The sequence below is a fragment of the Ihubacter massiliensis genome, from assembly GCF_024125305.1.
GTDB classification, from domain to species: Bacteria; Bacillota; Clostridia; order Peptostreptococcales; family Anaerovoracaceae; genus Hominibacterium; species Hominibacterium faecale.
Map to the genome: position 1 here is coordinate 1,671,692 of NZ_JAMXVH010000001.1, position 115,343 is coordinate 1,787,034.

General features: G+C 48.0%; 109 protein-coding genes and 1 riboswitch (2 of these 110 running past the window's edge). Of the genes, 22 read left to right on the top strand and 87 right to left on the bottom strand.

The window, feature by feature from the left end; genetic code table 11:
• The 12 genes from NIA71_RS07640 to NIA71_RS07695 all read right to left on the bottom strand — a co-directional run.
• Window positions 1–88: the 5' end (the start) of an ABC transporter permease gene (locus NIA71_RS07640; RefSeq protein WP_253020093.1), read on the bottom strand. The gene continues 2,405 nt to the left of window position 1, outside the view; 88 of the gene's 2,493 nt are visible here — the first part of the coding sequence; the start codon lies at window positions 86–88; the stop codon falls past the left edge of the window.
• Window positions 82–762 carry an ABC transporter ATP-binding protein gene (locus NIA71_RS07645; protein WP_148397254.1) on the bottom strand — a complete coding sequence of 227 codons (681 nt, stop codon included), beginning with the start codon at window positions 760–762 and terminating at the stop codon, window positions 82–84. Before NIA71_RS07645 ends, NIA71_RS07640 begins: the two co-directional genes overlap by 7 nt.
• 107 nt (window positions 763–869) lie before the next feature.
• The gene (locus NIA71_RS07650; protein ID WP_253020094.1) at window positions 870–1,787 is read right to left on the bottom strand and encodes a sensor histidine kinase; all 918 of its coding nucleotides are present in this window, start codon (window positions 1,785–1,787) and stop codon (window positions 870–872) included.
• The gene (locus NIA71_RS07655; protein WP_336246094.1) at window positions 1,784–2,467 is read right to left on the bottom strand and encodes a response regulator transcription factor; all 684 of its coding nucleotides are present in this window, start codon (window positions 2,465–2,467) and stop codon (window positions 1,784–1,786) included. Before NIA71_RS07655 ends, NIA71_RS07650 begins: the two co-directional genes overlap by 4 nt.
• Before the next feature lie 370 nt (window positions 2,468–2,837).
• Window positions 2,838–3,749 (bottom strand): Rpn family recombination-promoting nuclease/putative transposase, encoded by a 912-nt coding sequence (locus NIA71_RS07660; RefSeq protein WP_253020095.1) that lies wholly within the window; start codon window positions 3,747–3,749, stop codon window positions 2,838–2,840.
• A gap of 467 nt (window positions 3,750–4,216) precedes the next feature.
• Window positions 4,217–4,783, bottom strand: coding sequence for a DUF305 domain-containing protein (locus tag NIA71_RS07665; protein ID WP_253020096.1), 567 nt, complete (start codon window positions 4,781–4,783; stop codon window positions 4,217–4,219).
• A gap of 93 nt (window positions 4,784–4,876) precedes the next feature.
• The gene (locus NIA71_RS07670) at window positions 4,877–6,304 is read right to left on the bottom strand and encodes an amidohydrolase (RefSeq protein ID WP_253020097.1); all 1,428 of its coding nucleotides are present in this window, start codon (window positions 6,302–6,304) and stop codon (window positions 4,877–4,879) included.
• An 81-nt stretch (window positions 6,305–6,385) separates the two neighbouring features.
• Window positions 6,386–7,318 (bottom strand): cyclase family protein, encoded by a 933-nt coding sequence (locus NIA71_RS07675; RefSeq protein WP_253020098.1) that lies wholly within the window; start codon window positions 7,316–7,318, stop codon window positions 6,386–6,388.
• Between the two features lie 69 nt (window positions 7,319–7,387).
• Window positions 7,388–7,984 carry a DUF1097 family protein gene (locus NIA71_RS07680; protein ID WP_253020099.1) on the bottom strand — a complete coding sequence of 199 codons (597 nt, stop codon included), beginning with the start codon at window positions 7,982–7,984 and terminating at the stop codon, window positions 7,388–7,390.
• A 40-nt stretch (window positions 7,985–8,024) separates the two neighbouring features.
• The gene (locus tag NIA71_RS07685) at window positions 8,025–8,861 is read right to left on the bottom strand and encodes an SDR family oxidoreductase (RefSeq protein WP_253020100.1); all 837 of its coding nucleotides are present in this window, start codon (window positions 8,859–8,861) and stop codon (window positions 8,025–8,027) included.
• Between the two features lie 361 nt (window positions 8,862–9,222).
• A complete protein-coding gene (locus NIA71_RS07690; protein ID WP_253020101.1) occupies window positions 9,223–9,648 on the bottom strand; it encodes a hypothetical protein in 426 nt (141 codons plus the stop codon).
• Window positions 9,649–9,658: 10 nt separating this feature from the next.
• Entirely contained in the window at window positions 9,659–10,714 is a 1,056-nt protein-coding gene (locus tag NIA71_RS07695) for a sigma 54-interacting transcriptional regulator (protein WP_253020102.1), read from the bottom strand.
• A gap of 215 nt (window positions 10,715–10,929) precedes the next feature.
• Between NIA71_RS07695 and NIA71_RS07700 the strand changes: the two genes are divergently transcribed.
• Window positions 10,930–11,850, top strand: coding sequence for a LysR family transcriptional regulator (locus NIA71_RS07700; RefSeq protein WP_148397245.1), 921 nt, complete (start codon window positions 10,930–10,932; stop codon window positions 11,848–11,850).
• Window positions 11,851–11,883: 33 nt separating this feature from the next.
• On the opposite strand, the gene NIA71_RS07705 is transcribed toward NIA71_RS07700, so the two are convergent.
• From NIA71_RS07705 to NIA71_RS07750, 10 genes are all read right to left on the bottom strand, one after another.
• The gene (locus NIA71_RS07705) at window positions 11,884–12,900 is read right to left on the bottom strand and encodes a cation diffusion facilitator family transporter (RefSeq protein WP_253020103.1); all 1,017 of its coding nucleotides are present in this window, start codon (window positions 12,898–12,900) and stop codon (window positions 11,884–11,886) included.
• A gap of 170 nt (window positions 12,901–13,070) precedes the next feature.
• Window positions 13,071–16,895, bottom strand: coding sequence for a PAS domain-containing protein (locus NIA71_RS07710; RefSeq protein WP_148397243.1), 3,825 nt, complete (start codon window positions 16,893–16,895; stop codon window positions 13,071–13,073).
• A 479-nt stretch (window positions 16,896–17,374) separates the two neighbouring features.
• A complete protein-coding gene (locus NIA71_RS07715; protein WP_148397242.1) occupies window positions 17,375–17,959 on the bottom strand; it encodes a methylated-DNA--[protein]-cysteine S-methyltransferase in 585 nt (194 codons plus the stop codon).
• Between the two features lie 55 nt (window positions 17,960–18,014).
• A complete protein-coding gene (locus NIA71_RS07720; RefSeq protein WP_253020104.1) occupies window positions 18,015–19,511 on the bottom strand; it encodes a DNA-3-methyladenine glycosylase 2 family protein in 1,497 nt (498 codons plus the stop codon).
• Between the two features lie 80 nt (window positions 19,512–19,591).
• On the bottom strand, window positions 19,592–20,860 hold the full coding sequence (locus tag NIA71_RS07725; RefSeq protein ID WP_253020105.1) for an MFS transporter: 1,269 nt from the start codon (window positions 20,858–20,860) through the stop codon (window positions 19,592–19,594).
• Window positions 20,861–20,871: 11 nt separating this feature from the next.
• Window positions 20,872–22,002 carry a P1 family peptidase gene (locus NIA71_RS07730; protein ID WP_148397239.1) on the bottom strand — a complete coding sequence of 377 codons (1,131 nt, stop codon included), beginning with the start codon at window positions 22,000–22,002 and terminating at the stop codon, window positions 20,872–20,874.
• A 13-nt stretch (window positions 22,003–22,015) separates the two neighbouring features.
• Complete coding sequence (locus tag NIA71_RS07735; protein WP_253020106.1) at window positions 22,016–23,452, bottom strand: MFS transporter; 1,437 nt, start codon at window positions 23,450–23,452, stop codon at window positions 22,016–22,018.
• A 240-nt stretch (window positions 23,453–23,692) separates the two neighbouring features.
• Entirely contained in the window at window positions 23,693–25,090 is a 1,398-nt protein-coding gene (locus tag NIA71_RS07740) for a sigma-54 interaction domain-containing protein (protein ID WP_148397237.1), read from the bottom strand.
• Between the two features lie 279 nt (window positions 25,091–25,369).
• On the bottom strand, window positions 25,370–27,010 hold the full coding sequence (locus NIA71_RS07745) for an amidohydrolase (protein WP_148397236.1): 1,641 nt from the start codon (window positions 27,008–27,010) through the stop codon (window positions 25,370–25,372).
• A 16-nt stretch (window positions 27,011–27,026) separates the two neighbouring features.
• Window positions 27,027–28,466 carry an MFS transporter gene (locus NIA71_RS07750; protein WP_148397235.1) on the bottom strand — a complete coding sequence of 480 codons (1,440 nt, stop codon included), beginning with the start codon at window positions 28,464–28,466 and terminating at the stop codon, window positions 27,027–27,029.
• Window positions 28,467–28,790: 324 nt separating this feature from the next.
• Between NIA71_RS07750 and NIA71_RS07755 the strand changes: the two genes are divergently transcribed.
• The 4 genes from NIA71_RS07755 (at window position 28,791) to cyaB (ending at window position 33,654) form a co-directional block, all read left to right on the top strand.
• Window positions 28,791–29,255, top strand: a complete 465-nt coding sequence (locus NIA71_RS07755) for a MarR family winged helix-turn-helix transcriptional regulator (protein WP_253020107.1) — start codon at window positions 28,791–28,793, stop codon at window positions 29,253–29,255.
• The gene (locus tag NIA71_RS07760) at window positions 29,252–30,997 is read left to right on the top strand and encodes an ABC transporter ATP-binding protein (RefSeq protein WP_253020108.1); all 1,746 of its coding nucleotides are present in this window, start codon (window positions 29,252–29,254) and stop codon (window positions 30,995–30,997) included. The genes NIA71_RS07755 and NIA71_RS07760 overlap by 4 nt, the downstream gene beginning before the upstream one ends.
• Complete coding sequence (locus NIA71_RS07765) at window positions 30,981–32,828, top strand: ABC transporter ATP-binding protein (RefSeq protein WP_253020109.1); 1,848 nt, start codon at window positions 30,981–30,983, stop codon at window positions 32,826–32,828. Before NIA71_RS07760 ends, NIA71_RS07765 begins: the two co-directional genes overlap by 17 nt.
• 253 nt (window positions 32,829–33,081) lie before the next feature.
• Window positions 33,082–33,654 carry a class IV adenylate cyclase gene (cyaB, locus tag NIA71_RS07770; protein WP_253020110.1) on the top strand — a complete coding sequence of 191 codons (573 nt, stop codon included), beginning with the start codon at window positions 33,082–33,084 and terminating at the stop codon, window positions 33,652–33,654.
• On the opposite strand, the gene NIA71_RS07775 is transcribed toward cyaB, so the two are convergent.
• Both NIA71_RS07775 and NIA71_RS07780 read right to left on the bottom strand, forming a co-directional pair.
• The gene (locus NIA71_RS07775) at window positions 33,618–34,250 is read right to left on the bottom strand and encodes an HAD-IB family phosphatase (protein WP_253020111.1); all 633 of its coding nucleotides are present in this window, start codon (window positions 34,248–34,250) and stop codon (window positions 33,618–33,620) included. The genes cyaB and NIA71_RS07775 overlap by 37 nt on opposite strands.
• Window positions 34,251–34,365: 115 nt before the next feature.
• Entirely contained in the window at window positions 34,366–35,631 is a 1,266-nt protein-coding gene (locus NIA71_RS07780) for an MFS transporter (RefSeq protein WP_148397229.1), read from the bottom strand.
• Window positions 35,632–35,926: 295 nt separating this feature from the next.
• Between NIA71_RS07780 and NIA71_RS07785 the strand changes: the two genes are divergently transcribed.
• Window positions 35,927–36,544 carry a TetR/AcrR family transcriptional regulator gene (locus NIA71_RS07785; protein WP_253020112.1) on the top strand — a complete coding sequence of 206 codons (618 nt, stop codon included), beginning with the start codon at window positions 35,927–35,929 and terminating at the stop codon, window positions 36,542–36,544.
• A gap of 287 nt (window positions 36,545–36,831) precedes the next feature.
• Here NIA71_RS07785 and NIA71_RS07790 read toward each other — a convergent pair whose 3' ends face one another.
• The 9 genes from NIA71_RS07790 to NIA71_RS07830 form a co-directional block, all read right to left on the bottom strand.
• The gene (locus NIA71_RS07790; protein WP_148397227.1) at window positions 36,832–38,508 is read right to left on the bottom strand and encodes an APC family permease; all 1,677 of its coding nucleotides are present in this window, start codon (window positions 38,506–38,508) and stop codon (window positions 36,832–36,834) included.
• Between the two features lie 15 nt (window positions 38,509–38,523).
• Window positions 38,524–39,594: an NAD/NADP-dependent octopine/nopaline dehydrogenase family protein gene (locus NIA71_RS07795; protein ID WP_148397226.1), complete on the bottom strand. Its 1,071-nt coding sequence runs from the start codon at window positions 39,592–39,594 to the stop codon at window positions 38,524–38,526.
• A gap of 15 nt (window positions 39,595–39,609) precedes the next feature.
• On the bottom strand, window positions 39,610–40,728 hold the full coding sequence (locus NIA71_RS07800; RefSeq protein ID WP_148397225.1) for an alanine dehydrogenase: 1,119 nt from the start codon (window positions 40,726–40,728) through the stop codon (window positions 39,610–39,612).
• A gap of 235 nt (window positions 40,729–40,963) precedes the next feature.
• On the bottom strand, window positions 40,964–43,027 hold the full coding sequence (locus NIA71_RS07805) for a helix-turn-helix domain-containing protein (RefSeq protein WP_253020113.1): 2,064 nt from the start codon (window positions 43,025–43,027) through the stop codon (window positions 40,964–40,966).
• A gap of 186 nt (window positions 43,028–43,213) precedes the next feature.
• The gene (locus NIA71_RS07810) at window positions 43,214–43,921 is read right to left on the bottom strand and encodes an Ig-like domain-containing protein (protein ID WP_253020114.1); all 708 of its coding nucleotides are present in this window, start codon (window positions 43,919–43,921) and stop codon (window positions 43,214–43,216) included.
• Between the two features lie 730 nt (window positions 43,922–44,651).
• On the bottom strand, window positions 44,652–45,779 hold the full coding sequence (locus tag NIA71_RS07815; protein WP_148397222.1) for a hypothetical protein: 1,128 nt from the start codon (window positions 45,777–45,779) through the stop codon (window positions 44,652–44,654).
• Between the two features lie 70 nt (window positions 45,780–45,849).
• Entirely contained in the window at window positions 45,850–46,971 is a 1,122-nt protein-coding gene (locus NIA71_RS07820) for an alanine dehydrogenase (RefSeq protein ID WP_253020115.1), read from the bottom strand.
• A 194-nt stretch (window positions 46,972–47,165) separates the two neighbouring features.
• Window positions 47,166–48,563 (bottom strand): sigma-54 interaction domain-containing protein, encoded by a 1,398-nt coding sequence (locus NIA71_RS07825; protein WP_253020116.1) that lies wholly within the window; start codon window positions 48,561–48,563, stop codon window positions 47,166–47,168.
• 171 nt (window positions 48,564–48,734) lie between these two features.
• Window positions 48,735–49,286: a helix-turn-helix domain-containing protein gene (locus tag NIA71_RS07830; RefSeq protein WP_253020117.1), complete on the bottom strand. Its 552-nt coding sequence runs from the start codon at window positions 49,284–49,286 to the stop codon at window positions 48,735–48,737.
• A gap of 170 nt (window positions 49,287–49,456) precedes the next feature.
• Here NIA71_RS07830 and NIA71_RS07835 point away from each other — a divergent pair, with 170 nt between their 5' ends.
• Window positions 49,457–49,945: a small multi-drug export protein gene (locus NIA71_RS07835; protein WP_253020118.1), complete on the top strand. Its 489-nt coding sequence runs from the start codon at window positions 49,457–49,459 to the stop codon at window positions 49,943–49,945.
• Between the two features lie 741 nt (window positions 49,946–50,686).
• Window positions 50,687–51,355 (top strand): class I SAM-dependent methyltransferase, encoded by a 669-nt coding sequence (locus tag NIA71_RS07840; protein WP_148397219.1) that lies wholly within the window; start codon window positions 50,687–50,689, stop codon window positions 51,353–51,355.
• A gap of 116 nt (window positions 51,356–51,471) precedes the next feature.
• Here the strand turns inward: NIA71_RS07840 and NIA71_RS07845 are convergent, their stop codons facing one another.
• From NIA71_RS07845 to NIA71_RS07860, 4 genes are all read right to left on the bottom strand, one after another.
• A complete protein-coding gene (locus NIA71_RS07845) occupies window positions 51,472–53,034 on the bottom strand; it encodes a DUF4153 domain-containing protein (RefSeq protein WP_253021289.1) in 1,563 nt (520 codons plus the stop codon).
• Window positions 53,035–53,087: 53 nt separating this feature from the next.
• Window positions 53,088–53,294: a helix-turn-helix domain-containing protein gene (locus NIA71_RS07850; protein WP_148397217.1), complete on the bottom strand. Its 207-nt coding sequence runs from the start codon at window positions 53,292–53,294 to the stop codon at window positions 53,088–53,090.
• Between the two features lie 15 nt (window positions 53,295–53,309).
• Entirely contained in the window at window positions 53,310–53,762 is a 453-nt protein-coding gene (locus NIA71_RS07855; protein WP_148397216.1) for a DUF2975 domain-containing protein, read from the bottom strand.
• Window positions 53,763–54,120: 358 nt separating this feature from the next.
• Complete coding sequence (locus NIA71_RS07860; RefSeq protein WP_148397215.1) at window positions 54,121–54,312, bottom strand: hypothetical protein; 192 nt, start codon at window positions 54,310–54,312, stop codon at window positions 54,121–54,123.
• Between the two features lie 149 nt (window positions 54,313–54,461).
• On the opposite strand from NIA71_RS07860, the gene NIA71_RS07865 reads away from it, so the two are divergent.
• The 4 genes from NIA71_RS07865 to NIA71_RS07880 all read left to right on the top strand — a co-directional run bounded on the left by NIA71_RS07865 (window position 54,462) and on the right by NIA71_RS07880 (window position 59,550).
• Window positions 54,462–55,190 (top strand): response regulator transcription factor, encoded by a 729-nt coding sequence (locus tag NIA71_RS07865; RefSeq protein WP_148397214.1) that lies wholly within the window; start codon window positions 54,462–54,464, stop codon window positions 55,188–55,190.
• Window positions 55,187–56,413 (top strand): sensor histidine kinase, encoded by a 1,227-nt coding sequence (locus NIA71_RS07870; protein WP_253020119.1) that lies wholly within the window; start codon window positions 55,187–55,189, stop codon window positions 56,411–56,413. The genes NIA71_RS07865 and NIA71_RS07870 overlap by 4 nt, the downstream gene beginning before the upstream one ends.
• Before the next feature lie 66 nt (window positions 56,414–56,479).
• Window positions 56,480–57,163, top strand: coding sequence for an ABC transporter ATP-binding protein (locus NIA71_RS07875; protein ID WP_253020120.1), 684 nt, complete (start codon window positions 56,480–56,482; stop codon window positions 57,161–57,163).
• Complete coding sequence (locus NIA71_RS07880) at window positions 57,160–59,550, top strand: ABC transporter permease (RefSeq protein WP_332108560.1); 2,391 nt, start codon at window positions 57,160–57,162, stop codon at window positions 59,548–59,550. Before NIA71_RS07875 ends, NIA71_RS07880 begins: the two co-directional genes overlap by 4 nt.
• A 69-nt stretch (window positions 59,551–59,619) precedes the next feature.
• Here the strand turns inward: NIA71_RS07880 and NIA71_RS07885 are convergent, their stop codons facing one another.
• From NIA71_RS07885 to NIA71_RS07910, 6 genes are read right to left on the bottom strand one after another with little or no spacing between them, the layout of a single operon-like run.
• Window positions 59,620–60,036: an acyl-CoA thioesterase gene (locus tag NIA71_RS07885; protein WP_253020121.1), complete on the bottom strand. Its 417-nt coding sequence runs from the start codon at window positions 60,034–60,036 to the stop codon at window positions 59,620–59,622.
• 46 nt (window positions 60,037–60,082) lie between these two features.
• Complete coding sequence (whiA, locus tag NIA71_RS07890) at window positions 60,083–61,024, bottom strand: DNA-binding protein WhiA (RefSeq protein WP_253020122.1); 942 nt, start codon at window positions 61,022–61,024, stop codon at window positions 60,083–60,085.
• Between the two features lie 15 nt (window positions 61,025–61,039).
• Complete coding sequence (gene rapZ / locus NIA71_RS07895; RefSeq protein WP_253020123.1) at window positions 61,040–61,888, bottom strand: RNase adapter RapZ; 849 nt, start codon at window positions 61,886–61,888, stop codon at window positions 61,040–61,042.
• The gene (locus NIA71_RS07900; protein WP_148397208.1) at window positions 61,885–62,619 is read right to left on the bottom strand and encodes a PHP domain-containing protein; all 735 of its coding nucleotides are present in this window, start codon (window positions 62,617–62,619) and stop codon (window positions 61,885–61,887) included. The genes rapZ and NIA71_RS07900 overlap by 4 nt, the downstream gene beginning before the upstream one ends.
• Window positions 62,609–63,466, bottom strand: a complete 858-nt coding sequence (gene murB, locus NIA71_RS07905; protein ID WP_290446052.1) for a UDP-N-acetylmuramate dehydrogenase — start codon at window positions 63,464–63,466, stop codon at window positions 62,609–62,611. The genes NIA71_RS07900 and murB overlap by 11 nt, the downstream gene beginning before the upstream one ends.
• A gap of 31 nt (window positions 63,467–63,497) precedes the next feature.
• Window positions 63,498–64,763 carry an AI-2E family transporter gene (locus tag NIA71_RS07910; RefSeq protein ID WP_148397207.1) on the bottom strand — a complete coding sequence of 422 codons (1,266 nt, stop codon included), beginning with the start codon at window positions 64,761–64,763 and terminating at the stop codon, window positions 63,498–63,500.
• 271 nt (window positions 64,764–65,034) lie between these two features.
• Between NIA71_RS07910 and NIA71_RS07915 the strand changes: the two genes are divergently transcribed.
• Window positions 65,035–66,303 carry an argininosuccinate synthase gene (locus NIA71_RS07915; protein ID WP_148397206.1) on the top strand — a complete coding sequence of 423 codons (1,269 nt, stop codon included), beginning with the start codon at window positions 65,035–65,037 and terminating at the stop codon, window positions 66,301–66,303.
• Entirely contained in the window at window positions 66,254–67,621 is a 1,368-nt protein-coding gene (gene argH / locus NIA71_RS07920; RefSeq protein WP_253020125.1) for an argininosuccinate lyase, read from the top strand. Before NIA71_RS07915 ends, argH begins: the two co-directional genes overlap by 50 nt.
• Window positions 67,622–68,288: 667 nt before the next feature.
• Here argH and NIA71_RS07925 read toward each other — a convergent pair.
• From NIA71_RS07925 to NIA71_RS07955, 7 genes are all read right to left on the bottom strand, one after another.
• Window positions 68,289–69,011: an amino acid ABC transporter ATP-binding protein gene (locus NIA71_RS07925; RefSeq protein WP_253020126.1), complete on the bottom strand. Its 723-nt coding sequence runs from the start codon at window positions 69,009–69,011 to the stop codon at window positions 68,289–68,291.
• Window positions 68,998–69,672, bottom strand: coding sequence for an amino acid ABC transporter permease (locus NIA71_RS07930; RefSeq protein ID WP_253020127.1), 675 nt, complete (start codon window positions 69,670–69,672; stop codon window positions 68,998–69,000). The genes NIA71_RS07925 and NIA71_RS07930 overlap by 14 nt, the downstream gene beginning before the upstream one ends.
• 74 nt (window positions 69,673–69,746) lie before the next feature.
• Window positions 69,747–70,532 carry a basic amino acid ABC transporter substrate-binding protein gene (locus NIA71_RS07935; RefSeq protein WP_148397202.1) on the bottom strand — a complete coding sequence of 262 codons (786 nt, stop codon included), beginning with the start codon at window positions 70,530–70,532 and terminating at the stop codon, window positions 69,747–69,749.
• Between the two features lie 474 nt (window positions 70,533–71,006).
• Window positions 71,007–71,387 carry a fluoride efflux transporter CrcB gene (crcB, locus tag NIA71_RS07940; RefSeq protein WP_253020128.1) on the bottom strand — a complete coding sequence of 127 codons (381 nt, stop codon included), beginning with the start codon at window positions 71,385–71,387 and terminating at the stop codon, window positions 71,007–71,009.
• A gap of 35 nt (window positions 71,388–71,422) precedes the next feature.
• A riboswitch (Fluoride riboswitch) is annotated at window positions 71,423–71,496 on the bottom strand.
• Between the two features lie 372 nt (window positions 71,497–71,868).
• Complete coding sequence (locus NIA71_RS07945) at window positions 71,869–73,176, bottom strand: aspartate aminotransferase family protein (RefSeq protein WP_253020129.1); 1,308 nt, start codon at window positions 73,174–73,176, stop codon at window positions 71,869–71,871.
• Between the two features lie 17 nt (window positions 73,177–73,193).
• Window positions 73,194–75,164, bottom strand: a complete 1,971-nt coding sequence (locus NIA71_RS07950) for a hydantoinase/oxoprolinase family protein (RefSeq protein WP_253020130.1) — start codon at window positions 75,162–75,164, stop codon at window positions 73,194–73,196.
• 19 nt (window positions 75,165–75,183) lie between these two features.
• Complete coding sequence (locus NIA71_RS07955) at window positions 75,184–76,947, bottom strand: cobalamin B12-binding domain-containing protein (protein WP_253020131.1); 1,764 nt, start codon at window positions 76,945–76,947, stop codon at window positions 75,184–75,186.
• A gap of 350 nt (window positions 76,948–77,297) precedes the next feature.
• Here NIA71_RS07955 and NIA71_RS07960 point away from each other — a divergent pair, with 350 nt between their 5' ends.
• Complete coding sequence (locus NIA71_RS07960) at window positions 77,298–79,400, top strand: sigma 54-interacting transcriptional regulator (RefSeq protein ID WP_148397198.1); 2,103 nt, start codon at window positions 77,298–77,300, stop codon at window positions 79,398–79,400.
• Between the two features lie 78 nt (window positions 79,401–79,478).
• Here NIA71_RS07960 and NIA71_RS07965 read toward each other — a convergent pair whose 3' ends face one another.
• From NIA71_RS07965 to NIA71_RS08005, 9 genes are all read right to left on the bottom strand, one after another.
• Window positions 79,479–80,801 carry an aspartate aminotransferase family protein gene (locus NIA71_RS07965; RefSeq protein WP_253020132.1) on the bottom strand — a complete coding sequence of 441 codons (1,323 nt, stop codon included), beginning with the start codon at window positions 80,799–80,801 and terminating at the stop codon, window positions 79,479–79,481.
• Window positions 80,802–80,978: 177 nt separating this feature from the next.
• The gene (locus NIA71_RS07970) at window positions 80,979–82,574 is read right to left on the bottom strand and encodes a sodium:solute symporter family protein (protein ID WP_148397196.1); all 1,596 of its coding nucleotides are present in this window, start codon (window positions 82,572–82,574) and stop codon (window positions 80,979–80,981) included.
• 260 nt (window positions 82,575–82,834) lie between these two features.
• Window positions 82,835–83,218, bottom strand: a complete 384-nt coding sequence (locus NIA71_RS07975) for a hypothetical protein (RefSeq protein WP_253020133.1) — start codon at window positions 83,216–83,218, stop codon at window positions 82,835–82,837.
• Window positions 83,154–83,348, bottom strand: a complete 195-nt coding sequence (locus tag NIA71_RS07980) for a hypothetical protein (RefSeq protein ID WP_253020134.1) — start codon at window positions 83,346–83,348, stop codon at window positions 83,154–83,156. The genes NIA71_RS07975 and NIA71_RS07980 overlap by 65 nt, the downstream gene beginning before the upstream one ends.
• Before the next feature lie 122 nt (window positions 83,349–83,470).
• Complete coding sequence (locus NIA71_RS07985; RefSeq protein ID WP_253020135.1) at window positions 83,471–84,868, bottom strand: aldehyde dehydrogenase family protein; 1,398 nt, start codon at window positions 84,866–84,868, stop codon at window positions 83,471–83,473.
• Window positions 84,869–84,925: 57 nt separating this feature from the next.
• Complete coding sequence (locus NIA71_RS07990) at window positions 84,926–86,647, bottom strand: acetolactate synthase catalytic subunit (RefSeq protein ID WP_253020136.1); 1,722 nt, start codon at window positions 86,645–86,647, stop codon at window positions 84,926–84,928.
• A gap of 384 nt (window positions 86,648–87,031) precedes the next feature.
• Complete coding sequence (locus tag NIA71_RS07995) at window positions 87,032–87,580, bottom strand: flavodoxin family protein (protein WP_148397191.1); 549 nt, start codon at window positions 87,578–87,580, stop codon at window positions 87,032–87,034.
• Window positions 87,581–87,631: 51 nt separating this feature from the next.
• Complete coding sequence (locus NIA71_RS08000; RefSeq protein WP_253020137.1) at window positions 87,632–89,005, bottom strand: MATE family efflux transporter; 1,374 nt, start codon at window positions 89,003–89,005, stop codon at window positions 87,632–87,634.
• A 511-nt stretch (window positions 89,006–89,516) separates the two neighbouring features.
• Window positions 89,517–89,930, bottom strand: a complete 414-nt coding sequence (locus tag NIA71_RS08005; protein ID WP_253020138.1) for a glycosyl hydrolase family 18 protein — start codon at window positions 89,928–89,930, stop codon at window positions 89,517–89,519.
• Between the two features lie 81 nt (window positions 89,931–90,011).
• Here NIA71_RS08005 and NIA71_RS08010 point away from each other — a divergent pair, with 81 nt between their 5' ends.
• Window positions 90,012–90,266, top strand: a complete 255-nt coding sequence (locus tag NIA71_RS08010; protein WP_253020139.1) for a hypothetical protein — start codon at window positions 90,012–90,014, stop codon at window positions 90,264–90,266.
• Between the two features lie 7 nt (window positions 90,267–90,273).
• Here NIA71_RS08010 and NIA71_RS08015 read toward each other — a convergent pair whose 3' ends face one another.
• Window positions 90,274–90,489: a helix-turn-helix domain-containing protein gene (locus NIA71_RS08015; RefSeq protein WP_253020140.1), complete on the bottom strand. Its 216-nt coding sequence runs from the start codon at window positions 90,487–90,489 to the stop codon at window positions 90,274–90,276.
• A gap of 158 nt (window positions 90,490–90,647) precedes the next feature.
• On the opposite strand from NIA71_RS08015, the gene NIA71_RS08020 reads away from it, so the two are divergent.
• The 6 genes from NIA71_RS08020 to NIA71_RS08045 all read left to right on the top strand — a co-directional run bounded on the left by NIA71_RS08020 (window position 90,648) and on the right by NIA71_RS08045 (window position 93,368).
• A complete protein-coding gene (locus NIA71_RS08020) occupies window positions 90,648–90,992 on the top strand; it encodes a hypothetical protein (protein WP_253020141.1) in 345 nt (114 codons plus the stop codon).
• A 23-nt stretch (window positions 90,993–91,015) separates the two neighbouring features.
• A complete protein-coding gene (locus tag NIA71_RS08025; protein WP_148399215.1) occupies window positions 91,016–91,207 on the top strand; it encodes a hypothetical protein in 192 nt (63 codons plus the stop codon).
• 116 nt (window positions 91,208–91,323) lie between these two features.
• The gene (locus NIA71_RS08030; protein WP_253020142.1) at window positions 91,324–91,773 is read left to right on the top strand and encodes a hypothetical protein; all 450 of its coding nucleotides are present in this window, start codon (window positions 91,324–91,326) and stop codon (window positions 91,771–91,773) included.
• A 375-nt stretch (window positions 91,774–92,148) separates the two neighbouring features.
• Window positions 92,149–92,316, top strand: a complete 168-nt coding sequence (locus NIA71_RS08035) for a hypothetical protein (RefSeq protein WP_253020143.1) — start codon at window positions 92,149–92,151, stop codon at window positions 92,314–92,316.
• Window positions 92,317–92,329: 13 nt separating this feature from the next.
• Complete coding sequence (locus tag NIA71_RS08040; RefSeq protein ID WP_253020144.1) at window positions 92,330–92,755, top strand: ribbon-helix-helix protein, CopG family; 426 nt, start codon at window positions 92,330–92,332, stop codon at window positions 92,753–92,755.
• A complete protein-coding gene (locus tag NIA71_RS08045) occupies window positions 92,742–93,368 on the top strand; it encodes an AP2 domain-containing protein (RefSeq protein ID WP_148399212.1) in 627 nt (208 codons plus the stop codon). Before NIA71_RS08040 ends, NIA71_RS08045 begins: the two co-directional genes overlap by 14 nt.
• 176 nt (window positions 93,369–93,544) lie before the next feature.
• On the opposite strand, the gene NIA71_RS08050 is transcribed toward NIA71_RS08045, so the two are convergent.
• The 27 genes from NIA71_RS08050 to NIA71_RS08175 all read right to left on the bottom strand — a co-directional run.
• Entirely contained in the window at window positions 93,545–93,841 is a 297-nt protein-coding gene (locus NIA71_RS08050; protein WP_148399211.1) for a hypothetical protein, read from the bottom strand.
• Between the two features lie 4 nt (window positions 93,842–93,845).
• Complete coding sequence (locus tag NIA71_RS08055; protein WP_148399210.1) at window positions 93,846–94,094, bottom strand: phage holin; 249 nt, start codon at window positions 94,092–94,094, stop codon at window positions 93,846–93,848.
• Window positions 94,095–94,108: 14 nt separating this feature from the next.
• Window positions 94,109–95,089, bottom strand: coding sequence for an N-acetylmuramoyl-L-alanine amidase (locus tag NIA71_RS08060; RefSeq protein WP_253020145.1), 981 nt, complete (start codon window positions 95,087–95,089; stop codon window positions 94,109–94,111).
• A gap of 55 nt (window positions 95,090–95,144) precedes the next feature.
• Window positions 95,145–95,555 (bottom strand): hypothetical protein, encoded by a 411-nt coding sequence (locus tag NIA71_RS08065; protein WP_253020146.1) that lies wholly within the window; start codon window positions 95,553–95,555, stop codon window positions 95,145–95,147.
• 22 nt (window positions 95,556–95,577) lie between these two features.
• Window positions 95,578–95,952, bottom strand: coding sequence for a hypothetical protein (locus NIA71_RS08070; protein WP_253019336.1), 375 nt, complete (start codon window positions 95,950–95,952; stop codon window positions 95,578–95,580).
• The gene (locus NIA71_RS08075; protein ID WP_253020147.1) at window positions 95,949–96,419 is read right to left on the bottom strand and encodes a hypothetical protein; all 471 of its coding nucleotides are present in this window, start codon (window positions 96,417–96,419) and stop codon (window positions 95,949–95,951) included. Before NIA71_RS08075 ends, NIA71_RS08070 begins: the two co-directional genes overlap by 4 nt.
• Before the next feature lie 53 nt (window positions 96,420–96,472).
• On the bottom strand, window positions 96,473–97,111 hold the full coding sequence (locus NIA71_RS08080) for a collagen-like triple helix repeat-containing protein (protein ID WP_253020148.1): 639 nt from the start codon (window positions 97,109–97,111) through the stop codon (window positions 96,473–96,475).
• Between the two features lie 13 nt (window positions 97,112–97,124).
• Window positions 97,125–97,667, bottom strand: a complete 543-nt coding sequence (locus NIA71_RS19910; protein ID WP_269478866.1) for a hypothetical protein — start codon at window positions 97,665–97,667, stop codon at window positions 97,125–97,127.
• Window positions 97,654–99,729, bottom strand: coding sequence for a phage tail spike protein (locus tag NIA71_RS08090; protein WP_253020149.1), 2,076 nt, complete (start codon window positions 99,727–99,729; stop codon window positions 97,654–97,656). Before NIA71_RS08090 ends, NIA71_RS19910 begins: the two co-directional genes overlap by 14 nt.
• Complete coding sequence (locus tag NIA71_RS08095; RefSeq protein WP_253020150.1) at window positions 99,730–100,437, bottom strand: mtfA protein; 708 nt, start codon at window positions 100,435–100,437, stop codon at window positions 99,730–99,732. It abuts the gene before it with no gap.
• On the bottom strand, window positions 100,434–105,206 hold the full coding sequence (locus NIA71_RS08100; RefSeq protein ID WP_253020151.1) for a phage tail tape measure protein: 4,773 nt from the start codon (window positions 105,204–105,206) through the stop codon (window positions 100,434–100,436). The genes NIA71_RS08095 and NIA71_RS08100 overlap by 4 nt, the downstream gene beginning before the upstream one ends.
• Before the next feature lie 64 nt (window positions 105,207–105,270).
• On the bottom strand, window positions 105,271–105,399 hold the full coding sequence (locus tag NIA71_RS08105) for a Com family DNA-binding transcriptional regulator (RefSeq protein WP_269478293.1): 129 nt from the start codon (window positions 105,397–105,399) through the stop codon (window positions 105,271–105,273).
• A complete protein-coding gene (locus NIA71_RS08110) occupies window positions 105,393–105,977 on the bottom strand; it encodes a bacteriophage Gp15 family protein (protein WP_253020153.1) in 585 nt (194 codons plus the stop codon). The genes NIA71_RS08105 and NIA71_RS08110 overlap by 7 nt, the downstream gene beginning before the upstream one ends.
• Window positions 105,974–106,324, bottom strand: a complete 351-nt coding sequence (locus tag NIA71_RS08115; RefSeq protein WP_148399085.1) for a DUF6673 family protein — start codon at window positions 106,322–106,324, stop codon at window positions 105,974–105,976. Before NIA71_RS08115 ends, NIA71_RS08110 begins: the two co-directional genes overlap by 4 nt.
• Before the next feature lie 11 nt (window positions 106,325–106,335).
• A complete protein-coding gene (locus NIA71_RS08120) occupies window positions 106,336–106,848 on the bottom strand; it encodes a hypothetical protein (RefSeq protein ID WP_148399086.1) in 513 nt (170 codons plus the stop codon).
• A 15-nt stretch (window positions 106,849–106,863) separates the two neighbouring features.
• Window positions 106,864–107,292, bottom strand: a complete 429-nt coding sequence (locus NIA71_RS08125) for a chloramphenicol resistance protein (protein WP_253020154.1) — start codon at window positions 107,290–107,292, stop codon at window positions 106,864–106,866.
• Entirely contained in the window at window positions 107,289–107,624 is a 336-nt protein-coding gene (locus NIA71_RS08130; protein ID WP_253020155.1) for a minor capsid protein, read from the bottom strand. Before NIA71_RS08130 ends, NIA71_RS08125 begins: the two co-directional genes overlap by 4 nt.
• Window positions 107,621–108,034: a DUF6751 family protein gene (locus tag NIA71_RS08135; RefSeq protein ID WP_148399089.1), complete on the bottom strand. Its 414-nt coding sequence runs from the start codon at window positions 108,032–108,034 to the stop codon at window positions 107,621–107,623. The genes NIA71_RS08130 and NIA71_RS08135 overlap by 4 nt, the downstream gene beginning before the upstream one ends.
• A complete protein-coding gene (locus NIA71_RS08140) occupies window positions 108,031–108,378 on the bottom strand; it encodes a hypothetical protein (protein ID WP_148399090.1) in 348 nt (115 codons plus the stop codon). Before NIA71_RS08140 ends, NIA71_RS08135 begins: the two co-directional genes overlap by 4 nt.
• A gap of 5 nt (window positions 108,379–108,383) precedes the next feature.
• A complete protein-coding gene (locus tag NIA71_RS19915) occupies window positions 108,384–108,515 on the bottom strand; it encodes a hypothetical protein (RefSeq protein WP_269478858.1) in 132 nt (43 codons plus the stop codon).
• 2 nt (window positions 108,516–108,517) lie between these two features.
• On the bottom strand, window positions 108,518–109,576 hold the full coding sequence (locus tag NIA71_RS08145) for a major capsid protein (RefSeq protein ID WP_253020156.1): 1,059 nt from the start codon (window positions 109,574–109,576) through the stop codon (window positions 108,518–108,520).
• Window positions 109,577–109,586: 10 nt separating this feature from the next.
• Entirely contained in the window at window positions 109,587–110,177 is a 591-nt protein-coding gene (locus NIA71_RS08150) for a phage scaffolding protein (protein ID WP_253020157.1), read from the bottom strand.
• A 132-nt stretch (window positions 110,178–110,309) separates the two neighbouring features.
• Entirely contained in the window at window positions 110,310–110,654 is a 345-nt protein-coding gene (locus tag NIA71_RS08155) for a hypothetical protein (RefSeq protein ID WP_148399093.1), read from the bottom strand.
• Between the two features lie 74 nt (window positions 110,655–110,728).
• Window positions 110,729–110,965: a hypothetical protein gene (locus tag NIA71_RS08160; protein WP_148399094.1), complete on the bottom strand. Its 237-nt coding sequence runs from the start codon at window positions 110,963–110,965 to the stop codon at window positions 110,729–110,731.
• Window positions 110,962–112,590, bottom strand: coding sequence for a phage minor capsid protein (locus tag NIA71_RS08165; protein ID WP_148399095.1), 1,629 nt, complete (start codon window positions 112,588–112,590; stop codon window positions 110,962–110,964). The genes NIA71_RS08160 and NIA71_RS08165 overlap by 4 nt, the downstream gene beginning before the upstream one ends.
• Before the next feature lie 5 nt (window positions 112,591–112,595).
• Window positions 112,596–114,017, bottom strand: coding sequence for a phage portal protein (locus tag NIA71_RS08170; RefSeq protein ID WP_253020158.1), 1,422 nt, complete (start codon window positions 114,015–114,017; stop codon window positions 112,596–112,598).
• Window positions 113,996–115,343, bottom strand: partial view of a PBSX family phage terminase large subunit gene (locus NIA71_RS08175; RefSeq protein ID WP_253020159.1) — the 3' portion only. 296 nt of this gene lie beyond the right edge of the window; the window shows 1,348 of its 1,644 coding nt (coding positions 297–1,644); its start codon lies beyond the right edge, outside the window; the stop codon is at window positions 113,996–113,998. The genes NIA71_RS08170 and NIA71_RS08175 overlap by 22 nt, the downstream gene beginning before the upstream one ends.

The following is a 115,343-nucleotide window of genomic DNA, read 5'->3' on the forward strand; positions in this document are numbered from 1 at the left end:
TTATGGTGAGTATATTTCTTTTTTTGTTGGCCTTATAGGTTGTTTTTGCAATTTGGAAAATGACCTTCTGATTATCTACCTTTACCATGAGGACTCACCTCCGACGATTCGGCCGTCCTCAATGCGGATGATCCTTCCCGCCATTTGCGCGATTTCCGGGTCATGGGTAATCATGATCACCGTCTGATGGTATTTTTCGCTGGTCACTTTAATCAGACCTAAAACATCCAGACTGGTCCTGCTGTCCAGATTTCCGGTCGGTTCATCTGCCAGAATGATTGCCGGTTTGGCCGCCAGAGCTCTGGCCAGCGCTACCCGCTGCTGCTGCCCTCCCGATAATTGGCCGGGCATGGCATATTTCTTTTCTGACAGCCCCAGCAGATTGATGATACTTTCCACGTACTGTTTATCGGGCGCCAGTCCATCCAGCTGGATGGGCAGCACAATGTTTTCGTAGACATTCATCAGGGGCAGCAGATTATAGTTCTGAAAGACAAAGCCGATTTTCCTGCGCCGGAAAATGGTCCGTTCATCCTTCCCCATTTTTTCCAAATGCTTGCCGTCTACTGTGACGGTCCCGCCGGTGGGGTCATCCAGGCCTCCCAGCATATGGAGCAGCGTGGATTTGCCGCTGCCGGAGCTGCCGACTACAGCTACAAATTCACCCTTGGAGACAGTGAGAGAAACTCCGTCCAGGGCTTTGACCGTAGCTTCTCCAAGGGAATAGTATTTCTTCAGGTCTATTGTTTTTAATATTTCCATTCCAAATCTTCCTTTCGTCTTTTGGCCTTACTTTACCAAAAGATTCTGTCTCAAATCTGTCCCAAATCTGACAGCTTTGACAGATTTAGAAATTGGGAGGACTGCATCTATGTTTTGTGATAAGGAAGGAAGATGTAAAAGGTAGTCCCTTCCCCGAGAGCCGACTGGACCTTCATGTAGCCGTTCTGTTTTTCCACGATTTCCCGCGCAAGATAAAGGCCGATTCCCAGTCCCTGTTCTTTTGCCACCCGGGGCGAACGATAAAAGCGTTGAAAGATGGCTCCCTGTTCCTTTTCTTCGATGCCGATCCCCTGATCGGCCACCTTGATGCAAAAAAAGCTGTCATAAAACTCTGTCGCTACTTTTATGACAGACCCTTCCGGCGAGTATTTCACACCGTTATCCAGCACATTGACCAGCGCCTCTCTGGTCCATTTCAAATCAAACCAGCCATACTTCCCACATTCTTCGATTTCCAAAACAATATGCTTTTTTAAAGCTGATAGTTCAATGGATTGGCATGCCTGTCCAATCAGCTGGTCGATGGAGTTTCTTTCTACTTCCGCTGAAATCATCTCCGTCTCAAGATAGGATGATCGTACCAGCTCTTTCATGAAAAAATTCAGCTTTTCAGATTGCTGTTGGATCTGTTCTGCCATTTTTTTATTGTCATCGGTACCACAGTTTTCTTTCAGGATCCCCGCATAAAGCATGATGTTGGTAAGAGGCGTCCTCACTTGATGGGAAATATCCGATAGCAGCCCTTTCACCAGGTTTTTGTCCCGCTGGGCATCTTCACAGTTCATTTTTGTGATCACGATCAGTTGATTGAGTTTCTCTGTGATCGCTGAGTCCAGCGATTCATCGCAGGCAGCCTCCTGCTCTGTGCCTGAAATGGCCAGATCCAATCTCCGAAGAATTTGATGCAGCGCTTTTTTCCATTGGTTCCGATCCCTCCATAGGAAAAGCACAAGGATAACCAGAATCCCAATCACCAATAGTAAGACAGCCGGCAGGGCGCTCATGACGGATTCTCCCATAGGTACCCTTTTCCATAGATGGTTTTGATGTGGATTGGTTTTGAGGATTGTTCCTCCAGCTTGTCCCGCAGCCTGCCGATCCCTACGGACAATGCGTTGTCTTCCACATATTCCGTTCCTTCCGGCCATACCCATTCCAGCAGCCGTTCTCTCGTAATAATATGTCCTTCGTTAAAAACCAGCAAATACAAAATCCGCTGCTCCGTTCTGCTCAGCTCCACTCGCGCTCCGTCTTTATAAAAATCCATGGTTGAAAAGATAAAGCGGAAGGCTCCCTTCCGATATTCGCTTTCCTGCTCATCGACGGTCCGCCGCAGCAGCGCCCGGATCCTGGCTCTTAAAATCATGGTGCTGAACGGCTTTGTGATGTAGTCGTCGGCGCCGGACTCCAGTCCTCTGACAATATCCAGCTCCATGTCCCTTGCTGTCAGCAGAAGAATGGGCACTTTGCTGGTTCTCCGAATTTCCTGGCACAATTGAAAACCGCTCCCGTCGGGCAGGTTCACGTCCAGGATCAGCAGATCGAAGGCGCGTTCTTTTAAATTTTCTTTCGCTTCCTCCACACTCTTGCAGCAAGTAAATTTCAGGTCATCGCCCTTCAGCGATATTTGAATTCCCGCCGCCAAATCCGTATCGTCTTCTAAGATCATGATATGCTTCATCATCGTCTCCTATTTTTTGTCGATCCTATAATTTTCTAGTTCAATTATAGCGGAGTTTTTTTAGAAAGACAACGCGCCAATGGAAACCGGCCTGGCGAGCCTTGGACCGCCCTCCTTGCGACAGCTCCAAATTTAAAAAACGCGTGCATGACGGAATCAAAGATTCCTATGCACACATGTCGCTGACAAGCAGCGACGCTTCGCAAGGTACGTTCTTTGATATTTCCTGCATAATAAAAAAAGCAACCAGCTTCGGCGGCTTTGCCTTACTGCTTGCTTAAAAGTGGGTACTTTTAAACTTTGTATTCTTCCTCCTCATGGAGGAAGCTTGCTCTGCCTGAATGATGCCGGTCCCACCCGGCGGCAGATTTGGTCAGCCTTCTAGCCAGGCTTCGACCGTTTCCAGAGATAGCTTTGTCATCCTGGCAATTTGCTGTCTTTCCATGCCGCTGGCAGCCAGATTCCGTACCAGCTCTTTCTGTCCTTCTTCCTTTCCTTGTGAGATCCCTTGCGAAATCCCTTGTGAACGCCCCTGGGCGATTCCTTCCTTCTGTCCATCCTCAAACGCCTGAGCCAGGCCTTTCTTAAACTGTACTTCACGGCAGTGCTGCTGTAAGCGGAATTTGTCTCTCGCAATCGCCTGCTCACGGACGATTTCGTCAGCCGTAGCCTTTCGCAATAGTTTTTCCGTCATGGCAATCTCCTTTCCTCCCTGACTTCGCAGATCCTCCAGATACTCCCGGCAAGACGCGTCTCCCGCGCAGCGCAGGTATTCCAGATAACGCTCCAGCTTCGTCAGCTCGCCCGCCGTTTTCTTCCGGCCGGGGTTGACTTTGGGCAGCTCCAGATAATGCAGTTCCACCAGCTCCGTCAACACAAAGTTTTCCCGCTCTTCTTTGAAAAGAAACTTGCTGGCATACTGGTCCGTCTGCGGAAACAGGCAAAAATCCACGATAAAGATACTGATGGTTTTCTTTATCTTAACATACTCTTCGCCCGATTCCAATGCCTGGGTGATCATTCCGCCATGATAATAAACGTTGCGGTGAATGAAGTCCGCATCGTAGAGAAGATGAATTTCCAGATCCAGAACTTCACCCTGCTCCGTTTCCGCTTTAATGTCCAGGATGGATTCTTTTTGCGTCTCGTTTTCCCGAACATTGAAGGGATTCTTGTAGATGATTCCCGTAATGGGATTGTCTTTCCGGTCCAGGATGAGATTGAGCACGGCGATCAGCGCCTGTTTGCATTCCTCATCTTCCCGGCCATAGACGGCTTTGAACAAAAGATCGTTTTTTAAATTGAGTGCGATATGTAAGCCCCCTTTCTTAATTGGTATATTTTTACTTTAACATATTTTACATATTTTGTCAATTCACAAATGTAATATATTTCCACTTTTTGCAAACAAAAAGCGGATAACCTCCTGGCTGGGAAAGGAAGGGCTTATTGAAAAGGCGCCGGATACCAGAAAACTGCTTCAAACCGGCAAAGCATCACATCGCGAAAAATCCATGAGACGCCGGATTGCGGGCAACCGCTTCAAGTCCACAAGGGACCAAATTGCGGAAAGCTTTTGGAAAAAACGGCATCATTTTCGCAAAGTTGTAGGTCTGCAGGGTCTGTTTCTGGCAGAAAGCGGCAGTGCAGATCTTTCAAAACGATCATTGCCCATATTTCCTGCGCACCATCAAAAAGGCCCCATAGGTGGATACGGGGCCTTTTGTTAAAACATTTCTTATTGTCCGCAGTCTAGTTTAGTTTCTGCAAAAGCTCCCTCATCTGCTGAATGCCTTCCTCCTGAGAAACAATAATCGCAGTCAGAATCGGCTTTAGCTGGGGGCATATATCAAAGTCAAGGGCATTTCTCGACATCCGCACAGCTCCCATATGGTGGGGAATCATTTCCCGCAGAAAATCGCAGTTGATGCAGTTGTCTGCTCCGGTATTGATCATTTCTGAAAACATCACTTGTATGATGGTGTTCACCTTGCACTGGTATCGGTTTAATTCCGTTCTGCCATTGATCTGTCTGCCGCAGGAACATGCGATGTCCCGCATATCTTCGATACTCTCCGTCTGGCTTGAAATAATCCCTCTGGCAATCTCTTTCAGTTCTTCATTGTCCGTATATCTGAGAATATTTCTCGACATGGCAATGGCGGCCTGATGATGGGGAATCATCTGCGCGATGAAATTCTCCGATATGCTGTCCGCAGGCCTGACGCCGCTCATGCCCAGCATCATATCAATTAAAATTCCTTCATATGCGCACAGATACATTTCGGCAGCACAGCTCAGCCCTGTTTGTTTATTCATAATGAAACCCTCCTCAGCTTACTATATGCCCGTTTGGGGTCAAAGGTGAGAAGGGCGTTTACCTGGGCTTTCTTTCATGAGAGACCCGTTTTTCTATTTTTCCACCGGATATTTTCCCATCGTTTCTTTGTTCAATTCCAAAGGCGGGCATAGATCATCCGGCAGCTGGCATTCATAATCCTGACCGCCTTTTCGCTCCTTAAATTCCTCCTTGGCCTTTTGGATGAGCTGAGGATCAGACAGCAGGTCAACCGCTGTGCAGGTCAGCAGTTCGACCGCTTTGTCCATGCACTTGATGCCCATGGAGTTGTTGGCGCAATAGGCCACGCCCCAGTTATGCCACCCGATGTTCTCCGGCGCCAGAGTGATCCAGGCCACTGCATACGGCGCATTCCAACTGTACTCGGATGTATCGCAAACGATAGAATATCCGCCGCCAAATGGCTGAATGTCTGTGGCAAGGCCAGTTTCTGAGATGCCGAAATTCTTTTGGATTTCTTTTGCCTGACGCTGTTCCTCTTCTGTAAAGTCCGGCGGTCCAATCTCCTGAAAATTTTTATGCATGACTTCCGCCAGGGTTTTGTTTCGCAGCTTATGATTGGTAAAAGTTATCAGTTCGCTCCTCACTTCTGTCTCTGTAGCCATAGCAGCGCCTTTTGCGCAGTTGGTAATTCGCCGCAGCCCTTCCTTGGCGTCCGCCACCGTTTCATACCGCCCCACATACCAAATCGATGCCCGGTCCGGTACTACGCTGGCAAATTCAGGACCTGTATCTGAAAAGGTATAGTTAAAAGTATTGGCGCCGTCCGGCGGGTTGCCGGGATAAGTATGCTCCCGTAAATATTCACTTGCCGTTCCCATAATCATCGCCGCATCAAGCGCGCTTCTGCCGTGCCACGGCGAATTTCCATGACTGGTCTTACCTTTAAAATGGAATTTGACGTTGAAATATGCCAGACAGCTGTCATAATCAGCCCGGTTACTGGACCAGGGATGCCAATCCAAAATTACATCCATCCCTTTCAAGGCTCCTGCTTTTCCTAAAAAAGGCTTTCCCACGCACATTTCCTCTGCCGGAGCGCCGATCACTTTAATCGTGCCGCTGATCGTTTCCTCCTCCAGCAAATAGCGCAGTGCAACCGCTGTCTTCAGCGCTGCCGTTCCCAGCAAATTGTGTCCGCAGCCTTGGCCAGGGGCACCTTCTGTAATAGGATTTTTGCTGGTTGAGCAGCACGATTGGGACAATCCCGGCAGTGAGTCATATTCACAGTTGATGCCAATCACTGGCTTTCCCGTTCCATAAGAATAGGTTGCCAGGAACGCAGTCGGCATCCCGCCTGTGCCTTCTTCCACTGTAAAGCCCTCCGCTCTGAGTTTGTCTTTGATCAATCCGCTGCAATGAAATTCCTGCATGGAAAGCTCCGGATGATTCCATATATCGTCCGCTATTTTCAAGTATTCTTCAGCATGAGCGCCGGCCCATGCTTTGAGCTGCTGTTTCATTACTAGACTATTCATCATTCCACCTCATTTCTCTGTTGCAATTTGTTAAAAATAGAGCCTGCCGGGCAGGCTCTATCTGATCAATACTAATTGGAAGCTTTATTTAAATGGAATCGCAAAAGGTGTAATCGGCGCTGCCGTAGCTCCCTGCAGCCCGAGTACATTGAGGAAGAAGCCGCATTCGTAAACTTTGTCTCTTGATAACTCATTCAGATTCAGAACCTCAATGATGGGAACACCTACTTCTGAGAAAAGATAGGAATGTACCGGGAAGTAGTTCTGGTCATTTTCCGGTGATGGCAGCTGTTCCAGGGCGATATTGTCCGCACCGATGATCATTGCTCCTTCGCCTGCCAGGTATTCGGCCGCATCTACTGTAATGCCCGGTTCCCAAGCTTCATATTTTGCGCAGTCCGGCCATACATTCTGTCTGCCTGTACGGATCATAACCGTATCTCCCTTGCTGATGGAGACGTTCTGTGCTTTCAGGACTTCCTTGATTTCATCCGCTGTAATACCGTATTCATCCGGCAGCACATCTACGCCTTTATATGCGGCAACATCGATCATGACAGCCTTGGAAATGATCAGAGGGAATTTGTCTACGCCGCAGACGGTCCAGCCTCTCGCACCCAGGTACTCTTCTTCTTTATATCCGTTCCAAATTGTACCATTGTAGCCAAAGTGGCTTAACGCGTCGATATGTGTTCCGCAGTGCGTATACATTAGAACCGTATCTCCGGAGTAAGCATTTAGCTGCTTGGCTTCCTCAGTGGCAACCAGCTGATCTTTAATCCGTGTTCCGTTGGGCGTATGGGTCATCCAAATCTGATAATGAACGTCTCCCGCCGCCTTCCATGACGGCATTCCCATAAACCAGTCGTTACAGAGGCTGTAAGTTTTTCTGGGATCGATGGACCTCAAAACATCTTCTCTGCTAACGTCCGTAAGTAAATTCAATCTGCCGATTTCATCGGTTTCACCCCATGGGCTTTTTGCACATTTCAGGTCTCTTGGTTTAAAATTACACATCTTGCTTCTCCTCTCTTTTTCACGATCAATGTATACGATAACGGTTCATATGTTTTAATAGTTGCCAGATCAGCTGCTCTGCTGATCTTCCTCTTTCTGGTCCGCCGGCACCTTTTTAGGAAAGGTCAGGGTCACATTGAGCCAGCCCAGCACCCAGCCAAAATAGCACATGGCAACGGTCCACAGCCAGGATAAGATGATCACCCAGTAGATGTTGTCCAGCGGGCCCACCTGGGGATAACAGCCTGTGCCGTATACTCCCAGAAACAGGCTGAATCCGTTGAAGGTAGCCAGCGTTCCTTCGACCCACGGCTTCCATTTGTTCATGGTAAAGATCAGACCCGGAAGCCAGATCGGCGTTGTCAGAAACATTCCCCAGAAGTTCTGTTCCTGCATCCATACTGGTAAAAATCCTTCCACGACAGCCGCGCAGATGCACCATCCGACTCCCATGGCCGCTCCGAAAGGAATCGACGGAAAAATCAGCTTTGCAGTGGCTGGAGTTGCTCCCAGTACAAAATACTCCGCCCATACAATAAAGGAGATCCATAAGGAAAAATTGTAGGTGCCGAGAAACGATCCGAACGGCAGCGATATCATTACAGTAATGCCCACCGCCCACATCATCGGAATTCGTTCTACCGTCTTTACAGAGTTTTCACTCATTGGGATATCCTCCTTCCTGTCCTCACAACCGGCATCGTCTTTAAATCATGTAATACTCGCCGGTTGCGCGAACGGTGATATCGGAGATGGATACGCCCAAAGGCTGATTGATGCAGTAGATCATGGAATCAACAAGAATATCCGCGCTCAGTACAAAGTATTTCATGCTTTCCGGGTCGCTGTATTCCGATTCCTTGCCTTCGTTAATGCTCTGTTCAATTGCGAAATAATCATCCAAGCTGCTCTCTACCAGAATCCCTTCGATCGCTTTCGGATTTACCACCTGCCCAGTCAGTCCAGTGGGTCGGCATCCGGTCGGCCGTACCGTTGTAACGTTGATCTTGCCTTTGCTTTCCAGTCTGAGAGCATCTGCCAGGAAACCGTTGCCATTCTTCGTCATACCGTATACGGCCGCTCCTCTGGACGGCCAGTTTCCATAAATGGAGTCCAGATTGATAATATGTCCGTGACCCTGCTTGATCATTTGATCATATACTGCACAGATTCCGAACAGAGTTCCTTTTGTGTTGGTGTCAATACATCTTTCCCATTTTTCAATGGCTTTATGGTGATCCTCAAAGAATGCCAGCGGCATAATACCTGCGTTATTTACAAGGACATCTACCGCGCCATAGGTTTTGACTGCAAAATCGATCATGTGTTCAACCTGTTTTCTGTCGCTGACATCAGTAACGACATACTCGGCGGACTGGCCTTTTGCCTTGATTCCGTCCACGATTTCTTTCAGTTTTTCTTCTCTTCTTGCCGCACAGACAACCTTTGCTCCCATTTCCGCTGTTTTCTGCGCAAGCGATCTGCCAAATCCATCGGACGCGCCTGTGATAACGATTACTTTACCATCCACATAATTCTTCATTAAAGTTACCTCCTGGTTAAATTCACATCGAACAAAAACTGTTTTCCTATTACCTCCTTTCATCGTTTCTGGCATAATTTTGAATGTTCAAATAATTTCAAGTACTCATACTTAACGCAACTGCTGTGCCAAACGATTCCTGTTTCTCTGGCCGAAAACGCTTAAAGCGCTCAATTTCAATAAAAAACAGGGATCATCTTTTTTCGATGTCCCTGTCTCTTTTTGATTTGTCCAGCCGTTTAAATTGGAACGGACTGAAATAAGTCATTTGCAACTTAAAAAGGCTTATCCTTCCGTTTTCAATATCTATGAGGCTTTTTAAGTCTAAATCAACTTAACATTGCCTTTACCTGCCAAAGAACTATTTGCAGCAGTATTTTTTGATCAGCCGATAAGCCTTTGATTGGCTGACGCCCAGCTCGGCCGCCACTTTATAACTGCTGCGATATTTCTCATAAAGTTCTTTGATGACCTTACCTTCCACAACTTCCAAATAGCTTTGCAGTTCATGGAACTTATCGTTTTTGTTGGAATTAAGCAGTTGATCGTAATCGATGGCTTCAAAGTCCATCGCTGCCTGCCCATCCATATGGAGGACTCCATCTTTGGACGTGAGGACAGCCCGCTCGATGTAGTTTTCCAGTTCCCGCATATTTCCCGGCCATTCATAGTTCATAACCGCGTGCATAAATTCTTTCGTACATTCCACCGACCGGTTATACTTCCAGGAAAATTTTTTAATAAAATACGCGACAGCGGCGTCAATATCCTCCTCTCGATCTTTCAACGGCGGGATTTCAATTGGTATCACGTTGAGCCGGTAAAAAAGATCGGCCCGGAACGCACCCTCTTTTACCAGGGGCCATTAAATCACGGTTGGTCGCTGCGATGATCCTTACATTTACTTCTTTTGGCACCATGGAACCGATGCGCATGATCTGCTTGTCCTGGATGACTTTCAACAGCTTGACCTGTAAGAGAAGCGGCAGTTCGCCGATTTCATCAAGGAGCAGCGTTCCGCCGTCCGCTGATTCGATCAGCCCTTCCTTTCCGTTGGCGCTGGCCCCTGTGAAGGCTCCGGCAGCGTAGCCGAAAAGCTCGGACTCCAACAGATTGTCCGGTATGGCGCCGCAATTTATTTCCACCATCGGCCTTTTGGATCTGCGGCTGATATTATGGATGTACTTGGCCAGAACGCCTTTCCCCACTCCTGACGGGCCAGTGATCAGGATGGTGGCATCCGTGTCCTTGATTTGTTCAGCGACGATTTTAATGCGTTTCATCGGTTCGCTCTCCATAATGACGTCATCGGAAAAAGCCTGGATTTCCTCTTTTCCCTTTTTCTTTTTCTTGTCCACATAGGCATACAGCCCTTCTATGTCTTCTGCCCGCCGGGCATTGGAAAGCAGCATTTCAGGCTTTCCATCTTTATCAGTTATGGGCACTCCGGTAACAATAATGTATTCCCCGTGCTTGCCAATCTGCAAAACGGAAATGGGCCGGTTTTCTTCTTTCACCAGCCTTAAAACAGAGGGACGAAAGATGCCTTGCGCTTCCAGCTCGCTCACATTTCTTCCCACCACTTCTTCCGCAGCGGCGCCTACTGTATGTTCAAAGGCTTTATTCACTGCCAGCATCTTTCCATCGGCATCGGCCAGACAAATGCTGTCGGGGGAATAAAAAAAGACGTTGACCAGCCTGGATGAAATGCGAACCAGTTCGTCAACGATCTCCAATACCCCCTCCTCGCCGCTTGGGTTTTCCAAATCAAATTCATAGTTAAACCCGACCCGATCCAAGATTTCCGTAAATTCCTGGATCCGATCAACCAGCTTTGTCCCCATGTCTTTCATGTTCCGCCTCCATAATGCAATTCCATTCAAACAGCAAAATATTCATATATGCCCTCATTATAATCTGCTGTTTGCAGTTTATCCATTACAGGAATTCGAATAGAACATTCAAAGATTTGGGATCTTGCATCGGATCCTGTTGCTATTGATCCGCTTCTTTTTTTGTGGCACAATAGAAAAAAGTTGTTTTAATGGGTATATCGAGGTGAACCCTTATGAAAAAACGTCTGAATTTGGAATATTTGAACACATTTTTGATCGCTGCTGAGACGGGAAAATTAAATGCGACCGCAGAGCTTACTTATCGTTCCCATTCTGCGGTGAGCACACAAATAAAAAAGTTGGAAGAGCAGATCGACGCGCCTTTATTTATCCGCAGCAAGAACACATTGATTCTAACCAAGGCCGGTGAAACCCTTGTCGATTACGCACAGCGCATCTTGGCGCTCAATGATGCTGCTTTCAATTCTATGTCCGATTCGGATTGGGGCGGTGACATGACGCTGGCCATTCCTACCGATTATTCGCGCCTGTTTCTACAATCCTTTTATCCCAAGATACAAGAAAAGCTTCCTCATTTTAATTTTTCTACTGTGTTTTCCAGGAGCAGGGAAATCCGAAAAAAAGTTGATGAAGGGAAGATTCAATTTGCCATTGCAGCCATGGAGCCGGAATATGGCGAAGAGGTGCTTCTTTGGGAAGAAGGGCTCTATTGGGTCTGCAGCAAACAGTTTGAGCATGAACCCGACGCACCAATCCCCATCGCACTGTTTTCCGATGATTGCATCATCAACAACCACTCTCTTTATTGCCTGAAAAAAACCAGACTTGATTTTCAAATACGATTTACAAGCACTGTCATGGACAATATTGCCGATTGCGTCCGGTCCGGACTTGCCGTTTCACTCCTGCCAGAGTCGATGATGACGGATGAATTTCAAGTTCTTTCTCCAGAGTTTTTGCCCTGCGCCTTTACCTTAAAGATGGGATGTATTTGGCAGGAAAAAGCCGATACCAACATTGTCAACACCCTGATCGAATCCATTAAAGCACAGGTTAAGCAGCCGGATTTTATGAACAGCCTGAAAATCCTGTCAACCGGCCGCAGCAACGGGAAAAGCCCCCTAGCTCCGTAGGTCGTCTTTCGGTACATGCATATGTTTCTGCTGTCACTCTTTTTTCTCCAGCCTTCTGGCCTTCTTGTCCTGCTGCTTCCGCTCACGTTCGTTGACATAGTCAATTTTATCCTGCCGCCTGGCAGCCTGCATTTTCAGCACATTTTCCTCCCTGGCCTTTTCCACATCCGGAATCAGCTCAACAAAGATGCTATCAAATTCTTTGGACAGTTCCTCTGTAATCTGTTTGTGGGCCTCCTTTAATTTGGAAACGCTGATCCAATCCTCGTCTAAGACGATATAGACCTCCGCCCAGATCTTTCTTCCAGTCTTGATAATATCGAGAAAGTTAATGTAGTATCCATATTCTTTCAGATGTGCCTCGCAGGTTTCCTTTACTTTATTAACAATGTCCTCTTCCGGTGCAAAGAGCACCAAACTTTTCAAGGAATCAAGGATCATGATCACCGGCTCTTTCAACAGAATCAGCGCCAGAAGAATGGCAATACCCGGATCCACATAAGGCCCTATGATAGACAGAGGTGTATGGTCCAGCACCAGCTTGATGAGGAAGGCGGCTCCAACTCCCAAGGTACTAAGGGCATCCAGCTTCCAGATATAGATTTCCGCCTTAATGGACGGGGACGAATATTTTTTATTGATGCGGCTCAGTATTATGTACATAGCCACACATGCCGCAGAAACCACCAGTTCAAAAATGGCGATGATCGTTGCGTTGACTTCGTTTCCTCCATCGAGAACGAGGTGAACACTGTCGATAATCAGGATGATGTCCACACCCATCAGCAAGGCATACTTAATAATAACAAACAAAGATTCTACTTGGGAAAACCCGTAGGGCCTTTTTTCTGTAACAGGCTTGTACAGCAGCGGCACTAATACCATAAAGGGGCCAATCATGATTAAATCCGCGATATCAAAAACACAATCCATTAAGATTGCATTGGAACCTGTTATGACTGCGAAAAAAATCTCCGCCAGCAGAAATGCAGCGCTTCCTGCAAAGGATAAATTTAGAATCTTTTTTTCCAACTTTAAATTCGTTTCCACGATTTCTACCTCCTAGTGCATGGCCGCATCGACGCTGGAGGAAAACGCGGGAAAGAAATTTTCCCAAACGTCAGTGAAACAATACACTAATAATAAGGTACCACTATCGGAGGAAACTATGTTGCTGTTTTCAGGTGGTTATTTTGCGGATAGAAAGGAATCCCCTGCGGTCAAATATCTTTTGTACGATCTTCGATACACTCCTGCAGCACCTCAAGCAGCTTCTCTATTTCGATCGGCTTGGAAAGATGTCCGTTCATGCCGCTTTCCAAAGACTTTTTGGAATCCTCGTCAAAGGCGTTGGCAGACAGGGCAATGACGGGAATGGTTCTGGCGTCGGGCCTGCCCGAGGTACGGATACGCCGGGTGGCTTCCAGACCGTCCATCACGGGCATACGGATATCCATGAGGATTGCGTCAAATCGGCCCGGCGCTCCATCACGGAACTGGTGAAGGGCTTGCTGCCCGTCGGCTGCACATTCTACAGTGAATCCGTTCATTTCCAGGAGCGTCTGGGCAATCTCCCGGTTGAGCTCATTATCTTCTGCCAGCAGAATGCGCCGGCCGTGGAAATCCCTCCCCAAAGCCGCTTCTTTTATTGCGGGTTTTGGAACCACCTCAGAAACATAATCAAAGGTTAAGGTGAAGAAAAACTCCGAACCTTTTCCCATCTCGCTTTGAACTTCCAGAACGCCTCCCATCATCTGGACCAATCGGTAGGCAATGGACAGCCCCAGTCCCGTGCCGCCCCGGCGAGAAGCCGTGCTGGCTTCCGCCTGTTCGAAAGGATTGAAAATACGAGATAAGACTGCAGGATCGATTCCGATACCGGAATCTCTGACGGAAAAGCGCAGGACGTTCTTGGGCTCGGTCTCCAGCTCCTCCACGCGTACGGACACGCTTCCTTGATCTGTGAACTTAACAGCGTTTCCGATGATATTCACCAAAATCTGGTTGAGCCGCAGGCTGTCTCCCCGAAGCAGTCGATTCTCAACTCGGTTGTCTTTCACGCACAGGGTAATTCCTTTTTCCAAAGCTTGAGCATGAAACAGAGATTCCAGACTGCCCAGCATTTTTGCAAGATTCAGCGTACCCAGGCTCAACTCCAGTTTTCCGCTCTCAATGCGGGACATATCCAGAATATCATTGACCAGGTTTAAAAGATATACGTTGGACGACTCGATCTTTTCCAGGCAATCCAGCAGTTTATCAGGTTCGTTGACAACGCTCTTAGCGATGGTGGTCATGCCGCTGATGGCATTCATCGGTGTGCGTATCTCATGGGACATCCGGGAAAGAAAATCTGTCTTGGCCCTGCTTACTGCATCTGCTTTCGATTTCATAATAAAGGATGGAACAATTTTCACCAACGACTTAAGAAGCTCCCGGTGCGCCTTCGTCCATGTAAATCCTTCCCGATCCACTTCAAAACTCATGGAGCCCGCATACTCGCCGTAATCCCAAATGCCGGCATGGAGGCAGGAGGCGATTTGGGAAATGCCTTCCCGTACATTGTGGTCGGCAAGGCCGTCCTCATCGTACATATTTGAGCAAATATCAAAGTCTTCGTCAGAAACGTAGAAGTCTTCGCCCAGCTGCAGGTCGCTGCGCCGTCTTGCCCATTGATAGGAAAAACGATATGTTAAGTACGCTCGATTGGCTTCGATGATGGAAACTCGATCAAAGCTGCAAGTCTTGCCGATTCGCGCCAGCAGCAGACTGACCGCGTCATCCAGATTTTTCGCTTTTCCCAAAAAATCCAAAGCAAACGACGCCAAATCCTCGCCCGCATAGGCGGAATCAGGCTCGATATCGTTGACGTTGTATTCATCGGTGTATAGCTGTGTCAGCAGCATGCCCGCTTCATGGGAGGTGTCTAAATAGCAAGCCGCCTGCCCCTTTCCATGTTCCTTGACGTACCTGAGCGTACTTTCGGCGCATCGATAAAGGGCGTTGTACTCCCCTGTCACCTGGGTACTGCACATGCCGATGCTGACAGAAACGCGGATATTCCGCTCCGTGTTTGCCAGAATGTTTTGAACAAGCCCGGCGATTCGCGGGCCGATGACAGCAGCGCCGGCCTTATCGCAGCCTTTGAGCAGCAGCATGAATTCATCGCCGCCCAATCGAATCTGGATGTCGTCCGTTCCCGTCTCAGTCAGCAGCAGATCGGCCACTTCTTGAAGAATGACATCTGCAAAGGTATTGCCCTCTTTTTGATTGATGCTTTCAAAGTCGTCCATATCCAGCAGCATCAGTATGCCGTGTTCGTCTGCCGGCCGATTGTTGAGATACTGCTGAACTAGCTGAACTCCTGCTTCCTTGTTGAAAAGGCCGGTCAGACGATCCCGCGATCTGGCTTCATCCAGCTCTTGTTCCATCTCCTTTTGACGGGTGATATCCTCCACAATACCGATGACCAGCTGAGGCGCGCCGCTCTCACTGCTGCGGACGACGGAAAGTGTTTCACGGCACCAGAAAGCCCCGTTCCATCCCCGAAATTCACAGGAAGCGGTGCGCTCTCCCCGGTGAATGCGCTCATACATTTCATAGAATGCGGGGCGGGATTTTTCGTCCACTGCCTCCAGGGCAAAGCTCCCGGGCATATCCGTGTATCGGTTCCGGCAGTGGTAAATGGCGCAGGTTCTCTCCGGCATCGTGCAGATACCGGTCTGTGGATAATAATAAAACTCGCAGGTCGTCGTATGCTCCAAGGCCAAATGAAGGATTTGGTTGCTGACCTCCACTTGTTCGGCCAGAAGCTCGCTTCGCTGTTCTACCAGCTTCCATTCGTTGATGTCCATGAACACGCTCTGAAACACCTGTTCACCGTCTGTGTCTAAAATAATTTCGGCTCTGCCGATGATCCAGCAAGGGGTGCCGTCCTTTTGGATCAACCGGTATTCGAAGGGGTTCATATCGCCCGGATTTTGAAGCCTTCCAATTTCCGCCAATATGCGTGTCCGATCTTCCTCTGCAATCAGGCTGGGAAGATCCCAGTCTTGTTTTGCCCAGAACTCCTCCGGCGTATAGCCAAAGATACGAATTGCCTCCAGGTTGGCATTTTTGAATGTCACTCCGCGATCGTTCACACGATATTGTACAATACCGGTGAGCACGGATTGAAACAGACGGTCATAACGGGCAGCCTGCTTTTCCAGCCGCTCCCGCGCTTCAACCTCAGCCGAAATATCCCGGATAACGCTGATGCAGATTTCCCGCCCGTCCTCGGACAAGTCTTTTTTCCCCACATCATTGACCCAGATATAGCTGCCGTCCTTTTTCAGCATTCGGTACTGAATTTCATAGGGCTTTCCCTCCTGGAACGCCTCATCGACTTGGGCATCGACCTGCGCCCGATCCGCAGGATGCATGCAGTTAATAACCAGTCCATCGATCGCGTCCACAAATTCGTCGTAAGTATATCCCAAATAGTCAAGCATATAGTTGTTCACATAATAAAGTGGAAATCCCGGCTCCAAGTAGCCGCCCATCATGCCGCCGGGGATATTCTGGCCCAGGATATCCAAAGATTTTACACCCATATTGTGTTCCATCTCACGCTGGCCCAGGGGATTTGTCGGAAACATATCCTTTTCATCCTTTCCGCTTCCCGGTGCCAGGCCATTGATAGAGACAATCCGCCATTTTCCGTCCCCATCCTCAATACAAACGGTATATGCTGTAAGGCGGATAGTCCCGGCTCCTTTTGACGGCGGATAGACTGATGCTGTAAGCCGTACTGCTGCGCAGCCATCTGTAATCAAAGTTTCCTCAATATGCTCATATTCAACTCGGCAGGACTCCGGCGCTGATGCAAACTCTGCGCACAGTGCCTGTTCCGCCTGTACACGCCCATCGATCAGTTCTGATTTTCCCATGGCTCCCCATTGTACACTCTCTGTCAAACAGGCAAGGGTGTCGTCCACGTCCCGCCGCACCAGATAGGCGTCGAAAAATGTACGTGTTATTTGGGCCGCGTTGCTATTCTGCATCTTCTGCACCTCTTTCCATTATTCCCGCCTGGCGGGGGAGCCGCTGATCCGCTTTACTGGGCGGTGGTTATTGTCGTTTTGCCCACTTGAGCAGCTTTTATTATAGTTTATCAAAAGAGGCGGGAAATTCCAAGGTGTTTCTAGTTTTTATACAGTTTGGATGTTTTTCCCATGTGTGGAGGTAGGCTGCTGCTTTGCCTTCTAACCGCTACCGCCACTGATTCCGGGAAACCTCAAGGCGGCCTGCGGAAAATTTCTGTAAAAACCGGCATTTTTTTCGCAAAGTTGTGAGGTCGCGGGGCCTGATCCCAGAAGCTCGCGGCCCGGGCGGCCTCCTGCCAAATTTGAGTGGCCTCTATCGTTGAAAACTGCGTAAATTCTCGCTTCATTTTTCGATTTTTTCCCGAGCAGTTGCCTGGAACTAGCGTCGGGAACTGACACCAGATAACTAGAACCGAGAACTGGCGCTGGCCGCACTGCTACAGCGCAGTCCCCTTCTTAGGCACAAAAAATCCGCTCACATCCACGCCTTCCAATTTCAATAGCTCGATTTTTTTATCGATCCCTCCGGCGTACCCAGTAAAGCTTCCATTGGTGCCCACAACCCTGTGGCATGGAATGATGATCGAAATGGGATTATGGCCTACTGCTCCTCCCACAGCCTGAGCAGACATGGTTTTCTTTCCTGTGCGCTGCGCCACTTTTTTAGCGATTTCGCCGTAGGTTGTCGTCTGGCCGCTGGGGATTTCACAGAGGATCTGCCACACCATTTGCCGGAACTCGCTTCCTGCGGGAGCGAGTGAAAGCTCTTCAATTTCCGGCGTTTCCCCATCAAAATACCGGTCCAGCCAGTCCGCAGCTTTTTTCAAGATTTCCTGGATCTGTGGATTCTGCCCCTCGCTGGCGGAAATAAAGCCTTCGGCTTTTGCTCTGGCCGTAGCTTTGGCATCTCCCATATCCTCAAAATACTTCTGCCCTTCCAGCCAAAGCCCGGCGATCCCCCTTTCATCCGCTGCGATAACGATTTCCCCCAGCGGCGACCTATACTCTGTCGTGTAATACATACAATCCTCCTATGTAAATTATCGTTCAAAATAACGGTTGGAATCCAAAGGAGCTTCATCTCTGGCATCCGTGATTACATTTTTCATTATCTTCCAGACTGTTCCACAGCCCCATCACAGCATAACTCCTCCAAGGACTCCATTCCGCCGACATGGCTGCGATTTCCTTTTTCGTATATCCTTCCATCGCTTCTTTCACACCTGCGTCTGTTTCCAAAAAGGCATCCGGATACCCCAGCGCCCGCATGGCGATATAATTGGCGGTCCAGGGTCCGAGACCCCGAATCTCCATGAGACGTTTCCTCACTTGATCCGGATCGGCCATAAAACCCCACTCGATTTCATGTTTCACAAAGATTGACGCGATTTCTTCAATCGCTCTGGCTCTGGAAGCGATGATGCCCAATGGCCCCAGCTGGTCTTCAATGGGCTTTGCCAAACTGGCCATATCCGTTGGAGCTGGAAAAACATACTCCAATCCGCCGATCCCGGTTTCAATCTTTTTTCCGAAGGCGGCAGCAACCCTTTTCGCGAGAGTCCGCGCCGCCTTGACTGTGATCTGCTGTCCCAAAACCGCCCGCAGGCACAGCTCGAATTCATCCATGCAGCCGGGCAGCCTGGTCCCTGGCAAGAAAGCATGCTCCTTTACCTGATTCAGTCCTTTTAGTCGCTCATAGATGACATTGGGATCGCAGTCAAGGTCAAAGAGCATCTTCACCCGGGATAAAACCTGCGATAATACAGGCAGCAGGCTTTCGCTCAGGGTAACGGCAAGAACGCTCTTTTTTTCCACATGCTCAACGCAGATCCAGCCATATAAAGGGCGGCCATCCTTGTCCGTTTGCCGGACAGTCCGATAATATTTCTGATCTTTGACCACTTCCACGCCGTCGATGGCCCTTTCTCCGAGGAAACGCAGGATCCTCTCCCACTGGTATGGAGCCCGGTACCCCAGCCCCACCTTGATTTGCCCGCCGGTGCAGGCAGCGGAATTCTGCTTTTTCCTCAGAGCGGTTGGCGATAATTTGTACTTGTTTCGAAAGGCATCGTTGAGCCGTCTCACGCTTCCAAAGCCGGAAGCCATCGCCGCATCCAGCACAGACAAATCGGTTTCAGTGAGCAGTTTTTTCGCCAAAAGCAAGCGGCAGGTCTGAAGGTATTCGACGGGTGTAACATGATAAGCTTCTTTGAACAGCCTTCTCAAATGCCTGTCCGAACAGCCGAGCACAGCAGACAGCTCCCTGACCCCGATCCCCCTGCTGCAATTTTCCTCTATGTATTTAGCGGCGCAAACGGCCGTTTCGTTCAGATTGGCGCAGGAATGATCCGGAGCAAGCTCCGGCCTGCAGACCAGACACGGCCTGTACCCGGCCTGCTCCGCTTCCGCCGCTGTTTTGAAAAAGGTACAGTTTTCAAACTTGGGCATTTTGCCATGGCAAACGGGCCGGCAGTAAATTCCGGTGGATGAAACTGCGACAAAAAACTGTCCGTCAAATCTGGCGTCCTGCGATTTGAACGCTTCATATAATGCTTTTTTCGAATTGATATCCATATCATCACCTCTGTGATTTATTGTAAACGATTGCCGGTCTTATGTCTCGCCATTTTCGGACATGAATACACCGGGCCGCATTACCGTTTCACAAAGGCTATGAAAAAAGCTCCGCCAAAGGAAATGACTGCCATCAGCAGGATGCAGGACATGAGTCCCCAGCTGTCCATGACAAACCCAAGGGCGGCTCCTGCAAAGGATGCTCCCATGTAAGACCAGCCGTTGATAATGCCTACACCCGTGCCGCCAAGCCTGGTTCCAAGGATATCTCCCGGCAGATTAAAAAGCGGCGCCTGAACCCCCTGGATAAAGCCGCCCGCAAGGAACAACAGCAGCGCAAGAAGAACGGTGCCGCCCGGCAGATCAAGAAGCGCGTGTCCCCAGAAATAAATCGCCAGAAGGCTACCGCCGCTGATCACAAACCCCATTAAGATGGTCTGCCACCGGCTGCCCTTGAATACTGTGTCAGATAGGTACCCAAGCCCTATGGAAAAGAGCGCTCCGCCCCAATGCATGGAAGAAGCGATGATCGTAGCCAGCACGAGGGCGATTCCAAACCCTCCGTTATCAGCGTCCGCAGTGAGGATTTTGATGATCCAGTTGACCAGGCCCCATCGAACAAACTGGCTGCACACGGCAGACAGGGAAACTAGGATGATCAGTGAGTTCTTTAAAACAGCAGCATAATCTTTCCAGGTTACTGGTTCTTTTAAAAGATCCTCTTCCCACTCCACGGTAAAACCGTACTGCTGGGGCGTGTCCTTTACATATAGGAAGAAAACCACCGTCCATAGAATTAACAGGGCTGCCGGAAGAAGGAAAGCCGCCCGCCAGCTCAGGTAGGATATGGCAAATCCGGCGACCGGATAAATAATGATGCCCCCAAGAAATGCGAAGGCATCAAAAAACCCCATGAAAAGTCCCCACCTTTTTTTCGGTATCCACCGAAACAGTATGCTGCACCCGGGAGACCAGCCCATGGCCAGGGATACGGCGTTGATCGCCCATAAAATGGAAAAGGCGGTCATATTGGAGGAAAGGCCAAAGCCGATGTTGGCGCAGGAGGCTCCTATGGCCCCTATGAACATGAGCATCTTTGGGCTGTATCGATCCCCAAGATATCCGGAAACAAATTGTCCCAAGCCAAAACCAAGGGTAAAAATCGTGAACAGTACCCCGAACTGCGCATTGTTCAGGCTGAAGCTCTGCTGTATTTCGCTGGCAGCAACGCCCAGATTGTTATTGCACGTAAAATAAAAGGTGTACAGGGTTATCATGACGAAGAACACCCTGAGCTGTACAGGGTGAAATTCGTTATCCTTTAAAGTTCGCGATTTTTTTGAAAGCATCTTCTTCTCCTTTAGGGCCTGTCAAATATTATTTCATATTTTTTCAGGATCGCTTTTATCTGATCGTGAGGGATGCCGTAAGATTTGTTGCGATTGCGCCCTTCCATGGTTTCCGCCGCCACCATGGCATTTAAAATCGCCTCCTCAACGGCCTGGGCCACGGCTCTGTAAAAAGGATCAATCTGTTCATCGGAAAGCATCTCCACCTTTACGGTATCCTTGCTGAAAGCTCCGGGGTTTGCAGTGGAAAAGGCCAGGAAGATATCCCCCGATCCGTTCTGGCACCCTGCGCCGAGGCTTCCGATCCCCAGGGGAACTCTTTTGCAAAGCTTGGAAAGCTGCCAAGGCATCAGAGGACCATCGGTGGCAGCTATGACAATGATCGAGCCATCTCCCGGTTTGGGACCAAGGCCCGGTAGTTCCTGTTCAAAGCCTTTTATCTCTTTTCCAAAGGGGATTCCCTTGATGCGAAGCTCTTCTCTCGTTCCGTGATTGGCCTGAACCAATACGCCCACCTTGTACACTCTGCCCGGGATATCTGTTATCACACGGGAAGCTGTTCCTGTGCCGCCTTTAAAGCCATGACACCGCATTCCTGTTCCGCCGCCTACATTGCCTTCCTCGATCGCTCCGCCGCGGGCATTTTCAATTGCTGCAAGGGCATGCTCTTCTTTCACCTTAAAGCCGTTAATATTGTTCAGCACGCCGTCAAAAGTTTCTCCCACAACTGGGTAAAAAAAACCAAATCCCGGTACTTCTTCTCCATCATACCACAATGGGAAGAAATAATCATTCTTAATCATCCATTTGGAAGCCGCTTCACGCACGATCCCAACGCTGTGGGTATTGGTGATCATAATGGGACCGTGGAGGAAGCCGGAATCGTCTACCCAGTGGGTCCCGGTCAGCTCGCCGTTTCCGTTGAGATCGTGTCTTCCTGCGAATACTGCGCTCCTCTGCTTTCCTCTGGGAAGTATGGCCGTTACCCCGGTCCTGGCAAAATCCGAATCATAAGTTGTATCTTCTGTGGATTCGCCGCTGATAATGGTCGTGTAGCCCACCTCCACTCCGGCGACATCCGTAATCGCGTTGTTTTCACCGCATATCCCATCAAAGGGTATTCCTAAATCTCTTGCTCTCATTGTTCTTCCTCCTTTAAAAAATATCTTCAAAGCCTTCTGTTGAGTATTCTTCACCTTTTTTCTTGCGTTCCAGCGCCGCAAGCAGTTTGCGATGCTTGATACGGTTGATCGGGAAGCGAATCATAAGGATCAGCCCGATCAGCAGGATCACAGCCGGGACAGCCGTCATCAGCGTGTTGATGCCGATGAGGACCTTGCCGGACTGCACTTCTACAGCCGCGTCATATCCTATGATCGTAAGTCCCGCGCCTGCCATCCAGCCGCCGATGGCGTACCCAACTTTCTGACAGAGGGTAAAGAGTCCCACGATTCCGCCGCTTTTGTTCTCGCCGTGCTGAAACTCTACAACTTCCACGCAGTCATATGCTAAGGAATATCCTATGACCCAGAAGCACACATTGGCAAAGGCGAAAATTACCTGGTATCCCACCAGAACGGCGAAGGACGAAATCTGAACAACTGCGAATATCAGCGCAAAGGCGATCATCAGCGCCCACATCAATATAAAGGTGGTCTTTTTGCTGAGCTTGTTGGCAATGAGATTGAGCACAGGCAGCACTGCATAATTCAAAACTGCCGCAATGGTCCAGAACAATGCCTGCATAGCCGAATCCAGGGTCAGGTTATTTGCCATAAGATATACAAAGCCCGTGGCCTTTACTGCAAAGAAGGTATTGTAAACCAGCGCCATAAGACAGATGATCCGTACTGATTTTGTTTTCAGCAAAAGCTTATAGCTGGCATAAACATTTTTGATCGCTTCCCCCAGACCTCTCCGGTTTTCAGGAAGTTCTTCTTTAATTTGGGTTTTTTCCACACCTTTTGTCATAAACCAGCATAAAAATGCCGCAAGCGTTCCAATCAGCCCCATGAACAAAGCCGCATAAAACCAGGTTGTCTTCTCGCTTATGCCCATACCCGCTGTAATGGACTGGATAAATTGGGGTCCTGCCGTAGCGAGCCAAACTCCGAAATAGAGAAAAAAGCCGCAGATTGTCTTCATGTTATTTCTTTCGTTTGTATCCGTTACAATTTCAGCTCCGAAAGAATTGAAGGGGATGCTGTAACAGGTATAGGATGTCCAGAACAGCAGTGTTGCAACTAAATAATAAGGGAACTTCAACCATTCCGGCAGTTCAAACGGCGCAAAGAGCAGCAGCATGCAGAGCAGCACCGGTATTGCCGCTCCTAGAATAAAGGGCCTTCTCTTGCCTCTTCCTCCACGGAGGTTATCCGAAATATACCCGACTGCCGGGTCGGTAATCCCATCCCAGATAACGGCGATAAACAGAATCGTCCCTGCAACAGCCGGATTGAGTCCCGCCATATCCGTCATAAATAGCAGCAAATAGTAATTGATAAAGTTATAAGGTATCCCATCTTGTATTTGCCCTACGGCATACGAAAAATAGGTTTTGAATTTTAATAAGCGCGATCTTGAACCTTCCATGATCCACTCCTCCTTTACGAATCCTGCGATAACCATCGTTTGCAAACTACCAATATCATACGCAAGGTCCATGCCAATCTTCCGATGTCTGAAAAGATTGAAATTTCAGCATCTATTTTATACAGCAAAAATCAGGTGTCAGAAAAAAAGACACCTGATTCTCGCTTTCTATATGTTTCTAATTCTTTTTGAGGTTTTGGCCAGGTGTATTATTTTCTTACACTGCAAGAAAATAGCACACTACTCTAATCCATATTTGTTGATTTTATGGTAGAGATTGCCCCGCGTAATTCCAAGCTGGGCGGCCGCTTTACTTTTATTCCCCTCAAAAAACGCTAACGTCCTCTTAATTGCCTCTCTTTCCGCTTCATCTCTTATGGCCTGAAGGGTCTTTCCTTCGGTGCTCTGCGAGGACTTTATGATCTCAAGGAACAGCTCGTCAAACTCCTTAACCGTAATTTTGTTGTTGACCGACATGGCAAACCCTCGCTCCAGCAGGTTAAATAGTTCCCTGATATTGCCCGGCCAGCTGTAGGCATAGAACAATTCGAAAACAGTCTCGTCCAGCTCCTTCTTGTATCCGGCCTGTCTGTTAAGCCTCTCCAGATGCTCCCTTACTAGCAGCCGGATATCTTCTTTGTGCTCTCTCAGGGGCGGAGACTCAATCTTGATCACATTCAAACGATAGTATAGATCCTCCCGAAAAGCTCTATCGGCTACCATTGCTTTCAGGTCCTTGTTGGTGGCTGCGATCACCCGCACATCCACCGAAACTTTCGCTCCGCCTATGCGGTCCACTTCGCCTTCCTGCAGCACCCGCAGAAGTTTTGGCTGGGCATGGTAAGGGAGCTGATCAATTTCATCCAGAAAGAGAGTTCCCTTGTCTGCCATTTCAAAGAAACCCTTGCTGCCTTCCTTTCGAGCCCCGGTAAAGCTTCCCGGTTCATATCCGAACAGCTCGGATTCGATGAGGGATTCGGGGATCGCGGCACAGTTCACTTCGATCAGTGGTCCGTTGGCCCGCCTGGATAAATGATGGATGGAGTTTGCGATCAGTTCTTTTCCGGTTCCCGTCTCGCCTCGAATCAGAACTTGTGAATCGGAATAGGCGGCTCTGCGTATCTCCTGTTTTAATTCCATCATCCTGGCGCTCTGCCCTATGATCGTATCGATGTTGTATCTTGTTTCTTTCTTCTCAAGGGATTTATTCATCAGCGCCAATAGATTTTCCTGCAGGTTCAATCCGCCGCCTGTCGATGCCTGCTCCGTGCTTTTGATAAACCCCTCCCAATCCTGTGAAGTAAGAAGGTCGTAATCTATGGCCCCGATCAGGTTCCCATCTCTGATCAGAGGCTTGATCCTGGCCATATTCGGCAGCCCGGATGCCATGTAAAATACGATTTCTTCATCCCCGTCTTCTTTCAATGCGCTAGTTATTTTTGTCATCGGGTGAATGGACATAATGTCTGTTCCGATATAATCCGTATCATCCGAAAAAGCGCCGAAACGTTTCAGCCGCTCCTTCATATCCGGGGACAAATATTGGGTACGTCCCTTTTTATCGATCACAACCAATCCCTGTATATGATCCAGAATCAACAGGCAATCTTCAAGTGTAAGGTTTTGTTTTTTATCCATATTCCTGCCGCCTCATGTATAGCTGCTCTTTTCTCTAACGATTATATCTATAGTATATCATATTTGGCGCATTTTTCATAAAAAGGGGCTTGCGGGCGGGAGTATCTGCTTGGGGTTTTGGTTAGAATTCGTCCCCTGGATGCATTAAAAAATTGCACTAATTCTTCAAAAATCGCAGAACTAGTGCAATCGCAGCTGCCGAAAGGCCCTTTGAGGCCTTTCCTTTTTTTCGTAGACGTAGATCGGCTTATTGAATGTTACTTCTTAAAGGCCGTCCGCCTATCCTTCGTAAATCACCTTGCCTTCCGAGATGGTCTGGCACACTTTCACCTTATAGATATCATCCACCGGCTGGTCAAAGAGGTTCTTCTCGAGAATGACCATATCCGCGCATTTGCCTTCTTCAATGGAGCCTGCAATGTCGTCCAGCCGGCAGGCATAGGCGTTGCCCATGGTAAAGGCCCTCACCAAATCCGCAACAGACACCCGCTCTTCCGGTGCCAAAACCCAATCCATATCCGAAGAATCCTCATCCAGCCCTACTCTCGTAACGCCGATCTGGATGCCGCGCAGCGGTGCCGGTATGGGCGTCACGTTATAATCGCTGGCAGCGCCAAGGCGGATTCCCGCATCCATCAGGCTCTTCATGGGATATTCCCGATACGCCCGTTCTCCCAGATAAGGAACCTCGATGTCCTCGAAGAATCCTCTATATTTAAAGTGCCAGTAAGGGTTGGTCACCGCCGTAACGTTAAGCGCTGCAAGGCGTCTGTAATCCGCCGCATCCACCACCTGCAGGTGTGTCATGACCGGCCGCCGCTCCCGTTTTGGATTATCCTGTTCTATACCTTCCAGAACATCCAGGACCATGGCCGCAGCCGCGTCCCCGATCACATGGAAATGAAGATCCAGACCTAAGGCGTCTGCCTTTTTGCAGAACTCCGCCAGCACATCATAGTCCCAAATGGGATCGCCCCGATATTCCTCTTCGCCAGTGTACGGCTCTTTCAAATACCCGGTCTTTCCTTCGATGACTCCATCGGCCATGATTTTCATCTGATTGAGCTGGAACATATGGGAATCGGCCGCCGCGCTGGTCTTTTCATAGAGATCGATATGTTTATAGGGATCGTTCTCAAAGCTGCGGTATGCGCCTCTCATCTTGCAGATCAGCTCACCGTCTTTGCTCATTTCCAGCAGAGCCGGAATGCTGTTCTCGTCCAAATCCAAAATCGGATCCAGCATGGAAGTGATTCCGTATTGGGCCAAATGCTTCTGCACCCAAGTAATGGCTTGCTTATAGTTTTCTTTTGAAAATACCGGTTTGATCGGATCCACCAGAGCGATGGCCGCGAATTCCCTCAGAGTTCCTTTGGGCGTTCCGTCCGCTTCTCGTTCAATGATATTACCGGCCGGAACCTGGGTATCCTTGTCGATTCCGCACACTTCCATAGCCTTGGTATTGACCCACAGGGAATGCTTGTCGTGGGACCACATCATCATCGGCTTGTCGCTGCAAATTTCATCCAGCAGTTTGCGGGACGGCCCTGTCTTTTCGAACATGGGGTTTTCCCAGCCCGCGCCTTCATATACCGGAAGGTCCGGATGGTCCTCCACAAACTTCCGGATTGCCGCCAGATAATCGTCCGCGCATTCCCCGCCGAACAAGCTTACTTTGAACACCGCATCGATGGATGCCCAGGTCACATGAGCATGGGCCTCGATAAAACCGGGGAGCACCATTTTCCCCTCCAGGTCGACCACCTTTTCGGCCTTTATGGACTGGGCCTCTTCATTGCTGCCGACAAAGGTGAACTGATTGCCCTTGATGGCGACAGCCTGCGCCCAGCTGTCCTTCTCATCCACGGTATAAATCATTCCGTTCTTGAATAAAACATCCTGTACATCATTCTTTGACATCTTTTCACCCCGTTCCTTATCTGTATTTTTTATTTAAAACGTTGGCGAAACCTTCGGTATTGTATTCTTTGCCCGCACGTTTATTCTCCAGCTGAGTGTACATCTTCTTGTAAACATCCTGTTTCAGAGGATAGAAGAAGATTACAACACCGCTCAGCACGAAAGCGATTCCCGATACCAGACAGAACATCATCTGAATGGCGTTAAGTACGTTCTCTGGGTTGGCTGCTCCCAGGGTTTCGTCGTAGCCGACGTTGGCCAGCACTGCGCCGATGGCAGCGGCCGCGATGGCGTATCCGGCCTTCTGGCACAGAAGATATACGGAAGTCATGGTTCCTTCTCTTCTCTTTCCGCACTGGAATTCGTCCACTTCGATGGAATCGTACATGATCGGCATGTTCATGGACCAGTATGCGGAAGAACCGATTACATAACAGGTAGCCAGAAGGCATGCGATTCCAATGGAATTGACTTCAACAAAATTGAAAATGATCATGGCGATTCCCGATGCGATGACCAGAACGCAGTACAGCTTGGTCTTATCGATCCGTTCCACCAGTTTCATCAAAATGGCGATAACGATAATTCCGCCGAAGGAAATGATCATGGTGCACATACTCATCTGCATTTCGCTGAGGGCCACTACATAGAGGAAGAAGTAGGCCATCGTTGTCAGGAACAGGCAGTAGCCGATACGGAAAAACAGAGAGGACAGTGTCATCAGCAAGTAAGGCTTTACTTTCAGCACTTCAATATAGTCCTTGAAGAATCCGCTCTTTTCTTCTTCCTCCGCTGTTTCAAACTTGAGCTCGATGCCCTTGGTGGACAGGAATACGATAATCAGGGTCAACACGCACAGCGCGCCTTCGATCCATGCCGTATAATGCCACGCATTGTAGTCGGAGAATCCATATCCCTTGAAAAAGGACACGAACATGGTGGGGGCAACGGTGGAGAAGAAAACGCCCACGTACTGAATAATCTGGGACAACATTCTGATTTTGGTCCGTTCCTCGTTGTCCATGGTCATGGATGCGCCGATGGAATAGTAAGGAATGCAGAAACAGGAATAGGACATCCAGAACAGCAGGGTCATGATCAGGAAATAGATATTGGCCGTTCCGGTACTAAAGCTTTCTATTCTTGTGAATAACAGTAAATAAGAAACAAAAATAGGTATGATTGCGATCAGCAAGAAAGTCCTCTTTTTTCCAAATCTGGTCACCTTTGCCCGGTCGGCCAGGTTCCCGATGATCGGGTCCATAATCATATTCCATACAACGCCGATGGTGATGATGCTTCCGGCCCATACCGGACTCACCCCTGCGAAGTCTGTCAGGAAGAAGAGCAGGAACGCAGCAATAAAGTCATATGCCAGCGTATCCGTCGCGCCTCCCACACTATAGCCGATTTTCTTTCCAAAGGATACTTTTGGAGCGTTTTGTAATTTTTCCATTAAGACACCTCCCAATAATGAACTGTTAAGAAATATTTCATATTCAACTAGTCATACTCATTTTATATAATCTTGCAACTTATTGAAATCATTCACTTGTTATATTTCGTATTTTTCTGACTATTCTCTCTTCTTTTCTCCATATCTTGACCATGTATTATGATGCATTATCGCAACTAAGACCTATTTTTGCGTAAGCTGAAAGGAGAGTACGGAAGTTTCAACTCAAATTTGAAAAATGTTTTCTGTTGTTGACAATAATACGATTTCGTATTATAATTTAGTAATCCGAAATCGTATTATAACAAAAGAGAGGTATGTACTATGAATAATATACGGGAAATGATGCGGAAGTTTACGGTTGCGCTGAATAGTATTGATGAAGCCTACTGTTCCAATACAAAAATAATGGGCGTCAAGGAATCAGAATTGTGGCTCCTTTATGCCCTGGATGACGATGACGCCCATTCTCAAAAGCAGATTTGCGAGGAATGGGGGTTCCCCAAAACAACGTTGAACACGGCCATCAAGCAGGCAGAAGCGGCGGGTCATCTCACCATGACCCATATCCCCGGCAAGCGGCGCGAAATGAATGTATGCCTGACCGAAGAAGGAAAAGCATATGCCAAACAAGTATTAAGCCCCATCTACGCAGCGGAAAAGATGGCGCTGGAGGCAACGATTCGTCGTTATTCCATCGATTTCATAGAGGTTCTCGACTATTTCGGCGCCTGTCTGAAATCCGCTTTGGAAGATAATATGAGAGAACGGAAGGAGCCTGACCGATGAAAGCCTTATTACGATTTCTAAAACCATATAAAGGTATTTGTTTTTTTACCCTGCTGGTGATGCTGGTGGATGTGGCCGGCGCATTGTACATTCCTACCCTGGTTGCTGACATGATTAACATCGGTGTTGGCAGCGCCAATATGAACCTCATGATACAAAAGGGAATTCTGATGCTGGCAGCGGCGCTGATTTCTGGTGCGGGCACACTGCTGGGAAGTTTCCTCTGCGCCCGCCTTTCGGCGAGAATCGGCAGAGACATACGCAACGCCCTTTATGATAAATCCCTTGCCTTTTCCGCCTATGATTTTGAACAGTTCGGCACTGGTTCCATGATCACCCGGACGCTGAACGATGTCAACATTGTTCAGCAGGCTTTCGTATGGACCATCCAGATGGTCCTGCCGGTTCCCATGATGTGCGTCATCGGTGTCATCATGGCTTTTTCCATCGACCGGTTCATGGGATTCCTCTTAATCGCCATGACGGCCGTTGTCATGATTGCCGCAGTCTTTATCACCAGAAAGGCTTCCATGATCTTTGAAAAGCTGCAAGCCTTTCTCGACCGGATCAATGTGGTGCTGCGGGAAAACATCACAGGCGTACGGGTCATCCGGGCCTTTAACAAAGAGCCTTACGAGGAAAAGCGGATGCGCCGCTCCTTTGAAGATTACGCGGAATCGGCCATTCGGGCCAATCGGTTGTTCTTTGCCCTGGAAAGTCTGGCCTTCTTTACTATGAATATTTGTATTGTAAGCATCCTCTGGCTGGGAGGCAATCGGATCGGCGCCGGTATGATGGAAATTGGAGACATCACCGCTCTGACGGAGTACGCTCTGCTGATCCTCTTTTATCTGATCATGGCCCAGATGGTCATTATCCTCTTGCCCCGGGCCAATGTATGTCTAAAGCGGATCCACGCGGTCCTTTCCCACCATCCGGAAATCCGCGACGGCGCCAGGGTGCTCCAGGCGCCGTCCCCTCACCCTACGGAGGTGGTCTGCCGTTTCAGACAAGCCGGCTTTCGTTTTGCCGATGCCGAGGAAGCGACTCTGCAGGGCCTTGATTTTGCTCTGCGCCGCGGCGAAACCACTGCTATTATCGGCAGCACAGGCAGCGGTAAATCCACCATCGCAAAACTGCTGCTGCGCTTTCACGATGTGACGGAGGGCGCTGTGCTGATCAATGAAGAAGATATCCGCAATATGGCCCAGCAGGATCTGCGCCGGCACATCGCATATGTACCCCAGAAAGCATGGCTGTTTTCCGGCACCATCGCAGATAACCTGCGCTATGCAAAGGAACAGGCAACAGAAAAAGAGATGAATCGCGCATTGGAAATCGCACAGGCCGATTTTGTACATCAACTGCCCGGCGGCCTGCAGACCCGTGTCTCCCAGGGAGGGGCCAACTTTTCCGGCGGCCAGAAGCAGCGTCTTTCCATTGCACGGGCTCTCATGAAGGAGGCTGACCTTTATATCTTCGACGACAGCTTTTCCGCCCTGGATTTCAAAACAGACGCCAATCTGCGCCGTGCCCTGGCCTCAGCGGTAACAAACAGCGCCGTGCTGATCATCGCCCAGCGTATCAACACCATCGTCAACGCCGACCAGATCCTGGTTCTGGAGAACGGCAGAATCGCGGGCCTGGGACGCCACGATGAATTGCTTCAAAGCTGCCCTATCTACCAGGACATCGCAAAATCTCAGACAAAGGAGGAAGAATCCAATGGAAAACAATCGTGACAACCGGCCGGAGCAAAATAACGACACTCTTTTCGGAGACGGTTTGGATGTGGCAAAGCCCAGCCACGGGCTCCACACCCTGAAACGGCTTATGCATACCGCCAAGGATCAGCGCCTGCGGCTGATTGTGGTGCTGATTTCCGTTGCCCTGAATACAACCCTTTCCATTGCTGCCCCCTGGTACAGCGCCGGTATCGTCAACCTTCTGTGGGAGAATATCAAAGCCTCCCAGGCCATCGGTCAAGCATTTCGCATCACCTGGCAGCAGGGGGGACTGGAAATTTTTCTTTTGTTGCTTATGTATATCGGCGCTTGGGTCTTTTATACCCTGCAATCTTTTTTAATGCTCAGTTTTGCCGAGCGGCTCAGCCTGCGTTTCCGTACGGAACTGAGTAAAAAACTCAACCGGCTGCCCCTGTCTTTTTTCGATACCAATAAAACGGGCGCCATTCTCAGTCGTTTTACCAATGATTTGGATAAAATGTCGGAAGCCCTGCAGACCGGCGTTCTAAAGCTATTTACTTCTGTGGGGCTCATCGGCGGTTCAATCGTGATGATGCTGCGTTACCATATTGGAATGACCCTGATTTTCATTGCTTTCATGGTGCTTTCCATGGTGGTGACCCGCTGGTTTTCCAAATACACCCTCAAATATGCCGGAGCCCGTCAGCAGACCATGAGTACGGTGACCGGGCTGGTAGAAGAGTATTACACCGGGCGGGCCATCATAAAATCCTTTAACCAGGAAGAGGAAAGCGCGAAGCGGATGCACCTGGCCAATGAGGAAATGGCTCAGGCAACGGAAAAAACCGATTTTGCTATGAATGCCATCAATCCGGCTATCCGCATGGTAAATCGGTTCGGTCAGGTGTTGATCGCTGTCTTTGCCGGAAACCTGCTGATCAACGGCATGCTGACCGTGGGCGTGTTCCAGGCGTTTTTCCAGTATCTCAACCAGGCGGCGGAGCCGATGACCGAAGCCTCTTATGTGGTCAACTCCATGCAGTCGGCGCTGGCTTCCGCAGAACGGGTCTACGATATGCTGGATGAATTGGAAATGGAAAAATCCCCGCCAAAGCCGCTAAAAATCACCGATGCACGGGGATTGGTGGAGTTTCGCAATGTGCGTTTCGGATATTCGAGGGGGAAAATTCTGATGGAACATATCAGCTTTACGGCAAAGCCGGGGCAGAAAATCGCCATCGTCGGCACAACGGGAGCAGGAAAAACAACGTTAATCAATCTCTTAATGCGCTTTTACGAAGTCAATGGCGGCAAAATCCTTTTAGATGGAACGGACACGGCGTTCATGACCAGGCAAAATCTGCGCTCCAACTTTGGAATGGTTTTACAGGACACCTGGCTGTTCAGCGGTACCATCGCGGAAAACATTGCTTATGGAAAACCGGACGCGACTATGGATGAGATCGTCGCGGCCGCCAAAGCCGCAAGGGTGGATTTCTTTGTCCATACCATGCCCAAGGGCTATGACACTATCCTGGGCAATGACATGGAAAACATCTCCGCGGGCCAGCGTCAGCTCCTGACCATCGCCCGGGTGGTGCTCTGCGATCCGGCCGTGCTCATTCTGGACGAAGCCACCTCCAGCGTGGATACCCGCACGGAAATCGAGATTGGAAAAGCCATGAGGAATCTGATGCAAAACCGCACCAGTTTTGTCATCGCTCATCGTCTCTCTACCATCATAGATGCTGATTTGATCCTTGTCATGGAGGAGGGAAACATTGTGGAGCAGGGAAATCATCATCAGCTGCTGGCCGCAGGCGGAACCTACGCTGAACTTTATAACAGCCAGTTCGCGGGGTCGTGATTTAGGAGATGGGAGTAAACGCCCAATTTGGGCTTTTGCAACTAAAACGGGCTGAATTTATATGGACATTGGTTTCAAATCACTGCATTTCGAACGGTCGCTGCCCCGGTCGTTTTGAGGGACCAGGCATAGACTGGGGCAAAGCAGCAAGGCCACGGGTTGAATATCGTGAAATGTTCTGCCAATAATGGGGAAAAAGCCATCTGCTGAGGCGAAGTTTGCGTTATAATAAAAAGAAAAAAGGAGTGATCGCATGCTAGAAATCGAATTAAAAGCATCTCTTTCGGGGATCAATACCGGCCAGCTGAGAGATGCGTTAAAAGAAACAGGCTTCACCAAGGGTCTGCGCAAAGAAGAAACCGATTTATACTTCAATGGAAACGACCGGGATTTCCGCAAGACCGACGAGGCTCTCAGGCTGAGGCAGAGTCTTGTTTTGTCTGCGGACAGTCCGGCTGCTAAAACCTTCATTACCTATAAAGGCAGCAAAGTGGACAACCGCTCCCAGACCCGCCCGGAACTGGAAACGGCCGTGGGCGATTTTTCTGTCATGAGAGAGCTTTTGAAAAAACTAGGGTATACGGAGGTCATGACTGTGCGAAAGAAGCGGGAATACTATCACCGCGAAAACATCACCATCTGTCTGGACCAGGTAGACGGTCTTGGCTCTTTTATCGAACTGGAACAGGTAGAAAAAGATGAAACCACAAAAAAAGAAGCGGTCATCGATCAGCTTCTCGATTTACTCGCCTCTTTTCAAATTCCGAAGGAAAACCTTCTGCGGCAATCCTATTTGGAGCTTTTGATGGCCGCCGCCACATCGTAAAAGTCATTCCATGGCGTATACGAAATTCCTTTTTGGTCCAGGATTTCCGCCAGCTTGTCCCTGGCAAAGACCACGTCGGCCTTGGCCGCCATGTTGACATCCGTATAGCTGTCCCCGATGCACATGGCGGTTTTATAGTCGTAAAGGGCCATGACCCTGGTCTTTGCCAGAATTTCCGCGCCCTCTTCATAGTCGGAACGAAGCTGCATATAAGGGCCGGACAAATCCAAATCCACATAATGCATACCCAGCAGCCGATCTTTCAGGTGACCGATCTTCCTCTCAATCATCTGCCGCAGCCCGCCTGAAATAACTACTACAGGGATGCCCCGCTGATCCGCCGTGTCCAAAAGTTCCGTAAAGCCCTTCCTTATTGGCACTGTGTCCAGGTACTCCATAATTGCCGGAAACTTATCCGACGGAATGGATTCAAATCCTTCCCGCACAACCTGGGCCAGCGTCAATTTCCCGGACATCATCTGTCTGGCCCGTTCTTCATACAGCTCCCTCGGCGCCAGTCTCCGGAGAACCCCGTCCAGGGTTTCTTCCGACGTAATGGTCCCATCAAAGTCTATAAACAAAATTTTATCGTACATACGCTCTCCCTTTTTTCAACAAAACGGAAACAAGAATTTCCTTGTTTCCGTTACTATGTGTTGTTCGTTTCTGATTTATACCTTATCTGTGATTGTTTTATGTAGGATCTGCCTTTTACGAAATCCCTTTTTCCTTCTCCTCTTTCCTCTTCTCCAATTTGACTTCTTTTGCGAAGAACATCAGCACAATGTAGAAGATGGTGACCGCAATCATGGCGAACATCAGCATTCTATGGTTTCCGCCGAAGAGAGCCGCTCCGCCGAGGAAGATAACGCCCGCCACATTTCCGGCAAACATCAAAAGTCCTTCCGATGTGCCTTCCGAGGTCGGATAGCAGGACTCCGCAGCAAAGGTCAGGGTCAGCGGCGCGCCTCCTACGATAAAGAATCCATACAGAGCCGCGGCCACAGTCAATCCGCCGAATCCTTTCATAGCCAGGAAAAGGGCGAAGCCGATACAGCCTATAATATTGACGATGATCATATAGGGCAGCCTCTTGTGCAGCTTATCTTTATCGGAAATAAGCGAAATGATCAAGCTGCCAATAATGCCGATTCCCAAAATAATGACACCGATGATTCCCACCTGAGTCGCATCTACGCCTTCGTTGGTCAGGCTGCGCAGGATCGGTTCAATCATGGTAAAGAAGGTATTGAAGACGCCGAATACGCAGAAGAACATCAGCAGGGCCAGAATAAAGTTCTTTTTCTTGAGGGCGAACCGAATGCCTTCTTTAAAGTCGGAGCGCACGGCCTCATCCTCAGAGCACGGCGGTGTCGGCGGCTTTTCCTTAACAAAGATGACAAACAGCGCCGCGGCCACGATGCCGACCGCCCCATAAGTGAGCAGCATCTGGCGGATGGTCATGCCCGCCTCCAAAAGAAGCGGTGTTAAAAGCAGTCCTACGCACATACCAAAATAGCTGCACAGCAGTCCTACGCTGTTGGCCGTAGCCCGCTCCCGTTCGGGGAACCATTTACCTGCAACAAGTCCCGGTGAATTGAGCAGGAACGGCTGGGCAATGGCAAAGCCGATGGTCACAGCCAGAACCAAAGCATAGCTTTCTCCGAAGATTCCTCTAAGCAGGGCGCAGATTCCGGTGAGAACGACGCCAAATCCCACCGCTTTTTTAAACCCGAACCGCTCGAAGGCAGCCAGGGACGGGATGGAAATGATGATCATCCCCGCCATAAAGATGATGGACAAGAGACTGATGGCGCTCTCGCCTTTGGTCGCATCGGTAAAACCGTAGTATTTCCATGCGTCTGTGGTGATTGAGAAAAACGTCGTCCACATCAGCTGGATGACGCCGGTACACAATCCGTAAATCGCCAGAACTACCCATCGATAGCCATATACACGGTAATCTTGTTCTTTCATTGTTATTCACTTCCCTCCAGAGGGGTGAGTCCTCACTCCTCTTTTCTGTTCCAATCATAATCCAAGTCTTTCGCAGCCCTGCATAAAGCCTCAAACCTGTTTAAATTTTCAGTTTAATTATACTGTAGTCAAAATTTTGTGTCAAGTACAACATTGGATGTTGTCTCGCTTTTTCATTTGGTGTAAAATAGCTGTAAAAGCAGCGTAGTATTGGGAAGGCTTCGTTTTGTCTTCGGTTGAGATACGGCTGGTTGCAAAGGATTGTGAAGCTGAGGGAAGGGAGGCGCGTCCGCCTATGACAGAGCAATTATCTCGCAGGGCCTTGAACAAGAAAAAGTGCCGTGCGCGGATCCTCCGGGAATCACGCCGGCTGTTCAGCAGCAAAAGTTATGAAAATACAACGATTGAGGATGTGGCTGACCGGGCGGAAGTGTCCAAGGCCACCCTCTATAATTACTTTCCCAGCAAGGAAAGCCTGTTGATCGGAATCGCCGAAGAGGAGCTGGGGCAGATTCGGGATTTGGTTGCCAACGATCTGGCCCATGAAAAAAACGCGGTTGAAAAAATACGCCGCGTTCTTGAGGTGTTTATCCTTGACGCCATCCCCTACATCAGCCTCTCCCGGAAGATCACTTATTTGAATTCCTGCGAAGGAAGCCCCCTGTACGCCACCAGAGTCAATATGATCCGCATCTTCGAAGATCTGGTCCGGGAAGGCCAGGACCAGGGCTCCCTGAGAAACGATATCGAAACGTCGGACATTGTCGATATCATTATGGGCGTCTACCTGATGTCCCAGTTTGAATGGTCCAACATCGATCAGTACACGCCCGAATTCTGTCGCAAAAAACTGAACCGGATTTTGGACGAGGTGCTGGAGCTTCAGATCGCTCATCCCGGGCACCGTCCATAACCCTTTTTTCATCCACAACCGAGGTCCCGGGGCCGGGAGCAAATCATCGCGATTTGCTCCTGACAGCCTTCCCAGCGATGATTTCTGGCCTTTTTTGCTGCCAATCTGCCTGAAAACAGCTGGAAATTATCGCTTTTCCAGCTGTTTTTCTTTTCCCGCGATGAAAAATCATCGTAAACTTACACCAGAACAAGCTCCAGCGATAATTTTGCTTTTCACCTTTTATGAATCCGAGCCCGCTCCTTCGGGCCCGAATGCTTCTTATTCCCAGCAGTTCACAAAATGGATCATTCTTGCGGCTGTTTTTCCAGAACAAAGGACTCTACCTTCGGCCGCTGGTCCTTAGGGTCGAGCTTTCGATCAAGGATGATCAAAATCACTGCGATGACCGCATATGCGATGGATATCCAAAGGATGCCCTGGGTGATGACTTGATAGGCGTTGGCGAATCCATAGGTTTCCGCATAATATTCAGGGCCCCAGGAGCCTTCATATATCGGCATAAAGAAGTAAGCGATGATGCCCAATACGACGAATACGATGAAAATCAGAGCAATCCTGAACAAGTCGCCGTAGCAGAGCTTGGTTTTGGGATTGATGGGATGCCTTACCGGATCCAGCTTATGCAGCCCTCCGCAAACCCGCTTAATGATGATATAAAGCACTGGCACCAGCGCCAATCCCACCATGCCTCCCAGGAAGTAGTCGGCGCCGTTGATCAGCAGGGAGAATGCAGCGATGAGGATTCCCGGCGTGACCAGACATACAAATGCGGTCGTGTTTCCTGGTACTTTGAAGGGTCTGGGCAGATCTGGCTCTTTGATTCTGAGACGGATTCCCGCGATCCAAATCAGCACATAGTCGACGATGACCAGCGTGACGGTAATGGTGATCAGCATGGTAAAGGAATACTGAACGGAAATCAGGGTAAAGATGGAGATCGTTAAGGTCGCGAATACCGGGATCCCCTTCTTTTTGCTTACTTTGGTCAGTACCTTTGGCGCCAGGCAATCCTCCGCAATGGCGTAAAAGCCTCTTGAAAGGGTCGTCATGGCCGTATTATAAGTAGAAACATTGGCAAGGAAAGCAATGATGGCAAAGCCGATTCCAAAGGCCGGTCCCGCAAACTGGGCGGCCACGGTCATATAGTTGATCCCGTCCGGTCCCCAGTCAGCCCACTGTCCCACGGATCCCAGGGTAGCGATAGTCGGAAGGAAGTATACCGCGGCGATCAAAGGAATCCCGATGAGCAGCCCCTTCCAGACGACACTCTTATCCTTGCAGTCTCCGGCCACCGTGGAAACAGATGTAAATCCGGAATAAATCCACATAGCCACCGCCAATGAACCCGACAGACTCCAGACAAAGCCTTCATCCACATTGTAGAATGGTTCAAAGGGGCTTTGGTTCCAGTTCATAAAACCAAGGACGGTCACGGCTGCGAAAGCAACCAGTACTAAAATCGCGATGCCGGTGGTTACGGCCCCAACATCTTTGATTCCTCTAAGATTGATAATGGTAATGATTATGATAACAGCGGCTTTCACCATATACGCCTGGGCTTCGGTCATCTCCACCGCCAGACTCAAATAGGAAACGCCCAGGACAACATATCCGCCCATCTCAAAATACTGAGCCAGAGTCCTGCACCATCCTGCGCAGAAACCCCAGAATTCTCCCAGCCCTCTCTGGATCCACTTGTAAAATCCGCCTGTGTAGGGCAGCGCTGAACCCAGTTCCGCCGCCGTAAGGGCCTGCGGCGCGGCCCAGAATATGGGCAGTATTAAAATCAACAGCAAGCCCAGGCCCGGTCCGCTGACGCAAATTATATCCTCAATGCCAAAACATCCTCCGCAGCAAAAGCTGAATATCAAGAATACCATGGTGTACAGCCGGACATTTTGAGGGACAATTTTACTGTTGTCATATATGTTGACTGCTTGCTCCTTCGTAGGTTTACTCATGGTAACCTCCTCTCTTTAAAAATCATGCACATATGCCTGCAAAGCATCACGATCCAGGCCGTCAATGCCCATATCGGCTTTGGTTCTCACCATATCGGCCATGTCGTATCCGATTAAAATCGAGCCCAGCATCTGAAGCGACCGCATAACCGGCACATCGACGGACAGCAGATCGGCAAGGGCGATCCAGGCCGTGAGTCCGTAAGGAATATCTTCCGTAAAATATCGGTTCTTCAAAGAAGTGGGGCCTTTAATGAACTCGAGGCTCTCGCAGCCGTTCACCTCTTCCCAGATGCTTCTGGGCTCGCGCCCCTCCGCCAACTCTTCGGCCAGGGACATGAAGGGATAGCCTAAAGTTTCCACAAGGGCTTTCCGCTCTTCCTCAAATTGTTCCATGACCTTTGCTACACAAGGGGTAATTCCTTCTTCATATAGATAGAACTGGCCCTTTGAACGTTCAATGCGGGCCGAGTTGAGGATGCAGCCGGGTATATGGAGCACCGGATTTAAGCTGTGCAGCCCGCAGGCCAGAACGTCATCCACCTTTTTCAGAGAATAAAAGCTGGATGCCAGTTTGTATGCTTCATCAGTCTTGCTGGAAGGCATCACCCCAAACAGCAAATCGGGATTGGTCGCAAATACATGGATCTTCCCTGGCTCCTCGATGCGCGTATCATACGCCAGTGAGCTTGTTTCGCAGATTGCCACATCGGCGGTCACGCCTTTTTCCTTGAAGATCCGCTTGAAGGTCAGACTGCCCAAAGTCCCCGGCATCAAGACGATCACCTGTCCGTCCTTCACATGATCGGCAAGAGCATTGGCATAATTTCTGTGGGCCGATGCGGGCAATGGGATGAAGATGATGTCCGCATCCCGGATCGCTTCAGCAAGATCGGTGGTCATACAGTGGATTTCTGCTCTTCCTTCAAGAAAGCCGCTGAGTGTGATTACCTTGTTTTTAAAAAGGGTCTGCAGCGGCCCTGCAAATTCAGGCATTTCATACAGGGATACCCGATGTCCCTGGAGGGTCAGATCAGCGGCCATGGTCTGTCCGCCGTTGCCTGCTCCCAAAACTGCAACATTCATAAGATCACCTCTTTCTTATAACATCTTCGTGTCAAACGGTGTGTAGTCCATATTATGGGTATCAGCGATATCCTTATGAACCAGTACTCCGCCGACAAAACTCATGGATCTGGATAGTTCTTTGCTGTCCAGACATGCTTGTTTGATGCCTTTGTTAGCAATGGCTTCCACGTAGGGATAAATGGAGCTTGCGAACAAATCGCTGGAGGTTTTGGGAACCAGCGCCGGCAGGTTGTCGATGCCGAAATGCACTACGCCTTCTTCCACGTAAGTGGGATCGCTGATTGTGGTATATTTGACCGTTTCGATAATATCGCATCCGACCAAATCGACGATCAGGGATTTTTTCTTCATCGTTTTCACCATCTCTCTTGTGATCAGCGGATATTCCATGCCCGGATATGGATAGATGGTATTGATCAAAACATCGCAGTCTTTGATCAGCTCGGCGCATTCATCGGTATTCCAAAGCAGCAAATTAGCCTGCGGCATCAGATCCTTCAGCTGATTGATTCTGCTGTATTGGGATTCAAAAATGGTGACATCCGCATGCAATCCCAAAACCACATCCGCTGCCGCGGACCCGCATGTGCCTCCGCCTAAAATGATGACTTTGGGCTTCTGGGTTCCGCTGATGGCCGCCAGGCTGATTCCGGCCCCTCCATCAGAAAGCATGCAGTGCTGGCAGGCGCACATTACCGCCACTCTTCCTGCGATTTCACTCATGGGCATGATGATGGGCCTTGCTCCTGTATCCGTTTGGATCAATTCCAGAGATACGCCCGTTACCTTGGATTCCAAAAGCTTATCCACCATGGGCTGATCCGGTTCCACTTCTCCCAGGTGGAAGAAGCATACGATGATCTGTCCCTCTTTAAACGGCAGATTCCGTTCCGACGGCATGTAATCCTTCAGTTTTACGATCATATCGCTTTTCAGATAAACTTCCTCAGTGGTCGGTAAAATCTCCGCGCCGGCATCCAGGTACTGCTGGTCTGCAATGCCCGCTAGATGGGCCAGGCCTTTTTCAATATAAACGGTGTGCCCCTGCATGGTCAGTTTTTTTACCCACTTTGGAGTTAACCCTACTCTGGCTTCCTGATCCTTTTTTTCCTTTGGAATTCCGATAATCATAATGACCTCCTGTCTATGCGTCAAACAATATGTTAGTAACTAAATTATCATAATTATCAAAGTATTCAATTATTTGTTTGCCCTTGGATTTTCACGTTTTTAGTCCAATTTATCGGGTTTGTTTTTGGCCGAGCGACCCTGCCCGGAAAAATCGCAAAAACATTAAAAAGGGCATAAAAAAAACGCAAAAACGTAAAATTTCTACGTCAATGCGCTTAAAAATAATCCTTGTTCATCATTTTTCCAAGAGGATCAGCTCGCTGCCGAAGCGGGGCAAGTGGATGAATAAATCCGTTGTTCCCTCCAGTGTGATAACTTCATAAGTCACTTCCGGGAATATGCTTTTTTCCAGCAAAATGGTTTCTGATTTTGTCAGTCCTTGGGGAAATCCCATGGATGCCCATTTATAGAATAGGCAGCATTCATCGCCCAACTTGAGTCTGGTCATTTTGTAGGTTCCCCGCAAATGGTTGATTTCCACAATGTATTCACTGCTTGGGACTCCTTCTTCAAAAATCCCGGAAACCTCTTCTCTGCTGGTGAACGACTTAATTCTTTTATACCCTTCCTGATAGTAGTCGTAGAAAAGCAGCTGGTAACTGTCTTCTTTACGGGTAATGATATAGTCTTGGTTCTCTGCCGTTACTTCCTCTCCCAGCATGGCATAAAATAAGCAGGCAAAATAGGCGGCTTTTTTCAATCCGTTCCATGCTGTCAGGCCGCTTCCTCCCGCTAAAATGTCGGCAGACGGGCTTTCCCCATCCACCAGGGGGCATATGGTCCTTTTATCGCCGCGCAGTAGATCGTGAAGCAAATAGGGAGTCCCGCAAATGGAATCAAACACATAACTGTCATGGTCCAGCATCAGGTTCTCGCAGCAGATCGGCTCCACCGAGAAAAAATCGTCGAGCGGCGTATTCTGTTTCAGATAATCCAGCAAATACTGAAAATTTCCCGGGGACGAGCTGTTGTCCGCGATAAACAGGGTAAACTTTTTTGTGCCCGGGCTATGAAATTGCATCATTGTCGCCAGTGTCTCAAAGAAGTTGATATGGTTCTGCATATTTTTATCATTGTTGAACAGGTAAATGGCCTTATCCAAGTGTTCTTCATCCATGAACTCCAGTGCCTTTGACAGCTCCTGCTGCAGCTTGCCGCTGACAGTGGAAATCAGCACTCCGATCTCAAATTTGCTGCGCAGAATGTCAAAGAGGCTATCCCGGATCAAGCCGGAGGTTCCCCATTCCCTTGTGATGAAAATCAGATTGTTTCGATTGACCTTTTTCTTCATCCTGGCCGACTGGCCGCTGAAAGGAATGACTTTTGAATAGAAGTCCCGCAGCAAGGGGTTGCCCCGGTATCGCTCTTCTGTCCGCTCTTCACTGATGCAGTCCAGGATCGCCTGCAGCGGCAGCACATCCCTCTTTATTTCCGCTTTTGCATGGCTGAGTCTCTGTGTCCGGTATTCTTCCGGAGTCTGACCGTACCAATTTTCGAAAGCCTTTACATAATACCGAGTCGCGGAAAAACCGCATGTCAAAGCCACCTCACTGACCCGCATGTCGGTTTCCAGCAAATACTTTTCGGAAATCTCCACCCTGGAAAAATTAAGAAGTTCCTTGAAGGAGATGCCGATAAAGTCCTTTATGATATGGGAAAGATAATACATGCTGAAGTGTTTTTCCTCAGCCAGCTCTTGAAGGGTGATTTTCCTGTCGTAGTTTTCGTATATGAACTTGTAGATTTCCCAAATGCGGGTCACATTGGCCGGATTATCCTTTAAATCCAGCTTGTTGATAAAATAGCGGTTTTCATAAATGGAGAAATATTCGAAATTGCTTTTCATATAGGTGAGCAGGTCGATTGATAATGAGGTCAGCTTTTTCGAGAAGCCGGCCCCTTTTTTTACATACAGCTGGATCAGCTGCTGGATCTTTGAGGTCAAGGTTATGTTCAAATCTTCAATCTTCTTGCCGTCCAGATAAGTCTCGCACATCATATAGGAAAATTCCAGGCTTTCCACATATTGGACAAAGAAGTTCAGGTCAAATTGGATGGTAAGGATTTTGTTGGCAGCGCCGGAGTACATACTGTGGAGTTCATCTTCATTGACAATGAACACGTCCCCCTTTTTCAGCAGGATTGTCCGGTAGCCAATGATCAATTTGATGGTTCCTTCCATCACGACGATCAGTTCCAAGTCGTTGCCGTGGTAATGGATGGGATATTCCTCAATGGAACTCATAATAACGTTTATGGGTATACCCTGGGGGTACTGCACTTTTTCTTCCAACATCATCTTGGGTCCTCCTTACAACTTATCCACTTACCTGCTTGCTCGCTGCCGCATATATATTATTTCATTGATTATATCAAAACATAGTGGTTATATCTATATAATATGCCTTGTGGCCATGAAAAAACCCGTAAGCATGGCCGCTTTACGGGGTTTTCATTGGAATGTGGAAAGATCGCTTTTGGGCAATCAGTAGCATTTGGCGCAGGGTTCGTATCCTTGTTTTTTTGCATCGCTCAACAGAATTTTCTGCGGACTTGCCATATTGCTGCAAGTGGCAACTCTATGGTATTTCCTGCCTGTGGCTGACACATATACATAATCGGATGCCGGATTGACCGCAACTTCTTTCACGGTAACAGAACAAACTTTCGATGCGCCGTTCATTTTGACCGTAACTTTGGCGGTTCCGGCGGCTTTGGCAGTTACAACGCCTGAGGCATTTACTGCCGCAACAGCTGGATTGCTGGATGTCCAGGTCGCTTTTTTGCTTTTGCCGTTGCTGCTGGCTTTCAGCGTATAACTGCTTCCAACTTGGAGAGTCAGACTTGTTTTGTTTAGCTTGGTGGTGGGATTCTTCACTGTTATTTTACACTGATATTTCTTTTTGCCGATTTTTGCTGTTATCGTCGCCTTTCCTGGTTTCTTGGCGGTTACTTTGCCCTTTTTATTTACGGTTGCGATGGATTTTTTACTGGAGCTCCATTTTACCTTTGCTTTTGTTCCTTTCATCTTGAGCTGTACGGTCTTTCCTTTGACCACAGTAGCTTTGGTCTTGCTGATCTTTACCTTCGCCGCTGCATAGGATTCCAATGTGCCCATATGGGCAGGAAGTGTAAACGCACAGCCTACGAAAAGCATCAAACAAAGAGCAGCCAACCTGGTTAACCGTTTCATAATTTCCTCCTTTTCATCATTCCGGATAATTCTCCAACCCCTTACGGACACCCCCCTGATCATTATAGTAATCGTAACTGTTTGGATTTTCAAGGAAAAAAGATATAAAAGGCAAATAAGCTGGTCTCCAAATCTGGTAATTTATCCCATTTCTATTCGAAATCGAGGTTTTTGCCGCCAATGTCCATAGAAATTTGGCCTTTTGAGGCCAAATTGAGGCTGAAATGGATTGCAATCCAGCGGACATGCGCCTTGGCAGGTCAATTTTGTGCAAACTAATTCATATAGACCTGTGAATCAGAGCAAATTAGTATCTGGCCTGCAATTTTTCTATGGACAAGCATCCTATTTTTGCCCATATCGAATAGAAATCGGCAAAAAAACTGAAATTCGGGGTCTGGATTTGCCTCTGAGCTGCGGCCGCCTGAGGCTGCCTGCTAAAGCAAATTTCTGGCATCATCGTTTTTTTGGAAAAAAATTAAAATAAATTCAAGTTTTTACGCAATTTGCAACGGCTGCGCCCTCTCGATAGCAGCAAGAAGCAGCAATGCCTGCTTCTTCACAATATCAGGCCCCGCAAACCTTGAAGTTTGCGTAAAAAGCAAAACATTTCAATAAAATTTTCCCGATTTAACTCAATCCGCCGCAAAGGCGGAATTCGTGCGAGAAAGGAGCTGACCGCATTCGTCACCTATTTGAATACGGCAGCTCCTTTGCATTTCTAAATCAATTATTCTCCGTCTTTTGGCATTGGCAGCCGCCTTTTTTCCAGCGCTGCTTTAACCAGTTTGATATCTCTCCATATAATAAACAGCCATCCGATCAGCCCCACATAACCTACCGCAGGTGTTACGATGTTGACCAGCGTTTCGAAGGGCAGATAGGAGCCGAAGAAGCCTAAGACTGCGATGATGACGCATACAATGGCGAACTTCATTGTCTTTTCTTTGGTAAGTCTGGCTGCTACAGACCACATCAGCGGTACTGCCGTGGTAAAGATGGCCAGCGCAAGAACGACGGCGTAAATCACGCCCAGGATTGGCGACAAGGATTGCGCCATTGCCAGTGCCGGAACGGAAATATCGGCAATCAAATCGATCTGGGAACCCTCTGCCAGTACCAGGCATAGGCCGCCCGCAGCGAACAACACGTTCCCTAATACCACGCCTGTAACTACTTCTGTTTTGTTTTTGGCTTTCGAACCCATGGCCGACATGAAGGGCAGACACATAACAATGTTCCATAATGCGTATAAAATCCCCGCCATTACCCAGGAGCTGGAGGCTAACAGTACATCGTGGGTGGTGATGTAATGATTCCAGTTGGCAAAATCCACGCCATGTTTTGCGATTACGCCGATGGCCATCACCATGGTCACGACGATGATCGTCGGCCCTATGAATCCAATGGTGTCAATGACGCTGGCCAGCCCCAGCAGTACAACGAGTGTTACAACTACTGCAAGGATCAGAGAACCCAGCCATTCCGGCCCGCCGAACACTTGATTGAAGGTGGAGCCGAATCCGGCCATCATGGTCATCAGCGTGAGGAACATGAAGAGAGGGACAAACCAGGACAACAGCGTTCCCACATATTTACCGCATAAGTTCTTGTAACATTCCAGCCCCTGTACGTCTTTACTTTCGTTTCCCAGATTCATAACTGCTGCTGACGTCCATGCGCCAAGCAGCGCGTTGATGGTCATTACCCCGATGGCTTTGCCGATTCCGTAGTTGGTGAAATACTGCATGATTTCCTGGCCTGTAGCGAATCCCGCCCCGATCAGGAATGCGCAGAACGCACCAGCCAGTTTGATCACCATACTGATACGCACTTCGCTCTTTCCAATTTTTATCATAACAATTTCCTTTCTTCCTTATTTGGATGATAATTGGTCAGAATGTGGCGTTAAAGATTTCTTGTATAAATTAATCCAACATTGAAAAGTCAAACTCCGTATATGGCATTTCCTGGTTAATTCCAATTTCAGGATGAACGATCTGTCCGTTAACCGTACTGATGCATCTGCGAATCGCGGGATCGTCCTCGGCCGCTTTTTTCAAGCCTTTGTTGGCAATATTGAGGATGTAAGGACCGGTAATCATCAGCAGTGCTTCGGTTGCTGTCCTTGGACAAAGAGACGGCATGTTAGGCACACAGTAGTGGAGAATGCCCTCTTCTGTAAAGGTCGGATCTCCCAGGGTCGTATAATGGGAAGTTTCCACGATTTCAGCTCCTGCTATATCCATAATCAAGGAACACTTCTTCATCTTTTTTACAGTTGAGCGCTTTACCAGCGGTTCTCTCGTTCCCGGCTCCGGGGAAGGGTATATGCAGTTGATGAAAACATCACAGTCAATCAAAATCTTTTCCAGGACGTTCTCTTCGAACAAAACCACATCCGCTTCTGGAAGCGCGGCTTTCAAATAGTCGATCCGGTCCCAAGAAGCCTCGACTATAGTAGTCTGCAATCCCAGTCCCACCGCTACCTGCGCGGCATTGAACCCCGCATGGCCTCCGCCCAAAACCACGATCCTCGGTGTGGGGAGTCCGTATACTTTTCTCAAAAGAAGCCCGGTTCCGCCATTCATAGTCTGACAATATTTAACCGATTCCAGCATAGCCAGGCTGCCAGCGATGTCGCTCATGGGTTTCATGGTCGGCCTTGATCCATCGTCGAGAACGATCAGCTCCATGGACAGGCCAATGCTCTTTTGATCTACTAATGCCTGCGCCATCGGCTTATCGTAGTCTTCTGCTAAATGAAACCAGGTCATAATCATCTGATCTTCTCTGATCAGCTTGTATTCCTGCGGCTGCAGTTCTTTAACTTTGGTGATAAACTCCGCTTTTTCATAAATTTCTTCGGCGGAATCAGCCAGGTTGACGCCGACGGCCGTATAAGCTTCATCGGCAAAGCCGCTGTTTTCGCCCGCGCTTTTCTGCAGCCAGACTTCATGCCCCGCACCCACCAGTCTCTTGGCCCAATTGGGGGTCATTGCGACCCTGGTTTCATTTTCTTTTACTTCCTTTGGTGTTCCTATGATCATCCTGTTACCTCCCATATCATCATTGTTGTTGTAGATTAACAGCTGTTACCCTTTATAAGTGCAAGCAGCGTGCCATGTTAGGTCCATGATCTAAAATGTTGAAATTTCAATATTCTGTTTTTTTCATCAAATTCGGAACGTAAAAAAGCGGCGCATTCGTGCACCGCTGGGGACAAACTGCGCCGGCAGAACCTTCAATCGATCAAGGCGTTTTTTATCCCGTATTTTTTGATTTTTCTGTTCAAGGTGGATTTGTCGATTCCCAGAGCTTCCGCCAATTCCCGGCTTCCCTTATAGTAGTCCATCTGAGACATGATCAGGTTTTTTTCGTATTCTTCAACGCTGGTACGCAGATCATTGCAGAAGAAAAGGCCGCCTGACATGCCCACGTCGAAATAATCCAGCTGTTCTGCCACCTGGGGACCGGTGACTTCGTGCTCATCGGAGATGATGACCAGGCGTTTGATGATGTTTTCCAACTCGCGGACATTGCCCGGCCACTGGTATTTGTACAAAACGTCCCATCCGCTTTTGTCAATCTTTAAGTTGGAGTCAAATTCCTCGTTGTATTTTTGCAGAAAATACCTGGCAAGGGGAATGATATCCTCCTTTCGATTTCGCAGAGGCGGGATGACAATAGGCACCACATTCAAGCGGTAGTAAAGATCCAGCCTGAAGTCTCCTGCTTTGACGGCGTTTTTCAAATTGACATTGGTCGCCGCTATGATCCGCACATTGATGGGAATATAGTCCTTTCCCCCTACGCGGATGATTTCCCTGTTTTGAAGGACTCTGAGGATTTTGCCCTGGAGCGACAGCGGCATGATTCCGATTTCATCCAGAAACAACGTTCCCTCGTTGGCCAGTTCAAACAGGCCGGGCTTACCCTTTTCCGACGCTCCGGTAAAGGCTCCTTTTTCATATCCAAAGAGCTCAGATTCGAACAGAGTTTCGGGAATCGCATCGCAGTTTACTTTTATGAACGGCTTGCTGCGCCGATCGCTGGATTGATGGATGTAGTTGGCGATCACTTCTTTTCCCGTCCCCGACTCCCCCTGGATGAGAACCGTTATATCTTTTTTCGCCACTCTGTCCGCCATGGTGATTGTGTCCTCCATCTCTTTGCTGTCGAATATGATGTCTTTTAAATTTTTCTTCTCATTCTCCTTATATCGTTCCAGCTGGGTCTTATACTTTTCTACTAGTTTTTTATTTTTTCGAAGTTCCCTTTCCAAACGGTTGATGTTGGTCACATCCCGCTCAGTTACGACTACCATTTCCACTTTGCCGTTCTTCAAAAATGGGATTCCTGTAACCGTAAGCTCGTGCTCGTCGTTTTCCCCTTTTTGTATGAGACTTTCTTCCTTGCCGCTTTTAATGCATTTTAATGAAACAACTTCATTTTCTTCAAAATAGCCTTCTTTGATCAAATCTTCCACATTCCGGCCGATTAGTTGTTCCTCTTCATACTCGCATAAATCCGCGGATGCTTTGTTTAACAGCAGGATATTTCCGTCGCCGTCCGTGATAAAGATGCCGTCGCTGATGCAATTTAAAATGTCGCTGATTTCCTTGTAATTAATCCCCCGCATGGTTTCCAACTCCTTCACAAATTTTCATACATGTATCCATTACATCGAAAATGGCAGTTCGATGGGAGAACGTTTTATTAAATATAACAATGATTTATTATCATTATATTTAGATATTATATCGCATTGCGGCCGCATTGGGAGATAAAAATGGAATTCGAGGGAGTATTTTTAGGCTTCCCTGTATTTTGCGGCTGGGTTCCCGCATCCGTGCAATAAAAACGTTTTGATTGATTGGGTCAGGCCTCTTGGCGCTACCCTGCCTCTGTCTACTGCATCAATCAGCCCGCAAACGGTTGATACAAATAGTTCGGAAAAAAAGGCATCGCTGAATTCTATTTTAAAAAAACCTTCTTTTTGACCCTGAAGGTAGAACTGGTCAATGGATTCAAGGTATTTACTCCAGTTATATTCTTTTGCCATTTCCGGATAAGCAAAAAACAGTTGAATGTACTCATGATATTTTAGGTGGACGTCAATCAGTTCTTCCAGCCCCTTTTCAAAATCCGTATGTTTTTTATCTACAACGCAAATGATATCCTCAACCGCATCCGAGGACTTCTGAAAAAGCAAATGTTCCAGCGCCTTTCTCGTTCCGCAAAGTCTATGGAGCGTTGCTTTACTTATGCCCGCTGATTCGGCAATTTCTTTGATCGTACCTCTGGGGTTTGCGGCCAGTGCAGCTGCCATTTTTAATAATCGTTCATTATCAGATGTTGTCATTTTACCTAAATCCTTTCTGTCAGGGTTTAACAAAACATTCTTCATACAATATATGCTAATCGCTTGGATTAATCAAGACAGAAATATTTTTATTAATACTTTATTGTACCATATGAGACTTTATGGTATCATGCTGATAAATCATTGTTTGTGAAATATGGAGGAACATTATGCACCTATTATTTAAAACCATCACTGTAACCGGCATTGCCGTTCTTGAGCTTTGGGCCGCAATACCTGCAGGATTCGTATTCGGGCTTCCTCCTATAATAATTGCCATTGTGACGATTATAGGCGGAATTCTCTCATCACTGTTGGTTGTGACTATTGGCGGACATGTTAAAAACTATATTCAAAATAGAAGAGCCGCCAAATATCAGCAGCTAAGTACATCCGAACAAATCGAAATGCAGCAGCGTGAAAGCAAAAAGAAGCATAGGCAGCACAGTAAAATATATCAAGTTTGGGATAAATATGGAATCATTGGATTGGGCCTGCTAGCCCCCGTTTTAACCGGTGCATTAATCGGCAGCACCATAGCAGTCTCATTGGGAGTGCCTAAGCAGCGTATCATTTTATGGGTTAGTCTTGGAGTCATCATGTGGACCGTGCTGCTCGTTACGCTTGCCGCACTTGGCATTGATTTTATTTTTCGGTAAGGGGCATACCCTCTATTGCGGCTAGCGCTCAGCGGTTCAGCTTGTTTTTGTCTTGCTGTCGCTGTGCGGCAGATGGGCAACTGATGGGCTGTTGATGGCCAACGGCTGGGCAGCATTTACCCGGCCGCAAGTCAAACTATCAAAATGCGCGGGTTTTATCGGGAATTCAGACAGTTTTGCTGCTGCTTGCTTTCGATCCGAGGAGGTCGGGAGGGTAAAGTATCAAAATTACAGCTTTTTTAGATGATCCAGACATTTTTGTGCGCCAGCCTTGGCCCTACTAAATTGTGCCTTCCTCGAATCGTCTGATTTTATTCCTTCACGAAGACACCTTGAAGTTCCAATGGGCTTTGTGGCATGTTATAATCTACGCAAGACCATTGTAGCGGCGTTGCCGTAAGGTTGCGTAGTTTGAAGCATGCTCGACTGTGCTCGCATGTTATAATCTACGCAAGACCATTGTAGCGGCGTTGCCGTAAGGTTGCGTAGTTTGAAGCATGCTCGACTGTGCTCGCATGTTATAATCTACGCAAGACCATTGTAACGGCGTTGCCGTAAGGTTGCGTAGTTTGAAGCATGCTCGACTGTGCTCGCATGTTATAATCTACGCAAGACCATTGTAGCGGCGTTGCCGTAAGGTTGCGTAGTTTGAAGCATGCTCGACTGTGCTCGCATGCTATATTCTACGCAAAACCATTGTATCGGCGCTGCTGGGGGATGAATAGTAAGGAGGATGTGGATATGGGCAGCTATTATGCGGATAAATTGAATTCTCAGAGTTTATTCCAAGTGTACGCGTCGGATATTCCTCGCGTGAGGCAGTATCTTGAAGCCGAAATCGATTTTGTGAGAAAAAATCTTCGGGGAGATGAAGCGGTTTTGGAATTGGCCGCCGGGTATGGTCGGATTATGAAAGAACTGGCGCCTCACTGCAAATCGATTGTGGGAATGGATATTTCCGAGGAAAATGTGGCTTTAAACAAAGAGTATCTGAAAGATTATCCCAATGCCAGCATGGTCGTTATGGATGTTCATGCGATGGATTTTGACCAGGTTTTTGATGTTATTCTTTGCCTGCAAAACGGTTTGTCCGCCATGGGCGCCGACTCTGCTGTCATTCATAAAACGCTGTCACTGCTGGCGCCCGGCGGTTCAGCTTATTTCAGCAGTTACAGCGCCAAGTTTTGGGAGTGGCGGCTGAAATGGTTTGAAGAACAGGCAGAGAAAGGACTTCTCGGTGAAATTGATTATGACAAAACAAAAGATGGCGTAATCATTTGTAAAGATGGCTTCCGCGCAACGACCCATTCGCCGGAGGCGTTGGATGAAATTGGCAAGAATTCAGGGCTTTCCTACAAAGTTATGGAAATCGATGAATCCAGCGTATTTTTGATTATTTCCAAAGGATAGGCATGGGGCATGATGAGAAGTAATATCTTTCATGCGACCGCCCGGCGGCTTAACAATTTAACACTTTTATTTATAGTGCAAGCTTGTTTTGAGCATACAAACGGCTGCAGCGCATCTTAAAACAGTAGCTGCCTGCCTCCTGTCCCCGCAGGAGGTTTGATCTCTTTACGAATCTTTTGCGCACGATATTGCTGCAAATTAAATGTCTTTATGTCCTCTTTTTCCGGGACCTGTGCCATACTGCCAGCAGAATCCCCTGTGATGACAGCATATAAAAGCTGGGCATCCTCCTCATCGCTCGCCTCCCGATATGCCTTAAAAAAGTACGGCACCGCTCCATCCGACAGCGCTTCCATACTGGCCCGATCCATCAACTCCAAGTTTCCCGCTAGATACTGGCCCATATTATACTTCGCGATTTGACCATCTACGTTCCCATAACAAAGTCCGAAAAAACAGATCAGTGCTGCCAGAATCACAGCCCTTCCTGCCTGAAACGGACGGACTTGCCTCAGCAGAATAATCAGAAACACAATAAATAGAAAAATCATGAAGATGGAAGTATAGATTCGCAGCCGCGTAAGACCATAGCTTTGAATATAAAGAACCATCTTGCTCAGGTCGATGACGGTAAGCGCAAGGGTAAAGACAGAAAGAAGTATCACCTCAATTCTCAGAAGTTTGCCCCGGCCTTCCTGCGACAAAAGTTTTGCCGCAAAGATAACAGCCAAGTTGATCGCAGTAACTGCACATAATTCAAAGAATCCGTGTCTGGCATATTCGGCATAAGTCATATGCTCAGGCAAAATCTGTCGGAAGGCAGAGAACAGATAGCTGGTCTGTGCAAGAAAGAAAATCACATACACCAAGTTTAAGGCCGCCAGGCTGGAACAGACCGCTGCCGCAGGAGCAATGCGGATTCGCTCAAATGCCCTGTCAACCTTGGTTTTTTCCATTGCCGAAGGATGTTTTTCCACACTTCCCCGGATCAGGCCGCATAAATAGCAGGCTACCGGAATACCCAAAACGAAGTACCAAACATAGATGAGAAATTCATCGGACACCGCCTTTTTTATACTGCCCATCCAATGGTCGAAGGCTGGATCCGCTCTGACCAGCAGCATAATCACTGCGCACAAAATGGGTATCATAATCAAAATTCCCAAAAGAGCCGCCGCAGTACCCTTGCCGGCTTTTTTCTGTTTTATATGCTTTGCCAGAATCGACGGAAGACATGGCAGATTGCCCAGCCCCCTTGCAAAGCTCTGATACAGCAAATCGATCAGGCTGTACCCGGACAACCTGTTTTCGATCGTAGATCCGGTTGTCAAGGCAATCCATTGAACAAAGGCAGCCATAATAAACAGCAGATTCAACTGCTTTTCCAGATACCCATCAAAGATCAGAAACACAGCAGACGATAGAACGATGACAACAAGACCAATCAAACTTCTTTTGTTCTGCCGATACCCTTTGTGATTCAGATAAATGACCGATACGGAACAAACGATCCCTGTAAAAATAACGGTACCTGCTCCCGGTCGAAAAAGGCTGACCAACTCCCAAAACAAAAAACCAACAGCCAGCAGCGAAACGGCCAATGCCCCATCCGCCCTCGTATACTCCATATCCCAAGCGGCTTCGTACAATGTACTCTTTTTCTTCGCACTATTTTCCATCACAATACACGCCCCTCTCTTAACCATTCTCTTAATCCCTTTAAATCCGTTTGTTACTCTTTTTCGTACTCCAAAATATCCCCCGGCTGGCAGTCCAGCACCCTGCAAATCTCCTCCAATGTGGAAAAACGGATGGCCTTAGCTTTATTGTTTTTCAAAATCGAAAGGTTGGCGGGTGTGATCCCGATGGCTTTGGCCAAATCGCCGGCGGAGATCTTTCGTTTGGCCATCATCACATCTATATTGACAACAATCCCCATTTCCGCTGCTCCTTCCTAAATCGTATAATCATTCTCAGTCTTAATGATAACCGCCTGTTCAATCACGTTCTTAACAACCCGCAGAATCAGTCCAAAGAACGCCGCTACAATGCCTACTGCGATAAAGACCGGATAATAGATAACCGCACAGACAAGCAGCGCCGCCACTGCAAAGCAGCACCATGAAATGATCCGCAGATAGCGGACATTGATCTCAACGAATACTCGATCCTTTTTAATGTTTCCCAGCAGCCGGTCCAGCGAAAAAAGCGCAATCAGCGCAGGCAGACAGCAAAGATACAGGATCGCCATCAGCGGCGAAAGCTGCGTAATCTGGCTGTAGGCTGGAGACACCTCAATATAGGTCTCAAGCAGTTTCGGCAAAAAAGCCGCAAAAACAAAAACGGTTACGATCAGCAGCTTCGTACAGATGGATGATAAATGTAAAGATTTTGTTGCGTTCCACATGGTCGTTTTTCCCTTCCCTTTCTTTAACAGCTGTTACCTTATTATGCCATTACATTATTTGTTTGTCAATATATTTTTATCGAATAACAATAAAATTATGTCGATTATTAATATCCACCTATTATCAACTTCAGATAATAATTCCAACTGATCGACCAAAATGGAAATTTTTTCAAATTATCGATTGACAAATGGTTTTCCATATTATATACTATATGTAAATTAATTACATATTTTTTCTTTCCGGCGTATGGTCAAATGGCCTATTTACACGTACAAGTTCGCTGAAAAGCCCGGACAGATTTGGCGCAGAGGGTACTGCCAAGGCTGTCTTGTCCCAAAACCTGTACGACTATAATCAGTAGGCCATTTGAGCATGCGTCTGCCCAGAGGACACCGGGCAAAAAACAAGGCCGCCAGCAGCAAAGTCGTGTTCGCCTTCCATCCAACAAACAATATTAACGTACCATACGCATGCAGCAATCCTGATACATGCTCTGCAAAACTCGGCGGCCGCCACTTTCATGGTGCGGCAGTCTGTCATTTCCACAGATTGCCTCCTTTCTTCAGACAGTCGGTCCCAGCAACTAAGGCCGGCTGTCTTTTTTCTGCTTACAGAATTGTAAGAAAGAACCACCCTCCCCTCCCTTGTATATTACTGGATGCCCCAATATAATAATAGTAATTAGGAGGTGCAATATGGATCATCAAATAACCATCGATCATGCTCATACAAACAAGCTTCTTTTACTTGAGGACGACTGGAGTCTGGTGGATGGCCTCAGTTATTCGCTGAAAAAGAACGGCTTTGATGTGGATATCGCCCGAACGCTCGAGGAAGCAAAAAAATTTCTGCTGCACGGAGAATACGACCTGCTCCTGCTGGATATTACTCTGCCGGATGGCAGCGGCTTTGAAATATGTGAGTATGTCAGAGGACACGGCAATCAAGTCCCCATCATTTTCCTGACTGCCCTGGACGAAGAGGTAAATGTCATTCGCGGCCTGGACTGCGGCGGTGATGATTATATCACCAAGCCTTTTAAGCTGGGGGAGCTATGCTCGCGAATCCGAGCACTGCTGAGAAGAGCCGGAATGTCCAAAGAATCCGAAGCTTCAAGGCTTTGCCGCGGGGATATTACAATTGATCTGCTGGCGAGCCGGGCGCTGCTGCGTGGTGTACCTTTGGAATTGACCGGTGCCGAGTATAAGCTGCTTTGCCTTTTGGTAAGAAACGCAGACCGAACTGTCACTCGTGAAGTCATCTTCAATGAGCTCTGGGACGGCGCCGGCAACTTTGTCGACGACAATACCCTATCCGTCTACATCCGCCGGCTGCGGGAAAAAATCGAATCCGATCCGTCTCACCCGGACCACCTGCTGACGGTCCGCGGGTTCGGCTATCAATGGAAGGAGGTACAGATATGAGTTTCATCCACGAAACCCAATCGCGAAAATTTCTTCTCTTCCTCATTTTATTTATTATGGTGATTGCCGGCTCATCGCTGTTTACCTATCAGCAGCAAAAAACGGCCTTAAAAGACATCAAGCTTCTGCACGATTACGCGACGGCCTCGGCCCTTGTGGAGCAAAAAATTCCAGCTGATAAAGCGGCCGCCGTGCTTACAAACGCAACAATTACTGCCGCAGGCAAAAAAATAGCTGCCCAGATCGGTATTTCCGAACATACAGACCTGCGTTTTTTGCCGATCCTTCGCAGCAAACAAGCGGATTTTGCCCGAATGTTGACCCTGCAGACACTTGCTTTATCCGTCCTGCTCTTAATCGGCTCCATCTTATTTTTATGGAAGCGGGAAAAGCTTTATCTTTTGGCAATTCAAAGAATCAACCGTTTTGTTGACGGGGATTTTTCCGCCCATCTTCCCAGAGCAGGCGAAGGGACTCTATATCGGCTGTTTGCCGCAGTCGACAGTCTGTCCAGCGCACTTCAGGCGAAAAGCGAGGCAGAGCATAATGCCCGCCGTTTTTTGCGAGAAACCATTTCAGATATTTCCCATCAGCTAAAAACACCCCTGTCTGCCCTTAACATGTATAACGAAATCATTGCCGGTGAAGCGGACAATCCATCTGCCGTAGCCGAGTTTTCCAAAAAAACCAGCCAATCCCTAAGCCGTATGGAATCGCTGATCGGCGCCATGTTAAAAATCGCCCGACTGGATACTGGGAGTATTTCCTTTGAAAAAGAATGGCATTCCGCGTCGGAACTGGTGGAAAAATCCATTGAACAGCTTAGGCTTCGCGCTGAGCAGGAAGGGAAACGGCTCTCCTTCTCCGGACCTTCCCAAACCATCCTCTGCGATTTGGAATGGACCAGTGAAGCCATCACCAATATCGTAAAAAACGCTCTGGATCACACCGGTCCAGAGGGGCAGATTGACATTACCTGGGAACGCTCTCAAACCATGCTCCGCCTCTTTATAGCCGATAATGGTCCTGGAATTCGGCCGGAAGACTTCCATCACATCTTCAAGAGGTTCTACCGCAGCAAAAGCTCTTTGGATACGCCGGGGATCGGACTGGGGCTGCCGCTGGCAAAGGCTATTATCGAAGGACAGGGCGGCCTGATCTCTGTTCAAAGCGCCCCCGGAAAAGGCACCGTGTTCACCCTTTCTTTCCTTACGGATCTGTAAGTTGAGATTCATCTCTTTGTAAGGCTCATTTGGTATACTTTACAAAGAAAAAGGAGGTACTTCCCTATGGAAATTTTAAAGGTTCAAAATCTATGCAAAACCTACGGTAAAGGTGACAATCAAGTTCAAGCGCTGAAAGACGTTTCTTTTACGATTGAAAAAGGGACATTCTGCGCCATTGTGGGAGAATCCGGCTCCGGGAAAAGCACTCTGCTCAACTGCATCGGCGCCCTAGATACGCCAACTTCCGGGGCCATCTATCTGGACGGCCAGGATCTTTTCTCTATGAAAGAACAAAAACGCACCGTCTTTCGCCGACAGAATATCGGGTTTGTCTTTCAGTCTTTTCAGTTGATCACTGAGCTGACAGTGGAACAGAATCTGATTTTTCCTCTGCTGCTGGATTATCAGAAACCGGACCCGCACAAAGTTGATGAAATCCTGGAGGTTCTAGGCCTGACTGAGCGGCGCCGCCACCTGCCTGGACAGCTGTCGGGCGGCCAGCAGCAGCGCGCAGCCATTGGACGCGCTCTAATCACCAGACCTACCCTCATTCTGGCGGACGAACCAACTGGGAACCTGGATTCTAAGAGCAGTCAGGATGTGATGGACCTGCTGCTGAAAGCCTCACGGCTCTATCAGCAGACCATTCTTATGATCACCCATAACATCAATCTTACCGCATCTGTCGATCGAGTGCTGAGCGTTACCGACGGCATACTTTCAGATTTAGGCGGGGTGCGGCAATGAAAATCAAAAAGATGAAACATTACCTTGATCTGATACCCATCTCTGCAAAGGTATACAGAAAACAGAACCGTATGACTCTGATCTGTATCTCCCTGGCCGTCTTTCTGGTCACTGTTATCTTCGGTATGGCCGACATGGAAGTGCGCAGCCAGCGTCTGCAGGCCATCAAGGATTACGGCAACTGGCACATGATGCTCAAGACTGCTGACGAAGAAGAAGCGGCCATGGTAGCTGCCCGCCCCGAAGTGACCGCTTCCGCCTGGTACGGCGTCCTAAACTACAGGCTGGCCCAGGATTATCGGATTGGTCCGGGCAAAACAGCGATCTGCAGCTTTGATTCATCCTTTCTCTCAAATATCTTTTCCGGAATCAAATTTGTGGAGGGCCATTTTCCGCAGAATGACCGGCAAGCAGCTCTGACAGAAAACGCGAAGGATCGTCTGAAAATAAAAGTAGGAGATAAGATCACCCTGGACACGCCTCAAGGGGAATCCTATCAATACACCGTGTCCGGCTTTCTTGAAAACACATCTCTGCTCATGAAAGCAGACGGCATCGGTACTTTCCTCAATCCGGACGGATACCAGGCCCTGACAGCCTCCATGAAAAGTGGGGATGTCACTGATCAGGATGGGTGCTATTATATCCAGCTTTCCACCCATTGCGACATGAACCGGGTTATGAACGATATTGCATCCCAGTTTAATTGGAGCGATAAAAAAGATATTGCAAAAAACACCAAGCTCCTGGCAACCCTCGGGCAGAGCAGAGATTCCTTTATTCTTCAGCTGTACAGCGTGGCACTGGTCCTGTTCCTGCTTGTTTTGCTGGCCGGTGTTCTGATGATCGCCGGCAGCCTGAGTACCAACATCATGCAGCGCACGGAATTTTTTGGAATGCTCCGCTGCCTGGGAGCATCGAAAAAACAGATTATTCGCTTTGTTCGGCTGGAAGCGCTCCAATGGTGCAAATGGGCCCTGCCGATCGGCATTCTGTCCGGTATGGCTGTCATTTGGATTCTTTGCGCTGTGCTCCGCGATCTGAGTCCCAGCTATTTTTCTGCCATGCCCATCTTTGGTGTCAGCTGGATCAGCGTGGTTTGCGGCATTGCCGTGGGCATTCTCACCGTTCTTCTGGCAGCCCAATCGCCGGCAAAGAAAGCAGCCAAAGTCTCGCCCCTTACCGCTGTATCCGGAAACGCGTATACGCCGCAGCCCGCCAGCAAGGCTGCCAATACGAGATGGCTTAAGGTTGACACGGCTCTGGGCGTGCATCACGCTAAAGCGAGTAAAAAGAATTTTGCGCTGATGGCCGGTTCCTTTGCCCTCAGCATTATTCTTTTCCTCGCCTTTTCCGCGACCATGGATTTTATGGATCATGCGATCAAACCGCTGAAGCCCTATACGCCGGATTTATCCATCATCAGCGCCGATAATACCCGCTCTTTGAACAGCCGTTTAACGGATTGTCTGGAAGATGACGCTGCCGTGGAAAAGGTCTATGGACGTATGTTTGCCTACAAGCTCTCTGCTGAAACATCCGGAAATCCTTTAAGTGTGGATTTAATCTCTTACGAACAACATCAATTTGATTGGGCAAAAGACGTTTTAATCGAAGGTTCCCTCGGTAATGTGCAAAAGAACAAAGATGCGGTTTTAACCGTTTATGATGCTAAAAACCCATTACATCCGGGGGATACCATTACGGTTCATTCTCAAGGCAAAGAAAAGACCGTTACCGTGACCGGAGTCCTTTCAGACTCACCCTTTACCAATGAAGCAGATACAGAAATTATTATCTGTTCGGAAGCAGTTTTCCGCAGTCTCCAGGGAGATGGCGGCTACACGATCATCGATGTACAGCTTTCCGACAAGGCGACCGATCAGGATGTGAATCGCATCCGCAGCCTGACTTCCGGACCAAACAGGACCTTTTCCGACCAACGGGCATCCAATGCCGAAGTACAGGGCGGTTATCTATCCTTTGCGCTCTTTATTTATGGATTTCTGATTATCATTGCTCTGATAACTGTATTCAACATCATCAACAGCATCGCCATGAGCGTGTCAGCAAGAATCCCTCAATATGGAGCCATGCGGGCAATCGGTATGAGCAGCCGTCAGATGATAAAAATGATTTTGGCCGAATCGATCACCTATGCGGCAGCCAGTAGTATCATCGGCTGCGCAGCCGGTCTTCCCATCCACAAATTTTTGTATGAGCATTTGGTCACCTACCGCTGGGGCGATCCCTGGCAGGTTCCTGCAGGGCCGCTGGCCTTGATCCTGCTGCTGGTAATCGCTTCATCCATCGCCGCTGTCTATGGTCCTGCAAAACGGATTCACCGGCTTTCCATTGTCGATACCATCAACGCCAAGCAGCAATAAAAAAACCATGTGCGAGCAGTTATCATACCCGCTTGCACATGGTTTTCTTTCTATCATACCGCCTGACCCTTACTTGGCTGCCGCCGCCAATCTTTCATATAGCTGAGGGAAGCTCTTTTTCAGGCGCATGGGCACCAGCTCCGGATCGGTAAACCCGTGGCTGCTGCTTCCTGTCACGCGGATTTTGCCGTCTTCCTTACCGATCACTTCATACGCCAGATAAACGGAAGCACCTTTGAGTTTTTCCACCCAGGAGCGGATGATCACAACCTCATCAAAGACAGACGGGAGCTTGTAATCGCACGTGACCCCGATTACCGGCATCCAGATTCCCATCTGTTCCAGCTCCGAATAGGGATACCCCAGGGAGCGCAGCAAGTCGTTCCTGCCCATTTCGAACCAGCGGATATAGTTGGAGTGGTGCACAATGGCCATTGCGTCCGTTTCCGCATATCCCACTCGATGTTCCATTTCAAATTTTCTCATAACAAACTCCTTTTCCCTTATGTATTTATGAAAGCCGGCCTGCTGATCACAGCTTGCCGGCAATTTCCTCAATTTTTCGAAAACGATTGTTGATTCCGGATTTTTTCATGGGCGGATCCATCATATCCGCCAGTTCCTGCAGGGTTGCTTCTGGATTGTCCAGCCGCAGGATCGCCACATCGTACAGCTTGTCCGGGAGAAAGCGCAGCCCCTTGGTGTTCTGAATCTTATGGATCCAGCCCAGCTGTTTTTCCGCAGCCTGCAGAGCCTTATCAATGTTGGCGTTATCGCAGTTATTGATTCGGTTGGCTTTGTTCCGGATCTCCTTAGTGATGCGAACGTCCTCAAAGGCAAAGATTTGCGAATGAGCGCCCATGATCGCCAAAATGTCAATGATCTGCTCCGCCTCTTTGACATAGACCGCATAATTCTTTTTCCTGGCAGAAACCTTGGCATGAAGATCGACAAAACTGTTGATCAGTTTTTTCACATCGCCCGCCAGAATCTGGCTGCTGCAGTTGAATTCCAGGTGATAGCCCTTTTCCGGATCGGTAATCGTTCCCGAAGCCAGAAAAATGCCGCGCAGACAGGCTTTCCGGCAGCACTTGGTCCGGATCAGCCCGTCATAGATACCGTCGCTGATGTAATTCATCCCTTCTTTTACCATGAGAATGCCCGTTTCCCGCAGAATCTGTTCGCTCAGGTCCTCGGGGCCGATGGTCAGAATATAGGCCCTTCCTTTTTTGAGGGTATTGCCCTGTCCCACTTCCAGCGCCGCGTCGATGCCGAAATAATCTTTAATCAGCTTTTTATAATGGCGGGCTGCCGCCGGATTTTCAGTGGTAGTCACAATTCGGAACTTTCCGCCCCCCGCCAGCCGGATACTGCCGCACATGCGGATAAAACCGGCGATTTCCGCCAGCATGCAGCACTTTTTCTCCGGCACAACATGGGCCAGCTCGTTTTTGGTTTCCATTGAAAATGACATGGTTTTTCCGCTCCTCTACAGGTCCCGATGCTCCACGGTAATACGCTTGCCCTTGCTTCGGAGAATCTCGGCCATTTCATTGGCCATGGCAACCGATCGATGATGGCCGCCGGTACAGCCGAAACAAAGATTCAAATTATATTTACCCTCCCGCATGTAAAAGGGAATCAGCTCCAAAATCAGCTTTGGTGTTTCTTCAATGAAGCGCTTGGTCACATCGTGCTTCATCACATAATCCCTCACCTTTTTATTATTGCCCGTAAGCTGGCGCAGGGACTTTATATAATAGGGATTGGGAATAAACCGCATGTCGAATACCATATCGGCCCCCAGCGGAATCCCGTTTTTATACCCGAAGGACATCACATTGATGACAAAGGTTTTTTCGCCCTCTCCGGATGTAATCAAATCTTTGACTTCTTCCAGCAGACGGGCAACCTTCATATTGGATGTATCCACAACATAGTCGGCCCTGGCTCTGAGGTTTTTCAGAATTTCGGTCTCCCGTTTGATGCCTTCCAGGGTGCTTTCCCCTTTGGACAGGGGGTGCTGCCTTCTGGTTTCATTAAACCTGCGGATCAAAACCCGGTCCGATGCCTCCAGATACAGAATTTTGTAGTCGATACCGCTGGCCGACAGATCCTCCAGCGCCTTTTCCATATCCGCAAATAATTCGCCGCCTCTGACGTCTACCGCAAAGGCCGCTTTCTCAATGGGTGTGGATTCGTTGGCCGCAAGCTGTACAAAACTTTTGATCAGCGCCGGCGGCATATTGTCCACGCAGTAATAACCCAAATCCTCCAGGCAGTTCATTGCCTGGGTTTTTCCAGCTCCCGATAATCCCGTTACAATTACTGTTTTCATTTCATCTCCCTCAAATTGACGATTCGGCCCAGGTCCAGCCCCGCTTCTTTGGCTCTTTTAAGACCGCCTTCAAAGTCGCCGATCCTGCCCGGCACATGGGCGTCGCTGCTGATGATAAACTGGGCCTCTGTCTGGGCCGCAATTTTGATCTCTTCGACGGTCAGATGAGGGTGCCAGGTGCTGATCTCCATCAGCGTATCCGTATCGGCGCAGGCTTCTGCGATGGGCAGCATATCAAAGGGCCCCTTATCTCCGGGATGGGTCAATATGGCAATATCGTTTTCGTATAACGCTTTGATGACCATGTCCGTGTTTTTGATCTTTAGCTGTTTTTCCCCCACAGTAAGACCATGTCCATAGAGCCAGTTGTGTACGCAGTAACAGTTGGTCAGTCCATAATGGTATCCGGCGATCACAAAATCATATTGGGAAAACTCTTCTGGTTTGATATCCAGATGATTGTCCGTTTTAATGATATTGGCCTCCACACTCAGATGAACGTTGATCCTGGGATATTTTTTGTTCAGCAGTTCAATTTCCTTGCGCATGGTGGGGACATCCTTTCGTTTCATGCCATAAAACAGATGTCCCGGGCCGTGATCGGTTATGGCGATGTGGGTCAGCCCCCGATCCAGGGCCGCACGTACGTTTTGCTCAATCGTCCCCTTCCCATGGGAAAAAATCGTATGGGTATGGAGATCATAGCCCATTTCATATTTCTTATTCTCCAATGATCCTCACCTCCGGCTCAAGCTTTACACCAAACTTGTCAAGTACGGTGGCCTGTACGATTTCCATCAGCTGTATGATATCGGAAGCAGTGGCGCCTCCCGTATTGACGAGAAAACCGCTGTGAAGAGGCGATACCTGAGCGCCTCCCACCGAAAGTCCCTTCAGCCCTGCGTCCTGAATCAGCTTTCCTGCAAAGTACCCGGTTGGGCGTTTAAAAAAGCTGCCTGCGCTGGGCAGAGAAACCGGCTGCTTCTGATTGCGCCTGGCGGCCAGCTCTTTCATTTCTGCGCTGATTGCTTCTTTGTCTCCTTTTTCCAGCTCCAATGTGACGCTCACTGCCACATCCCCCGTCTCGTGGAGAATACTATGACGATAGCCCAGCTCCAGCTCTTCACAAGAAAGAGTATATTCTTTGCTGCCATCTCTGGCGATGATTCTGGCCTGACGAATAATGCCAGCCATTTCTCCGCCGTAGGCTCCTGCATTCATAAATACGGCCCCTCCCAGGCTGCCCGGGATGCCGCTGGCAAACTCAAATCCTGTAAGACCTGCTTCCAGTGCTGCCCTGGCAACGGATGACATCAAGGCCCCGCAGCCCGCGGTCAGCGTCTGCCCCTCGATCTCAATCTGCCCGAAAGCCTCGCCCACTTTGATGATAGCGCCCCGAAAGCCGCCGTCCCTTACTAATATGTTGGACCCGTTGCCCATGACCATATACGGCATGCCCGTCTGCGCGAAAACACTGAGGGTAAACGATAACTCCTCTTCATTTTTTGGCAGGATCAAAAAGTCCGCCTTCCCTCCTGCCCGAAAGGATGTTAATTTGCTCATATCGCAGTTTTCCATCACTGCTTCTTCCCCTAATCTCTCTGTCAGCCTATTTTTTAATGATGCCACTTCCCGGCCCCTCCTTTTTCCTCTTTTTTTTCTTCTCTTTTACCCGATACTTATCTATCGTATAGTCGCGAATATCCGTAGAGAATCCACGACGATCTAATCTTCGATTTATGTTTCTGCTGAAATATGCGTAAAATACCGCAAAGATGGGAATCCCGATGATCATTCCCACAAACCCAAACAGTCCGCCGCCTACCAGGATGGCGAACATGACCCAAAAGCTGGACAGCCCGGTGCTGTCTCCCAGAATTTTGGGTCCGATGATATTGCCGTCAACCTGCTGCAGGATCAAGATGAAAATCAGGAAATAGATGCACTGCATGGGATTTACCATCAGGATCAGCAGCGCCGAAGGCACGGCTCCGATAAATGGCCCGAAAAAGGGAATGATGTTGGTGATACCAATGATGCAGCTAATCAGCAACGGATATTCCCAATTGAATATACTCATAACGATGAAGCAGATCAGCCCCACAATCAGCGAATCGATGATTTTTCCGTTGATAAAACCACCGAAGGTTTTGTTGGTATAAGCAGCGCCCTTCAAAATTTCCTCAGCCCGTCTTTCGCTGAATGTAGCCAGAATCAATTTTTTCGACTGGGCCGCGAACAGGTCCTTGCTGTTGAGGAAATACGCGCAAATGATGATTCCCACGAAAAAGTTCTTTAAAACAGTAATCACGCTGAAAACCCCTGTGGAAATACTGGTAGCAATCTCCATGTAGCTGGGCAGCATCTTCTCTTCCACATATTTGACCACATTATCGGTAAAGCGGTTGATCCAGTTTTCCAATGTGGCCTGCATTTCAGGATAGTTAGTCGTTTTGGTATCGATCCAATCGATAAAGTGATTCATGCTGTCCGGCAGAATCTCTACAATATGCATGATGCTGTCGATTAGTCCCGGAATAATCATCCAGCAAAAGCCGACGATCACGATAAAAAATACCAGCAGCGATAGGAAAGTAGCCACTCCTTTTGACAGTGACAGGGCCCGTTTAGGCTTTCGTGCTTTCCGGTACATCGCCGAATACATGTTTCTTGTTGTAAAATTATAGATGGGGCACAGCAGATATGCGAACACCATTCCGTAAATAAACGGCGTTAAAATTGCCATTCCCACGCTCATCAACTGTGAAAATACGTCGAACCGGTAAATGACAAAAAATACAACAATGGATGCCACGATCACAAAAAATGCGGTCAGGCCCCATTTTTTCTGCTTTTCTTCAAATTGAAATTTCATACAAACGCTTCCTTAATATATATCACTCTTATTATATACACATTTTTCAGACAATAACACAGCTTTTGCTTCTGTAATCTCATTTTACAACATTTATGCATGAAAGTCTTTAGCTTTTTATGATTCTTCTATTTTTTGTGGATTATTTACAAAAATGGGGTTGATTTTTTATGCTTTTGTTGTATAATTAGCCTATGTTTTAAATTTTTATTCACACTATGAATTAATTATTCATCAGTATACAGCAATTTTTTTGAGGAGGATTTTTAAAATGGCGAAAGAAAAAGTGGTATTAGCCTATTCGGGTGGATTGGACACCTCGATCATCATGACATGGCTGAAGGAAAACTATGATTATGACGTAATCGCCGTCTGCTGCAACGCAGGACAGAAGGAAGACTTCGCCGCGATTGAAAAGAAAGCCCTGGCAACGGGAGCATCCAAGGCGATCACCATCGACCTGAGAGAAGAATTCATCACCGATTTTATCTGGCCCACGCTGAAAGCCGGCGCCATCTACGAAAATGAGTATATGTTGGGAACTTCCATGGCAAGACCTTTGATGGCGAAAAAGCTGGTTGAGGTCGCTCAGCAGGAAGGCGCTTTTTACATAGCCCACGGATGTACGGGCAAAGGAAATGACCAGGTACGTTTTGAAACAACCATCAAAGCCCTGGATCCTGCCATCAAGATCATCGCACCTTGGAGATTCTGGGATTTTGAATCCAGAGAAGACCTGCTGGAATATGCGGCTTCCCACAATATTCCCATCAACCAGAGCGAGGCGAAAATCTACAGTCGTGACGAAAACATCTGGCACATCAGCCACGAAGGCGGCGAGCTGGAAAACCCCTGGAATGAGCATTACGATACCATCCACGTTCTTTCCGTACCTCCTGAAAAGGCCCCAGATGAAGTAACTTACGTTGATATCGACTTTGAAGCCGGTGTTCCGGTGGGCATTGACGGTCAGAAAATGGGACCCATCGAACTGCTGACAAAGCTCAACGAGCTGGGAAGCAAGAACGGCGTCGGTACGGCCGACCTGATTGAAAACCGTCTGGTGGGCATGAAGTCCCGCGGCGTTTATGAAACTCCGGGAGGAACCATCCTCTTTGCCGCACACTCTGCGCTGGAAAAACTCATCTTAGATAGAGATACGACCCAGTACAAATATATCGTAGCCCAGAAGTTCGCCCAGCTTTGCTACGACGGCCTCTGGTATACGCCTCTGCGTGAAGCCATCTCCGCTTTCGTAGACGAAACCCAGAAGCTGGTTACCGGTACAGTAAAAATGAAGTTATATAAAGGAAGTGCGGTTGCGGCCGGACGTAAGTCCCCCAACTCCCTTTACAGCGAAGAATTCGCTACATTCAGTAAGGATGAAGTATACAACCAGAGCGATGCGGAAGGTTTCATCAACCTGTTCTCACTGCCTCTGAAGATCCGCGCGATCCAAAAACAAAACAAAGAAGGAGGGGCAAAACTGCATGAAGGCTTGGAAAGGAAGGTTCTCAAAGGCGGCGACTTCGTCCGCTGATGAATTCAACGCATCGATTGAGTTTGACCAAAGATTGTACAAAGACGATATCAAAGGCAGCATCGCCCACGCGACCATGCTGGGAAAACAGGGCATCATCGCCAAAGAGGAAGCTGATCTGATCGTCAAAACATTAAAAGAAATTGAAGCCGATATTGATGCCGGCAAGGTGGAATTTACCATCGAATCGGAAGATATCCATATGAACATCGAAACGGTCCTCACCGAGAGGATCGGCGATGTGGGCAAGAAACTCCATACAGCTCGCAGCCGCAACGACCAGGTGGCCGTGGACATCCGGCTCTATTTAAAGGATGAAATCGCAGCCATCGACGCTCTGCTGAAAACTCTGATGTCCACTCTTTCCGATCTGGCGGAAACGCATCAGAATACGGTGATGCCGGGTTATACCCATCTGCAGCGGGCTCAGCCGGTTACGCTGGCTTACCACCTGCTGGCTTACTATCAGATGTTCAAACGGGATGCGTCCCGCTTTGCCGACTGCCTTGCCCGTATGGATTATCTGCCGCTGGGCTCCGGCGCGCTGGCCGGTACTACTTATACCACGGATCGGGATTTTCTGGCGGATGAGCTGGGATTTAAAGGGGTTTGCCCCAATGCCATGGATGCGGTGGCAGACCGTGATTTTGCAATTGAATTCATCAGCTGCTGTTCCATCACCATGATGCATCTGTCCCGCTTTTGCGAAGAGCTGATCCTCTGGAGTTCGGTGGAATTCAGCTTTGTTGAAATCGATGACGCTTATTCGACGGGAAGCAGCATTATGCCTCAGAAAAAAAACCCGGATATGGCGGAACTGATCCGCGGCAAGAGCGGCAGGGTCTACGGCGATCTGATGAGCCTGCTGACTATTTGCAAGGGCCTTCCCCTGGCTTACAACAAGGACTTGCAGGAAGACAAGCTGCCCGTCTTTGACGCCGGCGATACGCTGAAAGCTTCTGTGAATATTTTTACGGAAATGATCGCAACGATGAAGGTCAACGGGGATAACATGGAGCATGCGGCCAAATACGGCTATATGAACGCCACGGATGCGGCGGACTACCTGGTGACAAAGGGGATTCCCTTCCGTGATTGCCATGAAATTATCGGCGGCATCGTCCTCCATTGTATCAATAAAGGCATCGCCATTGAAGAAATGTCTATGGAAGAATTTAAATCCTTCTCAGATAAATTCGAAGATGACATCTACGATAAAATCGCGATACGCAGCTGCATTGAAGCGAAAAAATCCAAAGGTTCCACTTCCTTTGAGAGTGTAAAACAGCAGCTTGCCGATATCCGCAAGGAAAAATGAAATTGAAAAAAAGCTGTCGCACGAACGGTTGAAAACCGTGAAGCGGCAGCTTTTTTGCTTCGAGCCAGAATGGTCTTTGAGCTGGTGTGGCCCCCGGCGGATTGGACTCCGGGCCAGAATGTCGGAATTCGCCTCAAAATCATCTGGCTTTGATATTTTACCATTTTTTTCTTAGGATTTCATGAAAAAGTATCAAGAAAGGGCAGCTATTTTCTAAAATCCGATATTCCGGGGGGATACTCGTCCAAAAGTTTGAAAACCAGCATCCGGAAAATTTCAAAAAGATTTCGTGATTTTTACGCAAAGTTATGGGTTTGCGGGACCTGATCCAGAGAAAATACGGAGCTGGTTGCTTCTAGCGGATATTGTGTAGGCGCGATCATTGAAAATTGCGTAAAGAATTGAATTTATTTTAATTCTTTACCGAGAAACGGATGCTATACGAAAGAAGAAAACGCATGCTGCCTGGAGCGATCCCAAAAAATAAAGCAGCCGCATGTAAAGCGATTTGCTTCATGCAGCTGCTCTGTTTTGATCTGCTGCGGCAAGGCCGCGGCTCTTTTTTATTACGTAGGAAATATCATCAGCGATATTTCCGGAGTATCAACAAAGTCTACTTCTTTTAAGAATCGGCGAAGCCGACTTTGTTATAGCAAAGGAAACTTTTTTATAAAATCTTGCTCAGGAAATTCTGAGTCCGTTCGTTTTTGGGTTCCAAAAAGAGCTGGTCCGGGGTCCCCTGCTCCATGATAATTCCCTGGTCCATAAAAAATACCCGGTCGGCAACTTCCCTGGCAAATCCCATTTCGTGGGTTACGATTACCATGGTCATTCCCTGGTTTGCCAGATCTTTCATAACAGCCAGCACTTCTCCCACCATCTCTGGGTCCAGAGCCGATGTGGGTTCGTCGAAGAGCATGACTTCCGGGTCCATGGCCAGCGCCCTGGCAATGGCCACCCGCTGCTGCTGCCCGCCGGACAGAGAGCTTGGGTAAGAGTCTGCCTTATCCTCAAGGCCGACGGTTTTTAGCAGTTCTTTCGCCTTTTTCTCCGCCTCTTCTTTGGCCATTTTCTTCACCTGAATTGGCGCCAGCATAATGTTGTCCATAACCGTCATATGTGGAAACAGATTAAAGCTTTGGAATACCATGCCCAGCTTGGTCCGAATTTCATCGATATTGGCTTCCGGGCTGTTTACCTGCTGCCCATCGAGAAAGACTTCGCCGCTTGTGGGCTCCTCCAAGAGGTTGAGACAACGGAGAAAGGTGCTCTTTCCCGAGCCGGACGGACCGATGACACAGACCACTTCCCGCTCAGTGATGGTTTCGGTGATTCCCTGCAAAACCTTCAGATCACCAAAGGATTTGGTCAGATTTTTAACTTCTATCACTTCTCGCCATCCTCCTTTCTATGTAATTAACCAGCCTGGAAAGGGTCAAGGTCAAGGCCAGGTATACGATCGCCACTCCGATATACGCCTGGAAGAACAAAAACGACTGGGAGGCCCAAAGCTGCCCCTGTCTGGTCACTTCGACGATACCGACCATGGACAAAATGGATGTTTCCTTGATCAACGTAATAAATTCATTTCCCAGGGCCGGCACGATGATCCGGAACGCCTGAGGAACGATAATGTAGCGCATGGTCTGTCTGCTGCTCAGGCCCAGCGATCTGGCCGCTTCCGTCTGCCCGATATCGATGGCCTGAAGGCCGCTTCGGATGATCTCGGCCATGTAAGCGGAACTGTTGATTCCGCAGGCCACGAACCCAATTACGATTTTAAGCTCCCAATGAAAGGAAACACCAAAAACCGAATTAATAATCTGCGGAACGCCGTAGGCTAAAATCAGCACTTGTACCAAAAGAGGGGTACCTCTCAAAACATCCACATAGATTGTCCCCAAAGCGCGCAGTACTTTGAAGCGGGATTTTTTTGCCATAGCGACAAAAAGACCCAGAACCAGGCCAATCAGCACGGCGACCAGTGAAACGGTCAATGTGACAGGAACGCCTTTCAGCGCGATTACGATGCCGTGTAAATACTCCTGCAACTTTATATCCTCCTTACAAAAATTGACCTTTGACCGGGATCGCGGCCAAAGGTCTCGCATTCATTTCTATTATCCTATTTATTGAACCATTCGTCAACCAGTTTGTCAAACGTTCCGTTTTCTTTAATGTTTTTCAAACCGGCGTTGATCTTTTCAAGAAGCTCGGTGTTACCTTTCTGAACTGCGAATCCATAGTTTTCTGCGTTCAGCGGTTTGCCTACCATCTTGATTTTATCCGGCTGTTTTTTCATATATGCTTCTGTTACCGGCTTGTCATTGATGACTGCGGATACATCGCCGTTGATCAGCTGCAGCATAGCTGTGTCCAGACCGTTTAAGATAACCGCTTCTTTGATCTTCCCTGCTTCTTGCAGTTTCTGAGTTTTGTTGGCGCCTGTGGTTCCAGTCTGGGCTGCTACCTTCATATCTTTTGTCAGATCATCCACGCTCTTGATCGTTTCGTTATCAGCCGTTACTGCTACCATCAGCTTTGATTCATAATAGGCGTCGCTGAAATCAACCTGTGCTTGTCTGTCTTTGTCATCTTTATTCATACCAGCTGCGATGATGTCGATGTTTCCTGCTTTCAGAGCCGGAACCAAGCCGTCAAAGGACAGATTTTCAAACGTCACTTCAAATCCCTGGTCTTCTCCAATGGCTTTGATCAGGTCCATATCAAGGCCGACAATATTCTGTTCTTCGTCAGTCGTGTCAAACGGCGGGAATGTAGGCTCTGTTCCTACTTTATAGGTTACCTTTTCCGCATCTGCTCCGCTCTTTTCGCTGTCGTCGCCTCCGCACGCTGCCAAAGAAAATACCAGCACCATGGCCAGTAAAACTGCTATTATACTTTTCTTCATTGTTCTTTCTCCCTCTCAATTAAGTTTCTTTTATAATTATACACAACACATGTATATTATTCAAGCAATTCTTTTGTTTTTTTAAGGAAATATTCTATAAGTATGATACGGTCGTCGGAGCCGCATGGTACAGAATAGTATACCTTGCAAGCCAGTATGGCCAGCGTTGCCGCAAAGCGAAAATTAAGAGTTAGGCTCAACAATCGAGGAAAACGGCTCAATTGTTGAGACAAAACACTGGCTTGTAGGCTGCCAAAATGGAAATAACCTTGTATAACAAAACCTTCATCAGAAATTGCAGCCTGCAGGCGTTGGAAAGATCTCAACAATAAGCCAAACTTCGTACATTGTTGAATCAATTGTCTCATCCGACAATTTTCGACATACGATATCTCCATACTCCTCTCAGGAGTGAAAGCTGCGAACCACACAATAATTTCCCTACTATTGGACCGCACCTCTGTTAAACCCATCCTATGCGTTCAAACACCCGGCCGCCCATTTGCCGATATACACGCCGGCAATACACAAAATGACGCTGGCGGCGATATACACCAGTCCGATCAGGCTTTTCCCCTCCTGCATAATGTTCAGGGATTCCAGCGCAAACGTAGAAAAAGTCGTGAATCCGCCGCAGATTCCCACTTTCAGAAACAGCACCAGATTTTCATTTAACCCTCCATAGGATTCTGCATATTGAACGATCATGCCAATAGCAATGGCGCCGATCACGTTGACCAGCAAAGTCTGAAAAGGCAGGGCCCCTCTGTGAAGAAAAGGCAGCAGCCCAATCAAATACCGAAAAACCGACCCAGCAAAGCCACCTGCGCCGACGGCCAAACAATTTAACACCATAATAAACAACCTCCTACAAAAAAAGACTCCTGCAAACAAGTGCAGAAGTCATCAACTTTATCAGTGGTTTTGGCATACGCCAAGGGAGAACTTCATTCCCTTTGGTCAGTATAGCACAGTGTGTCTCCTAAGGCAATTGGATTGTTGCATTTGGGCCCAGAAAAATAGGCGGCCTAAATCGGAGGGTGAAACCGGGCCCTGCGGAAAATTTCTGCGAAAATTTAACCTTTTTACGCAAAGTTGTGGGTTTGCGGAGCCTCATATTGAGAAAAGGCCTGCTGATCTGCTCCGGCCTGCATTTAAGGGGTCCCAAGCGTTGAAAAAGGCGAAAATTCTCCAAAAAATCCCCACTCTTTTCCCAAGCAGCTCACTTCCTTCCAAATCCGGCAGCAGCCGCTCCAAATTTAAAATGGAACTCAGCCTTCTCAATTTTTATGTATTTCACTGTTTACCTCCACCAAAGGATTTATCCATAGCAGCTTTATTTTTCCCCGACCGCCTGGGCCATCAGCTCGTCAAGAACCTGCAGAGTGTATGCAATATCTTCATCCGTACTCTGGGCGCACATATAGTTGCGTCCTCTCCAGGGATTGAGACGGATGCCACGCTCCATACACCCCTGCACCAGCTTGGTATAAAGCTTGCTGTCCACCTTGGAATAATGATCTCTGTAATCGACCAGATCCTCGTCCGTGCCTAAAATCATGGTCCACATACCTCCGATGGCTTTTGTGTTGACTTTTACGCCGTACTTGGCGCAAATGACCTGGATTCCATCCACCATTTTCTGAGACATGCGCTCCAGGTTTTCATAGAAACCCGGCCGCTGGCAAATCTCAATTGTCGCCAGGGCAGCTGCCACGCAAAGGGCGTTGGCGGCAAAGGTTCCGGAAGCCACGGTCGCTGCCGACACCACTTCTTCCCGGCCGGCTACGCAGGATATGGGGTAGCCGCCGCCGATGGCTTTTCCAAACGTCGCCAGATCGGGCGTAACGCCGAAGTAACCCTGGGCCCCTTGTAAACCCAGCCGAAATCCTGTAATGACTTCATCAAAGATCAGCACGACCTGATATTGGTCGCAAAGCGTTCTCAGCCCTTCCAGAAAGCCTGGCTTGGGATAAATGGGATCCGCGTTGGCCATGATGGTTTCAAGGATCATGCAGGCGATATCGTCGCCCTGAGTCTTGAAAATATGCTCGATATTGTCCAAATCATTGAACATGGCGATAATCACATCGTCCGGATCCTTCTGCCCTTTTATGTGCTTTATCTTATTGGGATTTTCCCTGGAGCCCAGAGCCTCCAGCCTTTCAGCATCGCAGCTGACTTTTTCCTCATCCATAGAACCGTGGTAGCAGCCTTCAATCTTTACGATTTTCTTCTTGCCCGTATACGCTCTGGCGACTCGGATCGCATGCATATTGGCCTCCGATCCTGAGGACATAAAAGCGCTCACTTTATCGGCGCAGGGAATAATATCGACCAGTTTATCTGCTAACTTGACTAAATCCGCGTTGGGCGCAGCCATTAACGTGGCTTTTTGCAGCTGTTTTGCTACGGCCGCTGTCAAATCAGGATGCACATAGCCTAAAAGGTTGGGCCCAAATGCGTTCAAATAATCGATATAGGAATTGCCGTCCACATCGTAGACCTTCGATCCTTTTCCATGATCCATGTAGATGGGATACTCGTTCCAGGCTGCTTTATGAAAAGAACTGGAAAGTCCTCCCACCAGGCACCTCTGGGCTTTTTGAAATAGCTCTTTTGATTTGTCTGTTTTGTAAGTCATCGTGTTCCTCCTTTTCATCAATGACGAATATATTTTGCATTTGCCGAAATATCCAGTCTTAACCTTAATTCAACAAACGTACCTTCAGAATTGCCGCAGCTCTGCGAAAGGATTTGTTCTTTCGAAAGCTGGGAAGTGTATTTATTGACGCCCATTTTTTCTCCGAATTTTTTTCCGCATAAAATCAGTTCCCGCTCCGCGAAGCAGACGGCCTCATCTAACGTTTCAAAAATCCTCCGCTGGTCGGGCAAATGGACGATATAGTTTTTCGAATGACAGTCAAAGCGGATCAGGGCTTCCAGCCTTTCTCGAATATTGCCTGACACAGTTCCGATGGCGTTTGCCACCTCGCTGTTTTCGGGAATGATCACTTTACACCCCAGCTGATCGGCGGCTTTTTTCAACCAGGTACCGGCCGGCGCTCCAATACCGACGATCGGTGCATGGAAGAGGCAGTTAAAATCAAACAAGCGGCAGGTTGCATCCAAATGATTGAAAACCAGTCGGATCAATTCCCGGGACAGCTTTTCCTCTTCAACGCCTTTCTCGATCAGCAGGCATTCGATGAAGGAAATGCAGATTTTCTCAACAAAACCAGCTTCCGCATAGGCGGCAAAATCCGCCGGAGGCATCTTTTTTCTGGCCGCCAGTTTGGCCAGGGCCAGATGGGATATCCTTTGATCGTATTGGACGTATTCGCCTGTCGCGTGGAGCAAATCCGTAGGCGTAAAGGAGATTAGATAGACAATTTCCCTTTGCAGCAGGGATTCAATCTCGATGCCGTCTATATCCTTGCCCAGTTTTTCTGCCAAATAAAGCAGGGAATGGGCTCCATCCGCTAAAAGCTCCACAAGCCGCTTTTCTTCGGCCGTCAAATGGGCCCGTTCAAGATTCTTCCTTTTAAATAAGGCGATGCAATCCGACTCCTGCCGTTTAATAATGTGATAATCGGCCGGAAGATAGAGCCTTTCCACTTCATTGATCAAATTTTTGTATTTCTCAGCCGCCGCGCATAAAGGCACCACCCTTCTGGGGCCGAATTCCAAGTCCCCCGCATGGTTCATTCTCAGATAGCTGTCCCCGCCCAGGCCAAAGGATCTGGTGCGCATGGCTTTAATCCGGATCCGCCAGCCGCCTACTGCGGCTCCACATTCGTCCATGGGAATGCTTTGGTCCAGAATCGGAACAACATCCAAAGTGGTTCCGCCCATATCGGCAACAATCATGTCTTTGCAGCCGGAGAGCAAGATTCCTCCAAGAGCGCTGGCTGCCGGCCCGGACAGTACGGTTTCGATGGGCCGCTCTTCTGCAAAGGAACAAGTCATGCAGCTGCCGTCGCCCTTGATGATGACCAGGGTAGCCCGGATGCCTTTTTTCGCCAGCACCACTTTTGTCGCTGCGATCAGCTCTTTAATAATCGGAATTAACTTGGCGTTGAGGACGGCGGTCACGGTTCGCTCATAGTAGCCCAGCACTTTTGTAAGTTCATGGGCGCACACCACCGGGACGCCCAGGATAGCATCGGAAATCCCTTTCACCTTCAACTCATAGGCCGGATTGCGGACGCTGGCATATCCGGAAACAGCAAGCGCGTCAATTTTTCCTTGCATCCTTTCCAGAGCCGCCGCCGCGCCCTCACAATCCAAGGGAAACACCTCACATCCTTTGACATCGATCTTACCCTTCACATGGAAATGACTAGCTGCAGGATAGGAATGCTCTTTCGGTTCATCGATGGTGATCAAACCGACGGCCGCCCCTTTGCCTTCCACAATGGCATTGGTAGCCAGTGTAGTGGACAAACAGACCAGGGTAATGGTATCCCGGTCCTGGATGCCCAGCTTGTCGATGGCCTCTTCAATGCCAATGGTCAAATTTTCCTTGGTAGTTCGGGCTTTTGCCTTGCTGACCACCTGACCGCTGTCCCAATCGACTAAAACCGTATCCGTATAAGATCCTCCAGTATCTATGCCTAATTTCAATTTCATAAGCGATCCTTTCACAAGCTCAGCTTTCACCGATTGCCTGGATTGTTTTTATCAGATTGTTTTCCGCCAGTATCCCCTTCTGATTGATCATTTCTGTCACATCCGACGGCTCTGAGTGTCCCGGCAGGATGGTGTTCAGTCTGCCGCCCATAAAGACCATGTATTTTTTGTCGCCGCCTCTTTGCTTCATCTCACTGAGAAGCTGTTCGGCGATGCCCAGGGCTTGTCCGTTATGGGTGCTGACGCCAATATAGCGAATCCCTTCCTCGTCGGCTGTATCAAATATGTAGGGGATGGAGGCGTCCACTCCCGCATCCACCACCTCAGCCCCCGCTTTTTCCAAAATGTTTCTTACATATTGCAGCCCATATACATGAGCGTCGGTGGATGCGATTAAAATCGTTCTGCCTTTTAAGCTCCCCTCCAGCTGGGATTTATCCATATTGGCATTGCCTTCATCGATCATATCCTGGGTCAGCTTGCCCATATCCGTATAATAATGGACCTGGATTTTTCCCGTCTCCTTCATGCTGGGATGAAAGGTTTCCTCGAACAGGCCGGCGTTGAAATTCTTCACGAACATGAGCATTTCCATGGGATCGGCCAGATCCAGTCCGGAATCGTTCAGAATATCCAGCATATTATGAAAGAACTTGGTTCCTTCCTCTTTTAAAACCTCGGCCATCTCATCGATATAGGAAAAATCGATGACCGCTTCCCACTGTTCTATATTTTCTTCCAGCCTCGAGCATACCCCCAGCATCCCTTTAATGGCGTCTATCGTTGGCACATGCACCTTCTCTGTAATGGGCACCGGCAAAATGACCGCGCCCGTATTGTATCTCCGTTCCGCGAGGACGGCCATCAGCATTTCCTGGGACAGCATTCCATAATTGGCTTCAATATCGTGGTCCCAGAATCTGGTTGTATTGGCCTGGATTTTGGCTACGGGAAGGGGCTGGTTCTCCCGCCAAAGGGAGTCGTAGAGGGCCTTGAGCAGAGCGGCCCTGATGCGGATATCGCTGATCAGGCCGCCGTAATTCACCTGATAGATGACGCCGCATAAATCGTCGGCGATATATTGTTCAAATAAGGCGTAACCCACCCAAGCGATGGCATCCTTGCAATAGCTGGGGTAAGTGTCATCCAGATACCCGCTCACAGCAAAGCCCTCATCCCGCTTTGAAGAAAGAACGCCCATCACCTTCAGCATGTCGGCCACATAGCTGACATGGTCGTCGCATCCCGGATAATTCCAAAGGAGCTGGGAAAAGCAGCCCACCTGGTATGAGCCTGCTTTGAGGGCGTTGATCCCGTTGAACCATGCGTTGGGCACGGCCAGCACCTGGTCCGACTGTATGACTTCCATGCCTTCGATATCCCCAAGGGTCATAAAGTCCTCCGGCTTTTCCAGCACATAGCTGGTGTTCTTTGTATCGTACCGCCTCAATTCCTTTGGAATCGCGCTCAACGTGCTGGGTATGGCCAGCGTGGAGTGGTAGTTGATCTTTAACTTTTTGCACCATCTTTGCAGTTCTTTGATCCCTTCCACCTCTTCCTCGATGGTCGCCAATCCCACATTGGAAAACCAGGCGATTTCCTTTCGCTCTTTATGATCTTGAAAATATTCCAAGTAATGGTCGAACTCGCTGTCCCTCACTAGGCGGCTGCGGCCGGCTCTGATGGTTGGTCCCACTTTTCTGCCCGCTTCAAGGATTTCTCTGCCATCCGGAAGTCCTTGGGGAATTAAATTTTTTATGTATTCTTTGCTTGCTCTTGCCATAAAACATCCTCCTTATATGATGCGACAGCGCCCTTTTTCCCTATTAATAACGCAAGGGCTGTACCAAATCCCTTACGATTTTTAAAAAAATTATGAAAATTTCAATAGAGCTATTGAAAACCCTTGCTTATAGGCATTATATAAAAAGCTGCGGACTTGGACTTCCTTTATGAAGTTCGAACTCCCCTAAAATATAGTCTCTTTTAGGGTTTTATAGTCTCTTTTTTGCCAGATTCATTGTATCTCCATCGAAACTGAGGTATACTTCTGATAAGCGGTCCCTCCCATCCCGGCTTTTTTGAAAATATGAGGGACCTGAAACGATTGATCGACGAGAAGGAGAGAAACCCATGGAAACTTTGGAGCAGAAAAACAAAAAATTGCTGATCTGTATCAGTGACCCCACCATCCTTGAATTTTTAACCAATACCATCCAAACCTACTTTGAAGATGTGTTAGATATTGTATCCATACGCCCATCAAAGCTGTTTGACCTGGATTTTGTGCCCACCGCCGCCATCATATCCCATCGGACCGTCAATCTTGTCAGGGAACGGTTTCCCAATACGACCTTGATCCTCCAGAAAAGGGATTTATCCGGCCAGGCCCTGGAAAAAGTAGTATCTCTGCCGGACGGCTCCAACGTGCTCATCGTCAACCAGCACATGGATGCTGCCAACGAAACCATCCGCTCCTTCATTGAACTGGGGATCAATCATATTAATATGAGGGCTTATGCTCCCGGAAATAACATCGATACCTCCCAGGTCGATGCTGTTATTTATACAGGCGTGCCGGAGGATTGCCCCAAGCTGGACTGCCCTTATATCGATATCGGGCTGAGAAAAATTTCCTTGTACACCATCATCGATATCATACGGGCCTTTGATCTTCCTTCCGATTTTACAAAGGCCTATTACAACGACAGCATCCGCCTTTTCACCGCATCCTGCTACCAGCTGCAAAACACCTTAGAACAGGCCAATACACTGAAAAATAATTTTGAAAAGATATGCGATATCAACAACAACATTACCTTTGTAATCAATGAAAACGATGAAATCATCTTATTCAATGAAACGGCCAATAAATACTTTGAGATTCGGGATCCCCAGGAAATCATGGGCATGGATTATAAGGAGGTTTTCCGCGATCAGCCCGAACTGCTCTCCTATATTGCCGCCAATGTTCCGCTCACCGACACTCTGGTCACCATCGAAAATCAAAAGCTGCTGCTCTCTTCCTTTGAAATGGACGTTGACAAGAGTCAAAACAAAGCCTTCACTCTGCTGCCGCTGTCCACTTTAAAAAAAAGAGAGGGCATGGTTCGAAAAAAATTGAGAGCCACCGGGTTTACAGCCAAATATACCTTTGACGATATCCTCGGTTCCAGCACCTTGATGGAGCGGAGCAAAAAACTGGCCAAGGTCTATGCCAAGACCGAGTTTCCCGTATTGATCACCGGCGAATCGGGCACCGGAAAAGAGCTGTTCGCACAGTCTATTCACAATATGTCCTCCCGCCGGGAATCCAACTTCGTGGCCATCAACTTCGCGGCTCTGCCGGAAACCCTGGCGGAGAGCGAGCTTTTCGGGTATATGGAAGGGGCCTTTACCGGGGCCTTGAAAAACGGTAAGGCAGGCATGTTCGAGCTGGCTCATCAGGGGACCATTTTTCTCGATGAGATCGGCGATGCGTCCCTGCCCGTTCAGGCCAAGCTGCTGCGCGTTCTGGAGGAAAAGGAAGTGGTGCGGGTCGGCGGAACGGATGTGATTCCTGTGGATGTGCGAATCATCTGCGCCACCAACAAGGACCTGCAGGCGGCCATCCGCGAGGGAACCTTCCGGGAAGATCTTTACTACCGCATCAAGGTGCTCAACCTGCGGCTGCAGCCTCTGAGAGAGCGCCCCGAGGATATTATGGAGATCATCTCCCACCTGCTGGAATCCCAGCAGGCCAAAGCCCTGGCAAACCTGCCCAATATCAGGGACAAGCTCATTTCCTACACTTGGCCCGGCAATGCCCGGGAGCTGAGGACCGCGGCCGAATACATGAACATGCTTTCATCCCTTTCCGACCGGGAAGAAGCCCTGGACATGCTCAACGTTTATTTTGAAAACAATCTGCAGACCGACCCTCTGGCTGAAACGGAATCACCAGCCCAAACCGGAAAACCCGGCCGGGAAGAAGCGGCCGTCAAAGGCGATTACATCGGCCCGGATCTGATTGCCATATTAGAAGCCATTTTCCGCCTGCAAAACCAGGGCGTGACGGCGGGCAGAAATTCCATATGCAAAACTCAGAGCGCCCAGGCTCTCCAGCTCACCGAATCCAAGATAAAAAGCAGGTTGAAGAAATTAGAAGCAATGGGCTATATTACAGTGGGAAAAACAAAGCAGGGAGCACTACTCACCGATCGGGGATATCAGCTGCTCAAGCAATTCATCCAATAGCAATCCATCAAAAAGGAACCGGTTTGGCCTTTCATCCTGCCAAGTCGCTTCCTTTTTCTATAATCAGGGAAGTTTCACTTATTTAAGTCGTTTAAAAATCCCATCCACTTTGGAAATTGTCAAAGCAATATCATCCTCCGTATGGGCGATTGTGAACCCGTTGTGCTGGGGAAAAGGTTTTTCGCCGCCGTCAAAGACATAAAGGTGTTCTGCTAAACATTCCCTGGTAAAACGCCGGTACAGCTGGGGATGATAATGTTTTACAGTTTCTGATAAAATATAGTCCATTTGCGGATCGTCATAGCCAAAATAAAAAGCAAATTGGGCTCCCTGGCTGCGGATATGGCCCGGAATACCGTGCTTGCCAAACAAAGCGTTCAGCTCTCCGCACAGGTTTTTTTCAATCTTTTCCACCTGATCGTAAAATCCGGGTTCCATAGCCATTTTCAGGCATTCGATTGCGGCCATGACCGACATCAAATTGCCGGAGCTTGTGCCGCTGCAAATCACCGGTCCTGTCGGATTGAACAGCTCCATGATCTCCGCCTTTCCTCCCACCAGGGCCAGAGAGAACCCGTTGGCTATCGCTTTGGCGAATGTGGACAAATCCGGTTTTATTCCATAGTAGCCCTGGGCGCTTCCCGGCCGGAAACGCAGCCCGGAGATCACCTCGTCGAAGATCAGCAGGATACCTTCTTTCGTACAAAGCTCTCTGACCTGTTTCATATATTCTCTGGTAGACGGCACGCAGCCGCAGTCATAGTTCACAGGTTCCATGATTATGGCGGCAATATCGCCTCTGTACGTTTCAAATACGTGCTTAACCGCATCCAGATTATTGAATTCAATCAGCTTGACGTTCTTCTCGGCCCCCGCAGGAAACCCCGGCGTGGCAGGCGTCACGCTCCTCGTTTGGCCGTACTTGTCCAAATCACTACCGCAGCCGCCATTGAACCAGATCATTTCATGCATTCCGTGAAAATGGCCGTCCATTTTTATAATCAGATTCTTTTTCGTGTATGCCCTCGCCGCCCGGATTGCCGCCAGCGTCGCTTCTGTGCCCGAGTTGGTCAAGCGTATTTTTTCAACGGTCGGAACGAGCTCTTTAAACAAACGTGCAAATTCTAAAGTGGCCGGGGAATCAAAGTTCATGAAAAAGCCTTTGTCCACGCATTTGATGATGGCTTCGCGGATCCTGGGATGGTTCCACCCGAAAAGCAAGGCTCCCGCTCCGCAGTGATAATCGATGAATTCCTCTCCGTCAACATGAAATACATGGCTTCCGTCCGCATGGTCGATATAAAAGGGCGTTCCCAGCGCAGCATGGATTCTGCCGCCCGCGCAGCCGCCTCCTACCATTAGCTTACTGGCTTCCTGAAAAATTTCCGCACTCTTACGCATGTTTTCCTCCTTTTACAGGGTACGTTTTATATGGCTTTTCCCAAGGCCCTCGCTTCATCCAAGGGCAGTGTTCCCCGAATTTCTCCTTCCAACTCGTTTATTTCTAACAAGCAAGCAGATGCACCCGGAGTATTTCCCGGTGCATCTGCAAATGGGTGTTACTTACAGGTCCGAATGTTACGCATTCAGCCCTATGTAGTATGGAATAATCCATGTTACCAGACAGAAGGCGAAGATCCCTACGCCAATCCAGACGCTTGCTTTGAGGGCCTTTCTCGTCTTTTCAATTTCAATCGGATCCTTCTCCGACTCTGGAACAATGAACAAAGCCTCTCTCTGCTCTTTTTCTTCCGGCGTCACCTTGGTCAGGCGGTTTGCAATCATCATCGCCCCAATATTGGCGAGAGTTCCTACAAAATATACGTCGCAATAAATCGGCACGGTGATGCCCTGGGAAGTGGTGATTACCTTCATAATGAAGCTGACGGCAAAGCCTGCGCACATACCTGCGAAAGCCCCGGCCTTGGTAATGTTCTTGCTCCAGACACTTGCAATAGCCACCGGGAGCATGGCGCAGATTACCACTGTGGCGCCGATCTGCATGATCCACCAGATATTCGGCGGATTTGTGATTGCCACAACCAGCACGATGGCGGCCACCAGCAGCATGGAAACTCTTGAAACCAGGACATTCTTCTTACTGTCTTTGATGCGGAAGATATCGTTTGAAATCGATGCTCCGATCAGCGACAGGAATGTGGTGGAAGAGGAAATGGCTGCGGCGATGATGCCGGTTACCAACACAACGCCTATGATTGTTGGAAGTACATTGCCTGCGGCCCAGAGCCATACTTGCGTCGCTTCCGTATCGCCGATATCAAAAGCGTGCATGAAAACAGCTCCCAGTTCGACCAGGTAGTTAACACCGAAGCATCCGATGACAACCCAGACAGCCGAACGGATCACCGTGTGCTCGCTCTTGGCCATAATGTTGCGGGAGCACTGCCATGGTCCGCAAAAGGCCACGCCTGCCCAGCAAATACCGTAGGCCAGGAAGTAGATCACATTTTCCAGACCAGTGTCATACAAATATCCCAATTTGCCCGACCAGGACAGCAGGTAACTGGTTTCCGGGTTGGCCGCGATATCCTCGATGATATTCCACCAGCCTCCGGCTTTGACTGATACGATGATCACGGAAACCACGCCAATGGTAGTAAAGAGGCCGAACATAATCGTATCCGTTATCAGCACGCCTTTTGAACCGGCGGCGATAACCATGATCGTAAAGAGCAAAACAGCCAATAAAACACAAATATTGTAATCCAGTCCGGTTACATTGGACATCAGTGTGGCGCCGCCCTGGGTAACGGACAGCAGATAGACAGCCATTGCCACCACCACCGCGATGACGGTCATAATACCAACTGCATGGGAGCAAAAGCGCTTTTCAAAGAAGGAAGGGATGGTATATACATTTGCTCTTCTTAGAAAACGGCTGAAGAATATGGCTCCCACCACATACCCTCCGGCGCTTATGGCCGCGCACCCGGCGACTGCGATCCATATCCCATTATAGGCTTCTCCCGAGTCGCCTAAGAAAACACCTGTACTCAAAAGAGAGGCCACCATGGATCCGACGATAAGTCCAGTAGGCGCATTTCTTCCTGCGACAAAATAATCATCCGCGCCTTTTACGAATTTGTTTACGACAAATGCTACGATTAAATATACAACGAAACTGATTAAGACACCAATAAGATATACATTCATATCGACGCTCTCCTTTCTACTTTTTGTCCTTCTTTGGAGGATACTCTTTATTGTACTGACGCAGCCCCACTAGCCCGCATATGACCACGGAACCTCCCCAAAATAATGCCATTAAAATTTCCATAATTACGACTCCTTCCTTTTATCACTTCCGATCGTGTTATAACGAATGGTCTCTGATAAACCGGATTGCTTCAATTAAATTGTTATCTGAAAATACGCCTGATTGGTTAATCCTGTCTTTCACATCCGAAGGCTGGTTATGGCCCGGCAGGATTGTATTCAATACGCCGCCTAAGAATGGAAGGTAGCGGCCGTCCCGCTTTTTCGTTTTTCCCAGCTGCCGGATGAAAGGTTTCTTCAAAGAGCGCAGCATCGAATTTTTTTATAAACAGCAGCATGTGGAGCGGGTCGTGAATGTCAAGTCCCGCGTCGTCCAGGCAGTCCAGGATGTGATGGAACATCTCCCGGCCCTGCGCTTTCAAGGTATCGGCCATCTCATCGATTGACGTGAAGTCAATGACATCTTCCCATTGTTCAATATTCTCTTCCAGTCTCGATGCCATGCCTAAAACGTTTTTAATCGCATCCACTGTAGGAACATGTACCTTCTCCGTGATGGGAATGGGCATGATCATGTTCATCGCAGCCCGGATGATTCCACATCAGCAGCGAAATGCAGCCCACCTGATAGCTGCCTGCTATCAAAGCGCCAATCGCTGTCTCCCAGGTGTTTGGAACACCCAGCACCTGATCCCCTTGCATCACTTCCATACCCTCGATGTTTCCGAGGCGCAGGAAATCTTCTAACGTTTCATGTACATAGCTGGTGCTTTTTATATCATAGGCTCTGAGTTCTTTGGGTACGGCCACCTCCCGATGATGTTTGGGATTTCTTACTTTACAAAAGCTCCCTTTAAAACATAGGTCTTGAGTCTGCTGTATTCTTCCGGAGAATAGCCAACTCCCTCATTGCCAAGACCGCTTGCCTTGCATCCGCCGAAGGGCTGTTCGTTCATTCTGTAACAGCTGCATCCGTTTACGATAACGGCCGAGGATTCCATCTGATCCGCAATGCGAAATGCCCGGACCGTATCGCCCGCAAGGACGCCGCCGCTCAGGCCGTAGCTGGACTGATTGGCAATTTGAATCGCCTCTTCTTCTGTTTCATAGGTAATGATCGGCCATACCTGGGCGAAGATTTCCATATCCTTGGCAACATCCGCATCTTTGGAAACATGGTCGATGATGGTCGGTTCGATGAAGGCGCCTTCCCGCTTTCCGCCGCATACGATGGTTCCGCCCTGCTCTACAGTATGCTGAATTTGCGCTTCTACCTTGATCGCCGCCTTCTCGGTTACTAAGCAGATGGCTTTTGCATCAGGATCGAATTGGCTGCCCCGTGGAATTGCCAGCACTTTCTCTTTTAACTTTGCGACGAACTCATCATGCATACTCGTTGGAACCAGATAGCGCTTTGTGGCGCAGCAAACTTGCCCGTTGTTATAAAGTCTCCCTTCCAGGGCTTCCTGTACAGCCGTGTCCACGTCCGCGTCCTCGCAGATGATGAGAGCATCGTTTCCTCCCAGTTCCATAAAGGTTTTCTTCATAGAGTCGGCGGCCAGCTTAATCATCTCCACGCCCGTTTCTGTGCTTCCGGTGAGAGCGATGGCCGCCACATCAGGATGGGTCAGAAGCGCCTGGGTTGATACCGCTCTTTCACAGGCAGTAAAGGAAATAACATCTTCCGGAATTCCAACTTCGTGAGCGCAATCCACCAGCATTCTCACCGCCAAAGGATTGGAGGACGGAGCTTTTACGATTACCGTATTACCCATCGCCAGCGCAGGAGTTGTCTTCTGGAAGAACATTTCAATGGGATAGTTGAAGGGAATAATGGCGGCGACTACGCCCAGGGCCTCTCTTCTTGAAAATCCCAGGTCATATTCCCGGCCTGCTGTGGTTCCTGTGAATACATCTCCATATAGATGTTTTGCCCGTTCCACGTTGCCTCTGCCTATTTCTCCGCCGTCGAAACATTCGCCTTTAGCCGAGTTGATGGGCTTTGCCATTTCTGTGGCGCAGATACGGCCGATCTCATCGCTCTTTTCTTCGATTTTGTCAATCATGCTCATGACCAGCTTGGCCCGTTCAACAATGGGTGTTTTCTCCCAGGCCGGCTGGGCCGCTTTCGCTTTAGCAACTTTTTCTTTCAGTTCTTCAATTGTGTCCAGTTTAATCGATTCAACCAATTCTCCTGTATAAGGATTTGTTACGTCTAACATTTTGCTCATAATCATCTTTCCTTTCTTGTTGATCATTTATATTAATACGCTGCGTATTAATCCTTGTTATACCAGCTCCGCCAATTTGAGCGTATCGATCATAGGCAGGGGCGGCTGACAGAAGGTTTCTGTCTTTATGTCAATTACAACCGTCTCTGTTTTTACTGCTTCAAATGCCTCTTCCAGCACCGGCTTAATATCTTCAACGGTTCGGATGGTCAGGCCTTTCAGTCCGCAGGATTCGGCAATCTTAGCGTAGTCCACCGTATCGATCCAGACAGCGTTTGTCACTTCGCCGAATTTGAACTTTTCCGCGTAATACTGATAGCCCAGAATCTTATTATTGATCACTGCCGCGATCACATTGATGCCTTCCCGTTTGCAGGTTTCAAGCTCACTCCATGTATGGGCGAAGCCTCCGTCTCCTGACAGGCTGAATACCGGCTTTTCCGGGCTGGCCAATTTGCAGCCCATGGCCATTGGGAATCCCCAGCCCAGGCCCGCAAGACCTCTGGGGAAATAGAATTCTCTGTCCGCCTTGGCGGTTATATAGTTGGCATTCCAGATGGAGGAAAAGCTTGCGTCAGCAACGACCATACAGTCGTCCGCCACTTGCCTTTCCAGTTCAGCCATGAATCGTTCAATTCGAATGGGTGAAATTTGTGAACACATCACGTCCTTGATCTCTTCTTGATGCCTGGCTCTTCCATCCGCGATTTCAGCGGCTATTTCCGCTTTCTTGGCCTGCCGTTTGGCGGCATTTCCCTTTTTCATTTCATCGATGAGCGCCCTTAAGGTGAGCTTGGCATCACCCAGTAACCGAATCGCTTCATAGTTCCTGCCGATTTCCATGGGATCGATGTCAATGTGTATGTAGGTCGCATCCTCTGGCAGGAGGGTCCAGGTATCGGTGCCGTTCTGGTTGGTTCTGTTGCCCACCAGCAAAACGACATCGGACCTTTGGACCAAAGGTTTCATGAATTTGGTGGCGCTTCGGTGTCCCATGTAATATCCAATGACGCCTACAGAGAGGGGGTTGGTTTCGTCAACTGCCCCCTTGCCCATTGTCGTTGTTGCTACAGGAAGGCAAAAGGCATCCTGCAGTTCCCGAATTTCATCCACTGCTCTGGAGGAAAAAATGCCTCCGCCCGCATAAACCAGCGGATTTTCTGCATTGAGCAGCAGCTTGGCCGCTTCCTGGATCGCGCTTTGGGCCGGAACCATTCGATCCAGCGGATAGTGGCCTAAGGAAGCCTTTCTCGGTGAAACTACCGGCCTGGCCGTCTTATCGTTGAAAATATCCTGGGGACAGAGAAGCACGGCCGGTCCGGGTTTCCCCGACGCTGCTGCTGTAAAAGCCATGTCCACATAATCTTCAATTCGGTCCTGCGAGTAGATCTTTTTTATCCACTTCGCGCAGCCCTCGAACAATTTTTCATGATCCAATTCCTGAAAAGCGTTTTTTTCCGCATCGTGGAGCGGGACTTCCTGTACAATGGCTACCACCGGATGTCCGGCCTTGTAATCTTCACAAAGCCCCGGCACCAGCAGCGTGGCAGCCGGACCGTTCTGCGCCGCTACGCATGGGATTTTTCCTGATGCCATGGCGTATGCTTGAGCCATATAGGTGCCGGTATTTTCCTGTCTGAATCCGATTTGCCGGATCCCCAGCTCCATGGCGGCCAGCATGATCTTTGTGGGATTGCTTTGTCCAAAGATAAATTCAACGCCATTTCGTTTTAAAGCCCTTGCAAACCGTTCCGCATTTGTCAATTCTTTTGCTTGCATCTTCTGTGTCACTCCTTATGTAAAAATGTTTTTCCTTATGAACCCCCTTTTGAAGGCATTTACACCTTCTAATTGAGCAACTAATATGCCAACCCGCAAAAGGTTTTTTTCCAAAAACTCTGAAAACGTTTGTGGGCGTTGAAATTTAGACGTTAAATTTGGGTTGATTCTTTTTTATATTTGGTTTTTACGGCACTTCTTTTTGTTTTTAGGCTTGGTGTTGGGCCATTGGGTCTGTTTTAGGAAGTTTTAGGCTTTTCCAGAGAAAATAGGGTTCCCTGTGTAAAAAAGGAAACATATCCACAAAATGAAAAAACCTCTAAGCAAAATTTCTTCCATTGCTTAGAGGTTTTTATGGCACTGTTTTTTAATGCTCAGAACGCGTTAAAACCCTTTCCCGATCTCTTCCAATTCTTTCAGATACTTGTCTGCCAGGTCGCCTTTATGAAAAACGCCGTTGACATGGTAGCATCCCAGGTTGTTCCAGCCGCGATCCTTTGCGATCAGTTGGTGGGTATTGATGATGGCATCGTATTTATAATCATCCTTTCCCGCGCCGCATGTAATCAGGTAGGCTTCTTGGATGGGCTGAGGCCTTTTAGCTACCATCAGCGCATAATACTTGTCCAGTGCCGCTTTTATTTGCGCCGTATAGGTATACCAATACAGCGGCGTGACGATTACCAGCGACTCGGCCCATTCATAATAGGGCGCCAGCTCATTGAATACATCGTCATGGGAGCAGGCTTTGTTTTCGCCCAGTTGATAACAGGTTTCGCAAAAAATGCACCCCTTGATGTCTTTAAACCCCGCATCATACCGTACAACCTCATGGCCGGCCGCCTTTGCGCCTTTCACAAAAGCATCCGCCATAAGCTGGCTGTTTCCGCCATGTCTGGCCCCGCCTGTTAAAACTAAAATCTTTTTACTCATTTTCTTCGCTTCCTTTCTTTATGAAAAATAACAATTGATACCGCAACGATTCTAACTGCTGCCGTACCACGCAGACTCGTTTTTTCTCAGTTTTTTATAGCCTGCATGAAACGCAGCAAAGTGTAAAACAAAGGTCAATGCCCAAGATACCGGGTAAGACAGATACAGGACTACCAGGGTGTGCTGCACGCTGAACACGGTAAAAATCCACACAACCCGCAGCACGCAGGCGCCCAGCAGAGATATAATAAGCGGAACTGTAGAATAGCCAATTCCCCGCATGGCTCCCGATAAAACATCATTTAGACCGCAGAGGCAGTACAGCGGAAAAACGACCAAAATTCTGATTACGCCCGCGGCTATGACCGCCTCCTGCTGGGAATAGAATCCTAAAACCCCATGGCGAAAAACGATGGAGATCAGGGAGAGGCCAAATCCCGAGACAAAGGCACAAAGCAGGCAGACACCCAACACCCTTTTGATCCTTGCATACTTTTTTGCTCCATAGTTCTGGCTTACAAAGGTCCCCGACGCCTGATAAAAGCCGTACATGGCCTGGTATAAGAAGCCTTCCAGATTGATTACCGCCGTGTTCCCCGCTACAACGATGGAGCCGAAGGAGTTTACGGCATTTTGGACAATTACATTGGATATGGAAAAGGCCACCCCCTGCAGCCCAGCAGGTAATCCGACTTTTATGATTTCGAAGAATTTGGACTTGATGAAACGAATGTTCCGGATCTGCAGGTTTATTGCTGTCGGTTTGCGGCATAGATGAATGGTCATCAGGGCGGCCGCCAGGCCGTTGGATAGAACCGTTGCCAATGCGACGCCAGGGACATCGAGATGAAAAGTCAGCACAAAAAGCAGGTCAAGCACGATATTGGTGCCGCCTGCAAGAATTAAACAAGTGAGAGGGAACCTGGTATCGCCCTCTGCGTTCATAATAGCCCTGATAAAATTAAAAATCAGTGTGAATGGAAAACCCAGGGCACAGATCCTTAAATAAGTGACCGCATCATTTATAACAGTTTCCGGAGTACCCAGAAGCTCCAAAGAGACTCTGGCAACAGCCACTCCCATAATTGCCAAGAAGAACCCGCAAACCAAACAGATTGCCACGGAGCAATGTACGGTTTCTTCCACTTCTTCTTTATTTTGAGCGCCGTAATACCGGGCAGTCACAATGTTTGCGCCTATTGACAGCCCTACGAATAAATTGACGATTAAGTAAATGAATGAGATATTGGCGCCTACTGCCGCAAGCGCGTTTTCTCCCGCAAAATTCCCCACAATAACCATGTCTGCTGCGCTGAACAGTATCTGCATCAAATTCCCGATTATGATGGGTACAGCAAATAACAGCACATTCTTAAAGATGGGGCCGTTGCACATTTCGATTGTCGCTACATTTTTCTTTTTCAATGTCAGCACCTTAATGCGGCAAATGTCAGCTACAAATCGCTTATACAGTTTTGAATCGATTAAACTTTTTTTAGCTTAACAGGAACTTTGGAGTTTGTCAAATGCTGCGGATTTTTTATTGAGCCCAGCAAAGGCAGCACCAGCTTCACCAGCCATTTCCCCTGATGCTCGAGGCCGGCACCACCAGCTTGCCGGAAGCTTTAAGGGGGTCCTGTCAGGGAGCCGGGCCCTGCGGAAAATTTCTGCGAAAATTTAACCTTTTTACGCAAAGTTATGGGTTCGCGGAGCCTCATATTGAGAAAAGGCCCTCCCATCCGCTCCAGACCGCGTTTGAGGGGCCCCAATCGTTGAAAACTGCGTAAATTCCGCATTATATTTTTGCTTTTTTCACACTCCCCATTCCTTCTCAATCTCCTTTCAGCCAAAGCGAACGGAATGCCAAGCAGCGCCCTTGAAGCGCCAGCCTGCCACTCCTCAGCTCGGATCAAACGCATAACAAAAACCCGCAGCATCACACCTTGGCCACGTCATACATTTCCCGCAGCACCTCAGACCCGGCCGCAAAATAATCCATGATATTCCAATAGCTGACCCCCGCCAGACCATACTCAGATACAAGCGCCAGTTTGGCCTGCATGCTCCGCTCATCTTCAAACCACACCACATGATCGGCGCCGTTTTCATCCGTGTAATAATAATATGGGGATTGTGCCTGCTCATCAAAAAAGATCTCCACACCATAACGTTCTGCTCTGGCTATCGCCTCATCGTTGGAAATCTTTTCTGCTCTGGATTCTCCCTGAACAAAAGGAAGCGTCCAATCGTAACCGTAGTTGGGGATCCCCATTAATAATTGATCCGGCGGTACCTCACTGACCGCGTAATCGAGTACTCGGCGTACTTGGTTGAGTGGCGCAACTGCCATCGGCGGTCCGTATGTGTAGCCGCAACAATGTTATGAGTAACAGAATCAACTATTATAACAGTTTGGAAAGGAGTTACAAAAATGAAGAAGCAAAATTTAGTCGGAACGGAATTAACCTTTAAGGAATTGGATGATTTGATGTTAAGGAAAGGTTATGAAAGTGAGCTACAGTATATCGGCGATCTGAGTCGTGTAATCGAGAAAAAGTATATCGGATATACCCTTGACTTTGGGCTCACTATCGATATCTTGAAATTTAAAATTATCTCAGAAAACAAAAAAGACCCTGCGAACACGATAATACGCATCACGGGGTCTGAGCGGCTTAATTGCTAAATGTACACTATATTGACTCCCCTGTCTCACGGTCAATAAAATCAACCTGCAAATCTGTCCCTAGGGCGCTGGCAATTTTGCGTAAATCGTTTTCGCTAAAATTGTTGCGACTCAGCTTATTGCCAAGGTTTTGCCGTGTAGTCCCGATTGCCGCAGCTAAATCGGATTTATTCATTTTCTTGCGCTCCAGCAGGACTATGATTTTTTCGCTTGTTGTTAACATGGTTTTTACCTCCTCATACATCTTACATTATAAACGCAAAAGTGTCAAACGGTAAAAATATTTTGCAAAAGTTTAAAAATAGTGTACATTTTATGTTGACAAGTGACATTTTAAAGTGTACAATAGTATCAACAACAGAGATCAGGAGGAACAAAAAAATGAAATACAATAAATCAGAAATCATGAAAAACGCATGGAAAATGGTAAGAAAACTTAAATGCTCAATATCAAGAGCGCTCAAAGAGGCGTGGGCAGAAGCAAAGATTAAAGCAATGAAATTTGTAAAATTTGTAGACGGCATGGAAATAACAAGCCCAAACGGATTTACACGCATCCTGAACAGATGGACCAAATACGACAGAGATCGAGTTTACATTAACGGCGGCTCCAGAAAGGGTGACGGATACGTTGATCTGAATACAGGCAAGGCTCACCTAAATGGCACGCTTGTATATCAGGAGCAAATTGCTGAAATGATTCTGAATATGGATTTTGGGGCATAAGCCCCCGGAAGGGAGAGAGGAAAATGAAAACATTGAATTTTACGGACGACGAATTAATGACAATTTGGGGTATGGCTTTAGCCGACAAACATAACAGCTATGAAATGGCGCAGGATGCAAGAGAAAGAGGAGATCAGAAGCAAGAACAGATGTACTTAGCAGATGCAGAGCGTTACGAAAATATTGCAGATAAAATAGCTCGTGCAGGAGCATAGCACGGAGGCAGAAAGGAATAAACAATGAAAACATATATTGTATTTGATCAGAATCGTTGGAAAGAGGAGGAAGTAATCGAATACGTGACTACTGATTGAACGACGCACTAGAGACAATGGAGCATAATTACAGATATTATTCGCGGTACAAGGCATATTTAACCGTGTGGGAAAATGGAAAACAGATATCTACAGAGTCTGTTGTAAGTGTGTTAAAAAAAGGATATCAAAAAAACACACTGGAAATTGAAAATCTTGACCTTGAAGTTTTGGCAAATGAATCGTTAAATTATTTTGATTTTGAAACAGAAGTGGAAAATTATACAAAAACTTGCAATAACTACAAAGTTTTAAAATCTGATATTAATTGTGATTATACCAATATTTATGTTAGAGCTGGAAATGGCAAAAACAAACTCGTTATTTTTGAATTATGTGAGCAGGATTATGTAAAATTTTTGAGACGGCCTGAACATTTGAAAGAATTAATTGAAAAGAAAAAATACACAGTGTATGGTGCTGTATCGGAAAAAGTGTACAGATGCAACAACATCGTTTTAGTATAATATTTATATCAAAAAGACAAGACCAACTCAAAAGCGGCCTTGTCTTTTTGTGTTAAGCAATAACTTATAAATTTACTGCAATCCACGCTCCCCTAATGGGAAGCGACTAATTAAGTTGTTGCTCAAACGCTAGATAATTATAGACCTCAATCCACGCCCTGATGGTTGGGCGACAATCAGCATACAAACTATGGCTGTACACCTACGCGGTCATATAATTACTTAATCAACGTTTTTTATATTATATACTACAATTGTTATATTTGTCAAACCTCAAAACATACGGCACTTTTGTAATATTTTATTGTAATATATCTTGACAAAAGTAATATTTTACTGTATAATAGTATTATCAAATAAAGGAGGAACAAAGAAATGTTAGAAAAAATTTATGTATACGGAATCGATGAGGAAGTTATGGTTGATATGGGGCAGGAAACATTTATTGACGAGGCAACCGGCTGTGAAGTCTATATTGCCGAAGATGGCAGATGGATTACAGAAGATGACGCTATCGGCGAATGGGTACAAATTAAGGGATAATCGGAGGAAGGATATGAATAAAAGAATCAAAGGAAAATTGTACAATACAGAAAGCGCAAAGGAACTTGCCCGCATTGATAGCGGGCACTCCCCTTCCGACTTTGAATATTGGGAAGAAGTCTTGTATCTGACAAAGAGCGGCAATTTCTTTCTGTATGGCTGGGGCGGCGGAAATTCTCGATATGGTGAATGGCATGGAAACAGCGGTGGAGCCGGTGAAAAGATCATGCCGATGGAGCCAGAGGCGGCGATGGAATGGTCAGAAAATAACCTATCCGCCGATGAGGTCGAACAAATTTTCGGACGGCTGGAAGAGGATAAAGTCAAAATTACTGCCGATATCTCAGCATCAGCAAAAGAAAAGCTGGATACTCTGCGCAAGGAGACGGGGAAATCGATTGGAGAAATTATTGAGGACTTGTTAAATGCAAAGAAATGATTTGACTGGTCGAACTTTTGATTTGCTGTGTGTCGAAAAATACATCGGCGGAAACAGATATCTATGTCGGTGCGAATGTGGCAACACCTGTGAAGTATTTGCGGGAAATTTAAGAAGCGGCCACACAAAATCATGTGGCTGCCTAAAGCATACAAACGTCGCTGGCAGGCAATTCGGTAAATTGACCGTCCTGTCAGAAAAAACAAAAACCATTTCAGGCCGGAAAAGAACTTTCCTGATCTGTAGATGTGAATGTGATAATGTCATTGAGGTGCGTAAGGATTCTATCATTTCTGGACAGACAACATCTTGCGGATGTGTCAACAAAGACCGTGACATTCCGCAAAGGATGCTGGAAACGTTTGTTGACGGCTCTCAGCCGATCAAAATTGGTGCTATGACCGCATCCAACAAAAGCGGCATTGTCGGCGTGAACTGGGACAAATCAAGGCAAAAATGGCAAGCGTCAATCAGGTATAAGGGTAAAAAATATAACTTGGGTCGATACGACCGTTTAGAAGATGCAGCCAAAGTGAGAATGAAAGCCGAAGAGATTGTGAAAGAGCATATTAACAAAGGAATGACGGGCGACCCGTTGTTTCCTAAAAAATAGCCGCAGATGTTATTCCTGCGGCCTTTTGCTTCCCTCTCCCCGCTCTTACCTGAATAGAGGAAAGTCACTTTAATTATAGATGATCCTCTTTAAATATCAACACAAATGCAAGAATACGGGCATTTTACGCATTAAAAAAGCCCCAGAGGATCACTCCCCCGGGGCATAGGTATGGGCTATGAGCGTGACGCTTTTTCACGGGCATAGTCCTCAATTTTATGTTTGACATTTCTCTGATACTCGTAAGCCTCATCGAGTTCACCGTTCGCAGGCTTTCCGTCAAGGACGCAGCTGACAAGCTCTTTATTGACACAAAAGGACGCATTGATAGCCTCGAGAGTAAGCTGCTCCCGCTTGTCCCTATCCTCTTCCCTGCTCTGAGCCTTCTTCTGCCCGGACTTAATCGCATGTAGGGCCACTCCAGCAATTACCGTTGTAGCAAGGCTCAATAACATTGTTAAGGCTGTTTCCATCGACTTAAATCTCCCCTTCATGCTCCAGCGTGGCAATAACTTCTTTTTTGGCTCTGGCTTTCTTTGTCACGTCGTTGTCTTTCCACCATGCCCACAGGGTTGCCAGCGCCGCCAACGCCTCAGAGATCAGCTCTGTGGCTCCGTTTTCATCGATTGGTAGTGGGGACATGCCCTTATGTGCAAGTACCATATTCGCCCACAATACCACTGTTACGCCTGTCCGGATGATTAGGTTTCTTACTTCTTTGTTCATGTTCTCTTCTCCTCCTATTTCAGTAAAGATAAATGTGTTTTCAGTCCAGCGTATCCATCCACCTCAAGCCCTTTTAGTTTCTGATAAAGCTTCGTCTTTTTGGCGCAATCTGGACCAAATGAGCTATCAACGGTAACTCGCTCCGGTCGGCCCATTTCTTTAAATTTCTTGTTGAGCTGCTTCTGGTACCATTTCACGTGAGCGTTTTTGATCGGCTTCTTTTTCCTGTAATACAGATAGTGTTTCCCGATCTGCTTTTGCGTTGCTGGCCCACAGCTGCTATCCTCTTCGAGATTGCAGTCATAGGATTTATTCATCGCTTTCTGCAATGCTCTCGTATCCTTATTCACGATGTATTTTTTTGCAGCTGGCTTTGCTGGGGCAGGTTTTGGCGTGCTGCTGCCCGATCCACTGACCTTAACCGTCCCGCCAAACACTTCGCAGATACCCTCAGCAATCCCCAGTGCGATTTTTTTACTCCATGCAGGGTCAAGGATATACTTGATATCAACCTTGCTGTCCATAAAGCCGCACTCAATGAGACACGCTGGCATATCTGTATAGCGGATCACGTAAAAGTTTGCGGTCCTGGTCCCGTCCGCCCGGTTGCCTTTGAGGTTACCACGCTTAATTGCATGCTTATAGATAGCAGCCTGGGCCTTTTTGCTCTTACTCTGGCAGCCTTGAGATACATAGACCTCCGTACCTCCGCCAGAGCTGCCGCCAACGCCGCTGTTGTGATGCACCGATATGTAAAAGTCTGCACCCCAGGCATTTGCTTTTTGTACTCTCGCCGCAAGAGAGACGTCCGTACTGCCGTCCGGATCATCCATGCGCTTGATCGTGTGTCCGGCCGCTTTGAGGAGTCTCCCAAGCTCATCGGCCACCCGGTCATTTAGGACCCATTCTCTTGTCTCGTTCTTGTCCAATTTCTTCATGCAGCGTTTGCCCGGTGTATACCGTCCGTGCCCTGCATCAATTGCTATTTTTGCCATAATAATTCCTTTCCCCCTCTCTTCGAGGGTATAAAAATAGACCCCTTGAGGTCTGTTATAACTGATAGGTCGTGCATATCCGGTAGGTTTGCCCAACTGCCATATTGAGTGACGCATCCGCAGAGTATACCATTAATGAGCCGGTCGGTATTACCCATAAAATTGCAAGCTTGCAAACTGCTCCTTGAGCAACATATACTGTGCGGATCGTCGTTAGCTGTGGACGGTACTCCTCTGGGATAATGCCAATTTGGATACCACCACTACCATTAAGTGTGTGTGTTGTTTTTACTGTTGCCAAAAATGTTATATCCACCATGTTACCCGTCTTTGCAGCCTTTGCCGTATTAGGGGTCAGATAGCTGTTTATATTAGTAATTGCTGCCTCTGTTTGAGTTTGTTTTTCCAGCAGGGATTGCTGCAACTGATTAAACATTGCGATCATCTGATCTTGTGTATAACTCACGCCGCGCACCCCCTTTCGAGGGTTATTTCCACTTGCCGATTAAAACAGCGTCCCAAGTTACTAACAAGTCCGAAAAAGCATAGGACGAACTCATTTGCACATAGACTTTCCCGCCATTTATCGCAAACAGTGCCGCAGCATAATGATTGGCCGTTGCTGATCCGATCACTTTTATATCGTCTATAAACAGTCCTGTAGGGATATTTACCGCTCGATCTACTGCATACCAACATGCGCCTGATGTCCCGCCTAAAGCCATTGTTATCTTCTTCTCGCCGCCCCAGGCAATCGCCAAGCCGTTGGGTAGCTTGACATAATTCCAAATACCTTCTGTTTTGACCTCTAAGCCGCCAAATAGGGCTTGGAGTGCGTTGTTCGCATAATCGATTCCATTCATGCCACGCACCCCCTAATCTGGACAAGACACCTAAAAAATACTGCTTTTAAGCGCCCCCCCGACAAAATTTTGGACGGGATAGGCTCAATCCCAACAATTTTTCTGATCGACTGTGTATCCAACGTCATGTGCGAGCCGGACGGTAAATGTTGAATTGTGCCAGCGCCCTGAAAAGTCAGTGTTGTTCCAGATATTACAAGACTAATCGCTGCGCTTGTATGTTTATTAGGGCTTACGTTTGGCAACATATTTGCGCCAACGATCCTGCCATCAATTAGACAGCACCGAACAGGTGAAGTCGTTGTCCATAAATAGACATCAAACTCGTTGTATTTATCCACATCCGGCACGGTTATGCTACCGCTGCTCCACCCGGTGCCATTCTCCCACAATACTTTGTTTCGTGCCGCCATCAGTTTAAAGATATCTTTCAGCCCTTTATTTAACTTTTCTATTCCATTACTCATTCTCTTTCCTTTCCCACCCCTCCGAGCGGGAGAGGTGTCTTTATTTATACTTGCTATACTGTCAAATCAATGCCTGCGGCCTTTGCGGCTGCGATGGTTTCATCGGAGATGAGGTTTTCGAGGGATAATACAGCGCTGTCAGCAGTAGTCTGTGCCTTTGATATATTTGATCTCATCGTGTCCATGTTTGAGTCCATCACGGATTGATTTTTTTTGAGCTTGCCAAACAGCATTGCAAGCGTGTCGCCGGTCAGGATTTCCGATTTTGACGACGCTGGTGTAAAGGTAATTGCTTGAGCGGAGATATTTGCAATCGTCCCTGCTGGCCCCTGCGGACCAATATCCCCCTTGTCGCCTTTATCGCCCTTGTCGCCTTTGTCACCCTTTAGCCCTTTGATACATCCAACATACACCCATTTAGCCACGCTTGCAGCTCCCGCCACGGTGCAGCGATATACGTTGCCCGTACCTGTATTGAGATAGTAATCATCCAAGGCCGCCGCTGTCACGCCGCTGCCGCTAAAAATCGTAGCAGTCGTGGCCGTGCCAGTGATTTTAGTACCAGAGTACCAGACAGAGCCGTGTTCTCCTCTTGCTCCCTGCGGGCCTGTTGCGCCAGTTTGTCCAGTATTCCCCTTGTCACCTTTATCGCCCTTGGGGCCCTTGATGTTACCTATCAAAGTTTTTGCCATTCTGATCTCCTTTCTACGTCAAAAAATACAGCGCTCCTGTTGCGCTGTCATACTCAAAATCAGGCGCTCCGCCATCCGCATGATTGGCCCATAAATTGCCGTCCGGATCAACCGACATTGTAAAAAATGAGTTGACCGGTGTAGTAACACCACTCTCACCGGGCGGCCCTTGAGGTCCAGCAGCACCTGCGGGCCCGGTGGCACCAGTGTCACCCTTATCGCCTTTTTCTCCCTTGTTCCCTGTATTCCCCTGCGGTCCAGGCGGCCCGATAAAGTCCCCATTGTCGAGCTTGCTCTGTACAGTATTTTTAATCTGCGTGGCCGCTTCTGCCGCTCGATCTGCGTTTGTTGCTGCGGTATTTGCTTTTGCTGCCGCCTGATCTGATTTTGTAATCGCCTGTGTGGCAGACCGCAAAACCGATTCGGCGGATTCCGCAACTGCATCAACGCCAGCCGTTGCTTTTTCGGCGACTGAGATCAAACTCCCTCTCACCTCTTCGCCATAGATCGCTTCTCTAAAATTCGCAATTTCCTGCGATATATCAATTTTTGCCAAGTGCCTTCACCTCGCTTTCTAGGACCGTAATGCGGTCATTTTGACTCTGTACAACCTTGACAAGATCGGCGATGATTTCGTCATACCGGACCGATGCAACCACTTTACTTTTTTGCGGATTCCCTTTGGCATCAAGCGGTTGTTTCAATTCAACATTTTCGTATACGCCCCACGTTCGTCCTGCCATAGCCTCTTTTACATCCTGAGCGACAAAACCATGCCGAACGGTTCCCGGATCGTCCTTATAGACGTACTCAACCGGTTTCAAGTGCATCAAAAATTCTTCAGATTCCGTGCTATCCAGCTCTTTTATATTCGTTTTAAGCGCCCTGTCTGAGCTGGCGATGGATCCCTTTGCGGCGTAAAAAGTGCCGTAAACGCTAAAATTGTCTCTAGCGATTCCGCTCCCCATGATGGACAAGACTGTATCTGGGTATGCGGTATTAGCTCCACAGGTTATACCCGAGTTAAAAATACTTACACCTGGCCCACCAACATCTATCCGATCAAATATGCCTGCTGGCGCCACGATCAATCCGTCACCACGGATATACATGATGCCGCCAAAGTTTTCTCCGCCGTCTGAGCTTTTTTGAACTGAAAACACCCATGAATCCGTTAGGCTTTTTTCCATAAATCTTTGGATGTACACACGGTAAACCGTTGTCCCATCATCAAAAACAAAGTCAGAATATATTGCGTTGTCATTGATAATCCATCCGCCTATTGTCCCAGCTTGCAGCTTTGCCGCCCTGATAAAGTCCGCAACCAGATTCCCGTCGATTGTCCAGGCGTTTTCATATGGACCGTTGATGCCGTTGCGGGAAAAACCTATACCATTTTTGTTGATCTGAATCACATTCACGGCCTTGTCTTTGTTCGGATCGTCCATAATCAGCAATCGCTCTGGGCGATCACCGGGCGGATCGAGAATCAGGTAGCCGCCCGAGCCCCCGGAAATGATGCTGACCTTCTCATTTGTGTATTGCTTTGCTTCAACTTGCCCGGAAACGACCGTTCCGCTGATTTTATCCGTCTCACCGCCAAGCGTAACCTCAAACTTATCCGGCTCAAAGAGCGGCCGGGTGATCTCTGTCACCTGAAAAGTGTCATCAATGCCGTGCGGCTTAGAGAGCATCGGCACCTTATAGCCGATTTTAAACTCATCGATTGACCGATCCAGCAGGCTCATGTCAACCGCCGTGGCCTGGATTGTATGTTTAGGCTTTGATACCTCTGTAAGCGTCTCTTTACCTTTTGCCAGCAGCTCGTTCTCGTCCTCAACATCGTCAAAGAAAGCCGTGCCCCAGATCAGGCCGTAAAGTTTGGCGGCCTCCTCATTGACCAGGTAGTTTTTTCCGTCATTTACATCCTCAATCGTGATCCGCTCGTTTCCGATTGCTTTGCCGAGGGGGATCAGAGCCGTTTTGATATCCGTGCCCTTGCTGCTTTTTGTCACTTTGAGCAGGTTTCGCCCGAATGTGATCGGCTGCGTTGAGACATGCGTGTATTCTTTGATGTAGTCCAGGTATCGCACGCCGTCGCTTTTCCGCACCACAAAGTGACCGCCGTACTTTGTCCGTACATTGTCGAGGGCCGCCTTGGTAGTCTGATAGTCATTGCTGGTCCGAGCCGTGTCAGCGTCATCTTCTTCCTCCACGTAAACATTCCCCAGCTTAAACTGTTTCCATCCGTCCACCTGCCGGTTATGATTGTCAATTAAAAACTCCAAAAACTCGATCAGTACAAAGTCCTCGTCGTAAGGCTGCTGGATACTATCAATCAGATAACCCATTTCGCCCTCGCAAACAATAGATCGAGTCTTGTCGCTTTCATCGTCGTTGTCAATGACCCGGCCTTCCCAGATCGGATCGTGATCCTGATAGATACGGATTTGTGTCCTCATTTGCACCAAGGCATCATACATCGGATGGTTCGGGTGGATGTCAAAAGTAAACGAGTCGATCTGGTCAAGCTTTTCTGACAGCATAGGATTGACGATCTGCCGTTCCTCTGCTCCGGGCACATGCATGTGCGTGCCATCTGCGGTTATGTAATACATCTATAGTTTTCCTCCTCTGTAGTCAATCGTCACCCATCCATATCCGGTAAAGGTTAACATCGTCTCCCTGTCGTGCAGGATAATATAAGGCACTTCCAGGGCCATATCTTTTTTGAGCTTGTATTTCCAGCCTTCGCATTCCACGATCATGTCCTGTGTCGGCGTAAAAACCGGGATGCAGGGCCGGACGGTCGGCGGGATCGTGACAACAAGCTCCCCGTCAACCCGCAGGTCTTTTGCTGTCCGGATCACGCCATCGGCAAAAGAAAACGGGTCCCAAAGCCAATCCTCTGCCGAGCTGGTCATTTCAAATTTATACGGATTCACGTCGCCGGACAGGGTGATCGTGCTTTCAGCTTTACTTGATTTTTCCGCATTAAATTTCAGCCGGCCTTCATAATAAAAGTGCGGGTCCAGATCAGAGACGATCCGGTACCGCTTGCCATGCAGGTAGTTTGCGATCTGGCTCTTTACGACCTCATATTCAAAATAATCTTGATCCGCAGATTCAAAGTTAAATTCTACGGCCCGCTGGTCAAAAGCCACATGGCCTGTCATGGCCTCTGTGAGGTCCAACACTCCGCTGCTGCCCGGTACTTCCACCTCTTTTAGCTGCGGCTCTGGAAACCCAATATTATAGGGCTCCAACCACCTAAGCCCCCAATCTTCGTATGTATGTTTTTCTCCAATTCTTAGCCCCAGCATCATCTTCGCTCCTTTCGTTTTGCGATCTTTCCAAGTTCCTCATCCGTAAAAGTGGCCATTGCTTTTGCGGCTTCCCTGCCGTCGATATCGGAATGGACATGGATTTCATATACTACCCGCTGTTCTGATCGTTCCGGCTGCTGTGCTTGCAGTTTGACGATCTGCGTCTGCACGGATGCCGGTACCCTGCTCTGCTCCGCCACAACGGCGGCCTGCATCTTTGCGTACATAGCACCAGCGTCCAGTTTGGCTGCCGAAAATCGCTCCGCATACGTCTGAGCCACCTTGTCGGTTGTCTTGTAGAGCTGCTTCGCTTCTTTTTCAGTTCCGACCTCGGCGCCGACCATCGACAACTTTCCGATTTCTTTAAACACCCTCGACGGTGACTTGATACCCAAGGATTTTTTACACTGTTTAATAACCGTATTACAGATATCCTTGACCGCTTTTTTTGATTTTTTACTCTGACTTTTGAGCCCGCTCGCAAAAGCTTTTCCGACATTTTTGCCGAGATTGCTCATCTGCGTTTTAAGCTTGGACATTTCTGTATTGATTGCGTTTGAGTAGTTTGTCTGGATCGTTTGGATATCCTGAGCAAAAAACTCTGTCGATATACTATTCGCAAGTGCCTCTTTCTGCCGCCACTGCTCGACGTAGGTCGCAAATTGTGTATTACTCAGAGCAAGTAGCTGCTGCATGTATGCGTTCGCATCGTTCACGCCCATACCGAGGATTTCTTCCATCATTGACTCAGGTATCCGGCCTTTCAGACTGTTTAGGCCGTTTTGATACTGCCTCATCTGATCGATGTCGCTCTGTAAACTTCCGAGGGTATTCGTGTTCAGGTATTGATCTTCCAAAGCTTTGACTGTTGCCTGCTCACTCTTCCACTTGCTCACATACTCGTCAAACTTGCCGTCCTCCATTTTGAGCAGTTTGTTAATATATGAGTTCGCATCCGACACGCCCATCTTGAGGATTTCCTCCATCAGGTCATCCGGGATTTTCCCTTTAATGGCCGTGATGTTCTTCTGATACTTTTCAAGCGCCTTGACGTTTCGATTCAGCGCCGTCATGGGGTTGCCGCTATTGACCTCGTTCAGGCCAGACAAGTTGCCGGTCTTGGAGATCAGCAGATCGCCGGTGTCCATCAGCTTGTCACGCATGGCCTCGCGCTTTTGGATCAGCTCATCATATTTTGCTTGGTAGGTGTTTGACAGCTCTTCGATGTTTTTTTCAGCCTGGTCAATTAATTTCTGGCTTTCTTGCTTTAATGCTGACTCGTAAGCTTTTAAAATCTTCGATGATGCAGATTTCGCAGCAGACTGTTCGCTTTTATGCTTCTTTTTTAGTGCTTTCAGTTCGGCCTGATATGCCTTTTTCTGTTTGCCGGAAGATTTCTTGATCTTCTTTTCGAGTGCCTGTTCCTCTTTTTTGTCAGCTGTAACAATTGATTTTTGTTTATTTTCGAGGGTCTTTTTCAGGCTGTTGACTTCGCTTGTTTGGCGGGCGTCGATTTTCGACGTGAACGAGTCTGTAAAGTTCTTGCCAATGTCTGCAAAATTCCCCGTTGTGGCTGCTTGTTTTGCAGCATTGACAGTGCTGCTCATTAAACCGGAAGTTGTAGATATAAGATTATTTTTCTCCGAATTGATACCTGCAACCACGCCAGCAACCATCATTTTACCGACTTCATTTTTAAATTTTCTTGATGGAGAATGGCTGTCAATTTCTTTTTTTGCAGCCTCCAAAGCATCTTTTGCCATTCTTGCAGCAGCTTCAATCAGTTTTGTATTAATGCCGCCTGCTGCCCCGGAGTCAATTGCTTCACCAATTTTTTTCGCTTCTTTTCCCTTCGCTTCACCCTTCTTATTTGCCGCTTCAACGACCTGCTTCATCGCTTCGCTTGGCTTCGTCTTGCCAGATTCAATGCTCTTTTTCAGGGCGTTCAAGGCTTCTTTGCCGCCCTTGTCCGCTCCCTTATACAGTTCATTAAATTGTATAAGGGCCTGCATTTCATCAACTGCCTTTTTGGGTTTTAGCTTGCCGCTTCGCAAGTTCTTTGCAAGCGTGTTAACTGCTTTTTTACCGCCTTCGCCTGCGGTTTTTGACAATTTGCTGAATGTGCCAACGTTCTGTACATCCTCAACGCTTTGCACAACGCCATACTTGCCTGCGCGGATACCCTCAGCAAGCTTGTTGCTGATTTTCAAGCCGCTGTCTGCCATCAGAGCAATAAAGGCGTCTGTACTCCGCATGGCCTCTTCCCATTTTAAGGAATCAACCTGTATGCCGTTGTAGTATTCAACCTCCCTATTTGCTGCGTTCAAGTCTTTTTGCAGGTTTTTAACTGACTCATCGGCCTTGTTAAACTCCTCAATCTTACTTGCGTATTCGGAACTCATGACTTTCCCGCCGCGGCCGTTGGCAATATATTTTTCGCTGTCAGGAACAGAATCAAGCGCTTGTTTTGCATCGTCCCGTGCATCCTGCGCCTTTTCCATCTCCCGCTGAAGCTTCATCTGCTCGGTCAGTGCTTCCGTGGCCGCTGTCTCCGCAGCTTTTGCCCTGGCATGGGCCTGTACTGCCGCTACGTTATTCCAAAGTTCATCGGTATTTTTATTCAGTTTGTCGTTTTCCTCATCGTATTTGAGATTGAGGTCCGGCATTAGCTTATTGAGTTGATCCACATAGCTCTTTAATCGAGCTTTCTCGTCAGCCGTTTTCCTTGTCTTTTTAGCCAGTGACGAGATTCTTCCAGTCAAATCAGACGCCGCTGCCGCCTCAGCTTCTGTTGATTCAAACGACTCTTCTCTCGATTTCTTCGATTCCCTATATGCGTCCGACAGCTCTTTAACTTTTTCTGCCTGTTTGTCCACGGCGCTCGTGGCTTTGTCGGAGTTATCCGAAAATGTCAATAACGCTCCAGCCGCAAGCCCGACCAATGTAATCGCAACACCTACCGGCCCACCCATCATAGATAGCGCCGCACTGAACCCTTTCGTCGCGACTGCTGCAACCCCGGATGCCGCCGCGCTGGCCCTCTGCGCCACAGTGTAAGTGCCCATCTTTAGAGTTGACGCAGTGGTCGCCGCTTCGAGTGACTTTTCGACAGCAGCTTGATACACCTTTGAGGCAGATGCCGTTTTTGCGGTTGCTGTATTTAGTTTTGTTGCAATCGTGTTTGCAATCGTGGATTTTGTCGTCGCCTGTTGGCCGACCTTGACAAGTTTTAGTGCGGATGCAAAATTATCCATAAAGGAGCTTACTTTGAAGGCCGCTCCGACTCCGACAATTATAGGAATAGCACCAGAGCATTCTGCTGCTACCTGCGCCATTGCATCCGCCACTTTCAAAACCGGCTTCGCCACGGCTACCGCTGCCTTTGCGGTGTTCTTAAAGGCATTCCCGATACCTTTCGGTAAAAGTTCTCCGACGCCTTCTGCAAGGGCTATCGCAACCTCTCCTGCCGCCTCTGCGATCTCTCCTCGATTTTCCATGATCCCGTCTGCAAATGATTTTATAGTCTTGGCTCCGGCCTCAATCATATCCGGCGCCGCTTCTGCCATCTTTACAGACGCATCCGCAAGTACGGCACCCGCCTGCTCTGCCAAGCCGCTAAATCCATCTTTTTGAAATGCCGTTTCAAGCGATCCGACCATATCTGTTGCAGTATCCACAACTCCACGCAAGGGGTTTTCGAGTGAATCGTACATGGATATTCCCAGATCGGTCGCAGTGTTTTTCAGGATTCCTAACTTGGATTCCAACGTTTCATAGCGCTGTTTCGCCTCGTTGGTCAGTGCCGTGTTTTTTTCCCATGCACTATTGCCAGTCCGTAAAGCCTCCGCAAAGACGTCACTTGCCCCGGACGCTCTCAAAAGTGCATCCCTCATGCGGATGTCCGAAAGCCCCATTTCGTCAAGCGTCTGAATTGCTGAGCCGCCATTTTCATTGATCTGCCCCAGCCCTTGGATAAATGACAAAACTGCGCCCGAAGCATCTTCCTGGAATGCCTTTTTGAATTCCTCTGCGGACATTCCTGCAACTTTTCCAAACTGTTCAAGTTCTTTTCCGCCCTTTGAGGATGCCAGGTTCATTTTTGACAGCAGGGTTGAAAATGCGGTACCGCCTGCCTCTGCCTCGATACCGACAGAAGACAGCGCGCCCGAGAACGACATGATTTGCGCCTCAGTCATGCCAACCTGTGAACCAGCACCGGCAATCCTCAGAGACATTGCCACGATTTCAGATTCCGTTGTAGCTAAATTATTACCAAGATCAACAATCGTAGCCCCTAAACGGTCAAAATTCTCCTGTGGCATACCGGTGATGTTGGCTAGCCGCGCCAAAGACGTTGCTGCCTCTTCCGCACTCATATTTGTCGAGTCACCCAGCATGGTCATGGTTTTGGTAAAGGACAGGAGGGATTCATTTTTGATGCCTAACTGCCCGGCTGCTTCAGCTACCCCTGCGATCTCGGTCGCTGCGGTTGGCATTTCCTTTGCCATATCCCGGATGCCCTGCCGGAACTCCGCAAGCTCCTGATCAGTTGCATCAACAGTCTTTTTTACTCCTGCAAATGCAGATTCAAAGTCAATGCCAGATTTGACTGCAAGGCCAGCCGCCCCAGTGAGGGCAGTCCCTACTCCCGCAATCGCTTTGGTTGTTACCCCGAGTCCCGCCTTTGCTACTTTTCCAAGTTTTTTTAGCCCCGCCTCTATTCCGCTTTTATCTAATCCTGTTTCAATTATGACTTTACCGTCAGCCAATTCGCCCACCTCACTTTTATAAAAAAGCAAAGTAGGCTGGCTTAGCTGCTACGACGGCGCTTACCTATACTCTTCCCTTTGCTGGTATTTCAACTTTATTTATTTTTTTGCACCGCGGGCATTTGACTTCAATTTTTCCATATTCGGCAAGTAGCAAGGTATGCCCGCAGTGCTTACATCTTACTTTTACAATTCTACTTCACCTCGCTTAGCTGCCCCGGACAGATCGCCACCATTTAGGAGTATCTGGCTGATCTTGTCCTCTCGTTCTTTCTGCTTCTCCGATTTCAGCGCCGGAAGAGCATACTGCTTTTTCATTTTCCTGTAAAACGATTTCTCATTTTTATCCATCCCTTTGAGGTCCGCTGTCCGATACTGCATGATCTTACAAATCTCACAGTCGTCTGAAAGCCCGTTAAATAAAGCTTTAAACTTCCACCAGTGCAGGTCGTCCTCGTAAAGATCGATTCGATACTGCTCCAAAAATGCAGCATAAATATACCTAAAATCATAGTTCAGATCGCAAGCCCGCACATTCGACCCCGCTCCGCCTTTCCCGGCCTCTTCACCGCACCGGTAGAACCAAAGAATGCTTTCCAGCGCAGATTCAAGGTCATGCGGGACGCCAGAAGGGTAGTATAGCTCCAGAATCTTATCCCAGGGCGGCTCATCCTCAATCAGCAGCTCCTCAAAACGCAAACCGGCGCGGAAATCCGTATTGATCGGATGATCCACGCCGTCTATCGTTACTATTTTAGGAAGAGCGATCATTTTACTTTTTTAGGGAGTTTTTCAATAAGGTCATTGTCATGCTCGCTGATTGCAACGTTGAGAGTTTCAAAGGCGCCGATACACGCATCAATATTGTAGTTCTCCCCAAGCGCACGAATAGCCGCCCCTTCTCCAAACATCTTGTCTATAAAGGCATATGCTTCTCTACATATCCCCTCAAACTGCTCTAATAAATCCCGTTGTTTTTTGTCACTCGCCTCATACTTCGCATCAATTGGCTTTGCTGCTTCAATGTACTGGTCAAGTGCGTCGCAATACCTCCTGCGGGTCGCTAAATCAGAAGCGTCAAACTGAAATGTTTCATTTCCGATTACTAACTCTTTCATGTGCTACCTCCTTATGCCCCTACAACTGCACTACCGGCGGGTGTAAAGGTCTTTGTGGTTGTATCAAAGGTTCCTTCTTCGATATCACCGATACCGTTCAGATTTCCTTCCACGCCCATCTCGCCATCGTTGTCCGGGAAGCTGGACACCTCAACGGCTACCCTCACGTGCCTTGCTCGAAAATTATTCTCTTTTCCCGTCACTGGTTCATCCAGATGCACGGTAACAAAGTCCCGTTCAGCTGCCTGTCCAATTTTCTGCGTCTGACCAATCTCAACAAAATCTTTAATAACCGCTTCGGACAAAATCTGATCCGCGGAAAAGGTTTTCACCCATTCATATCCGCTGATCGATTTCGATTTGCTTTTCATGTTGATATATTTTTTGTCAGCTACCTGCGCGCCGGGCTCCTCGTTGGCTTCTTTAAATCCGGTCCCCATCAGCTCGTAAGCGTCGCCAATTTTAACGTATTCCGCCTGATCGACTCTGTTTTTAACTCCTGTGTTTACTACACCATCTGCCATAATTTTTTACCTCCATTATTTCTCCTGTAAATAAACTAACCGGCACTGGATACGATACTGCGCTTTGTCAACGCCCGTATCATACGCATAACCGGTTGATGTAACTTCGATCTTTTTTGCCGTTTGGTTCTCTCCCAGGGTCGGCAAATTCCCTTTTTCAGTGCATTCCTCCAGCCACGCCGCAAAATCGTCAAAGAAACCGATGTTCTCAAGATTCTGCTTTACATTGCTGCCGTATGCCTCCCGCGTGGAGAAGGCAAACAGGCATTGCCGGTCTGTGTCGCCGTTGATGTACCGCTTCACAATCGGCTTGCCTGGCACCGCCTCGACCATATAGGCCGTATCATCTTCCGCCAGGTAATCTACACCGATCCCCTTGTTAAACTCATCTAAGTACGGGCAGCCCTTTATAAACTCCCGGATCGCCCCGATTACATTACTCATTTTTCCGCTTTCCCTCCTATGAAGTTCGCCACGCCTGTTACAATCTCTTCTCCACGATCCGCCATCATGCGTTTGTCCCACTCTTTGCCACGTAGCCCCTTGCCCTTATTTTCATAATACTGTTTCTGGGCGTAGGGCTGCGGATAGGTGATTCTATTTGGGTTAATCTGCTTCGTGTTTTTCAGCGTTCCGGTGTCCATAGGCACATACGGGTCGCAATGTCGGGCAACCTCATGGGCAAAAAACAGCTGCGCCTCACCATCCTCTTCAAGATCACGACGGGAAAGGATTTTTTCAAACGGATCAAGGTCCAGTCTTATTTTTACACTCATTTCGCTGTCACCTCCCAGTGCTGCATGTTCAGGCTGCCGAAATTGTTTGTCTCAACAGATACGATTGTCATTACATCGTCATACTGCTGCCGCAGCGCCTTCTCGTTGTGGCCCTTCTCTCCGGTCAGCTCAAAGTCAACCAGACCATGCACGACGAGATCACCGTTATTGAGTGTAAAATGACCGGCTCGATTTTCCGCCCGCTGGAACTCAACCGGCTTTAAATACCCGGCCGCATGCTCAAACGGGATAAAAATCACCGTCAGATCGGCGCTAACAAGGCCAGCTTCTCCGACACTCACCTTTTTCCCGTCCTCCCAAAAAACGCCGCGTATCTGCGTGCGCTGCCAGGTAGGGCCATCAGGGCCGGGGATTTGATTGTACAGCGTCATATCTGCGTTTGTGATCATTTCCCCACCCCACGATACAAAAGTCCTGTATGAGCTAAATATGGCTGTATTGCCGCATACATTTTCTTTTCTTCTGTCTTTCTTGTGTCGTAAGTTATAGACAACTTTCCAACACTTTCAGAGCTTTTCCCGCTGCTTTCTTCGTGTTTTAGGATCACCTCCGCAGCAGCGCACACTGCCATCTTTACATCATCTGTCACGCTCTCATGGTCAATGCGATGAAACGTAACCATATCGATAAAATAGCTTGCCTTTAAAGACAACGCACTAAATGCCGGTTCCGTTATGATCTGCCCGAGATACCTGTCTTTATAAAATCCGTAATCTGTGTATCCAGCCAACATGGCCATCACTCCTTTTCAGATTTCTTTGCAGCTTTTTTCTTCTCCTGTATCAGTTTGTCATAAGCCTCTGCCTTCTTCTCCAGATCATTAAGATGATCCAGGGGAATAATATCCCCCTGTTTCCATACTTTTGCCATGTTTACCCCCTTGTAATAATCCGTGCGATAGGGATTGCTTTATGTGGGAAATAGTCTTTTGAGCTTTCGTTGCTATTTGCAAGGCTCCATTTGCTCCCAGTTTCCAGCTGCGCGTCAGTCGGAGAAATGATGCTGTTATCCGTGAAAGAAATTCCATACGGAGCAAAAATCTTTCTCTGTCTGGAATACATAGTATCCTGACCGCCGTTCTTGGCTGGGTCTCTATCAACTTCATACGGTACTTTAGCCCCGCAATCAGTAAGTTCAATTGCTCCATCCCCAAGTACATAAGACGTGTACTTGGTATACGCCTCTGCACCTTCTGCTGCTGCCACATACTCAACCGGCATTGCATCGTCGACCAAAACTAATTTGCCGTTGATGATCGCCAATCCGGTCGGCCTCTCTATACCGTCCTTATCCGTATATTTCAGATATTCCACAACCTTCATGTTTTCGAGGTTAGTCGCTACGGCACTGTGCATGATCGCAAGAGAGAATTTCGCCTTGTTGTCTCCGAGCGCCTGCTGAATCGCCGTGTTAAGCGTTGTTTCTTCAAACATTCCCATATCTCCCGCATTTGCCGAAATGTCATAAGTATGCCCATCTACGAATTTCTTGTTTTCGGCGCCTGTCATGCTAAAGATTCCCTTTAAAACAGATAGCAAAGTAAGCTGATCCACCTCGTCCCAGTATTCGCCAACCTGCTGTGCGACCTGTTCGAGGAAATCGACGCCCCCTGTGATATCATAGCTAAAATCTTTCTCAGTCCATGCGTCTGCGCGGCCTACGACGATCCTGCCCTGTGTATAGGTCGTGGAGGTGTTCGCCGTGATGTCCGTCCCGCCGTCATAATTCTGCCTCGATCCCGTAATTCTTGCAAAGATTGGGATGGTGGCATAGTTCCCGCCGACCTGATCTTTAAACTGCTGTGCAATATCGTCTCTGCGCCGGATTGCTCTCGACTTAATCAGCTCATTCCGATTAAGATTCGGTGTTTTCTCAACATATTTTGCAAACACCTCCGGGTTAAAATTCTTTTTGTCAAAAATACTTGCCATGTTTTACCTCCTAAATTAAATCATCGATGTTCGCGTCCGGATGCTCGTTTTTATATTTCATAGCCTCCGAAAGCGACATTTTTCCTTTTGGCTTTGTTCCTCCTGTAGGTCTTGTGATAACTGGCTTTTTCTTATCCTCTTCGCTCACAAAAGCAGTCGGGTTCTTCTCGGCCAACTCTTTCATAAAATCATCCGCTCCGAGGAATTTGCCATCTTCAAGCTTCAATTCCTTTTCCTTGAACTGCTGTATGGCTGCCGCCTTTGCAAGGTCGGACGTAAACTCGAAACCCTCAAAATACTTTTCGGTCGCCCAGTCCTTTTTCATCTGCTCAAGTTCCGCTGACGCTTTTTCCTGTGACGCTTTGTTTTCTTCCTCTAAAGCTTTGATCTTCTCTTTCATTGCCTCGGCATCACCGGCAACCTCTTTCAGTTCTTCCAGCTGCTTATCTCGTTCTTTAAGCTGCTCTTCAAACTGTTTCCTTCCTTCATTCACCTGATCGTATCTTTCTTTTGATACAAACAGATTTCCGATCTGATCCGAGATTGCCTTCTCGATTTCCTCTGTCCAGTTTTCACCTAAAATAGTTTTCAGCCATTCCATTATTTTTTCCTTTCTCCGCTTCCCTTTTTTCCCGGCCAGTCCCGGTATTGCGGCGCCCTGTTTCCCCGGGGCACGGGTAATTTTTTATATAACAAAAAACCAGCCGTTTTGACTGGTCTTAAGTAACCTGTTTTACATACATTCCGCTTGTTTAAATGCCTTGAAAAGTTTTGGAGACTGTAATGCTAACCAGTCTATCATTTCCTCATTTGTGGCCCAATTCTCCGTGCCCATTGAGGATCCATGCAGTCCAGATTCAAATAAAAATGCGTGTATGATCTCATGCCGAACTACTTGCTTCCGATAATTCATTAAATCCCGTACCGCATTAGGATCGTTGGCATGCTCTGTCATTTCGTCAACCACCAAAACGCATACACTGTGATCAAAATAGCCGTCACGGTCTTTTAACGTCGGATCGTCCGATTGTTTCCTAAACTCAATTGTATATTCCGTTCCTAATACGTCTACTTTCATAAAACCTCCTTAAACTTTTGCAATAAAAGACCCCGGGCCCGAAGGCACCGGAGTATGCTCTCTGATCTTATTTGCTATTTGCCGATCGTAATGGATTTTCCAAAATACTTTACAGCATTTGGAACATATGCAGCACCATTACCACGCTGCCCAGCTCCACAAGCCGTACATTCCAGTACACTGCCCATTGTCTTCTTGTTAAATACAAATTTAAGTGTTCCACCGCATTCTGGACACCGTAACGCGGCTATTTCGTCTTTATTTCCGTCAAACAATATGTCGTCTATATCTTCCCACGTTTTTTTAATCATTTCAAACCTCGCATTCTCAAATATCTTGCAATAACCCGATTAATATAGTCATGGCGAGCCTTGTCTCCTGCATTATTCAACGCCTTAAACCTCTTACTTTTATAATTCAGGGCTCGTATTAAAATTTTCGCTTCGAGCTGTTCGTGTAAAAGCGTGTCAATTAGCTCTAGGTCAGAAGCATTTTTCTGCTTACCGATTTGAATTGACGTTACATTGATCTCGCCCCACGGAAAAGACTTGTATTTCGTAACTCCATTATATCGCAACTTATTGTTTGCCGCCGGAGGAACAACAAAACGGATATGCGGGAGCGATTCTTTTATCACCCGATCAATTCTATCTTGTGTCACTTTTACAGCGGAATTTGCAGCCTTTAAACGCTCGTTCCGCCTTACTCTTATTATATCATTTTTGGGGCCTTGATTGTACTTTTTATTCGCCCAAGCTGCTTTTTGGCTGATGCTTTTTCCAAACTCGAGTAATTGATGACGTTCCGGCTTTATACGGATACCCGCAGCCCTGCTAAAGTCTTCGTACAGTTCTTTCTGCCGGTTCAGCTTAATACTGGCAGCAGTAAACTCTTTTTTCTGCCCTGCCGCATCATACCCGACCAGCTCCCGCTTTGTCTGCCTGATTCTCGTCTCAAGCTCCCGCTGCCGTTGTGTGGCCTCATAATAAGTATAACGCTTCCCGTCATATGTAAATGGAGGCGGGTCGATATTGCGCAATTGCTCATCGGTATAAGCCCTGGTTGATATCCCTGGAAAAAACGCAAAATAGCTATGCCGACAATTCCAGCCGCCGAGTCCCGGGCCTGTCCCGTAGCCGGTAGCAGATACAAAATCAGGATAGCCGCCTTTTGCCCCGCCAACATGATAAACTTGCCCTTGCCAGAGCTGGTGCTCCGGCCGCGCTCCCATGTGCGCGGTTGTCTCTACATACTCCAGCCCTAAATCGTCCATAATCTGATCGGTCATGCGCAAGTTGAGCTGGTTCGTGCCGGTTAAGATCGCCCGGCGTGCTGCCACATCTACTCGATTAACATGCCCAGTGGCGTAATCTACATACCTCAGCCCGCTACTTGCCATTTCCTTGACCGCATACCGGGTTGATGTTTTCCAGTCCATCACGCCGGTTGTAAGCCGCAGGGTGGCCTGATTTAAGGTATCTTGATAAAAACGTGCAATCGGTTTAAATACAATGCCATTTGCCTGCTGTACGGCAAAGCCCATGCTCCGGGTCAGATTTTTAAAATCGCTTTGTGTCTGCCGAATACCAGCCCCAAGAATATGTGTCAGCGTTGCTGATTTTGCAAGGTCAATCGGGTTATATCCGGCTGCCTTATAGATCACATTGTCAGCAGCAATGGACTCATCAATCGCATCCCGGATCACATTATCAATATCTCCTATTGCCGAGTCAGTTACCTGATTAATGATCCGCTCAATGCGGTTTAGGTCCGTGCCCATGCCAAGAGCCTTATTTAGCTCCATTACAGATGTGTCCGTAAGCCCGCCCTCTTTGGCAATTCTTCGGGCAATGTCGGCTATGATAAAATCCTCTAAGTCCTGTAACTGCTGCACAAACGACTCAGGGATTGCTTTTAATTGCTCAGGAGTTAGCATTTACATCACTCCATATCATCCGGGTCCTCTGTAAGTTCCCTCCGCTTTGGCATCATCTTCAACGCCTCATCTTCGGTGACCCCGTATTTCTCCATGATATATAGCTCAGGACGGATAATGCCGGACGCAACATCAACTTGCATAGAGGCTAATTCCTCTTTTTTGTCCACGATAATCGAATCGTCCCAGTTAAAGCTGACCTCGTAGTTATCTGTAACCGGAAGATCGTAAATTTGACCGATCTTGACCATCGCATACAGCAATTCTTCCAGCGCCGTCTGTAGCGCTTTTTGTGTATCGCTAATCATTTGCCAAGAGCGCTGCTTAGACGACTTTATTTCCTCCGCAGTCTTATCTACGTTCTGCGGGTCCGACAAAGTGCCATAGGCCAGGCCACAGTCAAATTCCACACGCTTTAAGATGTTATTTAAGCCGTTAAATAAACTTGTGTCCCGAAATGCAGGTGAAAACACCTCAATAGCCTTACCTCTTGCGCTGTCATGGTCAAAGGCCCGATAAAGCCGCTCTTTTCCTTCCGGCAATATCCATTCATTAAATTCGTTTTTGTTGAAACAATCTACGGACGCATGGACCGCCAGTTCGCCGCCTTCAAATTCCCACAAAATCCGCGACCACTGCTTGTCTGCCTCTTGAATGTTTTTGACCGCCCTGGAATATGCGGATACGCCAAGCGGAGAATTTGGGTCAGTCGTATTTGCCAGCGGCACCTTAAAATATCCGAATAAACATTGCTCAATATTGGAAATTTCCAGCTCCGGTTCAAGGTCGGCCCATTCATCCACGGCGCTCAATTCTATCTCTTCGCCAAGTGTCTTTATGTCCGCCGTATCCTTTGTTGTGCTCACATACGCCTTGTTTGTAATGCGGTATGTCTGATCTTCTAGTGTGTGCCGCTCAAGTCTGGTATACGTCTTTTCTCCATCAATTTTTGTTTCTGCAAAAACACAATCCGTAATTTGTTTTCTGCCATTAAAGGCGATGGGGAAAAAACTATCTGCCTTAGATGCCTCGACCGCAATGTGATTGCCGTCTACGTAAGGTTTAAGGATTAACCCCCCGCCAGCACATCCATGCTCGCAATTTTCGCGTATATGGTTCAGCACTTCTTGGTATTCCTCGTTGAGATAGTCGCAGCCAGATACTTCTGATTCCAGCTCCAGGGTTGTTAATCGCGCCACCTCTGACGCAATATCGGCAGCAAGCCCCATGCTCTGTGTATTATCATCAAGCCACGGCGCATTATCTGCAAACATCTTAAGCCACAGGTTTATGCCCTCCGTCATTTCCCGACTGATCGCTATATCAACATCAAGCTCTTTTTCAATTTTTCTAACATCAAACATCCGCATCACCTTTTCCACAAAACCTTTTATTCTCTCGAACATTACTGCCCCCTTCTGCGCCATACCTCTTCCATCGCGTACCGGATCGCATCAATATGATGGTTATCGCGGTCAGGATACCCTGATATGACTTGATCATCTTTATCTCGGTCATACTCGTAATTTAAAAACTCTTCGGCTGTATGTGGCGTCCGTCTATTGTCGATCACGATCTCACTTAATGATTGCAGCCATTTCATCGAGTAATCGACGCTTCCAGGGCCTTTTATCGCATTGCGGGCAAATATACCAAAGTCTTTATAATCGGCCGTGGATTTCTCTTCTGCGCTGTCACAAACCACTTTGTCATTCGGCTTTAGACCATGCTCTTCTTTCAGGATTCTTGCCGTTTCCTCATTCTTTGTACGGCGCTTTTCGTCCTCGTCAATAACGTACAATCTATGTTCTGCCGCGTAATAATAAACCGCATTATAGGCCCACGGGTCAGGATACCAGCCCCAGTCGACACCACGGTAAATGCGATCCATGCGTGCGATCTCTTGGTTGGTAATCTCGCGGATGGTCACATTATCAAATACCATTCCGCCTGTACCGTTTGCGACGCCCATGTATTCGTTTTCGTAGGCGGTCGGATTAACCAATTTCAAAAATTCCGCCTCGTCGATAAACGGTTTCCCAAGCCAAGCCGGGGGAACATCCAGGTAATTGCTTTCCGTAACCAATCGGTTTTCCTTTGGCATTTTGACGTATTTATTCGCCCAGTTACTTGCCGTTTTTGGCGGGTTGAAAGATTTAAAGATATATGCCTTATCCCCGCCACGAATAACAGACTGCTCAATTTTCCTGACCGCTTCCGGCCCGACAAACTGGTCAAGTTCCTCCAGCCAGAGGACTCCAATATATCCAAACGGTACTTTAATTGACTTAAACTTGCCAGGATCATCCGCGCCCCTAAAATAAATTTTCTGACCGGTGCTCTTCCGAGTGATCTCCAGCGGGCTGATTCCGCATTTAAACTCGTCGCTTAACCCTAGCGCCTCTATAGCCCATACCATCTGTTGATATACGGAGGTCCGTAACGTATCCGCCACTTGCCTGCCAACTACGGCATGCAACTCCGGATTTTTCATGATCAGATCTATGACCATTAAACTTACAAATGATGATTTCGTGGATCCTCTGCCGCCCGGAAACACATATTCCAGATACTCATTATTTTCTATAGAAAAAACCACCGGGGCGAACTTCGGAATAATCATGGTGGCCGGTATGCCAGCATATTCTTTTTCTTCTTCCCCCTGTGGCTTTAACTTTTCAATTTCTACTCTTGCCTTACTTACCTTCACTTTCTGCTCGGTAAATTTATCTATTACTATTCCAAGCGTGGTC

Bases quoted from the DNA above. Each gene is read 5' to 3' on its own strand.
- NIA71_RS07645 (WP_148397254.1), bottom strand. From the start codon at position 762: ATGGAAATATTAAAAACAATAGACCTGAAGAAATACTATTCCCTTGGA.
- NIA71_RS07650 (WP_253020094.1), bottom strand. From the start codon at position 1,787: ATGAGCGCCCTGCCGGCTGTCTTACTATTGGTGATTGGGATTCTGGTT.
- NIA71_RS07655 (WP_336246094.1), bottom strand. From the start codon at position 2,467: ATGATGAAGCATATCATGATCTTAGAAGACGATACGGATTTGGCGGCG.
- NIA71_RS07665 (WP_253020096.1), bottom strand. From the start codon at position 4,783: ATGAATAAACAAACAGGGCTGAGCTGTGCTGCCGAAATGTATCTGTGC.
- NIA71_RS07670 (WP_253020097.1), bottom strand. From the start codon at position 6,304: ATGATGAATAGTCTAGTAATGAAACAGCAGCTCAAAGCATGGGCCGGC.
- NIA71_RS07675 (WP_253020098.1), bottom strand. From the start codon at position 7,318: ATGTGTAATTTTAAACCAAGAGACCTGAAATGTGCAAAAAGCCCATGG.
- NIA71_RS07680 (WP_253020099.1), bottom strand. From the start codon at position 7,984: ATGAGTGAAAACTCTGTAAAGACGGTAGAACGAATTCCGATGATGTGG.
- NIA71_RS07685 (WP_253020100.1), bottom strand. From the start codon at position 8,861: ATGAAGAATTATGTGGATGGTAAAGTAATCGTTATCACAGGCGCGTCC.
- NIA71_RS07695 (WP_253020102.1), bottom strand. From the start codon at position 10,714: ATGAAAGACATGGGGACAAAGCTGGTTGATCGGATCCAGGAATTTACG.
- NIA71_RS07700 (WP_148397245.1), top strand. From the start codon at position 10,930: ATGAAAAAACGTCTGAATTTGGAATATTTGAACACATTTTTGATCGCT.
- NIA71_RS07710 (WP_148397243.1), bottom strand. From the start codon at position 16,895: ATGCAGAATAGCAACGCGGCCCAAATAACACGTACATTTTTCGACGCC.
- NIA71_RS07715 (WP_148397242.1), bottom strand. From the start codon at position 17,959: ATGTATTACACGACAGAGTATAGGTCGCCGCTGGGGGAAATCGTTATC.
- NIA71_RS07720 (WP_253020104.1), bottom strand. From the start codon at position 19,511: ATGGATATCAATTCGAAAAAAGCATTATATGAAGCGTTCAAATCGCAG.
- NIA71_RS07725 (WP_253020105.1), bottom strand. From the start codon at position 20,860: ATGCTTTCAAAAAAATCGCGAACTTTAAAGGATAACGAATTTCACCCT.
- NIA71_RS07730 (WP_148397239.1), bottom strand. From the start codon at position 22,002: ATGAGAGCAAGAGATTTAGGAATACCCTTTGATGGGATATGCGGTGAA.
- NIA71_RS07735 (WP_253020106.1), bottom strand. From the start codon at position 23,452: ATGGAAGGTTCAAGATCGCGCTTATTAAAATTCAAAACCTATTTTTCG.
- NIA71_RS07740 (WP_148397237.1), bottom strand. From the start codon at position 25,090: ATGGATAAAAAACAAAACCTTACACTTGAAGATTGCCTGTTGATTCTG.
- NIA71_RS07745 (WP_148397236.1), bottom strand. From the start codon at position 27,010: ATGTCAAAGAATGATGTACAGGATGTTTTATTCAAGAACGGAATGATT.
- NIA71_RS07750 (WP_148397235.1), bottom strand. From the start codon at position 28,466: ATGGAAAAATTACAAAACGCTCCAAAAGTATCCTTTGGAAAGAAAATC.
- NIA71_RS07755 (WP_253020107.1), top strand. From the start codon at position 28,791: ATGAATAATATACGGGAAATGATGCGGAAGTTTACGGTTGCGCTGAAT.
- NIA71_RS07760 (WP_253020108.1), top strand. From the start codon at position 29,252: ATGAAAGCCTTATTACGATTTCTAAAACCATATAAAGGTATTTGTTTT.
- NIA71_RS07765 (WP_253020109.1), top strand. From the start codon at position 30,981: ATGGAAAACAATCGTGACAACCGGCCGGAGCAAAATAACGACACTCTT.
- cyaB (WP_253020110.1), top strand. From the start codon at position 33,082: ATGCTAGAAATCGAATTAAAAGCATCTCTTTCGGGGATCAATACCGGC.
- NIA71_RS07775 (WP_253020111.1), bottom strand. From the start codon at position 34,250: ATGTACGATAAAATTTTGTTTATAGACTTTGATGGGACCATTACGTCG.
- NIA71_RS07780 (WP_148397229.1), bottom strand. From the start codon at position 35,631: ATGAAAGAACAAGATTACCGTGTATATGGCTATCGATGGGTAGTTCTG.
- NIA71_RS07785 (WP_253020112.1), top strand. From the start codon at position 35,927: ATGACAGAGCAATTATCTCGCAGGGCCTTGAACAAGAAAAAGTGCCGT.
- NIA71_RS07790 (WP_148397227.1), bottom strand. From the start codon at position 38,508: ATGAGTAAACCTACGAAGGAGCAAGCAGTCAACATATATGACAACAGT.
- NIA71_RS07795 (WP_148397226.1), bottom strand. From the start codon at position 39,594: ATGAATGTTGCAGTTTTGGGAGCAGGCAACGGCGGACAGACCATGGCC.
- NIA71_RS07800 (WP_148397225.1), bottom strand. From the start codon at position 40,728: ATGATTATCGGAATTCCAAAGGAAAAAAAGGATCAGGAAGCCAGAGTA.
- NIA71_RS07805 (WP_253020113.1), bottom strand. From the start codon at position 43,027: ATGATGTTGGAAGAAAAAGTGCAGTACCCCCAGGGTATACCCATAAAC.
- NIA71_RS07810 (WP_253020114.1), bottom strand. From the start codon at position 43,921: ATGAAACGGTTAACCAGGTTGGCTGCTCTTTGTTTGATGCTTTTCGTA.
- NIA71_RS07815 (WP_148397222.1), bottom strand. From the start codon at position 45,779: ATGATAAAAATTGGAAAGAGCGAAGTGCGTATCAGTATGGTGATCAAA.
- NIA71_RS07820 (WP_253020115.1), bottom strand. From the start codon at position 46,971: ATGATCATAGGAACACCAAAGGAAGTAAAAGAAAATGAAACCAGGGTC.
- NIA71_RS07825 (WP_253020116.1), bottom strand. From the start codon at position 48,563: ATGCGGGGGATTAATTACAAGGAAATCAGCGACATTTTAAATTGCATC.
- NIA71_RS07830 (WP_253020117.1), bottom strand. From the start codon at position 49,286: ATGACAACATCTGATAATGAACGATTATTAAAAATGGCAGCTGCACTG.
- NIA71_RS07835 (WP_253020118.1), top strand. From the start codon at position 49,457: ATGCACCTATTATTTAAAACCATCACTGTAACCGGCATTGCCGTTCTT.
- NIA71_RS07840 (WP_148397219.1), top strand. From the start codon at position 50,687: ATGGGCAGCTATTATGCGGATAAATTGAATTCTCAGAGTTTATTCCAA.
- NIA71_RS07845 (WP_253021289.1), bottom strand. From the start codon at position 53,034: ATGGAAAATAGTGCGAAGAAAAAGAGTACATTGTACGAAGCCGCTTGG.
- NIA71_RS07850 (WP_148397217.1), bottom strand. From the start codon at position 53,294: ATGGGGATTGTTGTCAATATAGATGTGATGATGGCCAAACGAAAGATC.
- NIA71_RS07855 (WP_148397216.1), bottom strand. From the start codon at position 53,762: ATGTGGAACGCAACAAAATCTTTACATTTATCATCCATCTGTACGAAG.
- NIA71_RS07865 (WP_148397214.1), top strand. From the start codon at position 54,462: ATGGATCATCAAATAACCATCGATCATGCTCATACAAACAAGCTTCTT.
- NIA71_RS07870 (WP_253020119.1), top strand. From the start codon at position 55,187: ATGAGTTTCATCCACGAAACCCAATCGCGAAAATTTCTTCTCTTCCTC.
- NIA71_RS07875 (WP_253020120.1), top strand. From the start codon at position 56,480: ATGGAAATTTTAAAGGTTCAAAATCTATGCAAAACCTACGGTAAAGGT.
- NIA71_RS07880 (WP_332108560.1), top strand. From the start codon at position 57,160: ATGAAAATCAAAAAGATGAAACATTACCTTGATCTGATACCCATCTCT.
- NIA71_RS07885 (WP_253020121.1), bottom strand. From the start codon at position 60,036: ATGAGAAAATTTGAAATGGAACATCGAGTGGGATATGCGGAAACGGAC.
- whiA (WP_253020122.1), bottom strand. From the start codon at position 61,024: ATGTCATTTTCAATGGAAACCAAAAACGAGCTGGCCCATGTTGTGCCG.
- rapZ (WP_253020123.1), bottom strand. From the start codon at position 61,888: ATGAAAACAGTAATTGTAACGGGATTATCGGGAGCTGGAAAAACCCAG.
- murB (WP_290446052.1), bottom strand. From the start codon at position 63,466: ATGGAAAACTGCGATATGAGCAAATTAACATCCTTTCGGGCAGGAGGG.
- NIA71_RS07910 (WP_148397207.1), bottom strand. From the start codon at position 64,763: ATGAAATTTCAATTTGAAGAAAAGCAGAAAAAATGGGGCCTGACCGCA.
- NIA71_RS07915 (WP_148397206.1), top strand. From the start codon at position 65,035: ATGGCGAAAGAAAAAGTGGTATTAGCCTATTCGGGTGGATTGGACACC.
- argH (WP_253020125.1), top strand. From the start codon at position 66,254: ATGAAGGCTTGGAAAGGAAGGTTCTCAAAGGCGGCGACTTCGTCCGCT.
- NIA71_RS07935 (WP_148397202.1), bottom strand. From the start codon at position 70,532: ATGAAGAAAAGTATAATAGCAGTTTTACTGGCCATGGTGCTGGTATTT.
- crcB (WP_253020128.1), bottom strand. From the start codon at position 71,387: ATGGTGTTAAATTGTTTGGCCGTCGGCGCAGGTGGCTTTGCTGGGTCG.
- NIA71_RS07945 (WP_253020129.1), bottom strand. From the start codon at position 73,176: ATGACTTACAAAACAGACAAATCAAAAGAGCTATTTCAAAAAGCCCAG.
- NIA71_RS07950 (WP_253020130.1), bottom strand. From the start codon at position 75,164: ATGAAATTGAAATTAGGCATAGATACTGGAGGATCTTATACGGATACG.
- NIA71_RS07955 (WP_253020131.1), bottom strand. From the start codon at position 76,947: ATGGCAAGAGCAAGCAAAGAATACATAAAAAATTTAATTCCCCAAGGA.
- NIA71_RS07960 (WP_148397198.1), top strand. From the start codon at position 77,298: ATGGAAACTTTGGAGCAGAAAAACAAAAAATTGCTGATCTGTATCAGT.
- NIA71_RS07965 (WP_253020132.1), bottom strand. From the start codon at position 80,801: ATGCGTAAGAGTGCGGAAATTTTTCAGGAAGCCAGTAAGCTAATGGTA.
- NIA71_RS07970 (WP_148397196.1), bottom strand. From the start codon at position 82,574: ATGAATGTATATCTTATTGGTGTCTTAATCAGTTTCGTTGTATATTTA.
- NIA71_RS07975 (WP_253020133.1), bottom strand. From the start codon at position 83,218: ATGAACATGATCATGCCCATTCCCATCACGGAGAAGGTACATGTTCCT.
- NIA71_RS07980 (WP_253020134.1), bottom strand. From the start codon at position 83,348: ATGGAAGTGATGCAAGGGGATCAGGTGCTGGGTGTTCCAAACACCTGG.
- NIA71_RS07985 (WP_253020135.1), bottom strand. From the start codon at position 84,868: ATGAGCAAAATGTTAGACGTAACAAATCCTTATACAGGAGAATTGGTT.
- NIA71_RS07990 (WP_253020136.1), bottom strand. From the start codon at position 86,647: ATGCAAGCAAAAGAATTGACAAATGCGGAACGGTTTGCAAGGGCTTTA.
- NIA71_RS07995 (WP_148397191.1), bottom strand. From the start codon at position 87,580: ATGAGTAAAAAGATTTTAGTTTTAACAGGCGGGGCCAGACATGGCGGA.
- NIA71_RS08005 (WP_253020138.1), bottom strand. From the start codon at position 89,930: ATGGCAGTTGCGCCACTCAACCAAGTACGCCGAGTACTCGATTACGCG.
- NIA71_RS08010 (WP_253020139.1), top strand. From the start codon at position 90,012: ATGAAGAAGCAAAATTTAGTCGGAACGGAATTAACCTTTAAGGAATTG.
- NIA71_RS08015 (WP_253020140.1), bottom strand. From the start codon at position 90,489: ATGTTAACAACAAGCGAAAAAATCATAGTCCTGCTGGAGCGCAAGAAA.
- NIA71_RS08020 (WP_253020141.1), top strand. From the start codon at position 90,648: ATGAAATACAATAAATCAGAAATCATGAAAAACGCATGGAAAATGGTA.
- NIA71_RS08025 (WP_148399215.1), top strand. From the start codon at position 91,016: ATGAAAACATTGAATTTTACGGACGACGAATTAATGACAATTTGGGGT.
- NIA71_RS08030 (WP_253020142.1), top strand. From the start codon at position 91,324: ATGGAGCATAATTACAGATATTATTCGCGGTACAAGGCATATTTAACC.
- NIA71_RS08035 (WP_253020143.1), top strand. From the start codon at position 92,149: ATGTTAGAAAAAATTTATGTATACGGAATCGATGAGGAAGTTATGGTT.
- NIA71_RS08040 (WP_253020144.1), top strand. From the start codon at position 92,330: ATGAATAAAAGAATCAAAGGAAAATTGTACAATACAGAAAGCGCAAAG.
- NIA71_RS08045 (WP_148399212.1), top strand. From the start codon at position 92,742: ATGCAAAGAAATGATTTGACTGGTCGAACTTTTGATTTGCTGTGTGTC.
- NIA71_RS08050 (WP_148399211.1), bottom strand. From the start codon at position 93,841: ATGGAAACAGCCTTAACAATGTTATTGAGCCTTGCTACAACGGTAATT.
- NIA71_RS08055 (WP_148399210.1), bottom strand. From the start codon at position 94,094: ATGAACAAAGAAGTAAGAAACCTAATCATCCGGACAGGCGTAACAGTG.
- NIA71_RS08060 (WP_253020145.1), bottom strand. From the start codon at position 95,089: ATGGCAAAAATAGCAATTGATGCAGGGCACGGACGGTATACACCGGGC.
- NIA71_RS08070 (WP_253019336.1), bottom strand. From the start codon at position 95,952: ATGAATGGAATCGATTATGCGAACAACGCACTCCAAGCCCTATTTGGC.
- NIA71_RS08075 (WP_253020147.1), bottom strand. From the start codon at position 96,419: ATGAGTAATGGAATAGAAAAGTTAAATAAAGGGCTGAAAGATATCTTT.
- NIA71_RS08080 (WP_253020148.1), bottom strand. From the start codon at position 97,111: ATGGCAAAAACTTTGATAGGTAACATCAAGGGCCCCAAGGGCGATAAA.
- NIA71_RS08090 (WP_253020149.1), bottom strand. From the start codon at position 99,729: ATGTATTACATAACCGCAGATGGCACGCACATGCATGTGCCCGGAGCA.
- NIA71_RS08095 (WP_253020150.1), bottom strand. From the start codon at position 100,437: ATGATGCTGGGGCTAAGAATTGGAGAAAAACATACATACGAAGATTGG.
- NIA71_RS08110 (WP_253020153.1), bottom strand. From the start codon at position 105,977: ATGATCGCTCTTCCTAAAATAGTAACGATAGACGGCGTGGATCATCCG.
- NIA71_RS08115 (WP_148399085.1), bottom strand. From the start codon at position 106,324: ATGAAAGAGTTAGTAATCGGAAATGAAACATTTCAGTTTGACGCTTCT.
- NIA71_RS08120 (WP_148399086.1), bottom strand. From the start codon at position 106,848: ATGGCAGATGGTGTAGTAAACACAGGAGTTAAAAACAGAGTCGATCAG.
- NIA71_RS08125 (WP_253020154.1), bottom strand. From the start codon at position 107,292: ATGAGTAATGTAATCGGGGCGATCCGGGAGTTTATAAAGGGCTGCCCG.
- NIA71_RS08130 (WP_253020155.1), bottom strand. From the start codon at position 107,624: ATGAGTGTAAAAATAAGACTGGACCTTGATCCGTTTGAAAAAATCCTT.
- NIA71_RS08135 (WP_148399089.1), bottom strand. From the start codon at position 108,034: ATGATCACAAACGCAGATATGACGCTGTACAATCAAATCCCCGGCCCT.
- NIA71_RS08140 (WP_148399090.1), bottom strand. From the start codon at position 108,378: ATGTTGGCTGGATACACAGATTACGGATTTTATAAAGACAGGTATCTC.
- NIA71_RS19915 (WP_269478858.1), bottom strand. From the start codon at position 108,515: ATGGCAAAAGTATGGAAACAGGGGGATATTATTCCCCTGGATCATCTT.
- NIA71_RS08145 (WP_253020156.1), bottom strand. From the start codon at position 109,576: ATGGCAAGTATTTTTGACAAAAAGAATTTTAACCCGGAGGTGTTTGCA.
- NIA71_RS08150 (WP_253020157.1), bottom strand. From the start codon at position 110,177: ATGGAATGGCTGAAAACTATTTTAGGTGAAAACTGGACAGAGGAAATC.
- NIA71_RS08155 (WP_148399093.1), bottom strand. From the start codon at position 110,654: ATGAAAGTAGACGTATTAGGAACGGAATATACAATTGAGTTTAGGAAA.
- NIA71_RS08160 (WP_148399094.1), bottom strand. From the start codon at position 110,965: ATGATTAAAAAAACGTGGGAAGATATAGACGACATATTGTTTGACGGA.
- NIA71_RS08165 (WP_148399095.1), bottom strand. From the start codon at position 112,590: ATGCTAACTCCTGAGCAATTAAAAGCAATCCCTGAGTCGTTTGTGCAG.
- NIA71_RS08170 (WP_253020158.1), bottom strand. From the start codon at position 114,017: ATGGCGCAGAAGGGGGCAGTAATGTTCGAGAGAATAAAAGGTTTTGTG.